A 115,343-nucleotide genomic window follows, 5' to 3' on the forward strand; every position below is an offset into this window, starting at 1 on the left:
GCACATCGATCTTCCCGGCATTATGCCGACGGTCGTTATTACGTTTATTCTCGCCGTAGGGCAGGTCATGAATCTCGGGTTCTTCGACAAGATCTTCCTGATGCAAAATCCGCTTAATCTTGATCGTTCGGAAGTGATTTCCACCTACGTGTACAAAACGGGGCTCGCCTCGTCGCTGCCCAACTATTCCTACGCGGCCGCGGTCGGATTGTTCAACACGATGATCAACCTTGTCCTGCTACTTCTGGCCAACCGTATTTCCCGTAAAGTCAATCAAACCAGCCTATGGTAAAGGAGGATGTCACCGATGGACAAATTATTCGCGGCTCGCGGCGACCGTCTGTTTACGGCCGTGGTCAATCTGCTGCTGCTGGCTGCACTCGTCGTCACGCTTTATCCGCTCATTTACATTGCAAGCTCGTCGTTTAGCGCGCCGTCGGCCGTCACTTCCGGCAAAGTCTGGCTGTGGCCTGTCGATCCGAGCATTGACGGGTACCGCGCCGTCTTCCGGTATGCCGGAATTTGGCAAGGCTTCGCCAATACGCTGTTCTACACAGTAATCGGAACGCTGATCAGTCTTGCGCTGACCGTACTGGCCGCTTATCCGTTGTCGAGGCCGGATTTTCGCGCGGGAACGCCGCTGATGCTCGTGTTTACGTTTACGATGTTTTTCAGCGGCGGACTCATCCCGACTTATTTGCTGGTGAACCAGCTCGGGCTGTACGACAGCCGGATGGCCGTCATCCTGCCTTCGGCGCTTGCCGTCTACAACCTGATCATTACGCGCACTTTTTTCCAGACGGGCATCCCTAAGGAACTGCTGGAAGCGGCCAAGCTGGACGGATGCAGCGATTTCAGCTTCGTGCGCCGAATCGTGCTGCCGTTGTCGGGCGCGATCCTCGCGGTTAACGCGCTGTTCTACGCCATCGGCTACTGGAACAACATCCAGAGCGCGCTTATCTTTCTAAAATCGAACGACAAGATGCCGCTGCAGATGATTCTCAGAGCCATTCTGATTCAAAATCAGATCGACCCCAGCCTTACCGCTTCCATCGATACGAAAGCGATGGCGGAACGCGCCAATTTGCGCGAGCAGCTGAAATACGCGCTCATCGTTGTCTCCAGCCTCCCGGTCATTCTGCTGTACCCGTTTGTGCAGCGTTATTTTGTCCGAGGGATCATGATCGGTTCTATCAAGGGCTGAACAACAATGCTCGTTTGGAAAGGAGGCGATGCGGAGCGCCGGCGACTTCTGCCAGGGGCGGACCATACGGTACAATCGGAGTTACGGTAGGCCGACCGAGCGGGCTGAATGACGATGCGCAGAATGAAATAGACGCAAACCGCAGTGCATCTATCACAATGACAATCCGGAGGGGTAACTGAATGCACAAAACGACAAAAATGGCTTTGACCTTGCTGCTTGGCGTATCGCTTATGCTGGCGGCTTGCAGCAATAACGGCGGAAACTCGAAAGAGGCGGCGCCATCCGGCAGCGCAAGCGGGTCGGCGGAGACGAAGACGGAGGCGTCCAATTTGACGCCGCCCGGCACGTTCCCGATCGCGAAGGAGACGGAAACGCTCAAAGTGTGGGCAAGCCCGCCAAGCTGGATCGGCAATCTGGAGGACAATTGGTTTACGAAATATTTTGAAGAGAAGACGAACATCAAGATTGAATGGGTGCGGGCCAACATGGAGGATTATCGCGACAAACTGAATTTGATGCTCGCCAGCCAAACCGACATTCCCGATGTCATCATGTCCTGGGGTATCGGCAACGCCCAGCAGATTGCTTACGGCTCGCAAGGTCTGTTCCTGCCTCTAAACGATCTGATCGAAAAGTACGGCGTCGCGACGAAGCAGGTATTCGACTACAATCCGATTATTGAAAGCGCGATCACGGCGCCGGACGGCAATATTTACGGTTTGCCTTCCATTAACGAATGCTATCACTGTACGTACAGTCACAAATTGTGGATTAACCAACAATGGCTCGATAAGCTGAAGCTCGACGTGCCGACGACGACGGAGGAATTTTATCAGGTCTTGAAAGCCTTCAAGGAGAAGGATCCGAACGGCAACGGCAAAGCGGACGAAATACCGCTTACCCGAGGCTCCTGGCAAGGCGGCATCGACTTTTTCCTAATGAATTCGTTCATCTACAACGAGGCCGGGAATCGCCTGATGCTGCAAGACGATAAGGTCGTGCAGGCGCCGGTTCAGCCGGAATGGCAGGAAGGGCTGCGCTACTTAAACAAACTGTATGCAGAAGGGCTGATCGATCCCGAGTTTCTGCTGCAGGACGACAACAAGGTGAAAATCCTGACCGGCATGTCGGAAGCCGACAATCGGGTCGGCGCGGTAGCCTCCGGCGCGATGGGCTTCGTCGATTGGAGCGAAGGGAACCCCGTCAAGGAGCATTTCGTAGCGCTGCCGCCTCTCACGGGACCGAACGGAGTCTCGTTCGCCAAGCAGTACGCCTTCGGGATGGGAACGGGCAACTTCGTTATTACGAAAGAAGCAAAAAACCCGGATTTGGCGATGCGTTTCGCGGATGCGATTTACCAGATGTACCTGGAGGGCGATTACAACCTTTACGGCGAGGAAGGCGACGTCTGGGTGAAGGCCAAAGACGGAGAAGTCGGATTGGACGGCAGGCCCGCCAAGTACAACGTGCTCAAGAGTGGGGAACAGCCGAACAATTTCACGTGGAGCAACGGCCTGAACACGTTTATGACCGCCGAGTGGCGCAATGCGCAAGTGGTGACGCCAGGCGTGTGGAACCACGAAAAAATCTTGTACGATGAAACGCAAAACAAGTATGAAGGCAAGGGGCCGAAGCAGCAAATGCCGGGCAGCTTCATGATGCCGGAGGACGAGGCCACGGAGTGGGAGGAACTGAACAACGCCGTCATCAAGTATTTGGACGAAAGCGTAGCGAAGTTTGTGACCGGAAACCTGGACATTGACAAGGATTGGAACACGTATTTGAACAACCTCGAGAAAATCGGCTATAACCGGCTGACCGAACTGACCCAGACGGCATACGACCGACAGTATAAAGGCAAATAGAAGCGACCGCGGATCGGCGGGGCTTACCTTGTCGCAGGAGACGAAGCCCAAGCCCCGCCATTTCGGGGTCGCTTACGGGAGACATGATAAATGGCAGACTATGCATCCAAATGGCAATCGATCGACGACAGAGCCATTCCGGCTTGGTTTGACGAAGCGAAATTCGGCATTTTCATTCACTGGGGCATCTATTCCGTTCCTTCTTGGGGGCCGAAACGGGACAGCGTAAATACCTCGGGGGAGGCTTACGCGGAATGGTACGGCAGCGCGGTGCGCCATGCCGGCGGGCAATACGAGGCCTTTCATAAGCGCGTGTATGGCGAGAAAAAGCGGTACGAGGACTTTGTCTCCGATTTCAAGGCGGAGCTGTTCGAGCCGCAGCGTTGGGCTTCGCTGTTCAAGCGGGCGGGGGCCAAATACGTCGTGTTGACCGCCAAGCACCACGATGCCTTCTGTTTATGGCCGAGCGCGTACCGCTGGAATTGGAACAGCAAGGATATCGGGCCGGGCAGGGATCTATTCGGCGAACTGGCGACGGCGGTGCGCGGTCAGGGGTTGCGGATGGGCGCTTATTACTCGCTGCTGGAATGGTTCAACCCGCTGTATTCGATATCGCCGGAGCGGTATGCCCGCGCGGAGATGATTCCGCAAATGAAGGAGCTTATCCAGGCATATTCGCCTTCAGTGCTGTTCACGGACGGGGAATGGGAGCATGACAGCGAGGTATGGGGCAGTCGCGATTTTCTGGAATGGCTGTTTACGGAATCTCCCGTTGCCCAAGAGGTTGTCGTAAACGACCGTTGGGGCAAAGAAACTCGCGGCAATCACGGAGGTTATTTTACGACGGAATACGGCGAAGTCGGCTTCGGGCCGGACGGTCAAGAGTTGAAAATGAGCAGACCTCGCAAGTGGGAGGAGAACAGAGGCATCGGCGCCTCCTTCGGCTACAACCGCAATGAGACGCTGGACGATTATATGACGGAACGCCAACTGATTCATCTGCTCGTCGACACGGTCAGCAAAGGCGGCAATCTGATGCTGAACGTCGGTCCGACCGCGGACGGCCGTATTCCGGTCATTATGGAAGAGCGGCTTGTGCAGGTCGGCGATTGGCTTGCCGTTAACGGAGAAGCGATCTATGGGACGTCGGCGTGGCGAACGAGTCAACAAGGCGAGCACGTGCGTTTTACGGCCAAAGGGGACACCGTCTACGCCATTTGCTTGAAATGGCCGGGGCGCGAGCTGGTGCTGGAAACGGCGGGACTGTTCGAGGCGGGGGAATCGACGAGCGAATTCGAGGCGACGGAGGCGAGGTTGCTCGGTCATGAAGGGCCTCCCTTGCGGACGGCTGTCAAGGACGGCAGGTTGATCGTCAAGCTGCCCGAGCTTGAGGGCTCCGGCGACGATTTGCCTTGCAGGCATGCGTATACGATTGCCATTCGACGCGCTGGCAAGTGAAAGCCAGCGAGCGGGATTCATGGACGCTGGTTAAGAGTTGAAACGCGACAAGGAGGAAGCGATCATGCGGTTGTCAGTTGTAAGGATGGGTTTTCGTAAATGGGGACTTGCACTGCTCCTTGGCTTTACCGGTTGGCTGCTGCTCGCGGAAGCTCCGGAGGCGGGCGCCGCCGTTTTCCCGCGGGCAAGCCAGGAGCCTGCTTCGACGATTCAATATATCGATATGGAAAGCAGCGCCTACGATTTGACCGACCTGTTCATGGTAAAGTCGCTTCAAGGGCTGGTCAACCGAGAGGAGCCGCGCATCTGGGTGCTGAAAAATCCGCTGCATATTTACGACACTGGCCCCGGGCACAGCGCCAACTCGGTTATGGTAAACCGAACGTTTTGGTTCAACCGTCTCAGCGGCTATACGAAGGTGCAGCAGACAGATCCGTACGAGCTTGTTGATCTGTTCGCCAGTGAGTTGGACGGGGCAATCTTGTATGACGAGGATATTTTGAACCCGTCCGGTACGGGCAACAGCGGAAGCTTCTATTACTATACGGGAGATCACTCTTCCTACGCAGAGCCGAACAAAAGTTTCGTGCCGTCGGAGACGCGAGTCGCCAACCTGAACGTCACGGCGATGCTCAGTGCCAAGTACAATGCGATCGCCCTGACGGCAGAGCAGCTTGAGACGCTGGAAGACGAATACGATGTTAAGCTGACTGTGCTGGCGGACGTTCGGGCGCTCGGACTGGACTCGTGGAAAGAGGCTTACGAATACGCGCTTGAAGAGCTTGCGCCGGAGATGCGAACCGACATTCTGGCGAACAATCCCAATTACAGTCTGGCTATGTTCGATTACCTGATCGCAAACCGGATTTTCACCTTTAATATGAAAGGTGATCCGGCAGCCGGAACGGGACTGAGCGCAAGCGAAAAAGCACTGACCGACGATATGGTCGCGCTTGCGGACGGCGTAGCGCCCGTCATCGGCGTATGGGGAGGAACGACGGACGAAGACGCGTTCGGGCGTTATCTGAACGACAAGGGGAAGTTCGCGATGGTAGCGAGCGAGAGTTTTAATCTGAGCTGGATCAGCGGACTTCCGATGGTGCGGCCTTCTGCATCGGAAAATCCGCGAACTCTCGTATTCGATCCAACCAAGGTGTATATCAGCTTTACGGAAACCGACGGTGATACGCTGCTGTTTCCGCAGCTCAAGTTTCCGACCTGGTTTGGGCTTGCGGATCGCGAGGACTATCCGATCGCCTGGGAGCTGACGCCGACGCTGCAGGAGCTCGACCCGCTTGCCGGCGCTTTCTATTCCGCAGAGCGTGGTCTGAATAGCTATGTGACGTCGGTGACGGGACTCGGCTACATCAAGTATCCGATGCCGGCGCCATACCGCGACGATTATTTTGCCTTAACGGACGATTACATGATCTACAATCGTTACCGCACGCTCAGGACGATGAACTACGATCGCTTCGACGCCAAGGCCTATACGGCGATTCCAAGCGTCGAGGGCGTATTCGCAGGCTACGGCGGCCTCGATGCCGGCAGGCCGGACGTAGCGAGCAACAAGGAAACGCATTTCATGTATAGGGGCAAGCCGATCTTCATCACTTATTCGTATTTCGACGGGGCGGACATTGCGGCCTACGATGGGGACGGACCGGCCTTTTTCAACGTCGGAGCCCAATACATCAACACCGAACTGTTGACGGACTATATCGACAATCTGCCGGGCAATTTCGTAGTCGTCACGCCGGGGGAGATGATCGACCTGTATGTGCAATATGCCGAGGCTAAATTTGCCGACATTACGGAGGCCGGGTTTCTGGCCAGCTTCACCCATGACGAGAGCGGCTTTATCGACGAGGACAACGGCAGCTATATCGCGAGCGGCGACCGCCGGGTCGCGGACGGCGGCCAAAGCTGGGGGTATAAGTTCGATCTTGACGATGCCGCGACGGAGTTGGAAGTGCAGCTCGATATCGCCAACAACTACGTCGTCGAAGCGTCGGTCGACAAAAGCGTCTGGACGCTCGAAGCCCAGGCTGCGTCCGATGTTCACGATGCCAGCAACCGGCAGACGATCGCGCTGGATTTGAGCGCTTACCTGACCGCCAATCCGTCCAAAACCGTCTATCTTCGGTTCCGCGACGGATCCCCAACCGACGGCTGGGGGCCGAGTCTGTTCAGCGTCAGCGTAAACGGCGGAGAAATCGAAGGATTGCCGCCCCGCGATCATTTGAGGGAAGGCCGCATGCTGTCCGACGGCGAGTTCCTGGTATCTCCATCGGGCGCGTATTGTCTGACCGTGCAGAGCGACGGCAATTTCGTCCTGTACAGCGGACCGAATCCCGCCGCCAATACCGGCGTTGTCTGGCAGTCGGGCGTTACGGGAACGGTTGGAGACTATTTCGGCATCATGCAGACCGACGGCAACTTCGTGGTGTACAAAGGGACGGGGCCTTCCGACAATCAGGGCTATATATGGTCTACCGGCACGAACGGAAACTTCCCGGCATTTTTGACCGTGAAGAATGACGGAAAGGTCTATATCTACGAAGGAACGGGTCCGGAAAATACGGGAAGCGTGCTCTGGTCGGAGCCGTAAGCAGGGGAGAGCGACAACGTGTTCGATCGTAAAAATGCATTTTTTGGCCTTCATTTCGATTTGCATCCGGAGAAGGAGGATCACGCGCTCGGCGCCGACGTCACCTCCGAAGCTGTCGCAGGTTTGCTGCGGCGCATTCGCCCGGATTTCGTCCATTACGACTGCAAGGGCCATCCCGGCTACGCCGGGTACGACACATCGGTCGGTACGCCGTCGCCCGGCATCGTCAAAGATTCGCTCGCCGTTTGGCGCGAGGAGACCCGTAAGCTGGGCATCGGTCTCGGCGTCCATTATTCCGGCGTCGTTGATCATTTGGCGGTAAGGTCGCGTCCCGATTGGGCCGCAGTCGACCGGTTCGGGCAGCCGGATGCCGAAGCGACAAGCTTGTTTGGCGCTTATGCCGACGAGCTGCTCATTCCGCAGCTGGTCGAAATTGCGGATCGTTACGACGTGGACAGCGTCTGGCTGGACGGCGAATGCTGGGGCGCGAAGCTGGACTACAGTTCTGCGGCGCTGGCTGCCTGGAAAGCCGAGACGGGGTGGGAGGACGCGCCGACGGATCGCGAAGACGACAGATGGCTGCGATGGAAAAATTTTCACCGGGCGCGCTTCGAAGCGTATCTGCGTCGCTGGACGGGCGCCTTGCATGCCATAAGGCCACGGGTTCAGACCGCAAGCAATTGGGCTTTCACGACCATGTGCCCGGTGCCGGTATCCGCCGATATCGATTACCTTTCCGGCGATTTTGATCCGATGCTGTCCGCCGATCGGGCCCGGACGGAAGCGAGATTTTTAACGAACGTCGGCAAGCCGTGGGAGCTGCAATCATGGGGATTCGACAACGCCGACGGACAAGAGGAGCTGCTTAAGACACCTTCGCAGCTCAAGCAGGAAGCCGGAGTCGTGTTGATGCACGGCGGCGGCTACATGCTGTATTACTTGCCGACGCGCTCCGGCTATATCGGCGCCGAGATTGCGGACGTCGCGGCCGAGGTCGCCGCGTTTTGCCGGGAACGGCAGTCGCTATGCCATCGCAGCGTCTCCGTGCCGGAGGTGGCGCTTCTGCATTCCGCAGCCAGCCAATTCGACGTGTCGGATCGGGTCTATACCTGGTGGGATACCCCGCTGATCGAGCTGGAGGGCACGCTGCACGCTTTGCTGGAATCCCATTACTCCGTCGATGTGCTGACGGAATACATGTTGATGGAGCGGATGGAGCAGTTTCCGCTGCTCGTAATCCCCGATTCGCCCGTGCTGGAGGATGCTTTCCGCGAGCGAGTGCTGCAATATGTAGCCGGAGGCGGCAATCTGCTGCTCCTCGGAGAACGCTGCGCCAGGCTGTTCGAAGGCGAGCTCGGGGTAAAGCTGGCCGGAACGCCGAGGCAGTTGCGAGCCCAGCTCGTATCCGCCGACGGTAAAATCGGCTGCCCCGGCAACTGGCAGCCGGTGGAACCGGTCGACGCGGAAGTGTTGGCGATGCGCTATGACGGCGAAGGCGTTCAGGCTCGCAGCGCTTACTTGGACGTTCGGTCGGAAGGGGTATCCGAACGGCATCTGAAGCTGCGCCGCGAAGGCGTTGCCGCCACGCTGAACCGTTACGGTGCCGGGCAAATCGCCGCAGTATACGGCCCGATCGCCAGCCGTTATTTTCACAGCCATCATCCGTTTATGCGCCGTTTTATCGCCGATCTCGCGCATCGGCTGTTTCCTAAGCCCGCGGTTACGACGAATGCGCCTTCCTGCGTCGACCTCGCGCTGCGCAAAGCGGCGGACGGCGCCCTGTGCGTCCATTTGCTCAATCTGGCCAACATGCCGGTAACGAATCGTCGCGCATTTCCCGACATCGTGCCTTCCGTAGGTCCGATCCGGCTGTCGGTGGCGCTGGACCTCCCTCCGAAGTCCGTCGTCTGGGAGCCTGAAGGATCCTGTCCGTCCCATGCCTGGAACGACGGGGAGCTTCAGGTCACGTTGCCTTCGTTGGATATTCACGGAGTACTTGTCATACGTTGATCCTCGCCGGCTGCGGGCCGTGATTCGTCCGCGGCAACGCTCGATCTTCATGACAGAGAACAAAAACAAGCCCGAGGATTAGTCCTCGGGCAGACTGTCGAGAAAGTCTCGGCAGTCTTTATTTTTATCTGGTAATCAGGGCAACCGCCTATACCCAATCGAATAGGGCTATTATTTTTCGAGCGTTCCTTACTCGTGTTTCATGTATAATAATGGGAGAATGTCTCGAACGAATGAAACAAAATCGTTAGGAGAGATGAATGCAAAATGAGTATTTTTCGCGAGAAGGTTTGTTTGGTTACAGGCGGCGGATCTGGGCTTGGCCGGGAAGTATGCAGCCAATTGGCGGATCGTGGAGCTTGCGTGATCGTTGCCGACCTGAATGAAGAAGCCGCACGCGATATCGCACAGAAGATTTCGATTCATGGCGGTACGGCAATCGCTTCCTATGTGGATGTGACAGACCCCAAATCGATAGAAGCACTTATTGATGCGTCATTGGCGCAATACGGAAGATTGGATTATATGTTCAACAATGCCGGCATAACGGTAGTTGGCGAGTTTCGGGACCTGCCGCTTGATGAATTGAAGAAGGTATTGGAAGTCAATTTGACCGGTATTCTTCACGGGTCCCACTATGCCTATCAAGTCATGGCAAAACAAGGATATGGGCATATTGTGAACACCGCTTCCGGCTTTGGCCTTGTGCCAGGTCCGACCAATCTGCCGTATACGATGGCGAAATTCGGTGTTGTCGGGTTGTCGGAGACGATGCGCTGCGAAGGCCTGGATTTGGGTATTAAAGTAAGCGTTATCTGCCCCGGCTACATTCGCACATCCATGATCGACAATATGCGCACTTTCAACGCCGACTCCGCGGATGTCATTTCGCAAATCCCTGCCAAAATGATTGACCCGCAGCAAGCAGCCCGTCTCGTACTTCGGGGAGTCGAGAAAAATCGCGCGATCATTACTTTCCCGTCGTATGTAGGTGTGTTGACCTTCTTGTACAGATGCTTTCCCCGGTTGTTCCTTCGTTACTCTCTCACCACGATCCGCAATTTCAGGAAAATTCGTAAAAAAGAGTGACCCCTGATATTCAGTCGATGGATACGATCAAGTCTTTTTTTATCGAGACAAGTAAGAGCTTCTATGCTGCATTTACTCGGAATATTGTCAAAATCGTGCAAATGAACAAGACAAATCGACGGCATGGTAAGCAAAAGAAGTGTCCGAAAAAGACGATTAAAGACAAAGACGTGCAAAGACGCCCATTCGTTTATGCAGTACGATACAACTAAGCAAAATTGTAAGCGTTTAAATTAAACGAGAACGGAGGTCATACGATGGGCGGTATTGGTGCATCCGGTATTATATTGCTCGTGTTGATCGCATTGCTGTTGTTCGGGCCGAACAAGCTTCCCGAACTTGGCAAAGCGTTCGGTCGCACGTTGCGCGAATTCAAGAAAGGCGCCAACGATTTGTTGGACGATACGAAGCCGGCAAGCCGTGTCGACGTTTCCCCGGAACAACCGGAGCTGCAGAAAGCGGAACGGCGATTGCCGGAATAAGCGAATCTGCTACGAACACATATCATGGGGCCGGCCTCTCGATGCGAAACAATTCTTCGCGCTAGGGGCGGCCCCATTGTCGCGAGGGGGCGAGAGATGAGATATGGCCGAAAACCAAAGCGCGCAGCGCAGTGACGAATGGATGCCACTCACAGAGCATCTCGGCGAGTTGCGCAAACGGATTATTTATTGTTTGATCGTATTCGCGATCGGCCTTGTCGGGGGCTTGTTTGGTTCCCAGCCTGTATTCGATTATTTGGTGGACGCGGCGCCTGAAAAAAACTTGGATCTGCACGCATTCTCGCCATGGGATGCCATCGGGCTTTATATGAAATTTGCTTTTCTGATCTCGTTTATCGTCGCGATTCCATTTGCGATGTTTCAGTTGTGGTTATTCGTGAAACCGGCGTTGGGGGAAAAAGAGCAGAGGGCGACGCTCGTATTCGTTCCTTGGGCGCTTGTTATGTGCCTCGTCGGCTTGGCTTTCTCTTATTTTATCGTCTTTCCGATGGCATTCCTGTTCACGGAGAAGGTCACGTTTAATTTGGGACTTGAGCAGACGTACGGCGTATCGCAATATTTTTCGTTCTTGTTCAACATACTGCTGCCGATCTCTCTTCTGTTCGAGCTTCCGCTCGTGATTTTGTTCCTGAGCCGCATCGGTATTTTGAGCCCGGCACTGCTTGTAAGAATGAGGAAAGTTGCCTGGTTTATTCTGATCGCCATCGGCGTGACGGTTACTCCGCCGGACGTAGTATCGGATTTACTTGTGGCCGTACCGCTCGTGCTATTATACGAAATCAGCGTATTGTTATCCAAGCTTGCCTTTGGAAGAAGACAACGTATGTTGGAGCGTGAAATGGCGGCGATGGATGAAGCGTAATCCGCTTAATATAGAAGACCGTCAGCGAGCGAACTTGTCTCTGACGGTCTTTTATGTTGGACAATTAGCCGTTCAGTCGAAGGTAGCCGAAGCGAAAGTCAGTTTTGTGCAAACGGCGTGTCGGAAACGCCGTCCGGATGCCCGAAGAAAGATCGCTCGATACGCGGCATAAACAATAAACTCTGCAAAGACGCCACCTTGTTTTCACAGTAGGATAAGACTAAACGCAAGGCCAACCTCAAGTGGATGCAAGGAGGAATAGCAACAATGAAAGCGCTACAAATTATCGGCGCCGGACAATTTCGCATCGTGGACGCCGATATGCCCGATCTTCAGGATCATCAGGTACTGGTGGAAATCCAGATGGTGTCGACTTGTCCGCGCTGGGATATCAACATGATGGCCGGCCGAGATATGTTCAATTATGCCAAAGCTCCGGAATATCCTCTGCCGATCGGCTTCCCGGGGCATGAGATGGCGGGCGTCGTCAAAGCAGTTGGGCCAGGCGTTTATCGCTTTGCCGTTGGAGATCGCGTCGCGGCCCTAGAGCATATCGTCCCCAAGGGGGCTTACGCGGAGTACGCCGCTTACCGGGAGGAGGAGCTGATTAAGCTTCCGGACAGCATTACGTTTAAGCAGGCGGTTTCGTTCGAGCTGTTGAAATGCGTGGCCATCGGGATCATGCAGCTCGGCGATCTCAAAGGAAAGTCCGTTCTGATATCGGGACTCGGACCTGCCGGTATCCTGGCCGTTCAGGTGGCCCGCTTGTGGGGGGCTTCTCATGTCGTCGGTATCGACGTCAGCGAGAGCAGGATTCAATACGTTCGGAATCTAGGCCTTGGTACGGTCATGCATGCGAACGAATTGCAGGATCTGCGATTCGAGCTTGGATACGACTGCGTGGGCGCGGCCTCTTCGGTTCAGAATGTACTTGCTCATGTGAACGAGCATGTCGTCATCTTCGGAGTGCTGCATGGAGACATTACCTATCCCGAAGCCTTGTGGGCTCGAGGGACGAAATTGGAATCGTACAAATACAGGCCCGTAGGTCCGCGGGATCATCAGCTGTTAATCGATCTTGTCGTGAACAAGGGACTAAACACCGAATGCCTCCAGACGCATCATGCGTCATTCGCGGATTATGGCCAAGCCATAGAGCTGTTGAACCGGCAGGAAGCGATTAAAGCGTTCTTCTTTCCGCAGGCCGACTTTCAATCGCTTGGCGATCATCTAGGACAATCCGCCGCGGAGTCGAACACATCCGAGTGAGAGGAGGTGGCGTAAGTTGACTAGAACGGCGAATCGTGAGCATTTTAGATCGGCAAGACCCATATGGCCGAAAGACCGAGAGAGGGACAAAAATATCACCGCCGGGTTCAGGGGTTTAGTAACAACGCACAGGGATGCGGGTTTAACGTTGCATATTGCCGCATCGACCCTCTATCGATGCTATATGAACGGCAAGTTCATCGGTCACGGACCTGCCCGCGGACCCCATGGGCATTATCGAGTCGATGTATGGGACCTTAGCGAATACGCGAACGAGGGCGATAACCTCGTAGCCATTGAGGTGGCGGGCTATAATATCAACAGCTATTACGTACTCGATCAGCCATCCTTCCTACAGGCGGAGGTCCGGGCGGGCGAGGAGACTCTTCTGGCGACGGGAGCCGAAGACGGATTCGAGGCGATTCTCTTGAAGGAGCGCGTACAGAAGGTGCAGCGATTCAGCTTCCAGAGAACGTTCGTCGAAGCGTATTCGCTTCAATCGGGCTATGACCGCTGGCGATTTGATGAAAGCGCTCCCTTTAACCGAATTGCTTGTGTGGATACGGCCGCGAAGACATTGATTCCAAGGGGCGTTCCCCTAGCTGAGTTTACCGAGCGTTATCCACTTGCGGTGTACGCGAGGGGAGAAGTGATTCGCCGAAAATCGCAAGGAGCTTATTGGCGCGATCGTTCCTTGACAGGCGTAGGCCCTCAATATGGAGGCTACGAAATGAACGATCTGGCCTTCATTTTGTCGGATGAATTGGCCGATCTGCAGATAAGGAGCCAACGTGTCGTTCAGCAACCGCATACGCAAGAAGATTCTTTGTTGCTCGCTACCCGCGAGTTCGAAATTCTGGACATGGGAATCAACCGGACCGGATTCATTGGCGGTACCGTTCGTTGCTCTTGCAAGACCCTGCTGTACGTGACGTTCGACGAGGTTCTACGGGAAGACGACGTGGATCATTTGCGGTTCGGTTGCGTCAATGCCCTGCGGTATGAGCTTGAACCCGGAACCTACAGGCTGGAATCGTTCGAGCCGTATACGCTGCGCTATATGAAGTGGATCGCAGCCGAAGGGGAATGCGATTTGTCGGGGATATACGTGAGGGAGTATGCGAACGCCGAAGCCGGCAAAGCGCGATTTCAATCCGGCGACGAACGGCTCAATGCGATTTTCGAAGCGGGAAGGGAAACTTTCCGACAGAACGCAGTCGATCTATTCATGGACTGTCCCTCAAGGGAACGCGCCGGGTGGCTTTGCGACAGCTTCTTCATGGGACGGGCGGCATTCAGCTTGACGGGGCAGACGAAGGTGGAGCAAGCCTTCTTCGAGAATTACCTCTTGCCCGATCATTTCCCGCATTTACCCGACGGCATGCTTCCGATGTGCTATCCGGCGGACCATAACGACGGCGTCTTTATTCCGAATTGGTCGCTCTGGTTCGTTATCGAACTGGAGGAGTATCTGGAACGGAGCGGAGACCGGCAATTGATCGAGGCGATGCAGCCGAGAATCATGGAATTGTTCGACTACTTCGAACGTTTCAAGAACGAAGACGGCCTGCTGGAGAGTCTTGAAAGCTGGGTATTCCTGGAGTGGTCCAAAGCGAACGAATTCGTGCAGGACGTCAACTATCCAAGCAATATGCTTTATGCAGCCGCGCTAGCCGCCGCGGGTCGATTATACCGGCTTCCCCGCCTGTTGCAAGAGGCCGAGACGGTGCATGAGACGATCCGGGGACAGTCTTACGATGGAAGCTTTTTTATAGACAATGCAGTGAGGCAGGACGATCAACTCGTCCTTACGAGGAACAGGAGCGAGATTTGTCAGTATTATGCCTTCTACTTCGGAACGGCCAATCCCGGCAGCCATCCCGAGCTGTGGAATACGCTGTTAACTCGGTTCGGGCCGTCCAGAAAACGAATAAATGATTATCCGGACGTTCATGAAGCGAATGCTTTCATCGGGAATTATTTGCGCCTCGAATTGCTGGCAAGGTACGGCTATGCACGGCAGGCGGTGGACGAGTCGGCGGATTACCTGCTGTACATGGCTGAACGAACCGGGACGCTCTGGGAGAACGACGGGGATTACGCCAGCTGCAATCACGGATTCGCTTCCCATGTCGTACACAGCTTGATTCGCGACGTGTTAGGCATCTACCAAATCGACCCGATCGCGCAAACTCTTACGCTGAGGTTCTGCGATCTGGAAATTTCCTTCTGCAAGGGGGTGCTGCCTCTAGGGGACGGTGCGGTTCGCTTAGAGTGGACCAAGGCGAACGGACGAGTGGAATACCGGTTCGACGCTCCTCCGGGCTACAAGGTGAAAGTCGAGAATTTAACCGGACTACCGCTTTACGGCAAGATGGATGAATCGGCGATATTTTATACTTCCGAGGAGGAATGAAGGAATGTCGAATCATGATGGGTTTTCCATCCCTGAAGGGAACAGCTCCTCTGAGCTGAGCAGTAAGTTGGACCAAGCGCTCGCAAAGCCGATTAGCCGAAGGAAGATGATGACGGCGCTAGGGCTGACCGGACTCTCGTTAATGGCAGGCGGCAAAATCTCCTACGCCCGATCCGCTACCCTGACCGAGAACATGAAGCTCAAATTAACGGATCCGCTAGACGCTGCCGACGTCAATGCCAACTTCGACCAGATCGATCAGGAGCTCGGCGGTCGCGCCGTTACGCCGGATTTCTACAAGGTCGGTACGGGCCCGGACGACACGGAGGCCGTTCAAGCGGCATTCGACTCAGGCCGCACGGTCGTCTTTACGCGAAACTATTATGTCAGATCGGTAGAGATGAAGGGCGACACGCAAACTATCAACTTCAACGGGTATTGGCTGATTGGAATTACGGGAAGCGGGGATTCCGTCTCCGATAAGGACGCGATACTCAAAATTACGGGCATCTACCTGGAGCTCTACGATATCAAAATCAACGGTCAATTCAACCTGAATTATCGCGCAGCGATTCATTGGTATTCGCGTCCGGGTTATCCCCAGGCCGGCTTTATTAACGTGTACGGCATGTATATCCGGGATATTCTCGTAGGCATTCAGTACGGCGCTTGGCTGGATGATCCGAGCCCCCACGACGCGCCTCAGAGCGAGAATTATTTGTACGGTTTTCGCTGCCGAAGCTTGCAGAATTGCATCGTCAGCAATCAGCCGAACGGCTTCCTCAAGATATCCGGAAGCACGATCGATTGCCATCAGAGGGAATGGGTTTTTCAAGCGGGCAACCCGTTCAGCATTCCGGCTTCGACCGTCATTACGTGCAAGATCGGCCAGATCTCGGTCGAAGACAGCGAGCTGTTGAAAGTGGAATATTTGGAGGGATGCGGACTTGAGGGCCGTAACCTCGTTGTTTCGAACTGCGTCATCGAAATGCCCTGTACATGGGTGAAGGCCGAGGGAGACGTGACGATTGACGTCGTTCACGGGGGATTTATGGGCGGAAATTCCGGATTGCCGATGTTCCAGATCGCTCCGGGCTCAACAGGCTCCCTAAGAATTCAGAATGTTCGGATGTCGCGAAGCGCGGGCGTAGGAGGCTACTTGGATAATTATATCGTAGCCGGGCTGGACAGCTCTCCAAACTACAACGTGAGCATAGCCCGATGCGATCTGGGAGAGTGGGCGCCTTACTACATTGCTTTGTCTAGGGAAAGAAGCCGCGTATTCGTTCAGGATACCCACTTTACCTATACGGCGGGAGGCGCCTCGCAGCGTCATACGATTCACGACAAGAAGGATTACGTCAATCTGATCGCTTCGGTCGACACGACCGGCGAGAATATGGCGACAACCGCGAATACGGCGGATAAGTCCGGCTGGGTATGGACCAATTTGTACGGTTCGGGAACCGTCTATTTCCGTAAAACGAGCACGGATATTCCAGCGGGCTACGCAAGCGCGATCGAGGTCGTCGCAACAGGCGAGTCGTTTATTACCTCACAGCCGTTCGCGGTAACCCCGAATGCGTTGGCGGTTTTCCGAATGAAGGCCAAAAGGATCGGCGGCGGAGGTCATGCCGGGACTAAGCTGCTCTGGTTTAAAGCCGACGGCACGGCGTCCGCAACGGCGGAAACCTACTTATTCGGTACTGTGGACATCGGCACCGGCTGGTCGGATTTAATGGTGACGGCCGCCATTCCAGGCGATGCCGCTTACGCCAGAATCAAGCTGACCGCGGAGGTGGGTTCTCTCTTCGCCACCGGCATGGAGTTCAGCACGGTTGTTGACGACAACTATCATAACTCCTTTATTAACGAGTTGAACCGATCGCTGGACGTGGCCGGCGAGGGCTTTATTCTGAAGGCGCCGAACGGTTCGCGCTATAAGATCACGGTGGATAATAGCGGGACGCTTACGGCAGCCCCTTATTAAAAATAAACTTAGAAACACGGGAGGGTCTAAACGATGTACAAAAGAATGACATGGAGTTCCCTGGCGCTCATCCTCTGCATAGCCCTGTTTGCTACCGGATGTTCGAAGGCCGCCGATACGAAGGAAACGCAGAGCCCCAGTAATGCAGCTTCCGGGACTACGGCACCCACGGCGAGCGAACAGTCGTCCGGGGAAGAGGCGAACTACGAGAACGGACTGCCTAAAAACGAAAAAGTGACGTTAAAGGTCGGGTTGCTTGAATCCGGCTATGGGAGAGAATGGTTCGATTATGCCGTCAAGCTCTTCACGGATAAATATCCGAACGTAAAATTCGATATTACGGCTTCTCCGAAGATCGGCGATCTCATCTCGACCAGGGCATCGGCCGGCAACGACGACGATATGTTCGATTTGTTCTACGGCGCTACCTGGACGGAATACGTAAATGCCAACAAGCTGGAGCCGGTAACCGATATTTTCGAGATGTCGCCGGACGACGCGCCGGGTCAGAAGCTGAACGATCTGATCGTTCCGGGCTTCAACGATCCCGAGAAATATTATAAAGAGAATGCCTGGGTGTTCCCGATCGCGAACTACGTCGGCGGCATGTTCTTCGATCAGAAGCTGTTCGACGAGAACGGCTGGAACAAAAACCCCAAAACTTACGACGAATTTATTCAACTTTGCGAAGCGATTATGAGCAAAGGCATTGACCCGATCGTGTATGCCGGCTTGTACAATTATGCGCAGTTCGCTTTCGATACGAAAATATTCGAAATAGCCGATGAGAACGGAAACAAGCAATTCCGCAACGATTTCGAGTATTTCAACGGTCCGCAAAATACGTCTCCGGAAAACATCGAGGTGTACAAACGACTGTACGACATGGGTAAGAAGGGGTATATCAGCAAGAAAAGCGTAGGCATGAATCATACGCAATCGCAAATGCTCGTCCTTCAGCATAAAGCGGCGATGGTGCCGTCGGGCGACTGGATCGAGAACGAGATGAAGGAATCCGCGCCGGACGACTTCCAATGGGGCTATATGGCGGTTCCGTTCACGAATAATCCGAACGGTCCGATCTATATGACCAACGGATTGAGCTATTCCTTCGAGATTTGGGCGGCCAAGCCGGAATTGAACAAGAAATGGGCGAAGCAGTTCCTCCTCTCGCTTATGTCGAACGAAGTCCAACAGGAGCTGGTCGAGAAGGGCGGAGCGCTTCCGCTCCGCAAGGATTACTTGGATGTTCCGACGCGGGCGGACAATATGAAGCCGCTGCAGAAATCGATCGCTACGTATCTGAAGGAGAATCAAGTCGTGCTGGAGCTGAAGAATCGCAAGCTCGAGCTCACGCATGCCGATTACGCGGCGTCGCTCAAGGTCATTGTAGACAACATGGCTCTCGTGCTGACGGGACAGGAAGAACCTGAGCCGATCCTGCAACAAGCGGAGAAGCTGCTGCAGAACGCCATTTCAAGCGACAAGAAAGCTCAAAACAAAGAGTAGACGGATTACGAAGCGGTCGAAAGGCAGTCATTCGGACTGCCTTTCGACCGTGATATACGGGGAGAGAAGACCACTATGTATCTCTTGAAAAGCGCACGGTTTCAAAAAGCGATATTTCTCTTCATTGTCGTGGCCCCGGCGTTTGCAGCCTATGTGTTATTCACGCTCTATCCGAATGCCCTCTCCATCTATTATTCCTTCTTGGATTGGGACGGGATAGGCGCCAAAACCTTCATTGGATGGGACAATTATATTCGGCTGTTCGAGGATCCGTTCATCTTGCGGGCTTTACAGCACAATCTGATATTGCTCGTTACGGTCATTCCCATTACGCTTACGATCTCGTTGGTACTGGCCGATCTTCTCGTCAACCGCGCATTTGCGGAAAATTCGTTCTATAAAGTCCTTTATTTTTTCCCGAACGTGCTGTCTCTCGTCGTCATTGCTCTAGTCTGGTCGTTTATCTACGACGGTACCTTCGGTTTGCTGAACGGCCTGCTCCGCTTGTTCGGCCTTGGAGGAGAGCATAACTGGCTGGGCAGTAAAAGCACGGCGCTGCTCTCCATGATTCCGTTATACGTGTGGTGTTACGTCGGGTTTTACGTCGTCATCTTCATGAATGCCATGCAAGGCATCCCTAAGTCTCTGTACGAATCCGCCATTTTGGACGGAATCACGCATATGCAACGGTTTACGAAGATTACGCTTCCTTTGCTGTCCGGCGTCATTCGCGTCGGGACGATCTTCCTGATGCTGTCCGTGATCAAAGGCTTCGAATATATGTTCATCATGACCAAGGGCGGTCCCGGCGGATCGACGGATGTTATCTCTCTCTATATGTTCAACCTGGCTTTCGGAGGTCTGAACCTCGGTCAGCATATTTACGGCTACGCCTCCACGATCGGCATGATGATCTTCGTCCTGCTCGTCGGTCTAAAGCTGGTCGTAGACAAATTCTTCGCCAAAGACAGCATCGAGTATTGAAAGGAGGGGCTCTATGAGAACCCGGGTCACTTCATGGCTATGGCGCATGGTGCTGTTCGTCTGGGCGCTTACCGTCCTGCTTCCGCTATTCTGGATTTTCTACCAATCTCTCAAAACGAATCAAGAGTTTTTCGCCGATATATGGGCCTTCCCCGAGCACCTGAAATGGAGCAATTACGAGAAGGCTTGGACGCGGCTCGGCATCGGCCAATCGGTGGTCAATACTCTTTATTATGTAGGGCTGAGTTTGCTTATTAGTCTGTTCGTCTCCACGGTGAACGCCTACGCCTTTACGCGAATCCAATGGAAGCTGAGGTCCTTGCTGTGGAGCATCATTATGATTTCCTTGTTCCTGCCGGGCATCAACATTCTCGTATCCCAGTATACGTTGATGCGGGCCTTGAATCTGACCGACAGCCTGAATGGACTGGTGCTGCTGGCCGGTCTGCCTGTCGGGGCTTTCGAGCTGCTCCTGCTCGGGAGCTTCATGCGCTCCTTGCCGAAGGAGCTGGACGAAAGCGCGTTTATCGACGGGGCTACGTTATTTCAGGTTTTCCGCAAAATCATCCTGCCTCTGTCGATGCCGGGCATTGTCACGATCGGTATCTTCAAGTTCGTGGGCTTATACAACGATTTCCTGGGTCCCTTTATTCTCATCAGTGATCCAGACAAGTATCCGATTAGCGTGAACATGTATAATGCCAACGCCATGATGGAATTCAAGGCGGATTGGGTGACTCTGCTCGCGGGTCTTGTCATCACGATCATACCTACCGTTATCGTTTACGTGTTGTTTCAGAGAAGAATCATAGAAGGCGCCACAATGGGCGGAGTCAAAGGCTAAATGGGATCGGGAGTGAAACGCATGAGTAGAGTAGGGGTAATCGGGTACGGTCATCAAGTCAAAAGGCTTCTGGAGATGATGCAGGAGATGGATAGCGGTTGCCGAATTTCGGCGATAGCCGACGTCCGCCATCAGGAAATCCGCGAGCGAATGAAAGCGGACGGGGTCGACCCGTCGGGGATTTCATTTTACGAGAACGCGGACGATATGCTGAACGGGGGGGATCTCGACGGCGTATTCGTCGGAACGCGCTGCTCTCTTCATACCCCCATGGCCTTAAAAGTGTTGCCCAGGCGAATTCCGCTTTACCTGGAGAAACCGGTCGCCACAACGATGGAGGACCTGGTGAAGCTAAGGGAGGCGGACGCTTTATACGGCGGCAAGACGGTCGTATCGTTCCCGCTGCGGGTTACGCATCATGTGCAGCTTGTAAAGGAAATCATCGATTCCGGAAAAATCGGGACGGTGGAGCATGTACAGGCCGTAAATAACGTGAACTACGGCAGTATTTATTATCATGGGTGGTTCCGCGACGAGGCGGAGACGCAAGGCTTGTTCGTACAGAAAGCGACGCATGATTTCGATTATATCAATCATATCCTGGGGCTGAAGCCCGTGACCGTATGCGCGATGACGTCGAAGCAAATTTTCAAGGGGAACAAGCGAGCCGGGCTGCAATGCAAGGATTGCGACGAGACGAGCACATGTTCGGAAAGTCCGGACAATCTTCGGAAGCATGCTTTCGAGGAACCGCTGGGCCCTTACTGCTGCTTCGCGGAGGATACCGGCAACGAGGATTCGGGCAGTGCATTAATCGCCTATGAATCGGGCATGCACGTATCCTATTCGCAAAATTTTTTCGTCAGAAAAAAAGCGGCCGCAAGAGGAGCGCGGTTTCTCGGTTACAAAGGGACAGTCGAATTCGATTGGGCCACGAACCGAATACACGTCTATATGCATCATACGCCTAGAGTCGAATCGTACGAGATCGATAACGAGGCCACGGCAGTCGGCCATGCAGGGGGCGACTCTACGCTGCTGGAGAATTTCATCTCGCTCATGCAGGGAAAGAAGCAAACGTCCGTGTCCACGCTGGAGGATGGCTTGAACAGCACGTTATTGTGCCTGAAGGCCAAGGAATCCGCGGAAACCGGTACCTTCCGCGAAGTCAGGTGGCCGGACTGAAGTTCGGCTGGTCGGGGAAGACCTTAGTCCGAGTCCGAAGTCGTCTTCTTATGCTCGCTCCGCCAATGGGCGGGGCTTTTGCCGTATTTCTGCTTGAACAAGCGGCTGAAATAATGAATGGTCTGGAAACCCGTGGCGTGCGCAATATCCTGAACGCTCATATTGCTTTCCAGCAAGTACTTCTCGGCAGCGCTCATTCGAAGATTATTGAGAAATTGCAAAGGGGAAACCCCTTTATAGGCTTTGAACGTGCGGATCAAGTAGGAGGAATTCAAATGGGCATACTCGCACAGCTTCTGCAGAGTGAAGTTCTCCCAGTAGCTGGATTCCATCCAACGGACGAGAATCTCGACCGTTTCCACCGTCGAAGCGATTCGATTGACGGGCGGGTGGCTTGTCTTACCGTATAGCTTCGCATCCGGCTTGGCTACGTGACGGATGAGCGCAAGGATGGCTTGGATGTCGGAATAGCTGATTTGCCGGGTCAGCTCAGGCTGCTTGCGCATCCAGTCGGCCATCAGGATCTGGTGAAGTGCGTGAATACGCTCATAGACCGCTCGAACGGCAGGCAAGCTTCCATCCGAATCCGCCTGAAGACGGTTCCAGGTCTCGCAGTCCGACGGGATAGGGAAGGTTTCGCTTGCGTCATCCTGCAGCTCCCAGTAGGTATAACGGTAAATCCGGGATAGGAATTGCAAATGGTGGGAGGTATTTAAAGGGATAAGCAGAACGGCGGGACCCGTCATCCGGTAGGTGATGTTGTTGATCGTAATTCTCAGAGTTCCTTCGATAATATAGAGCAATTCGTGATGTTGAGGGTGAAGACCGCCGATTCTCGATTCCAAGGGAAAGAGAGAAAGGTTATCCTGTACAGACTGAGCCGCATCAAGAGAATTATCGTAGCCGAATGCGCGAATCTGCATGTTATCCTCTCCCGTACATCAAGATGTTTGGCCGATCCGACAGGCTCATTTTAGCATGAGAGAGTCGGGATCGTCGATATCGAAATTCAACCATAAATATCGAAAAAACCAATAATTTTCGGAATAGATTGTGGATCGGCACTCTCTTAATATAATAAGAAAACAGTGATCAGAGTGTGAGACGCGCGCGATTTTCCGAGTGGGACGAATTGATCCACTGGCAGAAGGAGAAGATTTGCAGACATGAGGACATTACCGGTCTATCAATATCGACGCAGCCTGGATCAAACCTGGAAAGCGCTTGAAAACGGCAAATTGACCGTCGGATTCATCGGAGGGTCGATAACGGACGGGAGGTCGCGCAACAATTGGCCGGAGCCGGTTGTCGCCTGGTTCGCCGAGACGTTCCCGCATGCGAGAATTCATGTGGAAAATGCCGCAATTGGCGCGACGGGAAGCGAGTTGGCCGTCTTTCGCGCAGAGCGGGATTTGATCGAGCGCGGCTGCGACCTCGTGTTCGTCGATTACGCCGTGAACGATTTATACGCGACCCCGGAGCGGAGAATGAACACGCGAGAAGGGTTGCTTCGCAAACTGCTGGCAGACGCGAGGAGGGATGTCGTATTCGTGTACACGTTCCATATTGACATGTACGAGAAGATGGAGCACGGCGGCATACCGGACTCGATTGCCGAATTCGAGCAATTGGCGGCGCATTATGAAGCCAGCTCGGTGTGGATGGGATTGCATGCTGTGAAGGAAATCGCGGCAGGCCGCATGCGTTGGGAGGAATGGCTGCCTGACGGTCTGCATCCCGGGGGCCGCGGCAGCTTGAGCTATGCCCAGAGCGTGATCGCGTATTTAGAGACGGACAGCAAACACTCGGCAAGCGCCGGGCGGCAAGCGGAACGGACGATGCCTGAACCTCTCTCGGCCCGCCATTGGGGCGCGACTACGTTCGTGCCGTTCGAGAACGTACGCACCGAAGGCCCGTGGGTCGTTCGTAGATGGCTCGATTACGAATGGATCGACCGGGTGCTGGAGACAGCCGCGGTCGGCGCCAAGCTGGCATTCGATTTTGAGGGACGCGGCGTAGCTTTGGGCTTCGATTTCGGTCAGAGCTCCGCGGAGTTCCGCTACCGACTCGACGGTGGAGAATGGGTCGCTTCAAACCGGAAGCGGGAGACCTGGCTCCCAATGGACGGCCTGTTCTCCAACTACTTAATCAGCGACGAACTCGAGAACGGCAAACATACGCTGGAGCTTGAGGTCGTGCACGGCCAAACGCCCGATTGCAAAGGCACCAACTGCCGTATCGGGTATATCGGGATTCTCCGGTCTTAACGTGAAATGAGTAGACGATCGCCGTCCGCGCCTAGTCGAACCTTGTTAGCTGACCGGACGACAGAAAAGCTCCCCTTATAGTAGACAGGTTAAATCATTCAAACCTGCTGCAATAAGGGGAGCTTTTTCATTCCCTAAATACACTATTTTCCTTTAATTGAGCGTCCTGTGCTCCAGCCGAAACTTGGTCGGATAGACGCCTTTCGTTTTTTTGAACAAATAGCTGAAATAGCTTTGGTTCACGTACCCTGTCGCCTCGGCGATCGCGCTCAAATCCCACTCTGTTGTCGTGAGAAGCTCTGCCGCCCGCTTGATCCGCGCGGCGTTCAAATAGTTGGAGAACGTGTCCCCCTTCTCCTTAATGAACAGCTGGCCCAAATAGGCCGGATTGACGTTGAACGAGACTGCGATCGTCTTGAGAGAGATGTTGTTTGCATAATGCTCGTCGATATAATCGGTCACCCGCTTAATGAGCGGACTTTCCCGGCTCTCCTGCGCTTCGATGCAGTCGATCGTCTTCACGGCCAACATCTGCAGCCATCCCGACAATTCATCCACGCTTTTTCTTCGAATCAGCTGTACGGCCAAGTGATCCTGACTGTCGAACAAGGACGCGGATTCCAGCTTGAGGCGGCTCATGACCGTCAGCATATGGTACAACAGCTCGATGGCGATATTCTGCACTTGCAGCGGAGAGACCGTCATAGTCCGGCAGATCGTTTCGAACGTGTCGGCGATGAACGCCGTCGCTTGTTCTTTTTCGCGATCGATGATGAGTTGCGCCAGACGGTTGTAAGGGATGCTCCTTCCCATGTCGGAGTCAGTCCGTTCCTCCCTGTCGCGGATATCGACGATCGTGGCTGGCGGCATGATGAGCCGGTACTCCATCAGCTGCTGCGCTTGCGCGTAGCTTTCCGACACCCGACCGCAATCGGCGATCCGAGAGCCGACCGTGACGAAGACGTCGCTCTTCAGGTATTGCCTGATGCTATCGACGCACTGCTGCAAGTAAGGATGAATAACGTCGGGTTCGAGGGCTGCGAGATCGTCTTGCACGATGACTGCGATCTGGTCCATAGAATCGCAGACGACAATCGCCCGGCAGCAGACGGCCAATAGTTCGGTGCACAGATTTTCCGCTGCATACAGCAGCAGGTTACGGTTTGAAGGCGATTCCGCTTCGGCGAACAGCGGATGGATGAGACACACGACATATGCCTTTTCATCGATGGCGAGCTGCAGCAGCTCGGCGCGCTGCCTGAAGTCGGCTTCGCCGATTTGGCCGGTTAGCCAGCGGTTCAGAATGTTGTTTCGCAAAATGACCGAGTCGCCCCGCAGTTGAATTTGCCGGTGAACTTCCTGATCGATCTTGGCCGTCATTTCCAGCAGGGTGTGCGACAATTCGTCCGGCTCCACCGGCTTGAGTAAATAATTTTCGATTCCGATCCGCGCGGCTTCCTTGACGAGGGCGAAGTCGTCGAAGCCGCTCAGGATGACGCATTTCAAGAAGGCGAATCGGCTTTTCGCTTCGCGAATGAGGGCGAGACCGTCCATTTCCGGCATTTTGATATCCGTAATCAGGATTTGCGCTTTTGTTTGCTCAAGCAGATCCAACGCCACCCGTCCGTTAGCGGCCTGCCCGGCGATTTCGATGCCGAAATTTTCCCAGGGGATCAATTCGAGCAGTCCTTGCAAAATCCGCGGTTCGTCATCAACCAGCAAAGCTTTGTACAAGCTCCATCATCTCCTTTCTCGTTATTGCGGGAAAACGGATCCGAACCTTGGTCCCGGTGTTGCGTTCGCTGTCGATCTCGACGCCGTACAGGTCGCCAAACAGCAGCCGTATCCGTTGATGCACGTTCGCGATGCCGATGCTGTCGCCGGATGGGAGCCGCGTCCGATTGAGCTTGCTGCGGATTTCGAATAGCTTGTCCGTATCGATCCCGCATCCGTTGTCGTCGATTTCGATCACGACCGCTTCTTCCGATTTGTAGCCGCTCACCGTCACCAGATTGTCGGGTTTGCTGTAATCGACCCCGTGCCGGAGCGTATTCTCCATGATGGGTTGAAGCAGATGGCGGGGCATGCTGTACGCCAAAATGTTCGGATCGATCTGGAAATCGATCGTAAGCGCGCCCGCGTAGCGTATGGAGTAAAGCTCCAAGTAATTTTCACAAAACGCCAGCTCCTCTTGAACCGAAACGACCATGCCGCCTTTGATGCTGCTTCGGAACAGCCTCGCCAGCGTTCCGATCATATAGCCGACATGATCGCTTCCGGAAGCCGACGCTTCCAAACGGATGACTTCAAGCGTGTTGTACAGGAAATGCGGGTCCATTTGCAACTGCAGCGCATGCAGCTCGGCATCTTTGAGCTTGAGCTCGGACAAGTACACCCGATCGATGTAGTCCGTCAGCCGGGCGGACATTTCATTCAAATTAGCCGCGATCATGCTGATCTCGTCGTTCGTTCCGGCAGTGCGGATGCGATAGGTCAGATCGCCATTTTGGATTTTGGAAATGGCGTGGTTGATGATGCGGATGCGGCGGGAGAACAACCGGATGCTAATGAAACCGAGCAATAGCGCGGCCAGAGCGCAGGCGGACGCGACGAACAGCACCGTATTGTGCTGGCGCTCAAAGCTGCCGGCTACCTGCGACAAGGGAAGCGAACCGACCACATAATAGCCGAGGTAGTCGTCGACTACGGCCGCGACGATACGGGAACGATCAGAGGCGCCGACTTGCGATTGCGCGATTTGCTCGAAGCCGGGAAACTTATGGCCGTAAGAAGCGCCGGTCGAATCGATGATCACGTAGCCGTCTTTCGTCAACACGGAGATTTCGGCATTGTGGTATTGGACAAGCCAGCTTTGGAGCCGGTTAGCGATCCGGTCGGCGTTGAAGTTGAGGGCAAACACGGCCACGCTTTTTTTGAAGCGGTCCGATTTGACGTCTCCGCGGATATTCGACACGATCGAGAAGATGTTCCTTTTGGTGCTGAAATGGTAGGTTTGGCTATAAGCGGGGGTGATGCTCAGTCCGTAAAACGCGTCGTCCAATGAGCGGAACATCGCATCGTTGTGGACGTTGTAGTCGTCAAGGTTCAAGGTCAAATCTTTGGAGCGTAGGAAAAGCTGCCCCGTCGCTTTCTTATAGAGCAGCGCATCGAAGATATCGTCATCCGTCGCGGCAGAGGCGTCCAGAAAATAATTGACCAGCATCGCTTTAGACAGTTTTTCGTCTTCCAGCTTCGGCGACGGATCGGCCAGCAGCTCCATCATGTCCTCGTTTTGCTTGGGGTTGATGTACAAGTTCTGGATCTGCAGCTTGACGGTGTTCACCTTCTGCGCGAATTCGCCATGAACGCTTTGCACCGCCTGCTTGACGCTGTTCGCGGCGTCTTGTTCCGCGGAGCGCCGCAAATTTTGCAGGATGGTCGAGCTGATGATAAATATCGTCGCCAAAATGATCAGCGTGTAGGTTAACAGAAGGCGGTTAAAAAACTTCCGTCTCAGCAACCGGCCATATATGTTCTGCATCGTCGGGTCCCCCGGTTTTGTCGGTCTGGTCTGGCCTGTCGCAAGCAAACCATAATTATCGAATATACCTATAATTTTAAGAATGGTTGCGCATACAGAGTCGAAGTTACAATAAGATCAGGACTTGACGGGGATGTCAAGTTCAGAATAGAGGAGGGAGGACGACATGTCAAACATCTTGATGAACGCGGCCGAGCCGGCGGTCGTCCGGGAACGGAGGACCCGACGTTCGCTCAGCGGGCGCGGGACGCTGCTGCTGATGGCCGTACCTTGCATCGCAGCGCTAGCGTTGTTTTCGTATTTGCCTTTGGTCGGGTGGGCGATCGCCTTTTTTGATTACAAACCCGGTCTCAGACTGCTCGATACCGAGTTTGTCGGCTTCAAATATTTCAAGATGGCGCTCGACAATCCGGAAATGCTGGCCGTGCTTCGTAATACGCTGGCCATGAGCTTTCTTGGGTTGTTAGCGTCGCCGCTCGGCGTGCTGTTCGCGATTTTCTTGGCGGAAATGAGAAGCCGCAAGCTGCAGCGCTTCATTCAAACGACGACAACGCTGCCGAACTTCGTAAGCTGGGTGCTCGTATACGCCGTTTGCTACGTGATGCTGTCTGCGAATGATGGCATCGTCAACAAAGTGCTGCTCCAACTGCACCTCATTGACCAGCCTCTGAATCCGCTCGCGAATCCGGACATCGTCTGGCTGTTCCAGACCGCGATCGGCATCTGGAAAGGGCTTGGCTTCGGAGCGATTGTGTATATCGCGGCCATTGTCGGCATCGATCAGGAGCAATACGATGCGGCAGCCGTGGACGGGGCGGGACGTTTCCGTAAAATATGGCACGTTACCATTCCCGGCCTCATGCCGACCTTCATTACGCTGTTGCTGCTAAGCATCGGCGGCGTGCTGAACAACGGCTTCGAGCAGTATTATTTGTTCCAGAACGGGCTTGTGCAGGAGAAAATCCAGGTGCTCGATTTGTACGTGTACCGGGTCGGCATCTACATGAATAATTATCCACTGTCGACGGCAATCGGCATGACGAAAACCATCGTAAGCGTTGCGCTTCTCATGTCGGTCAATGTATTGTCCCGCAAGCTGCGCGACCATTCGATTTTCTAAGGAACTGCGGGGTGACGGCCACATGGCGGGCAAGAAGGATTTCTGGTTTCAAGCGGCGAATGCGCTTATGTTTCTGTTGTTCGCGTTCGTATGCCTTTATCCGTTCTATTACATTTTTCTCGTGTCGGTCAGCGACGCCGATGCGGTATCGCGAGGGAGCGTGCTGTTGTACCCGATCGGCTTCACCTTGGACAATTTCGTTCATGTGATCCGGCTCGATGGAATTTTATCGGCCTTCCTGATCTCCGTTGCGAGATTGTTGGCCGGGACGCTGCTCACACTATTCTTTTCCTCAATGCTGGCTTATATCGTCACCAAAAAAGAGCTTCCCGGACGCAAATGGATTTACCGGGCCACGGTATATACGATGTTTGTGCAGGCGGGCTTGATTCCATGGTTCATTACGATGAAGACGCTGGGGTTGCAGAACAGCTTTCTGCTTTACATCTTGCCGGGGATCATCTCTCCGTTCGCGGTCATTCTGATCAAAACCTACATGGAATCGGCGATTTCGCCGGCCCTGGAGGAGTCGGCGATTATTGACGGGGCCGGGTATTTCCGGGTGTTCGCGAGCATCATGGTGCCGGTATCGATGCCTGTCATCGCGGCTGTGGCTGTGTTCTCCGCCGTTGGGCAATGGAACTCCTGGCAAGATAACTTCTATTTGGTGAGCGATTCCCGCTTGCAAACGCTGCAATACTTGCTGCTGAATTTCCTGCAGCAGGCGGAAATGCTGGCCAAGGCGGTTCAACTCGGAGACGGGAACGCCTTGGAGATGGCGCGACGCCGGCCGCTCGATCCGTTTGCGGTCAAAACGACGATCACAATGGTGACGGTCATTCCGATTATGCTCGTGTATCCGTTTCTGCAAAAATATTTTGTCAAAGGCATCATGATGGGTGCCGTCAAAGGCTGACGCAGACGCATCGATAAAGAGAATCAAACAACTTCAGGGGGTTAAAGAGATGAGAAAAACAGTAAAAATGACGACACTCGTTCTGCTTGCCGCTTTGTTGCTCACGGCTTGCAGCAAGGGCAACAACGGGGGCGCTGGAAATTCCGCATCCGGTTCCGCCCAAGGCTCGGAATCGACGGCATCCGCGGCCGGCCCGGACAACGAACCGGTGACGCTTACATTCTGGAGCGCTCAAATGGCGAGCAACGCGCCGAGCGGGATCCAGGAGGACCCCGTGTCCAAGCAGATCGAGAAGGAACTGAACATCAAGATTGATATGGAAACTCATCCGGCGGACGACAAGCTGGCTGCACTGCTGGCGACGGCCGATCTGAAGGATATTATGGTCGTCAATCAGAAATATGCGGAACAGATGAAAGATCTGGTCATCGATATGGAACCGCTGCTGGAAAAGTACGGTCCCGACATTGCGAAGAACGTTCCCCCTGAGACGATCGCTTATAACAAAGACAAGCTCGGCGGCGGCGCTTTGAAATTTTTGAGCCTCAATATCAATCAGAAGCCGGCTCGGCCCGACCCGGTCTGGGGCGGCGTGCATATCAGATGGGATTACTACGCGGAGCTGGGCTACCCGGAAATCAAGTCGGCCGACGATTACTTGAACGTCGTGGAGCAGATGATGAAGAAGCATCCGGCGAACGAGGACGGCAAAAAGTACTATGGCTTCTCGCCTTGGTTCGACTGGGGACCGTATGTGCAGACGAACACGATGGCGTTTCGTATGGAAGGCTATGAGCCGGTGGGCGGCACAATCCAGACGATGGCCATCGACCGCAATACGTTCGAGATGCGCAACAGCTATACGGACGAGACCTCGCCTTTCTGGACAGGCGTCGATTTCTGGTACAAAGCCAATCAGAAAGGGCTGCTTGATCCGGACAGCTTCACGCAAAAGTACGATCAGGCCGTACAGAAGTATAACAGCGGTCAGGTGCAGGCCAGCGTAATCAACTGGATGATTGGCGGCAGCAATGCGTATTTGATCAGCAAAGGCATTAAGGACAAAGGCTGGTTCGGTCCGGTTCCGATGTCAGGAAGCAAAGACTACCATTACAGCACTTACAAATACGGCTTGTCCGGGAACGTGCTGGCAATCAGCAAGTCGAGCAAACATCCCGAGCGCGCAATGCAGCTCATCAATTGGCTGTATTCGGCTCATGGTGCGATGACGGCCATCAACGGCATCGAAGGCGTCGATTGGGTGAACGAGAACGGCAAGTACAAATACACCGAGACCTATACGAAAAATGCACTCGATCCGGAAGTCGTCAACAAATTCGGGTACCGGAAATTCGCCAATAACCTGGGCCTTGATTATTCCGGCACGATTCCCGGCACGGACACCCCGCTGGACATCGCCCTCAGCCGGGATATCCAGATCGCCGAGTTGGAAAAGCCGGAGAACGCGATTGCCAAGCAAGCGGCCGCTCATTACGGGGTCGAACTGCCGGTCGATATCGTGCCCCCGGGCATCGCGTACGAGCAGAATAAGCTGACGGAGCTGTCCGGATTTTTGCCGGCGGCGCAGCCTGACGACATCAAACAAGTGGATCTCCAGATCGACAACTATTTACGGCAGGCAATTCCTAAAATCATTTTGGCCAAAAACGACAGCGATTTCGCGGACCAGAAGGCCAAATTGATCGAGCAAGTGAAGAAGCTCGGCGTCGACAAGGTGTATGGCTTCTGGGCAGACGCCTATACGAAGGCGATTGCAGATTCCGAGATGAAGTAGAGGGTAAGAGGTAACGGATGAAAAGCCGGCTTGGTGAAAAGCCGGCTGGTTTTTCATAACGGACGACACGAGGCTTTCATTTGACCCCTTGAAGGAGCGCGATTCATGATGAGGCAAATGATTAATAGGGCTAAAAGCAAAAATGCAAAGTTATTTATAGTAGGTTTAATTATGGCAATCGTGCTATCGATCAGTTCAATTTCTGGGATTGTTCCGATTAGAGAGGCGAGAGCAAGTTCAAACCTTGCACTCAACCAGCCTGCTGATTCACAAACACAGAGCAGCTCGTCCAATTCGGCTGCGCAAGCAGTGGATGGAAGTACGGCGACCAGTTGGATTGCAGCAAGCAATGCCTATCCGCAATGGCTAAATGTAAGACTTAATGAACTGAGTACGCTGTCGTCGATTGACATCACTTTTGGCAGCAATACGACCTGGTACTACCGACTGGAAGGTTCGAATGATAATGCCCACGATCACTATACGTTGTTGGTTGATAGATCTGTGAGCGGGGTTTCCGGACAGCACATAACGGAAACCTTAAACTCGAAATTCAGGTATGTAAGATTGGTTATTACCGGCGCGCTCAGCGGCGCTACTGCAAGCGTTCAGGAACTTCAAGTGAATGGGGAGGTTTATTCACAGCCTACCGGAATCGTTCCCCCACCCGTTCCCGTTAGTGTAGGAGACAATCTGGTCGTTGCGCAAGCTTGTCCCTTATGGTCTAATATCGATCTTTGGAATTCGGTTGCCGGATATCCGGAGCGAAAGCCGTTGATGGGGTATTACGATGAAGCTTACGATGTATCCACCGATTGGCAAATTAAGATGGCTGTCGAACATGGGATCACCACCTTTATGCCTTGCTGGTTTAGACAGAACGACAATGACGGAAAATCGCCTGTTATGCCGGCTTATGATCAGTTTGTTAACTCGCTTGCCAACACTGCGCAGTATAAAGACGATATGACTTGGTTTATCCAATGGATAGAACAACCCGGCATGGGCTACGCGAATAGCTTAAGCGATTTTAGCAACAATCTTGTGCCTTATTGGATAAACAGTTATTTTGAAAAATCGAATTATTTGAAAATTGACAATAAACCGGTATTTGCGATCTTTGATTTAACCCAGTTTGTCACCGATGTAGGCGGCCAAACGAATGCAACTACAGCCATTGCGAATTTCCGCTCGGCGGCAGTTGCTGCCGGATTCAGCGGATTGATTATTTTGTCAAATAACCATCAGAATACGTTGGCTACGGAAAGCGTTGCTCAAGCTGTAGGCGTCGATTTCATTTATTCGTATCATATCCCTTCCTTTATGAATACGAGACCAGCTTTATTTCCAAGCAATTCGCAGATCCTTGCTGCGCATACAACCACATGGAACGACTTTGCGGCGAACAGTGCCGTGCCCTACATGACTACGGCTTCTGTGGGATGGGAAGCATCGCCGTGGGGTAATTCCGACTTTGGATGGACATTGTCGCCTGCAAATTACGGCACGCTGATTGCAAATGCCAAAGCGAGAATGGACACGTTTGCAGGGGGATCCGTTCAGCGCAATATGATCTTGCTGGATAACTGGAATGAATACGCCGAGGGACATTACATCATACCTACGGCGCTAGCAGGTTACGAATATCTGGATGCCATCCGAAATGTTTTTGCGCCAGGCTCGTCGGATAATCATCCCACGCCTGATTTATCGCAAATTCCGCAATTGCTAAATACCCCAACGCCCTCTTCCCTGGTAAACGGGCATTCTTCGGGGACGTTACGCAACGATGCGACGATCGAAGCGGGGATGAAATACACGACAGGCAGCAGCTCAATTACCGTGAGTCAGTTGGGTAGAGAGTTTGTCGCGGGGAACTCGTTGACCCATCAGTTAAAGATATATCGAGATAGCGATAAATCATTGCTTGGGTCTTGCTCGGTCTCGATGTCAAGCGGAACAGCGGATGGGCTAGGTTATAAATATTGCAATCTGAATTCGAGTGTCGTTCTGTCCCCAAATACCGCCTATCTTGTCGTATCGACTGAAACACACGGCGGGGACCAATTCTATGATTCAGATAGAGCTGTTACTGTAAACACGGGCAGTGCGGCCGGCGGAGTCTACAATAGCGGCGGTACTTGGTATGGACCTTACGGCAGCGGTTCGTCTTATGGTTCGGTAAACCTTCGATATTCTTTGAATGCGGATAGCTTTGTAGCAGCGAACTCCGGGGGAACGCTTCGCAACGATGTAGACACAGAGGCGGGGATGCAGTTCACCACAGGCAACTCTACATTAATCGTGAGTGAACTCGGGCGTGAATTTATCAACGGTAACACGCAAACCCATACGATGAAGCTATATCGCGATAGCGATAAATCATTGGTCGGTGCGTGTAAAGTGGCGATGTCAACCGGTCAACCGGACGAATTAGGCTATAAGTATTGTTCGTTGACCAGCAAGATTAGTCTGCTCCCGAATACTACGTATAATCTGTTATCTACGGAATATAACGGTGGCGACCAATTTTACGATGCCGATCGATCTGTTACTGCAACCGTAGGCCAAGTGGTAGGCGGAAGATACTATAGCAACGGCACTTGGGGCGCATATGGCACAGAGGTATCCTACGGTTCTGTAAACTTTCTGTATACTTCGAGTTTTATCGCGTCAAAGTCCGGAGGAACTTTACGCAACGATTCAAATTCGGAGGCTGGAATGCAATTTACCACTGGCGCTACTGAAATAAATGTAAGGGCGCTGGGACGAGAATATATCAGCGGGAACAAACAGGCTCATACCTTGAAGCTATACCGTGACAGCGATAAATCACTGGTGGCTTCCTGCACGATCAATATGTCGGACGGAACGGCGGATGGGTTGGGTTACAAATATTGTGCCTTGTCGAGCAAAGTAGCGCTTTCGGCAAACACCGCTTATAATCTGCTATCTACTGAAACTAACGGAGGCGACTCATTCTACGATGCGAACAGGTCGGTTACCGTAAGCACAGGCAGCGGGATCGGCGGAAGATATAATAATGGCGGTACTTGGGGCTCTTATGGCACAGACGTATCCTACGGTTCGGTGAATTTTCTGTATTAAATAGGGGATAGGTTGAGGAGAGAAGAACATGACGATTAAATTTAAGGATAAATTAGTACGCCCGGAGATGGGGAAGGTGATCTTAGAGGGCTACCTTGGAAAAAGAATCGAGTCTTGTATAAGGAATGGAGTCATGGCAGCGCAGCATTCGCTCTACGCGATTCCGTTCCGAGAAAAGACGGATGACGATGGCAGCTGGGGAGGGGAGTTCTGGGGAAAGTGGTTTACGTCGGCAAGTCTTGCCTATCGTTATCAGCCAACGGAAGCTCATCGGAAAATTCTGAACAATGCCGTTGAAGAGCTTTTAGCCACGCAAGAATCTAACGGGCGAATTAGTAGCTGCAAGGAAGATTTCGGCGTATGGGATGTTTGGGGAAGGAAATATGCTCTGCTCGGATTGATCGCCTATTACGAGGAAACAGGGGAACGGAAAGCTTTGGATGCCGCAGTCCATGCGTTGGACGATTTGATAGAAGTGGCCGGTCCAGGTAAAAGGAAGCTGACCGAAACCGGGCTTTCTCTTTTGGAGGCATTGTCGTCGTGTTCCATTTTGGAGCCGATCGCACTGTTATATCAGCACACCGGAATCGCGAGGTTTCTAGAGTTTGCCGAGTATCTAGTTTCCCTGTGGAGCGAGCCCAATCGTTATACGCCTAAGGGCATGCGTTTAGTGGAGGATGCCTTGGAGGGGCTCGAGCCTGTTAGGATCTCATCGCCAAAAGGGTACGAGATGATGTCCTGCTTTGAAGGATTATGCGAATTATACCGGGTAACCGGCAATCAGACCTATTTGGATGCAGCAGTGAAATTCGCAAATAGAGTTCGCAAGAAAGAAATCATGATCGTCGGTTCGGGCTCCAGCGGCGAATTATGGTGCGATGGTGCAAGCCGTCAAACGGAGCTAATCGAACAGCCAATGGAAACTTGCGTTACAGCCACCTGGGTCAAGCTGTGCTATCAACTGCTTCGTCTCACCCAAGATTCCGTGTGGGCAGATGAAATGGAAATATCGGTCTATAATTCCTTGCTTAGCGCGATGGTTCCTGACGGAAGCTGGTGGGCCTATTTTTCGGCATTAATCGGTGAAAGGGTTCCAAGCCATATGCAAAATGAGATTGTTCAGTGCAGCTGTTGTTCGGCTAACGGACCGCGGGGATTGCTTACGGTTCCCGGATGGGCGGTCATGATGGGAACGGCGGGGCCGGTGGTCAACTTATATGTAAAGGGCAGTTGGAAATTGAAGCTCGCCGGCGGTCAGGAAGTGGAATTGCTGCAAGAAACCGACTACCCGGAGCAGAATCGAATTTCGATTAAGGTGCGGCAGCAAGTAACGGCTAACTATGCAATCAGTTTCCGAATTCCATCGTGGAGCAAACAAACCGAGCTTTTCGTTAATGGGGAGAAATATGTTTGCGAGCCGGGAAAATATGTTGAAATTACTCGTGAATGGACAGATGGGGATGAGGTTGAACTCGTTCTGGATCTTCGCGGTCGCGTGATGACAGCCCCGGGGAACGTCAATCAGAAAGCAATTATGCGGGGGCCCGTGGTTTTGGCTTTGGATAGCCGGATGGTGAAGGAAGAGAATGTAACGCTTTGGCTTCGTCCCGATTCTATGAAGTGGAAAAGAAACGAAGATTGGAACATGGATTACGTCTTGTTGGAAAACGTAACCGCAGATGAAGAATACATTGAGCTCACTCCTATAGCCGATAAGCCGGAGGGGGTTTGGATGGCATTTGAGGTGCCGTTCCTATATCGTCCCTCCCACTTTGTGAAGCATGAAAAGCGAACACTGTTCATGTGCGACTATACGAGCGCTGGAAATGAATTTTGTGAACAAAATCGGTTTCGCGTATGGCTGCCTCAGCCGCTCTATATGGGAAGTGCTTTTCCAACCGGAACGTGGCGAATTCTCGTTCATACCGAAGATCGGCCGAAGATCCCGGACCGCGCTATACAGATCCCTCAATCTGGAGCATTAAGTTTGGGGAGAAATTAGGATGAATAAAAGGCAAATGGATAACTTCTTAACCCAAAGACTTGTCGGCATCGAAGAGGAAATAGAGCAACCCGGAAGCTACGAGAAAATGTCGGTATCCGGAACCATAAATCATTTAAGCGTGAATGCCGGGTATGAATTTGTCCTGCATGAGGACATCCTCATTAAGGCACTGGGGAGAATTGTTCCTGTCGGACGTCAGATGCGCGAGGTTCATGACCTTACTTTATGGGAGGTGAAGGATGGAGCCGTACTTGCGCAAGTTTCCGTGAGAACGGGCTCGAATACGGATGCCCTAGGCTGCAAATATGAAAATTTGGATAGTCCGGTGAAGCTTTATAAAGGAGAAACATACAGACTAACTTCTTCGGAATCGAAGGGGGGAGATCGTTGGCTGGATTTGCTGACGATCGAACAGCATAGAGAAATAGCTACGGTCACTTGCGGTGTAATAGGGGAACCGGGTACATTCCCTTTGACTCGAACGGGCAACTTGAGCGAAGGGTTTGGGAATGTGACCTTCTATATGGACACAGATCGGGATATTCTTGAGCAGCCTCCAAATTTAACCCGGTTATTGCCTCCATCCCAAGCCGTATATACGTCTAGTTCGCTTCAAGGATACAGTATGCTGGGGGCAGCTTGGCATTCCAAGCTCGGTTTTCCCTGGAATCGGGTGTACCTTGTGGACGGATATACGCAATCCGATCGCCATACTTTAGGTTGGAGCAGCGACCATCTTGTAGATCGCGATCATCCGGAATGGGTCAAAATCGATATGGGAGCCATTCAAACGATTACTGCAGTGGATTTGTACCCGCGTAATGATCACGGCTATGAAGGTGAGCATTATCCGGTTAATTTCTCAATTGAAGTCTCAAGCGACGATAGTTCGTGGAAAGTAGTAGCGAATGTTGAGAATGCAGAAAAGCCGAGCGGTGAGCGGCAGAGGTTTGAATTTAAAGCTGTAGAAGCCAGATATGTTAGAGTGTTCTGCACGAAGTTAAGACCGCATCAAGGGGAATATAGAGTACAACTGCGGCAAATAGAAATTTACAATTTGCAATTGCCTAATGCCGCTCCAGTGGTGATTGAGACCCCAATCGCCCGGACAGTAACGATTGGGGCTCTTGTGGATGAACAGTTCGGGGGGACGACGCTGAGGAGCGGCTGGGATAGAGATCTCGTTGGGGCAGACGTGAACACGGTATACCCCGGGAATTATGCGGAAATGACCCGGCACCCGAAAGCGCGCGCATTCACGGCTTTCAGGAGGTTTCCAATTCAGAGGTCGGGAAATCTGACAGTGGAATACAGATTTAAGTTATCTGACCTAGCAGATGGAATCAAGATTCAACTTCGTAACGAAATCGTGCCGGCAATCGGATTTGTAATAGAATCGGGAAATCTATGCTATCAGGAAGCAGGCGGAAATCTCAAGATCGTCCAAGCCTGCCAGCCAGAAATCGACTATGGAATGAAAATCGTTGCGGATATCGTCCGTGCGACAATCAATGTATTTATCAACGGGAGACATTCTCTTTTCAACGCATCCTTCTTGAACGAAACCAATCAAATCGATAATTTCTATATTGAGATCGGTGGAGATTCGCCAGTTACCGTATCGCTCTCACCGATTCGAATCTATACAGGCTATTTGGTATTCGAACAATTCCTGACAGCCCTATCCGGCCATTTGCCTGACGATTGGACATCTCGTTCGTTGGGAGGAGAAGTTGGCGTGTATAGCTTGGACAGTTATCAAGGGCCGGACACGTATAGTCTAAAGCTGAAGGATACGAGTACAAATGAAAAAGTAACCGTACAGAAAAGCTTTACGGCATCATCCGGCCATGCGGAAACCGGCGCCTCGGTTTGGGAGTATAAATTTCTTCTGCCCGTGAAAATGGATGGTATAGAATCTGCCTTGTTGGCGGATTCCAAGTCCGCAATAGCTATCGTAACTTATCAAGGAGCCATCGCTTATCTAAATTCGTTAGGGCAGCCTGTCCCGCTTTACCGCTATCGGCATAATGTTTGGTACCATATGAAAGTAGTAGTTCGCTTCGAAGCGGCAACAGCAGATATCTATATTAACGGAAAGATGAGAGGATGCGGAGTAGAGTTAGCTGCCCGCGACATATCCTATGTCAATCAAGTCCGATTTTCCACCTCTATAGCAGCAGAAGGCGATCTATTCTTGGACGATATCCTAATCTATGAGCAGCTGCCCGAACCAGACGATTATGTGCCTGAACCCGAAGCGGCCAGCCATGAACCTTACCTTCTCGGAATGCAGCAATGCTCGCTTTGGCGGGAAGGGACTTGTTCGGGTTATGATCCGGTTCGCAATAATCTGGATAGAAAGCCGGTTCTGGGCTGGTATAATGAAGGCGATTTGGAGGCCGTGGACTGGGAAATTAAATACTTGGTCGAGCATGGCATCGATTTCCTTCAATACTGCTGGTTTGGACCGACACTTTCTTGGAGATCGGCCATTCAACCGATTAAAGATACAGCCATGACGAAGCATGCGCTTCATGACGGGTTCTTTTATGCTAAATACAGCAAGCGTCTCAAGTTTTCAATCCTGTGGGAAAATAGCGATCGCGGTATCGACTGGATGACTGCGGATAAAAAAGAAGAGTATTTCAAGGAAAATGTTTTCCCTTACTGGATGGAATATTATTTCAAGGACGAGCGTTATTTGAAGGTTGGCAACAAACCGGTTTTATCCATCTACAGAGTGGAGAACTTGATTGAAGATTTTGGCGACAGTTCTTATGTTAAGCAAAATATTATCCAATGGATGCGGGAGCAATTTATCCAGGAAGGTTTTGCAGGTGTCATTCTGCTCTGTAACGATGTCGAATTCGAATTTAGCCACTATGAGCGGATCAAGGAATGCGGGTTTGACTATGTGTTTAGTTATGGACAGAATACGCAGGAATTGCAATCGAATCAGAAAGCAAAGGCTGAAAGCGTTGACCTGCAAATGATCGGGGTCGCCAGCACCAACTGGTCTATTGAAGCTTGGGACGAGCCGGGCTCTTATGAAGGATATCAGCGCGATCCGGAATTATTTGAACAGGATTTGAAATGGATGCGAAACCATCTAATGCCCTCGTTTACCGACAATTCCCTGGGGCGCTCCATGCTTTTCTTCGACAACTGGAATGAATACGGGGAGGGGCATATCATAATGCCGACTGAAGGCATGAGATTCGCCTATTTGGATGCAATACGCCGTGTGTTTGCCAATGCCGGCCCTCATAAGGATATTGTACCAACGGCGCTACAAAAATCACGATTCGATACCTTATACCCGCATGGAGACTGGTGACCTCTGAGCAACTCATTGACAAAACACGTGCCACGCTCTAATATCATATTGAGAAGTGTAACATGTTACAGGTGAAAATGAGGATTGAGTCGATGACCAAGTTCAACCAGATTGAAAATCTGCTTACGACGGATCGCGTATACAAAGAGTTGAAGAATGCGATTTTTAAGCGTAAGCTGGCTCCGGGCGAAAAGTTGGACATTTTCGAACTGGCCGAACAATTTAATGTTAGCAGAACACCGGTCAAGGAAGCGTTCAACCGTCTTCAAATGGAAGGTTTACTCGTGATTAGGCCGCGCAAAGGAACGTATGTGGCGGAAATCGATATGAACCGGATTATGGAAGTATTCGATGCCAGGCTTCTTATCGAGACATGGGCAGCCAGAATCGGGGTGGAGAAAGGGACGCAGGAAGATTTTCAAACTTTGCGCAATCTCTGCTTGGAAATGGATAAAGATTATAAAGCAAAGCCGTTCGATTCGCTCAACTATAACGAATTGGACATCCAGTTCCATATTCAGCTTGTGAAGATGGGACAGAACCAAGTTATTTTGGATTTGTACAAAGGTCTTAACGCTCATCGGGTGACAGAACGAGCTTTCTTCGACAGAGCTTTCGAGAAGGCGGATTCGAGTCATCATCACCATCTTGAAATCGTCGAGGCTTTCGAGAAGCGAGAGGAAGCCCTTGTTTTGGCGCTGGTTGCCAATCATATTGTGAAAGGAAAAGAGGCATTGCTTCAATCTCAGAAGTAATGCGCTTTTTATTGATGAACTAACATGTTACATGTTAGTTTGGCTACCTCAATCATAGAAGGAGGGGCAATTCCTTATGAAAATAAATGAAAAGATATTCGCGGCCAAAACGATGCTTTCCGACACGACTCCGCTTCACACTTTTCTCGTCAAAGGCAGAGACTTCTCCGTATTGATCGATTCGGGCGTAGCATCCATGTTCGGCGATATTGTCGGAGTTGTGGATGAGTCCGAATCGTCCGATATACGCTTTCTATTTAACACTCATCCCCATGCAGATCATATTGGAAGCAACAAGCAACTGAAAGAAAAGTACGGTCTCCTTGTCGCGGCACCGGTCGGTTCCGAACGCTGGATAGAAGATATGGCGTATCACTATGAACAGTTCTGCCTGCCTTTTCCGAACATTTTGCCTCATTCCGAAGAAACGAAGCAAGACATTCTTGGACTGATGGATGGCGGCTCGAAAGTGGATCTGACAATCATGGAAGGTATAACGATCCAACTGGACGATGAAACACGTCTTATCACGCTTGAATTGTCCGGGCACATGATGTATGAGATTGGATTTATCGAGCAAAGCACGAATACGCTCATCCTGGGGGATGCCATTACCCTTTATGAAGGCGATTTGTTTCCGGGCCACTTCAGCCCAAGGCAATATCGCGCGTCGGTGAAGAAGCTGGCCGAACTGAATCGCCAGCATCAATTCAAGCAAGTGATTACGGCACATTTCGATCCGACGGATTCGGCGGGACTGAACAAACACCTGTTAGGCGTTCACCGTATGATCGATCAGGTCGATTGGACGATTCATGAGATTTTGATGGAAGCTGCCGAACCGCTGTCTCTGGAACCGATCTGGAGAGCGGTGTGTGTGCGGATGGGACGTATTTACGAATTCCGGGGACTAGCCATGGTGTACGGGCATTTGACCGAGGCCGTTCAGGACGGAAAAGTGCTGCAGCTTGGCGACCTATATACGGTTCGCTGATTGTACTTAGGAGGGATAGGAGATGGATTTTCAAGGAAAAGTGGTTATCGTTACGGGCGGCGCCAAAGGGATTGGTCTCGGGGCCGCGCGCAAATTCGCGCAAGGAGGCGCTTCGGTCGCTATCGTATCGAGGAGCGGTACGGCGGACGCGGCGGAGCTTCTTCGGGACGAAACGGGAAACAAAAATGTGATTGGAATAGCGGCTGATGTATCGAAAGGCGATCAAGCGCGGGAAATGGTAAGACAAACGGCCGAAGTATTCGGTTCAGTCGATATACTGGTCAACAGCGCGGGTGTCCAACGTTACGGCACCGTCGTCGACACGGAAGAAGACGTGTGGGACGAAGTGATGGACACCAACGTCAAAGGCATGTACCTGACCTCAAAATATGTCATACCGGAAATGCGCAAGCGCGGAGGCGGCGCTATCGTGAACGTCTCCTCCGTGCAAGCTTATGTTGCTTTGGCGGGCTCGGCCGCTTACGTCACTTCGAAAGGAGCGATCAATTCGCTTACTAGGGCGATGGCGCTCGATCACGCATCCGAAGGCATTCGAGTCAACTGTGTCTGTCCGGGATCGATCGACACTCCGATGCTGCGCTGGGCGGCCGAGTTGTTCAAGGGCGATCAAACGCAGGAAGACGTGATCGATTCTTCCTGGGGACGGATGCATCCGATCGGACGGGTAGGCACGATGGAGGAGTGCGGTGAACTGATCGCCTTCCTGTGCTCGGACAAAGCGGGATTCATCACAGGCGGAGATTATAAAATCGATGGCGGGCTACTGACATCTGCTGCTGTCGTGCTGCCGAAATAGAGGGGGAAACTACGAAATGAAAATCGTGGATATTAGAGCGACGACCGTTACGGTGCCTCTGGAGGCGACTTTGCGTCATGCGGTCGGCGCACATTGGGGACGTTTTGTACGGACGATCATCGAGATCGAGACGGACGAAGGCATTATCGGATTCGGGGAAATGGGCGGAGGAGGAGAGAGCGCGGAGCTTGCCTTTACCGGGCTTAAACGCTATTTGATTGGGCATGATCCGTTTAATCTGGAAGAGCTGAGATTCAAAATCTGCAATCCGACAGCGAGCTTGTATAACAATCGGACGCAACTGCATGCGGCGATCGAGTTTGCTTGTCTGGACATAATCGGGCAGAAGCTAGGCGAGCCAGTGTACAACCTGCTTGGCGGCAAGCTGCGCGACGAGGTTCCGTTCGCCAGCTATTTGTTTTTCCGCTCGCCGAATAAGCCAGGCGGGTCGGGCGAAATCCGGACGCCCGAGCAGCTTGTCCAGCATTGCGCACAATTGAAGCGGGAGCATGGGTTTACAGTGCACAAGCTGAAAGGCGGCTTGTACCATCCGGATTACGAATTGGAATGTTATCAAGCGCTGGCTGCGGCATTTCCAAACGATAAGCTGCGATACGATCCGAATGCGGCACTGAACGTCGAGGAAGCGATCCGTTTCGGCCAAGCGATCGAGCATCTGAACAACGATTATTTCGAAGATCCGACGTGGGGGCTGAACGGCATGCGGCGGGTACGATCTATGGTTCGCATTCCAACGGCGACGAATATGGTCGTTGTGAACTTCGAGCAGCTTGCCGCCAACATCCTGGATTTGGCTGTGGACGTCATATTGTTGGACACGACTTTCTGGGGCGGCATTCGGCCTTGCATTAAGGCGGCGGGGGTATGTGAGACGTTCCAGCTCGGCATTGCCGTTCACTCTTCCGGCGAGTTGGGCATTCAACTGGCGACGATGCTCCATATGGGGGCGGTCGTACCGAATTTGTCTCACGCGGCGGACGCGCATTACCATCAGCTTACCGACGATATTCTGGTCGGCGGAAAAATGAAGTACGTTAACGGCGCGATCAAGGTGCCGGAAGGTCCGGGACTCGGCATCAAAGTCGATCGAGATAAAATTCGCCAGTATGCGGAACTGTACCAGGAGCTTGGCGGGTATATGTATGACAAAGACCCGCTGCGGCCTGAATGGGTTCCGATCATGCCGAATGATCGTTGGGCGGACCCGACGCAGAGCTGATTTTCGGCGAGGATCCATTTGGAAGGGGGAAAGACATTGTCTCGATATCGACCCCAACGGAATTACGGCTGCAGGATTCACGACCAGGTTAGCTATAAGGGCTTAAAGACGGTTGTACTGGAAAATGATTTGGTGCGCGTATCTGTATTAGTGGATAAAGGCACTGAGATTTTCGAGTACCTGTACAAACCGAAGGACCTTGACTTCATGTGGTTGACCGACAACGGCGTTCAGAATCCGAACGAATATTTGCCGACGTCTCCCGATCCCGTCGCCACGTTCGTCGATTACTATTCCGGCGGCTGGCAGGAAGTGTTTCCGAACGGAGGACCGACGAGCGCATATCTTGGCGCACAGTTCGGACAGCACGGCGAGGTTGCCCACATGCCCTGGGATTACGAGATCGTTCAGGACACGGAGCAGCTCGTTTCCGTACAATTCAGCGTCAGGACGAAAAAGCTGCCTTTCCGGCTGATCAAAAAGCTGACATTGGAACTAGGCTCTTCCTCGCTCCTGATTGAAGTGCAGTTGGACAACCTGAGCGATATTCCGCTGCGATACATGTGGGGGCAGCATTTGGCGTTCGGCAAACCGTTTCTGGAGCCGGGATGCCGAATCATCGTGCCGAATCATGTAAAAATGATAACGGAATCGGTCGAGTCCCCCGTTTCTCTTCCAGGGAGAGTACGGCGCGGGGTCACTTACGATTGGCCGTTTGGCATAGCGGAAACGGGCGATCAGGTCGACCTCTCCGTGCTCCCGGAGCGGGGAACGTTATCGGACATGATGTACTTAACGGGATTCGAAGCGCAGGCGTGGTATAAAGTCGAAAACAGCGCTCGCGGTATGGGCATGCAAGTAGAGTGGGACGCAGCGGAGATGCCCTGCTTGTGGTACTGGCAGGAATTTGGAGCAACTAAAGGTTATCCTTGGTATGGCCGTCATTACAATATCGGGCTGGAACCGTTCGCGGGCTATCCTACGCTTGGGCTGGAAGAGGCGATTCGCAACGACAGCGCGGGAGCGATAGGGGCCAGGGAGCGCAAAACCTTTCGATTGAAAACATCTCCCTACGAGTTGGACAGGTGAAATAGGGGAACCAGGATTGAAACTCCCGAGAATCGATCGTTGATTCTCGGGAGTTTCGTTGCGGTTACAGGATCGGTCCGCATGCGATCCGATTTCCGGAGTTGCCGGACGGATCGGTGACGTAATCGTCCTCTTTTTCGTGGATCATCAGAGAGGTGCCCCCGTCGCGCAGCAAGGAGTTCGGCTCGCCTTTCTTTAGCGTGACCGTTTTGCTGATCAGATCGGTTTCGACTTTCCCGTCCGGACCGACTTCGATATTGAGCAGATCTCCGGCATGGAAGCCCTGCGGATTGTTGAAGCCATGCTGCTTCTGATAAGGATTCAAGTGGGCGCCCGCAGATTCGAATTTGGGGGGCTCGCATTTCCCGACTTCGTGGAAATGGATGCCGTGAATGCCGGGAGGGAGCTTTTTCGCTTTGAGATGGATGCGAACCGCCCCGACCTCTTCCGTAAGAACCGCGGTTCCGATTTTGTGCCCCTTGTCGTTAATAATCTTGACTTTCACCTTATCCGGGACGGCGGACGTCTCTTCGGCCGCGAGGGCGGATCCGGCGCTCCCCGAGACAAGCGCGATGCCGAGCAATCCGGCGATCAACTGGGTTCGAATGTTTTTCCACATGCGGATTCAACCTCCGTAATCTGTTGTTGTAAATCGTCAACTATCTTAGCTTCACCATCTTCGGCAAAAAGAAACATCTCCCTCGAATTCCTCTTTTTTATCCCCCCCACTAAATGATCTGATTCCTCATCAATCGACATGCAGCTGACACATTACGATGTTAAATTCAATCTGGTATTCGCTTGCTGAGAATCTGACCGAGTACATAATCATTTACATGATGTCTAAATAGAGCGAAAGCGGGGGCGTGACATGAAGAGAAAAAATGTGTTTTGGCTCGCAGTTGGCGTCTTGTTATTGTTCGGAAGCTTTCCGATGGCGAGCGCGAAGAATAATCTCAAAACCGTAAGCGCTACCGTAGCCTCTAATCTATCGATGTTATTGAATGGCGAAGTCTGGCAGCCCAAAGATCAGAAGGGGGAACGAGTGTATCCGGTTATTATCAACGGTTCGTCTTATTTGCCTGTCCGCGTTCTGGCGGAAGCTTTGGATGTCGATATTCAATGGGACAGCGCTGCGCAAACGATCAAAATTGGCGAGGGAACTTCAAGCGTCCAGGGGACTTCAAGTATCGATTTGACCCAACTGCCGCTCGGCGATGGCAAGTATACGCTCATGGGTCCTCAGAAGGGATACATTTATCTTGCCAGTCCGCCTCGCGGGGGAGACGGCGCCTATAAACAGGGAGAATGGATCAATACGAGTGAAGGCACATTTGATATGACTCAAAAGGCAGTGGTAGATGGCGCGGTTAAGTGGGAATCCGAGCTAACTATAGAGTTGAAGGGGAAGGATCGAATTCTGACAGGCAATCGTCTGCCGGACCATGCGACAGGGAGATTTCCCATTGATCCATCCGATGATGCTTATCGATACGATAGAAACCCCAATTCCATTAAAGAGAAGTTATTTCAAGTTGTACTGCCTGCAAAGCCTCTTGAAGCCAGCAAGGCGTCGCCTGTTACACCGGGGGCAATCGGAGTGATGTTGACAGGGAGCCTGATTTTTAACGGGCTTGATGCAGCGGGAAGGGATGCTGTAGCACACGAGACGCAGGATGGCTGTTATGGACACCCGGAGAAGGACGGCAGCTACCATTATCATAATTTGTCGGCTTGCGTGGACGATCCGCTCACGGGGAAACATTCAAAGCTTGTGGGGTACGCGCTGGATGGCTTCGGGATATACGGGAAATACGGTGAAAACGGGAAGCTTGTGACGAACGAAGATCTGGATGCGTTTCATGGCCATTCCCATCTGATTGAGTGGGATGGCGAGAGGGTGGAAATGTATCATTACCATACGACCGTCGAATTTCCCTATACGATCGGCGCATTCAAAGGAACGCCGGTGAGACAAGGGTTGACCTACTTCTAAGGACGGCGCCGGACCTATCCATGCTCCTAACAACTTAAATGAGGGGTCTATCGAGACAATGAAGCTGAGAATAGCGATTGCAAGTTTATTGGTGATATTGCTCGCGACAGGGTGCTCGAGACCCGATAATCCGAGCGGACAGCGGGAGAAGATGCTGAGCAAACGTCCGGAAGATATCGTGATTGGGGTGGCTTGGCCGTTCGAGACTAGGAACGACGGGTTTAAGGAAGGGCTCGAATTAGCTTACGAAGAGGTGAATCGAAGCGGGATTATGGGGCATAAGATCCGCTTGGTGCAGGAGGATGATCAATCCTCGGTTACTGCGGGTTTGGCGATTGCCCAAGCCTTTGCCAATAATCCCAATATGGCGGCTGTCATTGGCCATCGCAGCTCCGCTGTTACAGTTCCCGCATCCAAAGTCTACGAGAATGCCGGACTGCTGCTGCTTGCGCCCTCCTCCACTTCGCCCGGCTTGACGGAAGGGGGAGTTAAGCATGTGTTTCGTCTGATTCCGAATGATATTCAGCTTGGCGCAGAAATGGCCGATTACGCCAAAGCCGAGGGGTATCGCAATATTGCAATTTACTACGCCAACGACGAATACGGAAGGGGGCTGGCCAATTCCTTCGAAGACAGCGCCAAATCCAATGGTCTGCAAATCATAGATCGCATTTCCGACTATAAGGACAGCGCAGATTTGAAACGTCTTGTCGACAAATGGAAGCTGCTCGATTGCCAGGCCGTCTTTATTGCCCAGACGATGCCGGATGGGGCCGAATTTATCGTCCAGCTCCGTAAGGCGGGGTTGGACGTTCCTTTGATGGGAGGCGATGGGATGGATTCGCAGGACTTGTTGAAGATTGCCGGACAAGACGCGGAGAATGCCGTCGTCGCTTCTATTTTCAATCCGCAGACCTCCAACGAATTCGCTGAATCCTTTATACGGAAATATACAGAGAAATATGGCGAGGCTCCGCGCAAATACGCGGCCCAAGCTTACGATTCTTTGCATCTGTTGGCTGAGGCGGTACGACAAGCGAATTCATGGAAAGCCGCGGATATCGCTGAAGTTCTGAGAAAGCAACCGGCGTGGCAAGGCGTATCCGGCACAAGGACGTTTGACGCCAATGGCGAGGTGCAGAATATGCCAAGCGTGTTGAAACGGGTAGTCGATGGAAAGTTCGAGTATATGAATTAAGGGAGCGGCACGGGATGAACAATCAAGTTTTCCGTAAAGCGTCTATTGAGCGCTTATCTTCGCCCGAACAGTTGGACACGTTGATGAAAGTGACCTCCCCCAAAGGTTGGCTCGCTTTGATTGCGTTAGGTTTGCTGATCGCTGCCGCGATCGTGTGGGGCTTTCTAGGAACGATAAGTACGCAAATTACAACGGAAGGCGTGCTCATCCGACCAGGAGGCTTGCAGACTCTCTACGCTTCGTCAAGCGGACAGATTACCGATATTCGCGTAGTGGAGAATGATAATGTGAAGAAAGGCAATGTCATTGCGCGAATCGAACAACCGCAAATGCTGAAGCAGCTTGAACGGCTGACGGTTGAACTCAAGACCGCAGAGGCGGCTTATGCAAATGAGCCGCTGGAGGAGCTCGGCGAGCAGATCGCAAACCGCAAACAAGCGATTGCCGATCTGCAAGCGGACTATATGAATCAATCGAGCATTGTCAGCGCGTATACGGGCAGAGTTCTGGAAGTGAACGTCAAGAGGGGGTCTTCGGTTGACGCGGGTACGCCGGTGATTTTGGTGGAATCGGGAGAGGCGCGAGCGAAGGATCTGAAGACGGTGATCTACGTTCCTGTACAGAGCGGAAAGAAAATACTTCCTGGTATGACGGTTGATGTTTCCCCTAGCTCCGTCAATAGAGAGGAGTACGGATTTATGCTCGGTCGCGTCACCTCTGTGTCAGAATTCCCGTTAACGGCGCAATCGATGTTCCTCACGCTTGGGAACGAGGCGCTGGTTAGTGAACTTGCCAGCGGGGGCACGGCCATGCTTGAGGTGAAGGCAGATCTTATTCCGGAGACTTCTACCTTTAGCGGCTACAGATGGTCTACGTCCGATGGGCCTCCGCAGCGGATGGATAGCGGAACATTGGTAACTGCGTCCATTACGGTAAAAGAGCAAAAACCGATTTCGTTAATCATTCCACAGTTGAAGTGACAAAGGAGGGCGATTCGGTCATGAAGCCTCCGAAACGAGTGAGGACGCCAACCATTTTGCAGATGGAGGCTGTGGAATGCGGAGCTGCGTCATTAGCGATTGTGCTCGGTTATTACAACAGCTTTATTCCTCTGGAGGAGCTCCGTATCGAATGCGGGGTGTCCAGGGATGGCAGCAAGGCCAACAATATACTCAAGGCAGCTAGGAAATTCGGTCTAATCGCCAAAGGCTACAAGAAAGAGCCCGAAGCTTTGCGAGAGATGCAAGGGCCGGTCATTATTCACTGGAACTTTAACCATTTCGTCGTTCTGGAAGGATTCAAGAACAATAAAGTCTATTTGAACGATCCGGGGATGGGACCGCGTACGGTAACCTTCGAGGAATTCGATCAGTCCTTTACAGGTGTCGCGTTGACATTCGAGCCTTCGGAGGAGTACAGGGAGCAAGGGGGAAATCCCGGCATAGCGGGTTCGTTGAAGAAACGGTTAAAAGGCTCGGAGAGGGCTTTACTATATGTGATTCTGGCCGGGCTGTTCCTGGTCATTCCGGGACTTGCCATTCCCGCTTTCACGCAGGTGTTCATCGATCAAATTTTGCTGGGACAGAACGGGGAGTGGCTACTTCCCGTTCTGCTCGGCATGCTGATGACCGCCTTTCTACGCGCGGCATTAACCTGGCTGCAGCGATATTATCTGCTGCGGCTGGAAACCAAGCTGTCGCTCAGCATGTCCAGCCGTTTTCTCTGGCACGTATTGCGCCTCCCGATTCAATTTTTTTCCCAGCGATTCAGCGGAGAGATTGGCAGCAGGGTTATGATCAACGATACGGTGGCGCAATTGCTATCGGGCGAGCTGGCGGTTTCGATTTTGAGCTCGGTCATGATCGTATTTTATTTATTTCTGATGTTTCAATATAGCGTCCTGCTTACCTTCATCGCGATCGCTGCCGCGCTGCTCAACCTGGTTTTCCTGCGGCTGATTTCAAGGAAGCGGGTAGATCAAGGAATGCGTCTGCTTCAGGATGAGGGCAAGATGGACGGAATCGCGATGAATGGATTGCAAGTGATCGAAACGCTTAAATCCAGCGGTTCCGAATCCGATTTCTTTGCCAAGTGGGCCGGTTATCAGAGTAAACTGATGAACTCCGAGCAGCAGATCGGCGTTTCCTCAAGCGTATTGGGGGCTGTCCCTTCCTTGCTTGCGGGAGCGAGTACGGTGGCTATTTTGGCAGTGGGCGGCTTCCAGGTGATGGAGGGGATGATGACGATCGGTATGCTCGTGGCCTTTCAAAGTCTGACGGCCAGCTTCATCGGTCCGGTCAACCAGATGGTTGAGCTGGGAGGGTCGCTGCAGGAAGCGAGCAGCGGCTTGAAGAGATTGGACGATGTGTTGAATCATGAGCTCGACAGTCCGATCTCCCAATTGTCCGAGACGGGTTTGGCTGACGGCGGCGAAGCGCGTCCTGTCGAGGGTAAGCTGACGGGGGTCGTTGAATTAAGAAATGTCACATTCGGTTACAACAAATTGGAGGGCCCGTTGATCGAGAACCTCAATCTCAGCCTGAAGCCCGGGTCGCGCGTGGCGCTTGTAGGCGGTTCCGGCAGCGGAAAATCGACCGTTGCCAAATTGATTGCCGGCATCTACCAGCCATGGTCCGGCGAAATTCTCTTCGACGGAGTGAATCGCCAATCCTTATCGCGCAGTCTGGTCGGGAACTCGCTAGCGGTAGTCGATCAGGATATTCATATGTTCGAAGGCACGATCAAAGATAATTTGACGCTCTGGGATGCGACAATACCGGAGACGGATATGGTACGCGCTGCGAAGGATGCCTGCATTGACGATATGATCAGCTCCAGAAACGGCGGTTACGGGCATGTTCTTACGGAAGGCGGCGGCAATTTCAGCGGAGGACAACGCCAGCGCTTGGAGATTGCCCGCGCATTGGCAGGCAATCCTTCGATTCTTGTGCTTGACGAAGCGACAAGCGCATTAGACCCGAAGACGGAACAGTTGGTGGACGCCAGCTTCCGCAGACGGGGATGTACCTGCGTGATTGTCGCGCATCGCTTGAGCACGATTCGCGATGCCGATGAAATCATCCTGTTGCAGCGCGGTACAGTGGCTGAGCGGGGGACGCACGAGCAGCTCATGAAAATAAATGGCGCCTATGCCAAATTGATCGAAGAACATTAAGGGGAGGGGGATTCCGGGATGAGTCGAGCCGATCGTACTTTATTGGAGCGATTTTTCGCCAAACATGGCGAGAGGGTTCGCATCGAAGGAAATCATCCGCTGATTGTTACGGATGAATCCTCTGTCTGGTATATTCAAGAGGGTCATATCGATCTGTTTGCCGTTACACTCCGGGACGACGAAATCGTTAGCCGGCGGGAATTCCTGTTCAGTCTTGATCCGGGGCGCCTTATCTTCGGGTATTATCGCGACGGGACTGCAGGCAGCGATGCCGCGGGGCATCTAAGCGCCGGTGTGACGGGAACCGTACTGCTGCGGGCGGATAGCTCTCTACTGTATCAAGAGTTTACAGACAGCGCGATGCAAGCGGCATTAAAGCTTCAAGTCCAAGCATGGGTGCAGAGCTGGTCGAAGGTGTTGAAGCTAACGGAAGCGATAAGACCCTTCGATCGATTGGACGAGCAATTGTCCGACTTCCATAAAACCGTTCATTATCGGTATCTGCAGAGGCGTGTGACGACATGGCAGGCCGAACAGCAAAGCCTCGAACGTAAGCGGAGCAATGATCAAGCGGTGATGGAGCAAGCGCTTAAACAACTGGCTGCTGTAACGGGCAGCAGTCATCGGCAAGCCGGGGCTGATATCGCAAGCAACGACATGCTTTACACAGCGTGCAAGCTGGTTGGCGAATCGATCGGGATGAAGGTCAAGCCGACGAATGCTCGTCAGTTAAGCAAGATCCGCGACCCTGTGGCGTTTATAGCTAGAAATTCGGGGTTTCGTTCCCGTCAAGTTGTTCTGAAGGACCGATGGTGGCTTGAAGATAACGGGTCTTTGCTTGGTTATATCGATAATCAGAATATTCCGGTTGCGTTAATTCAGAAAACCCCTAAAGCCTATGCTATGATCGATCCTGAAACGGGGGACGAGCGGACGGTGACGGAACAAATCGCCAAAACCCTCGCTACGATGGCGCATATGTTCTACCGTCCGTTGCCGGCAACGCCGCTAAAGGTGGCGGATATTCTTAAATTCGGTCTGCATACATCGATAAGGCGAGATATCGGAATGATGCTGCTCATGGGCGTCGCTGTCGGGATCTTGGGGACGTTCGTTCCCATTGCCAACGGCATCCTGTTCGATACGATCATTCCTGCGTCAGACAGAGGAATGCTCCTGCAGATGGGGTTCATTTTGGCGTCCGTAACCCTCTCGCTGTTTCTGCTCGAATTAACGCAGTCAATGGCGATCCTGCGACTGGAAGGGAAAATGGACAGTTCCATTCAAGCGGCGGTATGGGATCGATTGCTCAGCTTGCCGGTTTCCTTCTTCCGCGGCTATTCCGCCGGGGATCTCTCGATGCGGGCCAACAGTATTAATGCGATACGTCAATCGCTTTCCGGGATTGCGATGACAGCGATCTTCGGGGGGATTTTCTCCTCTTTTAACTTCTTCCTGTTATTTTACTATGACGTGAAGATGGCGCTTGCCGCCGCAGCGATGGTCTTCGTGGCCTTCGCCGTAACGATCGGCGTCGGGATCTTGCAAGTGAGACGGCAGCGCGTATTGCTGCGAATAGAGGGGAAGCTTACAGGAACGTTATTTCAGATCATTAACGGTATTGCCAAGTTTCGCATGGCCGCTGCGGAGAAACGGGCTTTCTTCATCTGGGCGAAGCTGTTCGGCGAGATGAAGGAAACGGACTTTCGAGCGAGGACGTTAACCAATCTCCATGCCGTCTTTCATATTTTCTTTCCCTCTGTGACAGCAATCGTTCTGTTCTACATGTTTGCTTCAGGCTCAAGTGCATTAAGTCCCGGCAAATTCATCGCCTTCTTCGCGGCGTTCTCGGCTTTTCTCGGAGCGATGCTCTCGATGTCGTCGGCAGTCGTATCGAGCCTGAACATCGTGCCGTTATACGAAAGGGCTAAGCCGATCCTTCAGACGATTCCCGAGGTGCTGGAGTCCCGGGACGATCCGGGCGAACTCACAGGGGAAATAGAGGCCAAGCATATTCATTTTCGCTACCAAGCAGACCAGCCGTTCATCCTTAACGATCTGTCCCTGCATATCCATCCGGGCGAATTTGTCGCCTTGGTCGGCGCTTCGGGATGCGGCAAGTCAACTCTATTCCGGTTGCTGCTTGGATTCGAGAATCCGGAATCCGGATCGATCTTCTTGAATGGACAAGATTTAACCACGCTGGATATTCGCGCCGTGCGCAGCCAGCTTGGCGTCGTTTTGCAGAACGGGAAGGTCATGTCCGGCGATCTGTTCACCAACATCGTGGGGTCGTCTAACTTGACGATTGAAGACGCTTGGGAAGCTGCGACGATGGCTGGATTAGATGAAGATATCCGGCAGATGCCGATGGGCATGCATACGATGGTTTCCGAAGGAGGCAGCACGCTCTCCGGCGGACAGCGACAGCGCATGATGATTGCAAGGGCCATTGCCGGCAAGCCTAAGATCCTTCTGTTCGACGAGGCGACTAGCGCTCTGGACAACCGCACGCAGACGATCGTCAGCCAAAGCCTGGAAGCCTTGAAGGTAACGCGTATCGTGATCGCTCATCGGCTCAGCACGATCAGAAATGCCGACCGCATCCTCGTCATCGATAAGGGAAATGTTGTACAGGCAGGCACTTATGAGGAATTGATGCGGCAGGAGGGACTCTTTGGCGAGTTGGCTAAGAGACAATTGGCGTAAGAGGGTTCTCGCGAAATCATAAATTCGTTTTCTCTAACGAGGCACAGCAAACGTCCGGGATTATTTGCGGACAGGAGCTGTGTCTTTTTTTGTGTATGTATTTATTCTACAAGTTTTCTTGAATATCTCAATTATCGACATTTTACTGACATCTTCGACTCGTACACTCAGGACATAGAAGAAAGGACAACAATTCGTGCAAGGAGGAGACGGCAAATGAGTTGGACTCAGCAATCGTTCGCGGCGGCGGTTCGGCAAGTGGTACATAAAGCGACCAGCGATACGGCATTCAGGGAACAAGTGTTGAAAGACATACATACCGCAGTGAAGGAAGTATCCGGCCGGGAGGTTCCGCAGGATTTCAAAATCAATGTCGTAGACGGCACGGGGTATCACTTGACCGTTGTTCTGCCCGCGTTCAACCCATCGGGGGAGCTATCCGATCAGGAACTGGAAGAAGTTGCGGGAGGCGTTGTCATCGGCGGAGTAGATTACGGCAAAGGCTCGGCAACCAGTCCCAAATTCGATTGGCCGCGTACGCCGGAAAATGAAAGTATGCTAAATGGCCAACAGAGCGGCGGTACGATCAGGCCCAAGCCCACGATATGAAGGGAGGTGATATTCATGAACCATTCGCACAAGCCGGGCGAAGAAGCAAGCGAACCAGCGGTTAGGCAAGAATCCAATGAAGAAATATCCGAGCATGAGCTGGAGTCTGTAGCCGGTGGCGTCATGTTTGACGGCGATGGCAATAAGAAAGGCAAGCGCGATCCTGGCAAGTTCTATCCTGCAAGCGTTCCGTCATTGTCAAGCGACAATACCTGACGATCATCCTCCCGGTTGCGACAACGGGGTTTGATAAATAAACCAAAAATTTTAGGAGGAATCTTCAATGAGCGAACAAGAAAAAGGTCAATTGTCTGAATCGGAACTGGAAAGCGTAGCCGGCGGCGGTCTGATCAAGGGGATTACCAAGGGAATTAAAAAAGGCGCAAACGATTTGGTCGATAAAGGCAAAAAAGGCGCAAACAATGCAATCGATAAAGGAACCGGCGCCGCTAACGATGCCATTGACACTGTTTATTAAGTTTTAGGTGAAAGACCGGGGCTGTCCCATAAGCGCTTCAAGTAACTTTGAAAGATAATCGATGAACAAGGTGCAAGGGGTATATACCTCCTTCCGCTGCTATGCGCTCCTGAAATTTTTGAATAGGTAAACTCGTGAAAAGGTAATTTCAGTAGCGTATGAGGCAGTTTCCAGGAGATATATACCCCTTCTTTGTCTATCAATCCTCTCAAGCAAATCTGCTAACGGGACAGCACGGCAAACACAATTGTGCACACCAATTCAGAATGTAGGTGTACCGCTTCATGAAATGGTTGAAATCTATATGGACTATACTGGGGAGCATTGTCGCAGGCGTGCTGCTTGGGCTCTATCGACCCGAGCTGGCTTTGAAGCTTGTTCCGTATGGCGAATTGTATCTATCGTTCTTGAAGATGTGTGTGATTCCGATCATGGTTACAGCAATCGTCTCGAGCGTCGGACGGTTGTTTATGTCTTCGGGTCCAAATAATATATTAATTCGAATGATCCTGATTTCAACTGCCAGTATGTTAATCGTCAGCGCTTTAGGACTCATTACGGGCCTATTGGCAAATCCGGGAACGGATATCCCTCCAAGCAGCAAGGCGGTATTGGGAACGGTACTGCTGGATACAGAGTCTGCTTCAGCGACTGCCCCTGAATCCGTCAACACGGGTAGCAGCTTGATGGAATTCGTCTTTAAGCTGATACCTGAAAATATATTTATTGCCTTGGGTCAAGGCAATAATCTGCAAATTTTGTTTTTCTCCGTTGTGACGGGAATCGCGCTTGGAACGATCTCCGCCCGTGGCGGCGATCAGTTTCTATCGATGACCGATCTCTTGTTTAAAGTCTTTCAGAGAGTGATCTCCTGGTCCATGTACCTACTGCCATTCGGGCTCTTATGCATCATGGCAGGACAAGTTGCCAGCACGGGTATGGGGTTAATGCTCGCGATGTTCAAATTTATTGGGCTCATTCATGCGATGTCGGTCATTCTGATGATCGTGAGCGGTTGCGTTATCGCCTTCAAGCTGAAAATATCGTTTATTCAATCCCTGTCCGGATTGAAGGATTCTCTGATCATTGCTTTCGGAACGCAATACAGCATCGCTACGATGCCCTCGGTTCTTGATGCCTTGCGCGAGCGCTTCAAACTGGATGCCGACTCCGTAAATCTGGTCGTCCCGCTCAGCGTTGTGGTATGCCGTTATAGTATGGTGATGATTTACTCGCTAGGTCTGGTCTTTATCGCACAATTGTATGGGGTTCAACTGGGCTGGCAGGATCTTCTCGTTATTTTAATTGGAGCGGTTCTGGCTTCTGTTGCCGGAGCGGGCGTTCCGGGAATCGTATCGATATCCATGATCGGGATGATTGCGACCCCTTTGCATCTTCCTCACAGTGCCGGCGTTATTCTGCTGATGGCGATCATTCCGGTGATCAATCCCATCATTACAACGGCTAATATTCATTTGAACAGTGCGGCGGCTGTGCTCATAATCGACAAAAGCCGAGAAGAAGACAAATCTGTTGAACAGCGCAGAATTGGAGAGAGGTCAGAAGGCGGAATCGCGTTTGGCAGCAGTTCGGCTACTGGGTGAGCCAAAGCAAGAACATGGATGTTCGCTGTAAAATTAGGGGGTTATCGTGTGATCGTCGGAATAGGTATGGATCTTGTCGATACTTCGCAGATTGAGCAAATGCTTCACAAGGAAAGCCGGCTGTTTATACAAAGCCTGCTGACAAGCAGGGAGATGGATATTGTCGAAAAGGTCGGGGATGAGCGGCGTCGCGCGGAATGGATTGCCGGGAGGTATGCTGCGAAAGAGGCGTTATTGAAGGCGCTTGGATCGCAAAGGGGGGAGGGGATCGGAATGCAGGATATCGAGGTGCTACCGGAATCGTCGGGTCGCCCGCACTGTCATTTATCCGCCCATGTGATCCAACGTATCGGGTTTCCTGTCGTCTGCAACCTTACGATCACCCACACGGCATCTACCGCAGGAGCGATGGTTGTGGTAGAACGGGTGGCGTCGGCGATGCTAGTGTAAATCCGCTTGCGTAGCCGGCCATGATGCGCCAATCAGTAGTAATATTGCGGAAGAAAGGCGATGTGAATGCATATTCGGCCAATGAAAGTGATAGGGAGGTTTACCGCGATACTGATGCTTATCCCTCTCTGGCTATTGACAGCCTGCGGGGAGGAAAGTCCGGTTTCCGGACCCGATGCGGCAATGGCAAACGTTGCTGCGGTTCCTACCGATCCGCCGCATAAAATAAAGGTGTCGGAAGAGGAGCTAGCCCGCTATTCCCCTGAGATGAAGCAAATTTATGATCGTGGGGTATTGCGCGTGGCGATCTATTCCCAGGATCGCATACCGTTCTTCTATGTGGATGATGGCGGCGGGCTTACAGGCAGCGATGTGGAGTTGGCTACGGACATGGCAGCGCAATTCGGTGTTGGGGTGGAATTTATACGAACTGCGCAATCCTTCGATCAAGTGGTCGATCAAGTCGCCTCAGGGCAAGCGGACATCGCCGTCTCCAAGCTCAGTGCAACGTTATCGCGCGCGAAGAAAACGCTATTCTCTCAACCGTATCTCACACTTCGTCAGGGATTGCTTGTTAACCGGTTACAGATCGCGCGATTGGGCCAATCGGACGCCCCCTTGCTGGAAACGATCAAGAACGCGCCCATTCAGATCGGAGTCGTTGCAGGCACCTCCTATGTTCGGTTCGCCAGCGAGTTGTTTCCGGCTGCCGAGCTGAAATCGTTTCAAAACACGCAGACTATGTTGGATGCGGTTTTAAGCGGCGACATTACCGCGATATTTTATGATGAATTGCAGCTGAAGGACATGGTCGAAAGCCAGCCGACGCATTCCATTGAACTGCAACTAATGATCCTGAACGATCAGATCGATCCGATTTCCGTCGCTGTGCCTCCGAATCATGTGCAGATGCTGAATTGGATTAATCTCTATTTGGAAACCAATCCTGCGAAAATAGCCAAGCTTCTGATTAAATACGATATTACGGGGGATTAAACTCTCTCTTAGAGCGCCATCGGATAGGAGGAAAGAATCACCGTAAACGTGGTCTTCCCAGGAGTTCCGTCCGTCAAAACCAAATCTCCGCCGAGAGATCGTGCGATTAATCTGCTGAATGGCAATCCGATGCCCAGTCCATGTGCGTGCGGTTTGTTATCGCGTCCGCGATAAAAAGGCTCGAATACATCCACATACTCCTCTTGGGATATTCCACGGCCTGTGTCCCGCACATGAATGCGAATCTCGTTGGATTCATGCTGAAGCAGCACGCTGATCGTTCCTTCAGTGATTACGGCATCCTTCGCGTTATTGAATAGGTTGACCAGGATCTGCTCAATCCGCATAGGGTCCGTCCAGGTTTTCCAGTCTTTCCTGTCGTTTGCCGTATGTTGGACAACCTTCAGCTTATCATCATGCTGGTTGGTGCTCCATCTGTCGATAATATCTGCTACCAGCGTATCCAAATCGCAATTCTCTCGTGCGATAGAGACCTCGCTCGTGATGTAACGGTTAAATTCAAGCAAATGTTCAACCATACTCTGCAATCGACGGCTTTCTTCAAGAGATGCTTCCAGGTACTCGTATTTCTCTTCAGAGCTGACCTCGCGGTTTTTCACTGCTTGAATCTTACGATGGATAGAGACGACAGGTGACTTCAGCTCCTTCGTGATCCCCGTCAACAGCTGCGATCGCAATGCGTCCAGATGGGACAATCGATTGGCCATTTCGTTAAACGAATGCGTTAATTCATAGATTTCCTCCTCTTTGTATGCCTTGTTGAGGTGGATATCATAGCTTCCCGCCACCACTTGTTTGGCCGCTTCGGCCACCTCGCGGATCGGTGAGATTAATCTCCGGGTCATGGTATACACGGTTCCCCAGCCTATCAGAAAAAAGACGCTTAGTAAAATAAACCTCGGGGAATTCACAAACAGCTCTTTGAGCTTAGTTTGTTTCTTCTCGAAGTACAATAAATAACCGGTGACAGTGGACTTCTGAAGTATCGGGTGTACAGCTATCATGTAAGGCACATCGTTATCAGCAGGTTTAAATTTAAGAACATGCGCAGAGCCCGTCATGATCTGAGGCAGCACTGCATCGAATTGCGTCGTTCCTTCAGGCGGATTCGAAGGTTCCTGTTGCTTGATGCGGCCATTGTTGTCCAAGATAAACAGGATGGGCCTGCCACTCAGACCATGCCGTTTCACCAGAGTCTCCAAGGTATTATGCAGCGTTGGGCTCTTATGCAGGATTCCACCGTTATCCGCTGCCATAGATGCAACATCGCGCGCCATAGCTTCCAGTCCGCGAGTTTGTTTCTGATTCGCGGTTGTCCGCATGATGTAAAGCGAGGTTATCATCATCACGGCGAGGCATAAGGAAATGATCAGGAAATAGCGGATGGACCAGTATTTCACCATATTCGGATGACGAACTTTATTGGACACAGCGACAATACCCCAATCTCCTTGTTGTAATGAAATCTAGCAACGGCAATTGCTTCACTACTATTCGACATAACGATGTCGTAATCCTATTCAGGAAAATGGCAGCATGAACGTAAAAGTGGTGCTCCCGGGGATACTTCCGGACAAGATCAGATCTCCTCCGAGCGAATGCGCGATCATCCTGCTGAATGTCAATCCAATACCTAACCCCCTAACGCGCATTTTTTTGCCGTCTCCACGGTAGAAGGGCTCGAATATCTCGGTGTGCTCTTTTACAGGGATTCCGCTGCCGGTATCGTGCACTTGAATATAAGATGCCCCAAGCGCTGGAACTAGACGGACGGATACCTTTCCTTTGGAAGCCATCGCATCCCTGGCGTTGTTCAATAAATTAATCATAATTTGTTCGACCCGATTAGGATCCGTTTGCATTCTCCAGCCATCCGCGCGATCGGGAGTCTCCACGACAATCTCGATTTCGGACGAACCTTGGCCGAGACGCCATCTCTCCACGATATCCGCAATCAGCTTGTCCAAATCGCACCATTCCTTGGCAATCGTCACGGTGCTGTCTACGAAACTGTTGAAATCCAGCAGATCCTCAATCATTTTCTGCAGGCGGGAGCTTTCTTTGAGACAAATCTCGAGGAATGCATCGGCTTCCTCCCCGGTTACGACTCGCCCTTTCACCGCTTGGATCAGGCCGCTTATAGAAGTGATCGGCGTCTTCAGTTCATGCGTGACGCCAGCTAATAACTGCGAGCGGAGTTCTTCCAACCGGTTCAGTTGATCCGCCATTTCCTTGAACGACTTCATAAGCTCCCGAATTTCTTCTTCCTTATAGTCCTGGCTGAACTGAACGTTATAATATCCCGCGACTATCTGGTCTGCAGCATCCGCAGCTTGTCGAATCGGTTTAACCAAGCGCCGCGTCATCAAATAAATGACTCCCCAACCAAGTAAAATAAATAAAAAAATAAGGGCGATAAGAGCTTTGAATTCCAGCAGCCCCTTCAGTACATCCGCTTTCTGCGTTAAGCACAGGGCATAGCCCGTCGTCAGGGACGGATCGAGCATAGGAAACACAGCAGCCTGATACACGGTATCGTCTTGACTCGAATGTGCCGTGAACAGGTGGGGTTTGTCTCTCATAACATCCTGCAACATAGATGGAGCCGGAGGGGTTTCCGGTGGCAGGACAGGGGGGAATTGGGAGATGATTCGGCCCTGTAGATCAAAAATGATTACGATCGTTCTATTGTCCAATCCATATTGATCCACTCGCTCATCCAGCCAGCGATTTGTCGATGGATTGTTCGGAATGTTGCCTCCGTTGGCGGCCGCTGCCGTAGCGATGTCCCGCACTAGGCTGCTCATCCGCTGCTTCTGGCTGGATAAGGCATTGGCTTGAATAAAACAAAGGACAGAGACCGCTACGACTAAGAAAACGGTGACCAGGAGCAGGAAATATCGAATCGACCAGTAATAGAGAAGACTTCTTCGGCGAATCCTATCGGGCACAGTACGGATACCTCCATTGTTAGCGGACGTGGAATTTTGATGGAGTTTTCACGCGGAACTGATACCCGATCCGCCTGAAAGTGACAATCTCTCCTTCATCCTCCGTGCACCCGATCAGTGATTGGCGAATACGTTTGATAGCCAGATCGACAGCGCGGTCGCTGCCTTCGTAATCGACGCCCCATACGCATTGAATAAGGTGTTCCCGTTCAAAGGTCTGATTCGGATGGCTTGTCAGAAACAACAGCAAATCCAGATCCCGAGGGGTTAAATGCACGCGATTTCCTTGAAACCATACCTCGCGCGAAGTATAGTCGATTTTCATTCGCCCGATGATCACCGCGTTCTCCGTCACGACTTGAGGGAGACGTCTTAATACGGCTTGAATACGGGCGACGACTTCATCTCCGACAAAGGGTTTGCTGATATAATCGTCTGCGCCTCCGTGGAGACCTTCCAATCGGCTCTTGATGTCGCCAAGCGCAGTCAGCATGATTACCGGGCACGCGCTTTGTTTGCGAATGCGTTGCAGAATCGACCAGCCGTCCATATCAGGAAGCATGACATCCAGCAATACAAGCGACGGTTCCCACTGTTCGAACAAGGCGATCGCACGCTCGCCTTCGAAGGCTTGTTCCGCCTCGAAACCCGCATTGATCAGAAATGCCTTTAGCACCATGGAGATCGCGGGATCGTCTTCGACAATCAATATCTTTTTCACATTCGTACGCCCTCTTTCTGACCTATTAAAGATTCAGTCCTGACGGGGGAGCATGAACGTGAATGACGTTCCATTCTCCGCGCTGCTCTCGACATGCACTTTACCGTTCAAGCTTTCCAAGGCTGATACAACGGCAAATAATCCAATCCCTCGACCAGACAACTCGTTGACGGCTTTCCCGGTAGTGAAACCTTCTCGAAAAATCATCATGAGTTGTGTGGCGGGCGGCCAGGCATCGAACTCTTCTTGTGTACAGAAACCTCTAGTCACAGCTTGCGTCCCGATCTGCGGCAGGTTCATCTCTTTGCCATCATTCGACAAACGGATTCGGATTTCCTGTTCGTCATTGGACAATTCGCAGAGAAGGGTTCCCGAACGATCTTTCCCAATGCCTGTCCGATATTCGGGCGTTTCGATGCCATGGTCAATCATGTTGCGAAACACATGAATCAACGTACGCGTGAAATCGATGTATCGCTCCGGATCGACCAGCAACTCGCCTCCACGGATCTCAATGGGATGGATTTCCTTTCCTGTACGATGCGCTAGCTTCATCGAATAATCGGGATACATACTGAGCAGCTCCTTGAAGGGACGATACTGCAGCTTCTTTAATTCCGAGACGATCCTTTGCGCTGACGAGCCTGGCAGAAGCGTGTAGACCTGTTGTTCAAGATGACGCAGTCTGGAAATCTCGATCGTTACGGTTTCTTGTCCGGCATCGAACCCGTCGCCTAGAATGCCTCTTAAAATGCGCAAATCCTCCTCCAGCCACTCTAGCAGATCGAAGCCATCCAGCCATTCCGCTAGCGATGTCGAGGAGAAAGCATGCGGTGTACGAAGGGCAGCCTGCGTCTTCCACTCGACAAGCTCCGTTTCAAGCTCGTGCAGACGCTCCATCGTGTGCGTAAAATCGATCTGCGCGAAGTTCCCTTTGAAGGTATGAACGATTCGCGATAGCTCCGCCCATTTTTCTTCTGAGGACGTGGGCAGACTCATCAGCTCGTATCTTCCTCTTCGAGCGAATGCGCGGTACTCCTCAACCATTTCCTTAAAGTCGCGATAGTGCTTCACCACCCAAACGACTCGATTCAATACATGTCGTTCTTTAGCCATCTGGCTCTCCAGCCGCCGCCGTTCGGTGATATCCGTTAGAATAACCATAACTTTCCCGAAGGTCGAATCCTCAGGGGGTATCCATTTATACTGCAATGAAACTCGTCTGCCGAACACTTCCGCTTCCCCTGGAAGAAGCGATAAACAGACTTCGCGCTGCAGCTCGTCGACTCCATGAAATACGGAGTCGAGTAACTCTTCATGGAGATCCCGTTCAGTTTCATCTACAGGATACAGCAGTTCAGTATAGCGGGAATCGGCGATCTCCTTGCCGAACAAGCGACGACATTCGATGCTATACTCCTCCTGTACAATCAACCGCTTGTCGAAGGTAAGAAAGCCTTGTCCCGCATAATCAAGCAAATTCTGTATCGACCGGGTTCGTTCCTTCACTTCCGCTTCCAACGACTGATTCCAATTCGTCAGCTTGAGATTGTTGCTCTGCGTCGTGCGATAAACCGCGGCATAACCCTTGAATAAGATGACAGCGAAGAAGATCGTGCTAAACAATAAGGTGTAGTCCAGACAAAGCCGCATGAATTGAATAAATTCCAAAGGCGTATACCCGAAGAGTTCGGTATTGGGATCATTCTCCATATATACGCGGAGCGGGTAACCAATCATATTGATCAATAGGAACAAAGAGAAGCCGGAGATGAACCATACGGCCTCGCTGTTGATCCTGCTTCTAAGCGACATCGCGATCACGAATAAGCAGAAGGCGCACAGCAGTGAAAACCCTAGTTCCTTCACGATCAGAATTTCATGGCTGTACATTCCTATGAACCCGGGAACCGTCAACTTGGCTGCGGACATAAGCAGCCCTGCAACCGGCATAACGATTCCTATTGTTCGAACAGCTCTTGCGAAGACAGGTTGTAGGATGCTATTAAAATAAAGCGCGAACAAGTACAGCATGCAGCCGCGTAAAGGATCTTGCAAATAGATTTCGATTGGGGAGAAATCGGTAAAGATCATAAGAGAATGAGAGGACAGCAAGATATTGAAGCTGACCATGAGCGAAAACAGCGCAAAATAAAGCAGGGGCGGATGGTCGCGATGGATAAAATACATCAACAGCGCCGCAAAGCCTATCATAAAGAATACGATTGCGCCAAACCCGTTTAAAGCGTCGCTCTTGATCAGCGCAAGCTTCAAGTCCGCTTGTACCCCGTATTTTACCGGCCCTATTTTCCCATGTATGTAATTGTCCCGATTGGAATGAACGCGCAGCAGCAGCGGGAGGTCCGGCGAAGCCTCTGCGAGAGAAACGAAAACGGGCTTGTTCGCCCGCAGCGGATTTGTTCCTTCTTGCATACCGCCTTGCCTGTAAAGCAGCTTGGTACCCGAGTAAACTTCGAATTCGTAGCTGGCATTCATAAACAGAATGTAGGGGTCGCGCACCATCTGGCGATCGGCTCCGGTTGGAATCCTTCCCGTGAACCAGGCGAATTCCGTGCGAACCGCGAGATCCTCCTTGCTGATCGGCATATGGGACCAGGTCTTCGACACTCCCGGCTTGGTCCATTCGAGTGTACCGTTAGCTCCCACAGGGGAGTCTCCCATGCGGTAAGTCCCCCATTGGATGGCAGAACCTTGTTTAACAGGAGGCGGCATTCGATTCGGATGATCGGAAGCCGGGGCCGGGGCTGCTTGGGCAGAAGCCGTTAACCCGGCCGCACTGCAAACAAGCAGTAAGAGGACGGGCCATATCGTCATTAATCGCAGCTTCATACTACCACTCAATCTCCGCATAAGTGCGATATATTCCGTTCTGCAGCTGCGCTTTTAATTGAGCAAAGTAACCGATATCGCTTGTCACAATGGCCGCCGTTCCGTTGCGTTGACGCACGGCTGAGACAAAATCGATCAGCAAAAGCTGCCCTTCCTCGTGACGAATAGGCTCCCATACCTCGATTACATATTTCATTTTGCGAAAATAAAGCAATCCCTGCAGGCATGAACAGAGCAAGCGAACGTTCGAATCGACGATATGTCGCTGGAGGGTGAGTACAGAGCGTCCGTCCTTGCGTACAAGCTCGAAGGGAATATTCGGCATGTGTGGAATCTCTAGTCTCAGCGGCTCTTTTTTCTTCGGAAATCTCTCTAAAGGTTCTTCTTTCCAAGCTGGCGCGAGTTGAACGGGGGTTTGGCTCGAAGCGATAGGAAGGCTGCTTCCGTTCCGCGGATTGCTGAGCACCGCATTCACGACCTCGCACACCTTCTCATCCGTAAAGGGCTTGATGATATAGTGCTTGGCCCCCAGTTTAATCGCGTCATATACTCTGCTGCGCTGTTCAACCGAGCTGATCATGACGATCGTCGCCTCCGAATTCAGCGCGCGAATATGCCGAACCGCTTCAATACCGTCGATTCCGGGAAGCTGAATATCCATCGTGACCAGATCGATATTGTCCGTATACGTCCTGACGGCTTCGCGACCGTCTTCCGCTTCTTTCACGATCCGATGTCCCATCGACTCCAAGATTTCCCGCAGACTGCGTCGAAAAATCGGCGAATCGTCAACTATCATGATATTTGCCATGAGCATCCTCCCTGTGAACTCTCGCAACCCCACAGCGGGCAACCGATGTTCTCGTCGCCTGCAGTATACAAGTCGAATATGTCAAGAAAGTGTCGGAGTTTGGAAAGTGTGCGCGATCATTGCGGCAAATTTGACAAGTCGAGTCTTTTTCAACCATAATAAGGGAAAGTGATGGGGAAGCACCCCGCAAAGAGAAACACGATATTCGTGTTGCTTTGCGGGGTGTTTTCGTATAAAGCAGCCCGAGCAATACATAAATCTCGAAGGAGAGGGATTAGTATGAGCGAGGAACGTTTAGAGAGCAGTTTCGAGAAACTGCTCGCTCAAGCGGAGGGAATTCCAGAAGTCAAAGAGTATCTTGCAAGCATATCGGTTTTTATCGGTGACATTGTATTGGCGCGACGCCTGCAACTGAAATTGACACAAGAGGAACTTGCCAAACTGGCGGGGACGACACAACGTCAAATCTCATTGATCGAAACAGCGAAGGGCAATGTTGGACAAGTGATTATCGACAACGTATTCAAGGCGTTGAACGTAAAGGATGTTTCGATTTCCTTCCACGATGAAGAAGCAGTCGCGGCCGTAGCGTTATAGATGAACGAATTGACAAGCCGCCTCTTTTTCGTCCATAATAAGGGAAAACAACGGGGAAGCACCCCGCAAAGAGAGACACGATATTCGTGTTGCTTTGCGGGGTGTTTTCGTATACGGAGGCATGGGGATGGGCGATGACAAGAAAGAAAAAACGGCTAAAGTGAAGGAGACGCACGGCACTTATTTTATCGATGAGAGGTACGAGATTATCGGAGGGGTGAGGTACGATTTTCTTACCTCGCCCAAGTTTTCGCATCAGGATGCGCTTGGACGTCTGCATTTGGCGTTTCATTCCGCCTGTTCGGAGGATGGCATCATTTTGCTTGCTCCAATGGACGTTCATTTTGACGAGGAGAACATTTTGCAGCCGGACATCCTATACATTCGTAGCGAAAATAAGGGAATTATCCGGGACGGCTACGTCTACGGGGCTCCCGATCTCGTTGTGGAGATTTTGTCGGGCAGTACGGCGCGGAGAGATAAAACGATCAAGAAATCGACCTATGAGCGCTTCGGAGTGGGGGAATATTGGTTGGTCGATCCGGTCTACCGGCTGGTGGAACAGTTCGCGATTGTCGAAGGCGAGTATCGCCTGCTTGCGACCTTGTCGGAGGAGGACGAGCTTGTGTCCGCTACCGTGCCCTGTCTGACGGTTGATTTGTCGGCTGTTTTTGTGGAAGAGGAAGAGGCAGGAAAGTGAATTTGAGAAAATAAGCATGTGAGCGTATTTATACGATTGATCGTACAAATACTCCGACTTTGTTGGGCGATGCGCCATTTGTGTACGATTAATCGACCAAATGGCCCGCATTAAAGGAAAAGGGATGAGTTTTATACGAAATTCCATCTAAAGTTGGCGTGTGACGACGAACGACCCATACCGGCCCCGGCTTGGACGACGAACGGCCCATAGCCGGCTCCGGCTTGGACTAAGAACAGGGGCTATCAGACCGCTATCGAACACGATCCACCTGTCCGGGAGATACTGAAAAAACAAAAGTGGGAATTTCATCTAACAAAAAGACACCTTGAGCTGCAAAAGTTCGCAATCTATAACATTAAAGCGAACCGGCGAGAACAACCGTCGGTTCTTTCGTATGGCTCCGTCCGTTACAATGAAAGCGCATACCTAATTGTGAAGGAGCCAGTGCCATGAACTTCGATCTGAATATCGTGCCTTTCAGCAGACGGGAATCTTTTCTGGCGATTTCCCTGCTTCCTAAGGCCGACAATAGAGGGCAAGGTTTGTATTTGCGGACGGTGCGCGGAGGAGACGACAAGTTTGATGAGGCGTTTCGTATCGAGTTGATCGACGCTGACGGGGCGGCGATCGCGTTCACAGCCGAAGCGTCGCCGGAGCGGATTCGGCTATATGCTGAAGGCGGCTCGGCACAAGGACTTGCTGCTGCCGAATCTGCACAAGGACAAGCGGCTGCAGAAATTTGCCTTCCCGACGGCCGCACCGCCAGATTCCGCGCTGAAGGCTGCGGCATCCGGCTGACGTTCCGGACGTCGGCGTACGATTATGCTTACGAGGCGGCCGACGGCTGCTGGGAGGTCAACAGCTTTACGCACGAATGCCGGTTTATGCTGTCGTCGCTTGCCGGCGCCATGAGAACGGAAGTACCGTGGGACAAAATCAAAAGCTCGCGCATCGTCGCCGAGTTCGTGCCGGATCAGCAGACGGGCGTCGCGGAGTTCGCCATCGAGGAGTTCCGCACGGTGTGGGAGCCGGGTCGGGTATGGGAACCGTTCGCAGCTGCGGTGAAACGGGTGCGCGAGGAGTTCGCGGGTTGGCTGGAAAACAGCCTCCCCGGTCCGGAACGGCTGCAAGCCGGCCGCGAGCTGGCCGCCTATATTACGTGGAGCTGTCTCGTGCCTGCGGAGGGCTGTCTGACCCGCCCGGCCATGTACATGTCTAAAAACTGGATGACGAACATTTGGAGCTGGGACCACTGCTTTAACGCCATGGCGCTGGTTCGAAGCAATCCTAAGCTTGCTTGGGATCAGTTTATGATTTTCTTCGATCGGCAGGACGAGAGCGGTCTTATTCCCGATTTTATCAACGATAAGTTCGAGCTGTGGAACTGCAACAAGCCGCCGATTCACGGCTGGACATTGGCATGGATGATGCAAAGGACCGATTTCATCAAGGAAGCGCAGCTTCGCGAGGTATACGGCCCGCTGGCCAAATGGACGAAGTGGTGGTTTCGTTACCGCGACGGGGACGGAGACGGCATTCCGCAGTATAATCACGGCAACGACTCCGGGTGGGACAACAGCACGGCGTTTAACAATGGCATTCCGGTCGAGAGCCCGGATCTGGCCGCATTCCTGATTTTGCAAACCGAGCTGTTGGCCGAGATTGCCGGATTGCTCGGACTCGCCGAGGAATCGACCGAATGGCGGCGGCTGGCCGAGGAAACACTGGATAAAATGCTGGCGCATTTCTGGAAGGGCGACCGCTTTATCGCTTGCCGCTCCGGTACGCATGAGCCTTCGGAAGGCGATACCTTACTGCTGTTCGTGCCGATCCTGCTCGGTCGCCGTCTGCCCGATCCTGTTCGCGAAGCGCTGCTCGCCGGGCTTCGCGACGAGAATCGTTTCCTGACGGCGAACGGCTGGGCGACCGAGAGCGTGAACAGCCCCTTCTATTCGCCGGACGGCTACTGGCGCGGACCGATCTGGGCTCCGTCGACGATGCTGCTGGTCGAAGGCGCAGCCGCGGCAGGGGATCGGGAGCTGGCGCGCGAAGTCGCCCGTCGTTTCTGCGACATGCTGAACCGAAGCGGCATGGCGGAAAACTTCGATGCGATCACCGGCGAAGGCTTGCGCGACAGGGCGTTCACCTGGACGTCCAGCGTTTTCCTGATTTTGGCCAACGAATACTTGAACTAGGGCGTGTATGCAAACCCGCTCAGGGGCATCTTTCACCCCCTGCTGCGTCACTTTTGCTTGACGTACCCCCGGTACGCCTGCACAAAAGCTCCTTGCATGGAACGAAAGTTCGGAAATATCTGCTATCCTCGGAGTATGCATACACACCCTAGCTTCGCGAACCGCACTTCTTGCCGTCCGGCCGATTAAGGTCGGGGGAGAAGTGCTTTCGACGTTTTTGTCGGAGGGCGCATTGTATGGCTGTTTTCGTTCGTGCTACACTTCAGATACGAAATTGAACTTGCTTTAGCCAAGCGGACGAAGGGGGCCGGAATCGATGCTCAAATCACTGTTCAAGCCGTTTTCCTCCCGTCTTTCCTACCATAGTATTCGCACGAAGCTGCTCGTCTGCTTCCTGATCGTCACGATTATTCCATTGCTGTCGGTCGGGGCGTTATCCTACTACCAATCGGCGAAGACGATCGACTCCCAGTTCGGCAAATACGGGGAAAATGCCGTCGCCCAGCTGCAGCAGCAGATGAACGCTTATCTGACTAGGATGAGCCAGACGGCGGCCACGATTTATTCGTATTTGCTGGACCCGGCAAGGAGCGGGCTGGGCGATAGCGTTCCGTCTACGTATCGCGACATTCTCGACAAAAACAATTTCGAGTACTTTTTGAAAGCGCTTAGAACGGAAAAGAATGCGGGAATTTATATTATAGGCAGGTCGGGATATTACTATGGAGAGAACAATTTGGACGTGACCAAGCTGGAACGCATTCCGGCCTGGCGGGCGATACCGGACAATCCGGCGGGCGACTACTGGCTCGGCTTCTATCCTCAGAATCACGGGCTCAAGGATCCGGAGGAAGATGAGGAGACTCTAACCGTACTCGGCTTGGCGGAAGCGATCACCAGCCCTTACGGTGCGCTGCGCGGGAGCATGATTCTGATTGAAGAGAACGCGGAAGATTTGCTGCGCATGTTCGAGCTGTTCGAGAACGATACGCAGGCGCATCTGACGATTGCCGATTCGCAAGGACGGATTGTCTACGAAACGGCGGTGGAGTACGAGGCTCGGGATAGCGACATCGTCTGGCACAAGGATATCGAGGCCAACGACTGGACGATCGAAGCGAGGCTCCCGGCCAAGCTTTTCTACCGCTCCTCCGGACTGATCCGCTCGAATACGGTAATTGCGGCCGTCGCGTCGACGCTGCTTGCTTTTGCGCTGGCGTACTTGTTTTCCTCCCGTTTCACCGCGCGCATCAGGCGGCTCAAGGATTCGATGCAGAAGGTCAGCTTCGGCATGCTGCACACGAGAACGAAGGTTGAAGCGAAGGACGAACTGGGCAGTCTGGACGTCAGCTTTAACAACATGGTCGGCGGTATCGAGTCGCTGATCCGCGAAGTCGAGACGAACGAGCGTCAGAAGAAGGAAGCGGAGCTAAGGGCTTTTCATTATCAGATCAATCCGCATTTGCTGTTCAATACGTTGAATTCGATTCAATGGAAGGCGCGGCTGCAAGGAGCGGAGGACATCCGCCAGATGCTGTACCATTTGACGATGGTGCTGGAGGGCAATCTGAACATCTCGCAGGAACTGGTTCCGCTGGGACGGGAGCTGCGGATTATCGAGCATTTTCTGAAAATCCAGGAGGTCCGCTACGGCTCTGTATTTCGATACGAGCAGGAATGCGACGAGGCGCTGAAAAAGTATCTGATTCCCCGAATGACGCTGCAGCCGTTGTTCGAAAATATTTTTTTCCACGGCTTCGAGGATGGCAAGGGAACGATCCGCTTGTCGGTAGAGGACGAAGGAACCTTGCTCAAGCTTGAGCTGGCGGATAACGGGGCTGGCATTTCCCCCGACAAGCTGCAGGAGCTGCTGCTGCCCGGCCAGCGGCGCAAGGGAAGAGGAGGGCTCGGCGTGCGAAACGCCGACCAGAAAATCAAGCTGCATTTTGGGGTGCAGTACGGCTTGACGGTCAAATCCAGTTCGGGCGAAGGAACGACGATTGTGATCAAGTGGCCTAAAAAGGAGGAGAACGCGGATGGACACGGCGACGGGAACGATTAAAGTTATGATTGCGGATGACGAGAGCATTGTGCGCAAAGGGCTGCAAGCCACTGTACCTTGGGAAAAATACGGCATGGAGGTTGTCGCGGACGCCGCGAACGGACGCAAGGCGTGGGAGGCGTTCCAGCTTCATCGGCCGCAAATCGTGATCACCGATATCGTCATGCCCGAGATGGACGGCATCGAGCTGTCGCGTAGAGTGAAGCAGGCTGCGCCGGATACGAGAATTGTTCTGCTCAGCTGCCATCGAGATTTCGAATATGCCAAAGAAGGGCTGAAGCTTGGCGTCTCCGGCTACTTGCTCAAGACGGCGTTCGAGGATGAAGAGCTCGAGGGCATGCTGGAGCAATTTCGCAAGGAATTGTGTGCTTCCAGAACGGACGCCGGGGGCGACTCCGACGAAGGCGTCGCCGAGGAAAGATTGGGCACGCAATTGTATGCCTGGCTTAGCGGTCATAGCGACAAGTTTGCCCGCGAGCTGGAGAAGCTGGCCGAGGCGCGTTCGTGGCGGGAACGGGCGCTTTATGTCTATGTGATCAAATCCGGCTTAAACTGGCGGGACGCTGCGGACATACTAAGTCGGGATGACACATTAAAGAACGAGGGAGCCTTAATCCCATTCAGCGAGGAGCGTTGGTACTGGATGCTCCCGGCCGCGCTTGCGGAAGCCGCAAGCGGCTGGCTTGTAGAGCGCAAGAGCGAGCATGCGGAACTGTTATGGTCGCGTTCCGGCCCTGTAGAAGGCCCGCAGCAATGGCTGCGAGCGATTTCCGAGCTGCACAAGGAAGCGGAAATGGAAAAAGCATACGGCGTGTCGTCCGGAGAGTGGCCGGAACCGATCTGGAAGGCGCTCCGACTGATGCACGACAATCCGTCCGCGGATTGGTCGGTCAGCGACGTAGCCGGACAGGTCGGTCTTAGCCGCAGTCATTTCTCGATTTTGTTCAAGAAATCGGTCGGCCTCAGCTTCGTCGCTTATCAATATAAGCGCAAGCTGAAAATCGCCCGCGAATTACTCAAGGACACTTCCCTGACGATGCAAGACATTGCCGAGCGAACCGGCCTTGGCGACAGCAAATATTTTAGCAAATGGTTTAAACGCTGCACCGGGCAGACGCCAAGCCATTACCGGACGCAACAAAAAGACGGCGCGTCCCGAACAGAATGACACCCGGCCTCCAACATCGAACAAAAGCGCACGAAGGTCCGAATAGATGTCCGTTTTGAACCGCTTTCATGTCCTCTATGATAGGGATGTAAGCGGTTCACTTATTTTGAGCACATTCCACGGGGAGGCAGCACAAATGAAAAAGAAAAGCTCTGCTCTGCTATTGGCCACAATGATGGGCGTCTCGTTGTTAAGCGCTTGCGGCGGAGGCGGCGACAAAGCCGGCAATGGCACGCCGTCCGCATCGCCATCCGCATCGCCGTCCGCCGGCTCCAGCTCCGAAAACACCGGCGGCTCCGAAAATGCCGGATTGACGGGAACGATCCGCTTCGCTTCCTGGGATACCGGCGATGCTTTGAAAATTCAGCAGGACATCGCCAAAAAATTCGAGCAAAGCCATCCCGGCACGAAGGTCCAAGTGGAAGCGTACGCCGACGGCTTCGATCAGAAGCTGGCCGCCGGCTTCGGAGCGGCGAACCCGCCCGACGTTATGTACATGTGGGATTTTCCGACGTATCATCAATCGCTTGAGCCTTTGGACGATTTCGCTTCCAAGGACGCCAGTCTGAATATTGAAGATTTCTATTCCGGTCTTTTCAACTACGGCAAGATCGACGGCAAGCTGTACGGCATTCCGGTCGGTTTTACGACCCGAGTCGTGTATTACAACAAGAAGCTGTTCGATGAGGCGCAGGTGCCTTATCCGCAGGACGGTTGGACTTGGAGCGATTTCCAGGACATCGCCGCCAAGCTGACGGATAAGAGCAAGAAGCAGTACGGCTTCGGAGTTCGCGCTTCGAACGATACGTACGATCTGCAAGGCTTCGTATGGAGCAACGGCAGCTCGTTTATCTCCGACGACGGTAAGACGATCGAGGGCTATATGAATAGTCCGGAAACGGCGGAAGCGATTCAAATCTTCGGCGATCTGGTGAAGAACGGCTCGGGTGTGCTCGTCGGGGGCAAAGGCCAGCAGAGCGGCGAGGATATTTTCAAAGCCGGCAAGCTGGCGATGTGGGAGAGCGGAATTTGGCCGCTTGGAGGCTTCAAGGAAGCAGGCATCGATATCGGCACGGTGGAAATGCCGGCATTCCCGGGCAAGCCGGTCAAAGGCATCATCGCCGAATCCGCGCTGTCCATCGCCAAAGATTCGAAGCAGAAAGAGCTGGCCTGGGAGTTCGTGAAGTTCTATGTCTCCGCCGAAGCGATCAAGATGCGCACAGCCGACTTGCCTGTTCGCGTCAGCGTCGTTAACGAGCTGAAAGTAGATCAAGACCCGCTGTACAAACCGTTCTACACGATGCTGGAGCGCTCCGACAATACGCCGGCCTTCCTACTCAACTCCAAATGGAACGAAGTCAATCGCCATCTGGAAGCAGCGGTCGAAGCAGTCGTTCACGGCGCCTCCGCTCAAGAGGCCCTAAATTCGGCGGTTAAGGACGGTACTCGTTACTTGAAATAAGTCGGTTAGACTTTTTGAACTACCCCTTAAAGAAGGAAGGTTAAGAGATGGCTAAAATCGCCCCCCAAGCGGCAACATACGCAGCCACCCTCAAGCCTGCAAGGAAACGCGGATGGGGTAGGGTCTCGCCCTACCTCTTCGTTTTTCCCTGGCTGTTCGGATTTCTCGCGTTTACGTTAGGTCCGCTGATTTTTTCGCTCGTCATCTCGTTCTTCGACTGGCCGATCGTCGGTCAAGTGAAATTTGTCGGCTTCGGCAATTACGTCGAGATGTTTACGCAGGATTCGCTGTTCTGGAAGTCGTTCGGCGTAACCGTCAAGTTCGCCGCGCTGTTCGTGCCGCTGAACATTGTCGTTGCGCTCGGCCTCGCTATGCTGCTCAATCAGAACGTGCGCGGCAGCGCCTTTTTCCGCACCGCCTTCTACTTGCCCTCCGTCATTTCCGGCGTTGCGCTGGCGATGATCTGGGCGTGGGTATACAGCGGCGAATACGGCATTTTGAACTTTTTCCTCTCGCTTGTCGGCATTGACGGTCCGGATTGGCTGAACGATACGAAATGGTCGCTCGTCGCTATGGTCATCGCCAGTCTGTGGGGACAGGGCTCAATGATGCTCATTTTCCTGGCGGGCCTGAAAGGCATTCCGAAGGATTTGTACGAATCCGCGTCGATCGACGGCGCCGGCAGATTCAGACAGTTCCGCAGCATTACGATCCCGATGCTTAGCCCTACCGTGCTGTTTAACCTGATCACATCGATTATCGCGGCGTTCCAGCAGTTGACCTTGGCCCTCGTATTGACTGGGGGAGGTCCGCTCAAATCGACTTATTTTTACGCGATGTACATGTACGAGAACGCCTTCAAATATTTCAAAATGGGCTATTCCGCGGCGAACGCCTGGTTCATGTTCATCATCGTGCTCGGGCTGTCGTTCCTCGTCTTTAAGTCGTCCGCGGCTTGGGTCTATTATGAGGGAGAAATCAAGAGCGGTTCGAAGACGAAGTCCGGTGCCAGGAGGCGGTCCGCATGAGCATTAGCAATAGCATGAGAAAAACGTTCATATACGCGATGCTGGCGTTCTGCTCGCTGCTGTTCATCGCTCCGCTGTTCTGGGCGCTGACGACAGCGCTGAAGGACCCGACCGAGCTATATCAATTCCCGCCGAAATGGCTGCCTTCCGTATGGAAGTTCGGCAACTTCGCGGAGGCTTGGACGGTGCAGCCGTTTAACGTGTTTCTGAAAAATACAGTGGTCGTAACCGTGATGGCGACGCTAGGGCAGCTTATCTCATGCGCGGTAGTGGCCTACGGTTTTGCCCGTTTCGAGTTCAAGGGACGCAACTTCCTGTTCCTCGTCGTGCTGTCGACGATGATGATTCCATGGGAAGTGACCATGATTCCGCAGTATATGGAGTTTAACTATCTCGGCTGGATCAATACGCTGAAGCCGCTGATCGTACCCGCCTGGTTCGGCTCGGCTTATTTCATCTTCCTGCTGCGGCAGTTTATTTTGACCATTCCTCGCGAATTGGACGAGGCGGCGACGATCGACGGGGCGAGCAAGCTGGGCATTTTCCTCCGGATTATTGTACCGCTTATGGGACCTGCGCTGATTCTGGTCGGCGTCTTTCAAATGATGAGCTGCTGGAACGATTACCTCGGCCCGCTCATTTTCCTGAACGATCAGTCGAAGTATACGCTGACGCTTGGCTTGGCGCAGTTCAAAGGGATGTTCGGCGTCGATATGCAGTCGATTATGGCGATTACGTCGCTGATCTCGATTGTGCCGCTGGCGGTATTCTTCTTCGCGCAGAGGTACATTGTCGGAGGCATTGCGGGTACGGGCATTAAAGGATAGAGAGAGAACTGGGAGGAGAAAAGACACCATGCAGAACATCAATGCGGCAAAGGACTGGGAGAATCTTCAGGTGCTGGAGCGGGGAAGAACGGCAAGCAGAGCTTACTTCGTACCGTTCCCGGAGGCCGGGGCAGCGCTGGGCTATGATCGGGGAAGCTCTCCCTGGTTCAAATCGCTGAACGGCGTCTGGAAGTTCAAATATGCGGTAGGGCCGGAGCTGGCTCCGGAAAAATTTTACGAGGAAGGCTATGCGATCGGCGCATGGGACGACATTCGGGTGCCGGGACTTTGGCAGCTGCAAGGCTACGGCAGCCCGCATTATACGGATTTGGACTATCCGATCCCCGTCGATCCGCCGCATGTGCCAAACGATAATCCAACGGGCTGCTATGTTCGAGAGTTCGAGCTGCCGGAGTCCTGGGACGGGAGGCAGATTGCGCTTAAATTCGACGGTGTGGACAGTGCGTTCCATGTGTGGGTTAACGGCCAGTTTGTCGGGTATAGCCAAGGGAGCCGTCTGACCTCGGAGTTTGACGTGTCGCCGTTTGCTGTGGCGGGAGTTAACCGATTGGCGGTGCGCGTCTATCAATGGTCCGACGGCAGCTATTTGGAAGATCAGGATATGTGGTGGCTGAGCGGGATTTTCCGCGACGTGTACTTGGTGGCCGAGCCTGCGACTGTTCGTATCTTTGACTATCGGGTTGTAACCGAACTGGTAAACAGCTATCGGGACGCGGTGTTGAATGTAAGTGTGAGTTTGGCCGGATCTGCCGTTGCGGGGCGGGTGGCTTTGCGGCTGCTGGATGTGGACGGTTCGGAGGTTGCGGTAGCGGAGAGCGCGGTGGACGGCGGTAACATGGACTTCGCCGTACCGGTTAGAAGTCCGGAGCTATGGAGCGCGGAAAACCCGGCTCTCTATCATCTGACATTGGAGCTGTTCGACGGCGAAGAACGTTTGGTCGAGGCTGTGGCCCAGCGCGTCGGTTTTCGCCAAATCGAAGTCCAAGACGGCGTGTTTCTTGTGAATGGCAAAGCGATTTTGCTAAAAGGCGTAAACCGGCACGACCATCACCCGGATACGGGACGCACCGTGTCGCTTGCGACGATGCGTCAGGACGTGCTGATGATGAAACAGCACAACATTAATGCGGTGCGGACGGCGCATTACCCGAACGACCCGCGTTTCTACGACCTGTGCGACGAATACGGCCTATATGTGATGGAAGAAACCGATCTGGAGACGCATGGCTTCGAGCCGCTTGGCAACATCTCTCGTCTCAGCGACGATCCGCAGTGGAAAGACGCTTACGTCGATCGGATGCGCCGTATGGTGGAGCGGGACAAAAACCATCCGTCCGTGCTGTTCTGGTCGCTCGGCAACGAATCGGGCTTCGGCTGTAATTTCCGCGCGATGTCGGATTGGTGCAAGCAGGCCGATCCGACTCGCCTCATCCATTACGAGGAGGATCGGGAAGCGGAAGTGTGCGATGTCGTCAGCACGATGTATTCCTCGGTTGAGAAAATGGCAGGCTTCGGCAAGCTGGAGGATCATCCGAAGCCGCATGTGCTGTGCGAGTTCGCTCATGCGATGGGCAACGGTCCGGGCGGGTTGAAGGAATATTTCGAGACGTTCGACGCGTACCGCAGATTGCAGGGCGGCTTTGTCTGGGAATGGATCGACCACGGCCTGACCTTCCGCAAGCGCAACGGCTGCATCGACTACGCTTACGGCGGAGACTACGGCGACGAGCCGAACAACGGCAACTTTGTCATCGACGGACTTGTTCGTCCCGATCGTACGCCGTCTCCGGGTCTGATCGAATACAAAAAAATCATCGAGCCGGTTCGCGTGCATCATCTGGGCGACAACCGGGTGCGCATCGAGAATCGTTACGATTTTCTGACGCTGGATCATCTCAGCGCTTCCTGGTCTCTTGCGGTTGGCGGACGGCCGGTCAAGAGCGGCTTGCTGGTTTTGCCGCGCATCGCTCCGGGGGAAAGCGCCGAGCTGGAGGTGCCGTGCGGCGAGTTAGGTTCAGGCAGCGGGGAAGAAAAGTGGCTGAACGTAAGCTTTGCGTTGAAGGCGGACCAGCCGTGGGCGCAAGCCGGGCATGAAGTCGCTTGGGCGCAATTCCTGCTTCGCGAGGCGAACTTGCAGGAGGCATTAGTTGGCAGCGAGGCGAAATTGCAGGCTGTGGAGGGCAACGGTGCAGTGGAGAGCTTGTCGTGCTCCGAGGAAGGCCGCCGAATTATAGTCGGCAACGCCGAGTTCCGAGCGGCGCTGGAGGCTTCGCGGCCGGGATTGGGCTGTTGGACGGCGAACGGAAAGACGCTGACGCTGGGCGGACCTCGCCTCAACTTCTGGCGCGCGCCGATCGACAACGATATGTATGTTGTAGCGGACTGGCGCAAAGCGCATCTCGACAAGCTGACCGAGCGGGTCGACGGCTTCCGCTGGGAGCGTCTCGGCGAGAGCGCGATTCGCGCAAGCTGGACTTCGCGGATTGCGCCGCCGGAGCACGACTGGGGCTTCCGCTGCGAGACGTCGTATACGTTAACGGGCTCGGGGCTGATCGTCATCGATGTGCACGGCGTTCCGATAGGCAAGCCGCCGGCGATGCTGCCGAAGATCGGACTGCAGCTGGAGCTGCCCGGAGATGCGGAACATGTGGAATGGTACGGCAGAGGGCCGTGGGAGAATTACTCGGATAGCAAGCAAGCGGGCAAGTTCGGCGTATACGCCAAAACCGTAGACGAGCTGTTTACGCGTTATGTATATCCGCAAGAGAACGGCAATCGCACCGATGTTCGCTGGATGTCGGTGACGGACGGAGCGGGCATCGGCCTGTTGGCGGCCGGGGCGCCGACGCTGGAATTCAGCGCGCGGCGGTATACGGATCGCGACTTGGAGAAGGCAAAACATGAGAGCGATCTTGAGCCGCGGGAATTTATCACATTGAATTTGGATTATCGTCAGAACGGACTGGGCAGCAATAGCTGCGGTCCGGCGCAGCTGCCGCCTTACGCGGTCGGTTCGGAGGAGTTCCGGTTCCGTATTTTGTTGGCGCCTTATTTGGCGGGGAATCATGCACCGAACAGGTTGAGTCTGCGAATGGCTGCGGAAGCGGCGCAATGGACGAAAGGGGAATAAACGATGCTGAACACAGCCGACGTATTGAATTTGACGGGCAAAGTGGCGGTTGTCACAGGAGGAGCTTCCGGCATCGGCTTGGCGACGGCGGAGCTGCTGGCGAGCTTCGGAGCGCATGCGGTGCTGCTCGACATTAACGATGAGCTGGGAGAGCGGGCGGTCGCGGGCATTCGCGGCCAGGGAGGAACGGCCAGCTACTATCGCTGTGACGTTTCCTCTTCCGAGGACTGCAAGCGGGTAGCCGCGGAGATGGATTCCGCCTGCGGCCGGATCGATATTTTGTTCAACAACGCCGGCATCATTCGTCGACGGACCGTCGTCGAGCTGGAGGAGCGCGACTGGGATCTTGTGCTGGACGTGTCGCTCAAGGGCGTTTATCTGCTGTCCAAGTACGTTATTCCGATTATGGAGCGCGGGGGCGGCGGCAGCATTATTAACTCCGGTTCCGGCTGGGGATTGAAGGGCGGCGATCGCGCTGCCGCTTATTGTGCCGCCAAGGCGGGGGTCGTGAATCTGACCAAAGCGATGGCGATCGATCACGGCGTGCAGAACATTCGCGTCAACTGCGTTTCTCCGGGCGACACGGACACGCCGCTGCTGCGCGACGAAGCGAAGCAATTGCAGCGGGACGAGGCGGCGTTCCTCGTCGACTCCGCCAAAGGCCGGCCGCTGGAGCGGCTCGGCACGCCGCGCGACATCGCCAATGCGGTGCTGTTCCTCGCAAGCGACTTGTCGTCGTGGGTGACCGGCAGCGTGCTTGTCGTCGACGGCGGCGGTATTGCGTGAGTTAGATCAGCTTAGGTTGAAGTGCAACCCTATAGAAACGGAGGCGTTCCCTTTGTCCGAAAATAGAGCTTTTGCTCATCCCTATATTCCGAATACGGTGCCCGAGGTCCAGGAAGCGATGCTGAAGGAGATCGGCCTGACGTCGATCGAGCAGCTGCACGAGGCCATTCCGGACAGCTTAAAGCTGGACGGATTGATGGACCTGCCTCCGGCGATGAACGAGTACGAGCTGCGCCGACATGTGGAAGGTTTGCTGGCGAAGAACAAGCACGCCGGAGCGGGCGGCTATTTGAACTTCCTTGGTGCAGGCTGCTGGCAGCATTTTGTTCCGGCGATTTGCGACGAGATTAACCAGCGCTCCGAGTTCGTCACGGCGTACGCCGGTGAACCGTATGAGGATCATGGCCGCTTCCAGTCGCTGTTCGAATATCAGAGCCTCGTCGCCGAACTGGTCGACATGGACGTCGTTAACGTGCCGACGTTCGACTGGGCGCAAGCTGCGTCCACAGCGATTCGCATGGCGGGTCGAATGACCGCCCGCCCAGTCGCGTTGTTGCCAAAGTCGGTCGATCCCGACAAAGCCAAAATCATCCGCAACTACTGCACGCCGGTCATGGAGCTGCGCGAGCTGGAGATCGACCCCGTTACGGGCAAGCTCGACATGGAAGACCTTCGCCGCAAGCTGACGGAAGAGGTTGCTGCCGTTTATTTCGAAAATCCGGGTTATCTGGGCATCATTGAGGATCGCGGCGCGGAGATTGCGGCGTTGGCCCATGCGGCTGGAGCGATTTCGATCGTCGGCGTAGACCCGATTTCGCTTGGCCTGCTGGAGCCGCCGAGCCGTTACGGCGCCGATATTGTTTGCGGCGACCTGCAACCGCTTGGCATGCATATGAATTACGGCGGCGGCCAGTCCGGTTTTATCGCTACTCATGACGAGGAGAAGTTTGTCATGGAGTATCCTTCCCGCCTGTTCGGTATCGTGCCGACGGAGGTGGAGGGAGAGTACGGCTTCGGAGATGTCGCCTACGAGCGGACGTCGTTCGCTCTGCGCGAGAAAGGCAAGGAGTCGGTCGGCACGCAAACCGCGCTATGGGGTATTACGGCCGGCGTTTACTTGTCCTTGCTCGGGCCTCACGGCATGAGCGAGCTGGGCGAGACGATCGTGCAGAAGGCGCGTTACGCCGCTCGCAAGCTGGCGGATATCCCCGGCGTAACGCTGCGGTTTGCCGCGACGGATTTCTTCAAGGAATTCGTCGTCGACTTCGGCGGTACGGGCTTGACGGTGGCCGAGATCAATCGGCGGCTGCTGGCCGAAGGCATTTTCGGAGGTAAAGACTTATCCGCAAGTTATCCCGAATGGGGACAGTGCGCACTCTACTGCGTAACCGAAATTCATGCCCAGGCCGATCTGGATCGGCTCGCGGACGCGATCAGAAAGGTTGTGAGCCCTCAATGAGCCACGCACCGACGAACAAATCATCCGGCCCTATGCAGCGGATTCGCCGGGATCATAAAGCCCGCAACTTCCACCAAGCCAAATGGGATGAGCCGGTCGTATTCGAGCTTCACCGTCCGGGCGAACGGGGCGTGATTCCGCCGGGAACGGAGGCAGGCATTGCGTCCGAGGTCGGAGGAGCGGCCTCGCTCATCCCGGCCGCGATGCGCCGCACCGAAGCGCCCAAGCTGCCGGAGATCGGTCAAGCCAAGGTGCTGCGCCACTATCTGAGGTTGTCTCAGGAGACGCTGGGCTCCGATCTGAACGTCGAGATCGGGCAAGGCACTTGCACGATGAAATATATTCCGCGCATTAACGAAATGCTGATCCGCACGCCTAGCATGATGGAGCTGCACCCGCTGCAGGACCCGTACTCGGCTCAGGGGATATTGGAGGTTTATCACCGGCTAGATTTGGCGGTGCGCGAAATTTCCGGTATGGACGCGTTCTCGTTCCAGCCGAGCAGCGGCACGCAGGCATTGCTGGCGATGGCTTCCATCGTTCGCGCCTATCATGATTCTCGCGGCGAAGGGGAACAGCGCGACGAGATCATTACGACGATTTTCTCCCACCCGTCCCAGGCGGCGACCGCAGCGGTCAAAGGCTACAAAATCATCACTTTGCATCCCGACGAGGACGGCTTTCCCGATCTGGAGAAGCTGAAGGACGCCGTCTCTGAACGTACGGCAGGATTCGTCGTCGCCAATCCGGAGGATACCGGCATCTACAATCACCGGATTCGCGAGTTTACCGACGTCGTACATGCGGCGGGCGGCGTCTGCTTCTACGATCAGGCGAATGCCAACGGGCTGCTCGGCATTACGCGGGCGAAGGAAGCGGGCTTCGACATGTGCTTCTTCAATCTGCACAAGACGTTCGCCGCTCCGCATATGTGCGGAGGCCCGGCAACGGGGGCGCTCGGTGTGGCGGAGCCTTTTGTGCAATTCCTGCCGGGACCGCTCGTTGTGCACGAAGACGGCAAATATGCGCTGAAGGATCAGCCGGACGCGAGCATCGGCAAGGTGCGCAGCTTCCATGGCGTCGCCCAGACGGTTCTGCGCGCTTACGCTTGGATTATGGCTCTCGGTGCGGAAGGGCTGCGCGATGTCGCTCGCATTGCCGTGCTGAACAACAACTACCTGTATCATAAAATTTTGCAAATTCGCGGTGCTAGCGCTCCATATATTAAAGGCCGTCGACTGGAGCAGGTGCGTTACAGTTGGAAGCAATTGACGGACGAGACGGGCGTGACGACGGAGGACATCACGCGGCGGATGTGCGACTTCGGACTCCATTACTGGACATCCCACCATCCGTATATCGTGCCGCAGCCGTTCACCTTGGAGCCGACCGAGTCCTATTCCAAAGAGGATTTGGATGAGTACATTCAGGCTTTGGCGCACATTTCCGAGGAAGCTTACACGAACCCGGACATCGTGAAAACCGCTCCGCACAGCAGCACCGTACACCGCAACGACGAATCGTCTCTCGACGATCCGGCCCAATGGTGCATCACTTGGCGGGCGTACTTGAAGAAGACACAATCGAAGTAACGTGAGATGAGGGAGGACCCCGGTTAAGGGGTCTTTCTATTTCTCGCATCACTCGCTGCGGACGAGGCAAATAAGTCCGCCTGAGGGACTTATCCCACGCGGCATCCCGCGGAAGAGGCGTATAAGTCCGTCTGAGGGACTTATCCCACGCGGCATCCCGCGGGAGAGGCGTATAAGTCCGCCTGAGGGACTTATCCCACGCGGCATCCCGCGGGAGAGGCGTATAAGTCCGTCTGAGGGACTTATCCCACGCGGCATCCCGCGGAAGAGGCGTATAAGTCCGTCTGAGGGACTTATCCCACGCGGCATCCCGCGGGAGAGGCGTATAAGTCCGCCTGAGGGACTTATCCCACGCGGCATCCCGCGGGAGAGGCGTATAAGTCCGCCTGAGGGACTTATCCCACGCGGCATCCCGCGGAAGAGGCGTATAAGTCCGCCTGAGGGACTTATCCCAAGCGGCATCCCGCGGGAGAGGCATATAAGTCCGCCTGAGGGACTTATCCCACGCGGCGCCCCGCAGGAGAGGCAAGGGACCAGACGGTCAGGCAGCAAGGAAAGGAGCGACAAATGGCTTATTTGCGGGATTTGTGGAGACTTCCCGTCGGAGTGAGGCGTTTTTTGGCTACGGAAGCGCTGTATGGCATCGGCATTGGCATGTATTCGCTTGTGCTGAATTTGCACTTGCTGTCTAGAGGCTTAAAGGCCGAGCAAGTAGGGGCACTCGCGTCCCTCGGAATTCTGATTATGGGCGCCGCCGCGATTCCCGTCTCGATGCTGGCAAGCCGGCTGGGACGCAAGCGGCTGCTCTCGATCGGAGCTGGGTTCGTGGCGGCGGGCAGCTTGGCGTATTCGGCCGACGGGAGCTTTGGATATTACATTGCGGCGCAGGCGCTCGTCTCCATCGGGCTGACGCTTATCGAGACGACGGAGACGCCGCTGCTGTTCCGTTATTGCGCCACGCGCCAAGACGAGACGAGGGCGTATTCGCTGATGTTCGCGGTGTTTACCGCGTTTACGGGAGCGGGGACGCTGGCGGCGGGGTACTTGTCGGGAGGGAGCGCGGATTACCGGCCACCGCTGCTGCTTGCCGCAGCGATTCTCTTGACGCTCTCCATCACGCGGGCGCTGTGGCTGCCGCCCGAGAAACGAGCCGTCGTAGAGGACAAGCATACTAGCGAACAGAACGGAACGGCGCTAGAGGCGGGAAAAGCGGATCGAGCTGCGGATAAGGCCCCACCCCAATCGAACAAGCTTCGTCCGAGGCGCAAGCTGTGGCTGTTCGCTCTCTTCCTCGCTGTAATTAGCGGAGCATTGGCGCTCACCGGTTCCTTCCTCAACGTCATCGTCAAATTTCGGCTCGACTGGGCGGACGAACGGGTGTCGCAGCTGCTGGCGGCGAACGGAATCATTCTATTTATTTGCTCGCTGCTGACCCCCTATGTCATCGAGCGGTTTGGGAGAAATACAGCCATAATCGCCGTATTTTCAAGCAACCTGCTCCTGTTCGCGCTGCTGTACGCGCAGCTGCCCGAGCTGCTGTTCATGCCCTTGTTTCTGCTTCGCGGCGGGGGAACGACGATGCTGTCCAATCTGCTCGACAGCCAGCTGATGTCGGCGTTCGCGGATCGCGAGCGCAATTTGTTCGCCGGGATGAGATCGGTATTTCGCAGCGCCGGCTCCTCGGGAGCGACCTATGCCGCAGGCTGGATTCTCGCCGGGGAAGACTACCGTCTGCCGTTTCTGCTGACGTCCGTCGCGCTGGCGCTTGCTCTCGCTTTTTACATCAAATGGATTCGCCCGGTCCTGTGACCGGGCTTTTTTTTCTCCCGCGGATTGTATTAGAATAGATTTCATGCTTAAAAACCACAATCCGGAGGCCGCCGGCGGCGCGCGTCCGGCAGGAGATGAACGGATGTGTTTCCCGATTCCTTGATCAAGAGGTTCCATCGAACCTCGTTCCGCAACAAGCTTGTGCTGACCTACGTTCTGCTGATCGTAATCCCCGTATTCTCCGCATTGTTCATCTACGGCACTCAGCTGTACCGTCAGACGACGACCTATTACGAGGACATACTTGAGCAATTAAACCAGCGGACCAACGTGACTATCGACGACTTCTTTACGAACCTGGCTCGCAATTCTTTTTTCTATCTGACCGATACGAAGCTTCACAATATTATGGACAAGGCGCTGCCGTCCTCGGACAAGCAGTACCTTAGCGACTCCAATTACATGCAGAACGCGATGGAGCAATTCGTGCTGATCAACGGCAACATCTCGATGATCTACGTTCAGGCGCCGAACGGCAGTCTTTACGGGAGCAAATCGGATAAAGCCAATCAGTTGCTCGATACGCTTAAGGAGATCGGCAGGGAGAAGCTGCGGGAGAGCAAGATGTACATCCACGTCCCCAAGGCGTTCGATATGAATCGCAATAGCGGCAACCAGTCGATCTCGATCGTCCGCTACTTGTCGGACCTGAATCTCAATAACGGACGGGAAGCCTATGCCCAGATCGATATTTACTACAAGTCGATCGAAAATATGCTCGGCGGTATCTCGGTAGGCGATCAGAAGCTGAGGACAATCGTGCTGGCGGGCGATCGGGTCATCTACAATTCGGACGGGCGCTCCCGGATTCAATCCGCGTCGGACAACGAAGAGCTGATAGCCGGTCTGGCGAAAATGAAGCTGACGCAGGAGGGCAGCATCGTCTCCAATCTCAGATGGAACGGCGAGCATTATATGGTCAGCGGCAGCCTCAACCGAGTTACCGGCTGGACCGTGCTGCAGTTTATTCCCTCCGATCGGATCACCAATACGTTTATCGGCAATACGGTCAGCTACGCTCTGTTCGGCATTTTGGCGTTGATCGCGGCGTTGGCGCTGGCCTTTTTCTTCCATCGCTATTTTGCCAACCCGATCCTGAAGCTGAGCGGGGCGATGAAAATGGTCGACACCGGCAATCTTCACAACGTGACGGTTAAAACGGACCGGGAGGACGAGATCGGCCGCCTGATTATGAGCTACAATGCGATGATCGAGCGTCTGAAGAGCAGTCGGGCGTCCGAGATCGCGGCGGGACAGCAGCAGAAGAAGGCCGAGCTGAAAATGCTGCAGGCGCAGATCAATCCGCATTTTCTATACAACACGCTGAACGCCATTCACTCGATTTCGGAGCTTCACCGCATCGATACGATTTCGACGATGACGAAAAGCCTGTCCAGCCTTTACCGCTACAACATCAAGTACGGGGACGAGGTAACAGTCGCCAAGGAGCTGGAGCAGATCGACAATTACGTGAAAATCCAGCAGATCCGCTTCCTGAACCGGTTCCAGGTGGAGTATCGCGTCGATCCCGAGGTGCTGTCCTATAAAATCCTGAAATTTCTCATGCAGCCGATTATCGAGAACAGCTTCTACCACGGCCTGGAGCCGAAGGGCGGACAGGGGCTGCTGACGCTGACGATCAAGCGTCAAGGTCAGTTCCTTCACATTGAGGTGAAGGACAACGGGGCGGGCATAGCGCCCGAGAAGTTGGCGGAGCTGACGGCGATACTGGAGGAAGACGGAGCCGCAACGGGAGAAGATGCGGATTCGGGACGTCATTTCGGCCTGCGCAACGTGCATACGCGGATTAAGCATTTTTACGGCGACGGCTATTGGATGAGGGTGCACAGTCGGGAGGAAGAGGGAACGACGATCGAGATGAACATTCCCTTAAGCAAGGAGGACGAGAGACCATGAGAATCATTGTGGCGGACGACGAATATTTCGCGAGGAAAGCGATCGTGCAGATGATCGCGGATTGGGACCCCGACATCGAAATTATCGAGGCGGAGGACGGCGCGGCTGCGTTAGAGGCGGTTGAGACGCTGAGCCCCGAGCTGCTGCTGACGGACATTCGCATGCCGGGCATGGACGGAATTCGACTGGCTGCGCTCATACAGGAGCGCGGTCTGCGAACGCCGGTGGCGATCATTAGCGGCTTTGACGATTTCTCCTATGCGCAGCAGGCAATCAAGTACAAGGTTGAAAATTATTTGCTCAAGCCGATCGACCGGCAGGAGCTGTACCCGCTGCTGGACCGCTGGAAGTATTTGCAGGCCCGTTCGCGGGAAGCTGCAAGGGAATCCGTGTTGGCGGACGCCGTATACGGGGAGGCCGAATTAGTCTGCGAGCCGGGGCTGTACGCTCAGACGGCGGCGATTCGCTCTTCCTCCGGACGGCTTGCGGCGTTGACGAAGAGCGCCAAGGAATGGATCGCCAAGCGGTGCGTCGACGGTCTGGCCGTTCCGGACAAGCACGAAGCGGGGCTGCTCGTCGTCTGGGCCTGCTATCGAAGCGAGTCGATGGACGAGACCGGCGGCTTGAAATTCATGTGCGACACGTACGTTCGCCAGGCGGCCGAGGAAGCGGACGAGACGGTGGCCGCGGCCGGAGTGAGCGGCCTGTTCGCGGAGCCACGTCGGCTTGAAGAGGCGTACAGGCAGGCGAAGACGGCCGCACTGCAAAGCGCGCTGACGGAAGGCGGGCAGACCGTTCCGGGCGCGGAACTGGCTGCGCGATATTCTTACGATGCTTTGGCGCTGCGCGAGTGGACGGATGCGTTCCGCCGCAAGACCGACAAGCTTCAGGAGCAGGAAGCGATCGGGATGATCCGCCAATGGCTGGACGAGGCAGCCGCCCGTTCGTATTCCGCCTATATGCTTCAGGATTGGTTCGCGACGATCGTCAATCTGCTGAACGGGCTTGCCGGACGCTTGCCGGGGGAAGCAGGAACGGGCTTTATCGCCTGGCGAGGCCTGTTCGAGTACGCGTCGCTCAAGGCGCTTGGGGACGATCTGGCCGCGAGGCTGCAAGAGATTGTCGCGCGCGTGAAGGAAAATGAATCGAAAGCCGACATCGTGGAACATCTTAAACAATATGTGGACGAAAACTATAAGAATCGAATCGTGCTTGAGGAGCTGGCGGCGAGCACGTATTTCGTCGATCCCAGCTATTTAAGCCGCCTATTCAAGCGCAAAAGCGGCATGGGCTTCGCCCAGTACGTGCTGACGGTGCGCATGGAGAAGGCAAAGCGGATGCTGGAGAGCGATCCCTCCCTAAGTGTGGCGGACGTCGCGACCGAGGTCGGTTTTAACGATTACTCCTACTTCATCCAGATGTACAAGAAGGTGTACGGAGAGACGCCGGGCAAGTTCAGAAGCGGTCACTCTCCGGGCGGACAGCTTTAACCGGATAGACATTTTTGTCCTATGACGCAGGTCAGTTTTCTCCTATAAATCGCCTCCGGGCCGTTGCTACAATGAGAACCGTACACCGCGTACGACTTCAACAGAGGGGCTGAGAAACATGAGAAAGAGTATGGTCAAAGGCGGGATCGCCGCGCTGACGGGGCTGTCGCTGGTCGTGGCCGCCGGCTGCTCGAGCGGCAAATCTGAAAGCGCCAACACGGGAAGCGCAAGCCCGGAGGCAAGTCAGGTAAAGATCGAGTACTTCCAGATGAAGCCAGAGGGCGTCGATGTCGTCAACGAGCTGATTCAGAAGTTTCAGGAGAGCAATCCGAACATCCTCGTTGAGCAGAACAACGTCCCGAACCCGGAGAACGTATGGACGATGCGCGTCTCCACAGACGACGCTCCTGCCGTGTTCACGCATTATCCGCATAACTCCGTATTCCAGAAGATGGCCAAGGAAGGCCAGGTTGTCGACTTGACGAACGATCCGCTGATGGCGAACGTCCAGCCGGCCATTGCCGAGCTGAGCAAGATCGACGGCAAAAATTATCTCGTTCCGGTAGGTTTGGCGACGCTGGGCGTCTACTACAACAAGGACCTGTTCGAGAGCAACAATATCGCGCTGCCGACGACGACGGCCGAGCTGTACGCGGCGGCGGAGAAGCTGCAAGCCGCGGGAATCACGCCCTTCTACTTCCATGACAAAGAATATAACGGCATCCGCCAAGAAGTCGTCTTCAAGATGGGACAGACGCTTCCGGATATCGAGCAATTTCTGGACGACGTTATGAACGGCAAGGCGCATATTACGGATAACGCGGCGTTTAAGCCTTTCGCCCAGTCGCTGCTGGACATTCGCCAATACGGCCAGAAGGACATGATGGGAACGAGCTACGACGACGCGCTGCGCGATTTCGCAACCGGCAAGACGGCGATGTGGTTCACCGGTATCTGGGCGATTCAGGAAATCGCCAAATCGAATCCGGATCTGAACTTCGCGATGTTCCCGTTCCCGACCGAGAACGCGGCCGATCTGAAGACGCAGGTTTCCGTCGACACCGCCATCGGCATTCCGACCCGCGGCAAAAACCAGGCCGAAGCCAAGAAGTTCATCGAATTCATGACGACCAAGGAGTCGGTCGAGAAGTATCTCGCTACCGCCGGCTATCCGTCGGGCATCAAAGACGTACAGAGCGGCAGGGAAGAGATCACCTCGCTGACGCAGCTCATCAACGACGGCAAAATCTATCCGACGATCGAGCGCCTGTGGCCGCCGGGACTTAACGCGGAAGTGGGCAAAGCGACGCAAGAAATGTTCATTACCAAAGATATCGGAAAATATCTGGATGCTCTGGACACCATCTTCTATAACGTGCTTAATCAGTAATCGGATTTCTAGGCAAGCGACAGAGGCGGGAACCCTTGGCCGGCATACGCGGAGACAAGGCTTCCCGCCTTTTCAATCGGAGGGATTACGATGAAAACTCGAGGATTCGGGCCGGGCGCGGCGTTCGCCCTGCTTACCGTTCCTGCGGTCGTGCTGTATGCGGCATTCTTTCTCGTGCCGGTGTTCATCGGCTTCTACTACAGCCTGACCGACTGGGACGGATTCTCCTTATCTTATAAAATGGTCGGCCTTAAAAACTACATTAATATCTTGCAGGACAAACGCTTTCTGAACGCGATGTCGTTCACCCTGCTGTATACCGCAATCATCGTCGTGTTTAAACTCGGCATCGCCCTGATTTTGGCGATGCTGCTGAGCCAGTCCTTGAAGCTGCGGGGACTGTTCCGCTCGATCTACTTCTTCCCGGCGGTTCTGAGCATGATTACGGTCGGGATGGTGTTCAACCAGTTTTTCTACTCGCTGTTCCCGCCGATCGGAGAGGCGCTCGGCATCGAATGGCTGTCGCGCAACCTGCTGGGCAATCCCGATACGGCAATCTACGGTGTTGCTCTGACGAACATCTGGCAGGGCTTCGCGACGCCGATGGTCATCTTCATCGCCGGTCTGGCCAGCGTGCCCAAGGATTTGACCGAAGCGGCCCTGATCGACGGGGCGACGCCGGTGCAGCGCTTCTTCTCGGTTACGCTGCCGTTCCTCATTCCGATGCTGACCGTGAACGTCGTGCTCGCCATCAAGGGCGGCCTGACCGTGTTCGACTACATCGTAGCGATGACGGGCGGAGGACCGTCCAAGTCGACGGAGTCGCTCGGCTTCCTGATCTACCAGCACGGGATGAACGAAATGAAATTCGGCTATGGAACCGCAGAGGCGATCTACGTCTTCCTGCTGATCGGCCTCGTATCCTTCGTTCAGATTAAGCTGTTGTCGCGGAAGGAGGCGGGACAGCAATGAGAAGCAGACGCCTTGCGTTTAACACCTTTTCCTACGCCTTCCTGTCGGTCGGCACGCTGTTCATTTTAATTCCCGTCTACTTGACGCTGGCCGTTGCGATGAAGACGAGGGAGGAGACGACGAAGAGCTTTTTCTCCCTCCCGAACAGCCTGTATTTGGACAATTTCGCCAGCGTCATCAACAAAGCGCACTTTTGGAGCATTTTTCAGAACTCGGTGCTTATTACGGTCGTTTCGCTGCTCATTATGCTGCTCGTTATTCCGATGGTCTCCTACGCCATCTCGCGCAATATGGACCGTCTCTATTACAAGTTTGTCTATCTGCTTATTCTGTCCGGTATTTTCGTGCCGTTCCAGGCGGTTATGCTGCCGATCTTCCGGCATATGAGCAGCCTCGACCTGCTTAACCAGGGCGGGCTAATTATTATGTACGTGACGTTGTCGTTCGCCCAAGGGCTGTTTCTTAGCGTCGGCTTTCTCAAGAACATTCCGCTCGAGCTCGATCAGGCGGCCAAAATCGACGGCTGCGGCGTCTGGCTGACGTTCACGCGCATCATCTATCCGCTTATGATGCCGATCGTCGCTACCATTCTGATTCTGAACAGTCTGTGGATCTGGAACGATTTTCAGCTTCCGCTCATTATGCTGAACCGCAGCCCAGGCATGTGGACGCTGCCGCTGTTCATCTACAATTTCAAATCGGAGACGAGCTTCGATTACAGCTTGGCGTTTGCCGCATTCGCGCTGTCGATGGCGCCGATCACGATTCTGTACGCGTTCACGCAGAAGTTCATTATCGGCGGCTTGACGGAGGGCTCGATCAAATCTTGACGGCCGGGGTGAACGAGCCTGCCCGAAGGTGTACAATGGTTGAAATGTAACGATCAGGGAGGGACCATCATGCTGGCGAAAATCATGACTTTTAATTTGCGGTTAAACGTGGAAATCGACGGGGAAAACGCTTGGCCTCACCGGGTGAAGGCGGCGGCTGAGGCGATCAAACGCCACGATGCGGACATTGTCGGCATTCAAGAGGGACTGCTTGCCATGATCTGGGATTTGGAGCCGCTGCTGCCGGAATACGCCTGGGTCGGCGAAGGCCGGGAAGGCGGGGAGGAGGGCGAATACAGCGCAATCCTGTACAAGAAGAGCAAGTGGAGTGCAGGAGAGGTCGGTCATTTCAGCCTGTCGGAGACGCCGGAGAAGCTTGGGGCGATGAGTTGGGATACGGCTTGTACGCGCATGTGTACATGGGCAAGGTTCAAGTCGGCCGACGGCGCGGAATTCGTCGCGTTTAACACGCATCTGGACCATATCAGCGACGAAGCCCAGACGAAAGGCATGGAGCTGATCCGGGAGCGGATCGAACGCTTTCGCCAGCAGACTGGCCTTTCCGTCGTGCTAACGGGAGATTTCAACGTCTACCCGGAGCACGCCGTCGTCTCCGGCTTGGAGCGGGCGGGCTATCGCAACGCCTATTCCGTCCTGGAGGAAGGCAGCCGCGGCGTCGGACGGACGTTCCACGAGTTTCTGGGCGGTGAGCCGGGAGAGCCGATCGATTACGTATTCGCGTCGCCTGACCTTGAGATCGTCAGTGTCGAGGTCGATCGCGGGCAGTACGACGGTCGTTACCCTTCGGATCATTATCCGGTGACGGCCGTGGTGTCGAAGGGGTGATGAAGAACGGGGTAGATTCGCGATGTCTCGTAAAGAGGCTATCACATAAAGTGGGCAAACCCCCGAAGTAGAAAACGTCGGAACCCATATGAATATAAAAAACCGTTCCTTGTGCAAATGGCGGATCGCACCTCCATTTACCAAAGAACGGTTTTTTTTCTACGCCGGGCCTATTCTCCCCCATTCGCAACCATGAGCGCACAACCTGTCGAGCGAATTCGAGTTGGCGATTGAGTGTAACGGTCCGGGAGACCGTTACACGAGGGAATCTGAGCGGATGACAGCCTCTAACGGTCTCGCAGACCGTTACACGAGGGAAACCGAGCAGATGCTAGCTTCTAACGGTCTCGCAGACCCTTACACGAGCGAAACCGAGCAGATGATAGCCTCTAACGGTCTCGCAGACCGTTACACGAGGGAATCTGAGCGGATGACAGCCTCTAACGGTCTCGCAGGCCGTTACACGAGCGAAACCGAGCAGATGATAGCCTCTAACGGTCTCGCAGACCGTTACACGAGGGAATCTGAGCGGATGACAGCCTCTAACGGTCTCGCAGGCCGTTACACGAGGGAAACCGAGCAGATGCTAGCTTCTAACGGTCTCGCAGACCCTTACACGAGGGAATCCGAGCAGATGATAGCCTCTAACGGTCTCGCAGACTGTTACACGAGCTAATCCGAGCGGATGAGTGCCTCTAAGCGGTCAATAGGGAACCTTTTTCTCCGACTTCAGACCACCGGCGGGCTCCACAGCAGAGTCACGATCTCGCGCGGTTTGATCGGCAAGCGGACAACGCCGTCCGAATCGGCTTCAAGCTCATGCAGCGGCTGCTCCAGAATGTTGCTGAAGCGCCAGCCGGTAGGCGATTTACCGTTGTCTCCGAGCAGCGGCCGTCCGCTGTCGGGACGCAGAACCAGCTCCGTCGCCGAGCCGGACAGGTTATACCAGCGGACGACATATTGGCCGGGGAACTCGCCGCCTTTGACGGCTGACAGCGCAAGCTGCTCGCCGCTCCAATCCAGCCAGCCGTGGACCGGAGGCAGGTCGCCGGCATGAACCTCCGTCTGTTCGGCGGTCCATGGCGTCTGGAAGGCGTACGCTTCTGCGGCCGCTTCGCAACGATCATTACGTCCGCCATACGGAATAATGGCGAACTCGACGCTTTGCGAGCCCTGACATTGCGCTTCCGGAGTAGGGAAGACGCCCCAATCTCCCAGCTCGCCTACGGCGCGCAGGAGAGTGACCGCGATCGTGCGGCGATCGTCGCCGAGTACCTCATATTCGTTCAGTCCGATATTGGCGACGGCCAACCCGCGTGCTTCGTCGTCGAGCGCGACGAAAGCCTGCTGGTGCTGGGCGTTGCTCGGATTGATCCACTCTGCGGCCGGTTCGTTGGGCCGCTCGGCGATCTCGAATACCGAATCGACGTAATGGATGTCGGAGGAGATGCCGCTAGGGAATAGCGCCCGCAGCCGATGATCCTTAGCCTGATTGTCGAAAGAAGCAGTAATTTTCAGCGCCCGTGAGCCCTGCTCGATCGTCACTCGGGTGGAGATGACCAGCGGTACGGTCCGCTCCGAGCGTCCTGCGACGCGCCGGCTGACCGGCACGATCTTGGCTCTTTCCGACTGCAGCGAGGCATCGGCTTCCGCGGGAATTTCCCAGCGATGTACGATCTCGACGACCGTGGCTACAGCGGTTGCGGACACGATTCGCGTCTCGGCCGTCAGATCCCGAGTTGTCAGAATCCGATTGTCCCCGTCTTGCTTAAACACGTATTCGTTGCCGATATCGCCTACGTTTTCATAGACGCACAGATTTTCGTAGACCGCTCCCGTTTCCTTGTCCGTCAGCGTCAGGCTCCCATTCGATTGGACGACAATCGAGAAATACTCGTTGCCGAGCTCATCCGCGGGCGGAATCGCAGCGGGGAGGCGCATGCCTTCGGATGCGGGCAGCCAAGCGTACGCCCGGTGTCCCATTCCCGGCACTTGCTCCGCCTTAAGCGTAACCTTGATGCGCCGGGCCATATACGGCTGCCGGAAGCGGTCGTCCGGAAGCGCGTAGCCGAACTTCACGCTCAGGTCCTCGATGTCGGCCGCGACCGGCTGCAACCTCTCGTCGACAATCACTCCGCCCGCAATGTCCAGCCGCTCCAGCTCCTCGTAGATTTCCGCCGAACGATCGTAGCCCAGCAACACTTTCGCGATTTCCAGCTCCACGACTGCCGCTCCCGAACGCGCCCCACCCGCGTAATTCATGACGACAAACGGAACGGCGGACCGCCCGGCGAAAGCGGAGGTGTCCGTCCGACCGGCAAGGAAACGTCCGCTTTCCTGCACTAGAGCTTCCGCGACGTGGCGGCTTTTCGCAAAGCGGGTCATCATCTCGGCGTGAACCTCGTCGACGCTGCAGCCGCAGATGCTGTCGTGCGGATGGTTTTGCATCAACGTTTTCCAAGCGTAATCGAGCAGCGGCCGCGGGTACTCCCGTCCAAGCAGCGCGGAGAATGCGGCGGAGGGCTCGGCGATTTTTTCCAGCAGCGCCTGACCTTTAACATTCGCCTGCTTCACATACACGCGCGCGGAGGCGGTGTTGACGAGCGTGCCCCACCCGTCGGTCCGCTGGCTGCGCAATTCCCCTTCGACTACGGTAAGCGGCTTGTCAATCGATTGTTCTACCGCCGCGACGTATTCTGAGAAAGTACTGATCCGAAACTCGTAATCGGGATAGAGCCGACGCGCCGTATCCAGCGCCGCGGTCAAATCGGTCTGCACCGGCTGATGATCGCAGCCGTTCATGAACAGCAGCTGCGGCGTCGACGCGAAGCGCTCGACGTTGGCGAAGCGCTCCGGCCAGTAGGCGCGGGCCTCTTCGTCTCCGACGGGAATTTCCATCCCGTTGTGGTACCAGTTGGCGAACAGGATGCCGAGCACCTCGGAGCCGTCCGGAGCGCGCCAGACCATTTCCGAGAACGGGGATTCATAGGCGGCGGAATCCGCGACCGAATTGTTGAAGCCCGTCGGCTTTACGCCTCTGCCGAACACGGCGTTGCCGATGCCGGCTTGCTTAAGCAGTTGGGGCGCCTGACCCATGTTGCCGAAAGAGTCGGGGAAATACCCGATTTTGGCGACGGGGCCGTAGACTTGCGCGTCCTTGTGTCCGATGAGCAGGTTGCGGACGTTCGCTTCGCTGCTGGTCAGAAATTCGTCCTGCAGAACGTACCAAGGTCCAATCGCGATTTTTCCCTGACGGATCAGCTCGGTCAGCCGCTCGCGGTTTTCCGGGCGCACCTGCAAATAATCCTCCAAGATGATCGTTTGTCCGTCCAGATGGAAGCTGCGAAATTGATCGTCCCGTTCAAGCGTATCCAAAAGCGTATCCATCAGGGCAATCAAACGCGCATGATGCTTTTCGTAAGGCATATACCATTCTCTGTCCCAATGGGTATGGGGAATGACGTGGGCCACTTTTTTGCTCATTCGAACAACCTCCATATAACGAATATACAAGTTTGGTATAACGTGTTATAGTGAATAGTAATAGAAATTATACGTGGAGTAAACAATCGAAGTCGGATTTTTGAAGATAAAGTTGTATATTTGTATTGTCTTGTGGAATGGAGCGAGCAGAAAATGAGCGGAACGAAACGAACGCCCTTATCCGAGCAGGTGCGAGCCTATGTACTGGACCAAATCCGGGCGGGCAAATGGCGGGAAGGAAGCCGACTGCCGTCGGAAAATCAATTGTGCAAGCAGTTTGACGTCAGCCGGATCACGATCCGGGGAGCGATGGACAAGCTGGTCGAGGAGGGAATCGTTTATCGGATTCAGGGAAGAGGCTCATTCGTTTCCCGCGCCGAGGAGGGTGGGGAGCCGATCCGTTATGCCGGACGGCCTGCTGAGCACCGGGGGCCCCAGCTTGTCGCCGTACTTATTCCAAGGCTGCGGGGATTGCTGATGACGCGGCTGGTCGAAGGCATCGAGAAGGCGCTTGAAGGCTCGCCTTGCCGGATAATGCTGATGACAACGGGAGATTCGCAGAAGCGGGAGGAAGAGAAGCTCAAGGAAGCGCTCGCCGCGGGAGCGAAGGGAATCATCGTCTATCCGTCGGACGGGCAGACCTATAACGAGGCGATGCTGAGGCTGTCGCTGGACCGTTATCCGATCGTCGTGATCGATCGCTATTTGCGCGGGGTGGAGACGAACTGCGTCTGCTCCGATCATTATGCCGGCGCTTATGAAGCGACGGAGCATTTGCTGCGGCTCGGACATCGCCGGATCGCTTTCGTGACGTCGCCGTACAGCGGAACGACCAGTCTGGAGGAGCGGCTGGAGGGTTATAGGCAAGCGCTGAACGATTACGGCGTCATGTTCGATCGGGGACGGGTGATCGAAAGCGCGGAGCCCGAGCGGCTTGGCGCGTTTCTGAACGATCAGCCCGACCTGACCGCGCTGTTTGCCGCCAACGAGGAGATCGGCCTTATCGCGATGCGGATGGCCGAAGCTTGCGGAAAATCGGTTCCGCAGCATTTGTCCGTCATTTTCTTCGACGATTACGATCATTCCCAGTATGCTCGCATTCCGCCCACCTGCGTCGCGCAGCAAGGCGAGGAGATCGGCGTGCAGGCGGGGCGAAGATTGCTTTCCTTGATCGGCGATCCGCTCCAGGATCGAGCGATGCTTCGCGTGCCGACGAAGCTCATCGTCCGTGCCTCCTCTGCGGAGCCGCCGGACGGGATCACTCCGGCGGCGATTAAGTAGTATTAGTCGTGTACGGTTTGCGACGGCTCGCGCATACTCGTGCCGGGCAGTGAAAGACAGGCGTTAACTTGAAAGGACGAAGTGTCTTGGAACCTGAAAAGATGATTAGCTCCACCTCGAAGTGGGTATCCCGACTTCTCGCGGTGTGCGGTTTCGGTTTGTTCGCCTGGATGCTGTGGTATTCTTCTGCCAATGCGAGCTCTTATTTCGAATCGGGAAGGACCGCCGCGGTGCTCCTGACGGGAGGGGCGGCCGTAGTCCTGCTGCTGCTTCTCTTCGCCGCTACGCGGTATTTGGGGAGGGGAGTCTTTCTAGCTGCGGTGCTCTCCATTGCAATCGGCGCAAGGCTGATATGGATTTTTACCGTCGATACACAGCCCGTATCGGATTTTCTCGATATGCATTCGGGGGCATTAAGCGCCGCTTCCGGAGATTTTTCGTTCGGAACGAACGATTACTTTACCCGGTGGGGATACCAGATCGGTTTTGCGCTCTACGAGGCGTTCATCATTACGCTGTTCGGTACGGATCCGATCGTGTTGAAGGTGTTTAACGTGTTGTTTCAGGCCGGTACGGCAATCCTCGTCTATTTGTCGACGGCCCGCGCGTTCAGCGAAACGGGCGGAAGGGCGGCGGCGTTGCTGTATGCCGTATACGTACCGAACATAATGATGTGCTCGGTGCTGACCAACCAGCATATCTCCGTTTTTTTCTTTTTTCTTGGCGTCTATATGATCATTCACCGGGGCTTGGCCGGTAAGTGGGATTGGCTCGCAGTCGGGCTTTGTTTCGGATTCGCTCATTTGATGAGGCCGTTGGGCGGTTTTTTCCTAGTCGGCCTAGTCGCTTACATCGTGTTGTTTAAGCTGCTGCCGAGTATCAGGGAGAGGAAGTGGGGCGCGCTGGCTGCCAGAACGGCCGGGGCGATCGCCGTCTATCTCCTCGTCCAGCAGCTCGCCAGCTTCGCCCTTGTGCAAACGGGGGTTACAGCTTCCCCGTTGTCGAACCAGGAGCCGTACTGGAAGTTCATGATCGGCCTTAACCCGGATACGAACGGAGGCTGGTCGTATGACGATACGGTGTATGTGCTGCAATTTCCGCAAGGAGAGGAAAGGAATGGAGCGGAGCTGGAGCTGCTTAAGCAGCGTCTGACCGATAAGCGGCAGGTCGGGGAGCTGTTTCTCAGCAAAGCGAGGTCGATGTGGGGGGCGGAAGATTCGGCTGCAATGTGGAGTATCCAGGATCAGGTTCGGCCGGAGCTGCAGAAAAGATTGATTCAGATAGAACGGATTCAATACGTGCTGCTGGCGCAATTCGCCTTAATCGCCGCGGGAGTGATGGCCTACCGGGGGGCAAGTGCGGAAGCATCGATGTTTATGCTGCTGCTGCTCGGCTATGCGGCGCTTCATATTGTCATCGAAATGCAGACCCGGTACCGGATCGATATTTTTCCATGCGTGTTCATTCTGCAAAGCTTCGGGGCGACTGTGCTGCTGAATTCGTTCAAGCGATGGCGGAAGACGCAAGTCAAGTTCCGTCCGTCCGGTCTTGAGCGAGGCTTGTAGAAGAGGCGGGGAACAATCCTTCACGTCTGATGCCGGACCTGTCACAAGAATGTAAGAAGCGATAGGTATAATACAGACTAATAAACCTCTTAATAAGTCTGGAGTGTACCGGAATGATCTTGCTGCAAACGAAGGAGTTAACGAAAATATACGGACGGGAGCCGAATCTCGTTAAAGCGCTGGACGGCGTGTCGATGGAAGTGCGGGAAGGCGAGTTCGTCGCGATCGTCGGCAGCTCGGGAAGCGGGAAGTCGACGCTTCTTCACATGCTCGGCGGGCTGGACCGTCCCACGAGCGGCGAGGTGCATATCGGAGGAAAATCGCTGTTCGAGATGAACGACGACGAGCTTACCGTATTCCGCAGGCGCAAAATCGGCTTCGTGTTCCAGCAGTACAACCTGGTGCCGATTCTGAACGTCTACGAGAATATCGTGCTGCCGATCGAGCTGGACGGCAACGCCGTCGATAAGACGTACTTGGAGCATATCGTCAAGACGTTGGGCCTTGCGCAGAAGCTGGACAGCTTGCCCGGAGAGCTGTCGGGAGGACAGCAGCAGCGGGTCGCCATCGCCCGCGCGTTGGCGACGAAGCCGTCGATCGTGTTGGCGGACGAGCCGACGGGGAATCTGGACAGCCGCACGAGCCAGGAAGTGATCGGGCTGCTGAAGGTGACGAGCAAGCAGTTTAACCAGACGATCGTCATGATTACCCACAGCGAGGAGATTGCGCAGTTGGCCGACACCGTTGTCCGGATTGGAGACGGCCTCATCGTCGGGGGGATGCGGACATGATGTTCCCGAACGGCAACAAGGCTGCGATAGACAAGCTGATTAAGCGGAGCTTAAGGGCGAATCGTTCAAGAAACCGTTACATCGTGCTGGCGATCGTCCTGACCACTTGGCTCATTGCGTCCGTGTTCAGCATCGGGATGAGCTACGTGCAATCCTTCGAGGCGCAAGCGCAAAAAATGCTGGGAACGAAAGCGGACGCGATACTGGCAAGCCCGACGAACGAGCAGTTGGAGCGGCTTAAAGGTTTGGCTGACGTGGGCGAGATCGGGGTGGAGATCGTCGTTGCGCGTTGGGTTCCGGAGGAAGCGGACGATGCTCTCGCGGCGTCCTTCAGTTGGTTGGACGATGCGGAATGGAGCCGGATGAAGTCGCCGCTCTGGGGCCCGAGCGCGAACGGATACCCGGACGAGCGGAACGAGGCGATCGTTCCGACCTGGATTTTGGATGAGCTGGGCCTTGAAGAGCCTCAGAAGGGGATGACCGTACCTCTGACCTACTCCGTCCGTCCCCCGGATGGTGGCGAGCCGATCGAGCGTACGGAGCCGTTTACCCTGAGCGGTTGGTATATCGATTACCCGCATTTGCTGGGGCGTTCGGGAACGATTGTCGTTTCCAAGGCTTTCGCGGACGAGATTCGGGGAGGAACCGGGCTCGGTCCGGATGCGGCCGCATCCGTCTCGTTCAAGAACGGGAAAACGGTCGAAGCTGCGATCCAGCGAACAGAGGAAGCGTTGGCGCTGGACGAGAAGCAGCCGCTTGAACCGGTGCGCGGAGCGGCGAGCGATCCCGGGGACAGAGGATGGACATACGCGGGAATGGCGGGGATGAGCGCCTTCGTTATGTTCAGCGGCTATTTGCTGATCTTTAATGTGTTTTACGTTTCCGTCTCCACGGATACGAAGCAGTACGGCTTGCTGAAAACGATCGGCGCCACGCAGAGGCAAATCAGGAGGCTTGTCCGGGGACAGGCCAATTGGCTGGCGCTGATCGGAATTCCGCTTGGACTTGCCGCCGGAGCGATCACGTCGCTCGTCGCGGTGCCGATGGCGCTCGCGACGTTCACGCTTGAAACCGGAGTCGAAATTTCGTTTCATCCGGCCATCTTCGTCGGTGCGGCACTCTTCGCTTGGCTGACGACGATGGCCGGGAGCCGGAAGCCGGCCCGGATCGCCGGACGGATTTCTCCGATCGAAGCCTCGAAATATGTACGGGCTTCCAGGAAGCGGGGCCGGGGCGGAGCCAAGCTGTATCGCATGGCGCTGCGCAACCTGTTCCGCGACAAGAAGAGGGCGGCGACGGTGTTCCTGTCGCTGTTCCTGGGCATGACGACGTTCCTGACGGTCAATACGCTTGTGCTCAGCATGGACACCGACAACTTCGTCGACACTTACGTCGGCAACGACTTCGAGATCGAGAACGAAACGTTCAGTTTTCGCTATGAAGGCGAAGCGAGGCCCATTCTGACAGAGTCGCTCATCCGCCGAATCGCCGAGCTGGACGGAGTGACGGATGTCCGGGCGACTTACGTGCAGAGAGCTTACATGCCGTATTCAGCCGACGTGTTCGGCAAATATATGGATGAGATGGCCGCGCAGAGAGGCTTTATGAGGCCTTCCGATGAGGAGCTGTCTTCGAACCGGGAAGGTTTTGCCGGCTTTGCGGTCGGTCTGGACACCCGTGACGTGCAGGAGCTGAACAAGGAGCTGGGGACGCCGATCGACCTCAAGCGGTTCGAGAAAGGCGAGATCGCCTTGTTGAACACGCCGGACGTAGAGCAAGGAGCTCGCGTTACGCTTGGTGTGCCGGGCGGCTCCGCCGAACGGGAGTTCGAGATCGGGGGGAGCGTCCCCGACCGATATGGAATTCCTTTCGGCGGTTTTGCTCCGAATGTATACGTGAGCAAGCAAGCGATGCTTAAGTGGCTTGGCGAAGAGCCTACGGCGTATCGGCTGGCCATACAGGCCGATGAGAAGCGACATTCGCTCATTCAGGAGCAGCTCGAACGGCTGATCGCGGACGAACGCGAGCTGAAGCTGTCTTCCAAGCTGGATTGGGCGGAGCAGCTCGAATCCGCCAAAATCGTTTTCTACATTTTGGGCGGAGCCGTAACGTTAATATTGGCCTTCATCGGCATCTTGAACTTCATTAGCACGATGCTGACGAGCGTCATCGTTCGCCGGCAGGAATTCGCGGTTATGGAAAGCGTCGGCATGACGAGCAAGCAGCTACGCAAACTGCTATTATGGGAAGGAACGGGCTATGCGGCTATTTCGCTCCTGCTCGTCTCGACGCTTGGTACGACGATCAGCTACGGCGCGTTCGTCCTGTTCAGTCAAGAAGCGGATTACGCGATCTATACGTTCCCGGTCGTGCCCTTATTGATCGCGTTTGCGCTTATTCTTGCAGCTTGCTGGAGCGTGCCTTTGATCGCTTACGGCAGATTCCGGACAACGAGCATCGTAGAACGATTGCGGGAAACAGGCTGAGTCGGCGGGATAAGCGAACTTGGGACGAAATGAGGGAGGAGGCGAACCCGTGGCAACGATTATGATTGTGGAAGACGATCGACTGCTTAACGAGGGGTTGGCCTATTCGCTTGGTGAAGACGGCTACGAGATTATGGCCGCTTACTCGTACGAGGAAGGCTTGAGCGTCTTTCGCAGCCAAGAGGTTCATCTGGTTTTGCTGGACGTGAACCTCCCTGACCGCCCGGGAACGGAGCTGTGCGAGAAGATCCGCTCCGCCTCGGACGTTCCGATTATTTTTCTGACGGCTAACGATACGGAGAAGGATATGGTGCTCGGCTTTAAGCTTGGAGCGGACGACTACATGGCCAAGCCGTTCAGCATGGCCGTGCTCCGAGAGCGGGTGAGGGCCGTGCTCCGAAGAGGCGGGGGCGGCGAGAGCGGATCGTTGTTCGCCTATCAAGATTTGACGATTCATTACGATAAAATGAAAGTGTTCAAAGGCGGCCAAGAGCTCAAGCTGACGACGAACGAATTCAAGCTGCTCGCGGCGCTGACCCAGAATCGCAGTCAGGTGCTGACGCGGGAGTTGCTTCTGGAGAAGCTCTGGGATTCGGAGGGCAGCTTCGTGGACGAGAATACGCTCAGCGTCACCATCAAGCGACTCCGAAGCAAAATTGAGAACGATCCGAAGCGTCCCGCCTTCGTCAAAACTGTATTCGGCATCGGATACACCTGGGGAGAGTAGAAGATGAAAGACTCCTTTACCCGCATTATAACGATATACTCGGCGATTTACGCGCTCGCTTGCGGCGCGTTTTTTGCCGTTCTCATCCGCTCCGGCGCGAGCAAGGAAATGGTGTGGGCGGCGGCCGCGTTCGTTCTGACGACGGCGATTATTTTCGCGGGTTATCTGCTGTCTCTGCGTTCCGGGATGATCGCGATACTGGACAAGCTGTCTCTGACCGTACAATCGCTGATCGACGGGCAGGACAGGGAATACTTTCCGGTGTTCGAGGATAGCCTGCTCTCCAAGCTTCAGGGTCAGGTGCTGAAGCTATCGGGCATTTTGAGGACGCAGAAGCTTCGGTACAAGGAAGAGGGCGAGGAGATGAAGTCGCTCATTACGGACATCACTCACCAGCTTCGGACCCCGCTCGCCAATCTGAATATGTATAACGGTATGCTTGCGAACGAGGGGCTGCCGCCAGACAAGCGGACGGAATTCGCCCGGATCGCGTGCGATCAGACGGAAAAGCTGACTTGGCTCATGGATAGCCTGGTGAAGCTGTCCCGGCTGGAGAGCGGAATGATCGAAGTTCGCGCGGAACGACGGAGTCTCATGGATACGGTTTTGGCTGCGATTAAGACCTTTTATCCCGCCGCTGAGGAGAAGGGGCTGGAGATTTCGTTCGAGGGGGGCGTGCCCGTCCCGCTGCTGCACGATGCGAAGTGGACCGGCGAGGCGATCGGCAACGTGCTGGACAACGCGATCAAATACACGCCCGCAGGCGGCAAAATCAAGGTGACAATCGAACGGTACGAAATGTTTGCGAGGATCGATATTGCCGACAACGGCCTCGGCATTCCCGAAGCCGAGCTCGCCAAGGTGTTCCAGCGCTTCTTCCGGGGAGCCTCCTCTTCGGATACGCAGGGCGTAGGCGTTGGACTGTACTTGGCACGCAAAATCGTGACGGAGCAAGGCGGCTATATGAAAGTATCTTCGGAACCTGGAGGAGGAAGCGTGTTCTCGTTGTTTCTGCCGGTCGACACCGCGACGAATGAAAAATCGGTAGAATGATTAGTTCAATTACGCAAATAGGACTGCCTTTGATATAATTAAGATAACGATTTTCATTGAACGGAGGGATCGCTCCTATGCAATGGTCAGAGGTTCGCAAACATTATCCGTCTCAATGGGTGCTGGTCGAAGCAATCGTGGCTGCTACTCAAGGGAATAAGCGTGTCGTCGATGAATTGTCCGTGGTTGGTTCTTTCAACGAAAACAGCAAGGAAGCGCTTCGAACCTATCTGAAGTTGCACCGGGAGAACAAGCAGCGGGAACTGTATGTCATTCATACGTCCCGTGATCTACTGGATATTGAAGTGACGGCCTGGACGGGGTGCGGGCACTTCAATGAGAATGGAGCTGGAGTGCGGTTTGCCGTTTGTTGAGATGGTATTTGCTCATCGAGGGATCGAGCGCACGATTTCAAATGTCTTGATTGATACGGGATCGGCCGCTACACTTTTATCTGCTGATACCGCCTTGGAATTAGGGCTGGAACCGGAGTTAACGGACGTCATTAGAACTATGCGTGGAATCGGCGGCGAAGAATTTGTCTATGAGAAGCGGATCGAACGTTTAAAGCTGGGTGATGCTTCGGTGCCGCTGTTTACAATTCAGATCGGCGCGATGGACTATGGAATGGAGATTAACGGAATTATCGGGACAGATTTCTTGACTGCCATTGGTGCGGTTATTGATATGAAGAAACGAGAAGTTTACGTTAGCGCTTAGGCTGCTTGTAAAAAAGGAGCTGAATCCTGCCGGTCGACACCGCGACGAAACTATGATATGGTGTAGGAAACCCATAGGCATTCCACTCCTTCCAGAGTGGGGTGCCTTCGTCTATATTTGTGGTTTTTTACATTTAATGTATTACTATTATTCCGAAAGGACATGGAGGTCGTGATGCTATGTTTCTCTATTTGTCCCCGCTCTGGGGAGATCCGTCGGCTGCCGTTAAAGCGCTAAGATCACTCATGTAAAGGAGAGGTAGAGCATGGCTGCATGCATTCATGCGGAAAAACGTCCGCTATTGAATTCTTCCGGACTGCGGAATTTACGTCGGGAGGGGCGTCTGCCGGGTGTCGTATTCGGCAAAAAAGCGGACAACGAAAATATTCATATTTCCACCAGTCAGTTCGAGAAATGGCTGAAACAAGGGGCTTCCGGTTTTATCGAGCTGCAGATGGAGGGCGAGAATTCGGTGACGGTGCTGTTGGAGGACCTTCAGCGCGATCCGGTAACCCGCTCGCTGATTCACGTCGACTTCCAGCTCGTTCAGTCGAACGAGATCGTTCGCACGAAGCTCCCGGTGAAGCTCAAGGGCACTCCGATCGGAACGAAGTCGGGCGGCATCGTGCAGGTTCAGGACCCGTACGTGGAAGTGGAAGCACTGCCGAAAAATCTGCCGTCCTCGGTCGAGCTGGACATTAGCGAGATGGAGATCGGCGATACGCGGTTCGTAAGAGATTTGGAGCTGTCTTCCGAGGTAACTGTTGTTTCCGGGCCAAACGAGCTTCTCGTGTCGGTGTCCAAGCCATAATGTAAGGCCGGCGAATGAACGGGCGATCGTTAATCGAATGCGGTGTTAAAGCCGCTATCGATTTGCGATCGCCTGGCCGGTAATTTCTCTCGAACGTTCAACTCCTCTTGGAGCCCCCGTGGTATGTACGATTTAATAGTTGGCCGACAAATCCTTCTCCGAAGAGTATCTTTCCAGGGAGCCGCGGCTCCATCCTCCTCTAGTCTCGCAATCCGCTTCAGCTTCACAGCCATGACTCGTAGGAAGCCATCGATCCTAAAAGTGCCCACCCGCACGTATGAGCTTATGAACAATTCTAGATCATACTCTACCCGTTTTACAATTTGTCACCCTATTGTTTATTGAGGGGGTGAGTATAATAAGAACTGGGATGAAAGCGATTACAGTATAGGTTCGTAGATTCTACTGAGAAAGGGGGGATAATGTTGTCAGATTAAGCGGACTATGCAGGGACCCGGCCGGGCCAGGGCACTTTTTTGGCCTCCGAGCCGCGATCCTAGCCGAGCCAGGGCACTTTTTTGGCCTCCGCACGGTGACCCCGGCGTCGCCAAGGCGCCTTTTTGGCCTTCGCGTCGCGCCCCTAGCCGGGCCAGGGCACTTTCTTGGCCTCCGAGCCGCGATCCCGGCCGAGGCAAGGCACTTTCTTGGCCTCCGAGCCGCGATCCCGGCGTCGCCAAGGCACTTTCTTGGCCTCCGAGCCGCGATCCCGGCCGGGCCAGGGCACTTTCTTGGCCTCCGCGTCGCGCCCCCGGCCGAGGCAAGGCACTTTCTTGGCCTCCGAGCCGCGATCCTGGCTTGGCCAAGTTAACCTGCCAATGCTGGGGGAGACGAGGTCGCTCAGATTTGCGGAGCTGTAACGGTTTTATTGTTTTCTCATTCTTGCAAACGAGGTGAAAGCAGGATGAAAGACACTCATTGGATCAGCAAGTTCACGATTGCGGTTCTCATTGTCGGATTTGTCGGAGGTTGGTTAGGGAGTCCGGGCGCCTACGCGGAGCATGGTAAACCGACGGCGCAGAAAGTCGCGGACAGGGATTTTCCGTCTATCTTTCAAGCGTGGAACAAAGCGGAAGCCGGGCCGGGCGTGACGGGGAACGAGGTCCACGACACGGCGATGCATGACTTGTACTTCACGTCCACCCAGGGTCTCGGATTGCAGTGGAACGACGCTTCGCCGACGAATTCGGATGGAGACGGGCTGGGAACCGGGTTTACGTCAACGAGCATTGCGGCAGCGACAGCCAAGGTTCAGGCGCTGCATGCCGAAAACCCGAATCTGGTCATTTTGACTGAAATCCGATATTGGGCCGCATGGGAGACTTATTTACCCGCCGACCATGCCTGGTGGAAAAGAAAATCCGACGGCTCGAAAATCCCGGCATGGCAAGGAGAAGGAATGACGATTTACTATATGGACTGGGACAACGCGGCGTTCCGGGAGCATGTAGCGAATCAGGCGAAAGCCGCAGTGGACACCGGACTCGTGGACGGCATCATGATCGACTGCATGGCGATAGACGAATTCGGCGATGCCGATGCGGATCCCAACCGCGTGGATCTGATCGCGCGAATTCGCAGTAAGATCGGGGATAAGCTTCTGCTGATCAATTCCAACCAGTTGAAGAGACCCAACATGGCGCCCTACATTAACGGTTTGTATATGGAGGTCTGGCAGAGCAGTACGCCGGAACACATGCAACTGGTCTCGGATACGTTGAAATGGGCGGAAGAGAAGACGAGATCTCCCAAAATCAACGCCCTTGAGCTTTGGTATGACAGCAACCGCAACGATCTATACAAAATGCGTGCCGTCACAACGTTGAGCCTGACCCATGGCAACGGCTACGCGTTGTTTGCGGACCACAATGAAAACCCGAATCCCGACCATCTGCACAATTGGTACGATTTCTGGAATGCGGATCTCGGAAAACCCGTAGCCGCAGGCTATCAGAGGGCGGACAATGAATTGTTCCAACGGGAATTCGATAAGGGGACCGTCATCTACAATCAGAAGGGCAACGGAACCCAGACGATTACTTTCGGTCAGCAGCGAACCCGCGTATCGACTGGAACGACCGGGACTACATTTCAGGTGAACGATAACGACGGGGATATTTTCCTGTATGTCGGAGCTCCGCCGAATCCGCTTCCGGGACCGGCTGCGGCCATGCAGACCGATTATTATGCGGCAAGCGCAAGCTCGACGCAAGGGAATCATAACTGGTATACGCAATATACGGACGGAAGCGCCTATACGAACATGAGCTGGGACAATGCCAACAACAACCTGTTCCGGTTTTCGGGTCAAGGGATTTCCGTATTTGGCGAATTCGGCAACAACGGCGGGCGAATCGATCTGGGAGGCTCTTACGACGCCGTATTGAAATGGGTCGCGCCGGCGGCCGGGGACATCAAGATCGGCGCATCGATGCGCAAGGAATTCGGAACGGACGGAGATGGCGTTATCGTTACCGTGAAGAAGAACAATACCGTCCTATGGGGACCAACGCTCATCAACGGGATGACGCCGACGCAACTGAATCTGAATCAAACCGTCGTAGCCGGGGACAGCATCCTCTTCATCGCGAACAAAAATAACAATTTAACGGGAGATCAGCTGCGTCTGAGGCCGTTCGTCAAGCTATATACAGGTACGACGACTCCGCCTCCGGTGACGGGCAACGTCGCTCTCGCATCCAAAGGGGCCACAGTGACGGCTTCGACGGACAACGGCGTTAACTTTGCCGCAAGCGGCGCCATCAACGGAGATCGAAAAGGGGTTAACTGGGGCAATGGCGGAGGATGGAGCGACGGCACGTCCGGGGCGTATCCCGACTGGCTGCAAGTTAACTTCGGCGGGAACCGCACGATCGAGGAGATCGACGTATTTACGGTGCAAGACAATTATGCCGCCCCATTCGAGCTTACGCCTACCATGACCTTCTCCCAGTATGGAATAACAGCCTTCGACGTTCAGTATTGGAACGGTTCTGCATGGGCGACGATTCCGGGAGGAAGCGTTACGGGTAATGATAAAGTATGGAGGAAATTCTCGTTCGCGCCCGTTACGACCGACAAAATCAGGGTTGTCGTCAACAATGCGCTGAACGGCTACAGCCGAATTACCGAGCTTGAAGCTTGGACCGAGCCGTCGCCGCCGCCGTCGTCGGGCTCGAGCGAATCGATGTTTGCCTCCGTGACCGGCCCGCAATCGCAGGGGGATTGGACGGATAAAGAATTGGGCATCGTCTTCAGTTCGTCCGTCGCCGGCAAAGTCACGGAGCTGAAAGCGTACGTCGCTTCCGCCGCCGAAGCCGGAGCCCATACCGCGAGAATCTGGAAAAACTCGGACGGATCGCTAGTCGGAGGGCCGTACACGTTGAATTTCAGCAGTACAATCGGATGGCAAACGTTCGACATACCGGATCTTAATCTCTTGGCTAATACGGCTTACACGTTGTCCATCTCGACAGGGAGCGACTCCGGTCGGTATTACGCCATGAAAACCAACTCGATGTCTTCCGCGGGGAATAACGGCAGCCATCTATCCTGGCAGGCCCATGCAGGCGTATACGGGACGACGCTGGGCAACCGTCCTACGACTCAGGCGCTCTACGACGCGAATTATATGAGGGACATCGTTTTCGTAGCGAATTGATAGAATATACAAACAAGCAGGGTACCCGCGTTATTGGGGTACCCTGCTTGCTTGTACGGCTTAGCGGCTTTACTTATCCTCAAAGCCCGAATCGCCGGGAAACCGAATTTCCACAATCGTCCCTCTGCCCGGCTCGCTCTTCAGGTTGAGTCCGAAGGCTTCTCCATAGGCGAGCCTTAACCGATCGTGGGTATTCTGGATGCCGATGCCGCTTTCGGCTTGTTGCAGGTCATGCGCGTTATGACTGAACAACGTGCCCAGCTTATTCGCGGGAATCCCGATCCCGTCGTCCTCTAGAAATAATCGGATCGCAGCATGATCTCTTCTGCCCGTTAGTCGAATCGTGCCGCGCTTATTTTCCTTTTCCAAAATTCCGTGCAGGATGGCGTTCTCGACTAACGGCTGCAGCGTGATTTTCGGAATACGGCAACACAGCAGGGAAGTATCGATATCGATGTTGAACTCGACGGCGTCGGCGTATCGCATATTCATGATCTGAACATACGCTTTGGCATGCTCCAGTTCGGATTCGAGGGAAACGATGTTCATTCCTTTGCTTAAGCCGATTTTGTAGTATTTGGTGAGAGCTCTAACCATCTTCGTAATGTCCGGAACCTGGTGCTCGATCGCCGTACAGTTGATTAAATCCAACGAATTGTATAGAAAATGAGGATTGATCTGCGATTGCAGCGTACGAAGATCGGCGCTTCGCAGCGCAATCCCGAGCTGTACGTGTTCGTTCATAAGTCCGGTCAGCTTAACGATCATATAGTTGAAGTTTTCGACCAATTCGCCGAGCTCGTCTTTTCCGTAACGGGAAATGATGACGTTCAAATCGCCGGATTGCACTTTTTTCATACGTTTGATCAAGTGTTTGATTTTTTTCGTGCCGGCTTTGGAAGCTAGATAAGCAAGGAAATAAGCAAACAGCACGATCGAAAGCAAGATCGCGATCAATTGATTGCGAAGGGCCGTAATTCCCGCGAGCACCTCTTTGACCGGAACGACGGTGACAAGACTCCAATCGCTGCCTTCTACCGCCCGATGCGAGAGCATGACCGACGTATTGCCGATGCGCCGGGTATTCCATTCATTCGCGGGCAAGCTCAGCCACTCCTTCGCAGCCGGCAGCCCTTCCGGTCCGAGTTCGGGATCCGAACGGGCGATAATTTGCCCTTGGACGTTTTGCAGGTAAACGAGAGCGCCGTCCGTTATTTTGGTGTCGGTCAGTTTATCGGTTAGCGTCGATTGCAGGATATCGATTCTTATGACCCCGTTCGTGCGGGTGAAGTTGTCCAAGTTCAGCATTTTGCGAGCTACGGAGACGAGAGGGGGCGTTCCGTCCGCGTTTTCGTCCTCCTGCGGAATAAACCAATGGGCATTTTGTCCGGAACGGGTTAAATCCTCGCCCCATTGCTCGCTCAAGGCCTGCGACAGACCGAACAAATTGACATGGTCGTTGGCGTACACGAAATCGTCGCGCACGTAGAGTCTGACCCGGTAGAAGTCTTTGTTTCGCTCGAGAGTATTGGCGAAGTTCACGATGTTGGCGTAATCGCGCAGCTGAAGCGGGATGGGATGCTCGTCCGGATTCTGAGACAGCATCTCGTTCATGTTGCGGTCCAAGCTGAGGATGTCCAGCGCATTGATTGAGCTTGCGGTCAGGAATCCGAGCTCCGAAGCCGTTCTTCCCGTCGTTTTCTCCGCCAACTGAATCGTTTGTTTCTTGGCCATATCCGCCATTTTGGCATAGGAGAGGTAGGTATAGACGACCAAGGGGACGACGATGAGACTGAAAATGGCCAGCAGCCACTTCTGATGAAGCTTAAGAAAGTCGAATAGACGCATCATGGGCGTAGGCGCTCCCTGTATTCCGAAGGTGTCCAACCGACCTCTTTCTTGAATAATCTCGTGAAATATTTCGTGTCCGTATACCCTACCCGTTTGGCCACCTCATGGATTTTGTGTCGTGCGATAAGCTGCTTGGCCATCTCCATTCGAACGGACGTCAAATATTGATTCACGGTCAAACCCGTCTCGTTCTTGAACAACAGGCAAACGTAAGAGGAAGTAAGGAACAACTGAGAAGCGATGGAATTGATCGTCAGGTTCTGGTTGCCCGCTTGCTCGCGAATAATATGGGCGATCCGGGATACGACGCCTCCGGTTTTACCGCTGTTCTCGTTAGCCACGGATTCGGTTTCCCGCAACAGAAATTCCTCGTATTGCTCCAGAGTGGACAACGACGCCAACGCGTCGGCTTCCGGCAGGCGATTTCCGTTCTCGTGAACGGATAGACCTGCGAGTTTCCGCGGTCCTTGATAGAGCTGAATCCATAGGGAATAGAAAAGGTTTTTGACCTGCTCGACGGGCGTATCCGGATGTTGTCGCAGCTCCGATACAAGTTGTCGGATCAGTCTGATCGCTTCGTCTAGTTGATTGTTACGAAGATGGCGAAGCCATTGTTCCTGAAGATGAGGGTCAAATGAATACACGCGCGACGGCTCATTATCGAAAGTCAGTACATGAGCATAACCGAAATAAAACGAACGTTTGGATAACGACGAAGCCTGCTTATAGGAGTCGGGCAAAGAGAAAAGGTCGCCCACCGGCCCGCCGATGGCTATACATACGTTAGCCCCGTTGTTCCCGCACTCCCGTGCATAGTCTTCGACGGTTTGGCGAAGCTCGGGCATAGAGGAAGAGGAAGGCATGGCGGCTAGCATGACCCAGCTCTCCTGCTTAATTGCGCCCATGAGGCAACCGAATCCTAAATCGGATAAGCGCCGGTCCAATTGCCTCAATTCCGGGATCGATGGGACGGAAAGCTCTTCGATGCCGTCTTCGGCGGCTTCGAACCGAATGGAGAGGCACACGAACGTCCCCGTCGTTGGAAAACGAATATCCGGATGGAGCAGTTCATCAACCATTCGTTCTGGTTCCGGCTTCTCGCCGATTCCGCATAAGGAAACGACCAACTGCCGCGCTCTAAGCATCCGTTCGTGTTCCCGCAGCTTTCTCTCTACATTCCATTGCTGCAAGTCTTTCCGGTACTCCGCAACGACGGATTTTATGACGCGCCCGATCTCTTCCAGATCCACCGGTTTTTCGATATAGTCGAAGGCTTGCAATTTAATCGCGGTTTTCAAATACTCAAGATCCGAATAGGCGCTCAAGAAAATAATTTTGCAGCGGGGGAGAACGGCGCGAAGCTCCTTGGCGAGCTCGATGCCGTTCATGCGGGGCATGCGAACGTCCGTCAACACGATGTCGGGTACGAAAGCAACCGACTTCTGCAAAGCCTGCAGGCCGTCTTCGGCTTGTTCCACGTCAACGATTCCCAAATCGAACCACGGCACATACCGGTACAACGTTTGGCGCGTTTTAACTTCATCGTCTACGATTAAAAGCTTAACCATCTTATTCCCCCTCTCGTCGTCATCTTATCTTACAATTCCGCCCATTTGCAATCGCTTTCTTGACGCATCCGGAAGTCTATACGATTGACCGCCCTTTTAATAATTCGTCACCCTTTGCGCGTTCTGTAAGCGCTCTATAATAAAGTGTAGACCCGACGGACACTAAGGGGAAGCGTCATCGAGGAGGGAGGTGTAACATGCGCGGCAGCCCGTTGATGAAAGAGTGGACGAAAAATAAAGTGCTTTTTTTAATGGTACTTCCGGCTATCGTCTATTATTTTTTATTTTCCTATTTGCCGCTGGCCGGAATGGTGCTCGCTTTCAAAAACTATCGTTTCGATTCGGGCATTTTCGGCAGTCCGTGGGCGGGCTTCAACAATTTCGAGTTTTTCTTCAAATCCGGGAAAGCGTGGCTGGTCACTTCCAACACGGTGCTGTACAACGCGGCGTTTATTGTGAGCGGCTTGATTTTGCAAATTCTTGTGGCGATCGTCGTGGCTGAGATCGCAGGACGGTACGTCAAAAAACTGATGCAGACGACGCTGCTGTTTCCCTTTTTTCTGTCGTGGGTGGTCGTCGGCTCGTTCGTCTACAACTTGTTCAATTACGATGTCGGCTCCATTAACGGCATTCTGAGGGCGTTAGGGATCGAACCGGTGGACTTCTACGGCAATCCGAATTATTGGTCGTATATTCTGCTGTTCTTCAACAACTGGAAATATATCGGCTATAACTCCTTAATCTATCTTGCGGTCATCGTCGGCATTGACAAAAGCCTGTTCGAGGCTGCGGAAATAGACGGGGCAAGCATTTTCCAGCGCATAAGAGCGATCACGCTTCCGCTCATGATTCCCACCGTGATGATCTTGCTTCTTCTCTCGATCGGCAACATTTTCCGCGGGAACTTTGACCTGTTCTATCAGATCGTCGGCAACAACGGCTTGCTCTTCGACGCGACGGACGTCATCGATACATATGTATTCAGGTCGTTAATCCATTCGCAGGACATCGGCATGTCCGCCGCCGCCGGGCTTTACCAATCCGTTCTGTGCTTTGCGATCATCATGACGAGCAATTTCATTGTCAAAAGAATTCAACCGGATTACTCGTTGTTTTAGAAGGAGGGACGATATGCGGCGCCGATCCAAAGACAGGGCCCTCTTCCAAGCTCTCGGTTATCTGTATCTTGGCTGCCTTTCTCTATTGTGCTTGCTTCCGATATGGCTCATTTTCTCCGGTTCGTTGTCCAGCGAGGATGACGTCATTCGGCACGGCTACGAAATGATTCCAAGAAACGTGTCCTTCGCGGGATATCGAATGATGTTCGAGGCGCCCGAAGCTATCCTTAGATCGCTGGCCGTATCGGTTGCCTTAACGGTCGTCGGCGTCGCATGCGGGGCGTTTCTGACCGCAATGACCGCTTATGTAATTCAGCGACCAGACTTCAAGTACCGCAACGTCATTTCGTTTTACATTTATTTGACGTCCGTATTCACGGGCGGTCTTGTTCCCTGGTACATCATGATGGTCAATTATTTTCATATGAGAAACAACTTTATGGCTTTAATCGTTCCATTGCTCTTTAACGTGTTTTATATTTTGATCATGAAAAGCTTCTTCCGTGCGATACCGGATGCGATCGTGGAATCGGGCAAGATCGACGGAGCGGGCGAATTCACGATTTTTTTGAAGCTCGTGCTGCCGATTGCCAAGCCGGGACTCGCAACGATATCGTTATTTATCGCACTGGCGTATTGGAACGACTGGTTCAGCGCTATGCTGTTCATCAACAAAGATAGCTTGATTCCGCTGCAGCTCTTCCTCTATAACCTGGTCAACAAAGCGGAAGCGCTTAACAATCTGGCAGGGCAGACCGGCATCCCGATGACCGAATTGCCTAAGGAAACGGTGAAGCTGTCCATGACCGTGCTGGTGATTACTCCGATTATGTTCATTTATCCGTTCGTGCAACGTTACGTCGTAAGCGGGGTTACGCTAGGAGCGGTAAAAGGATAAGTCGAAGGAATGAAGGTTACTTAAATACGAACCGGGGAGGCATTACCGATATGCAAAAGTATGGGAGGAAGTTCCCGCATATCCTGGCATTTTCTTTATTTGTCGCGCTCCTCAGCGCGTGCAGTGGAAACAACGGCAACGGTTCCGAATCGCAGCCGGCAACGCTGCAGTCTTTTCCGTCCGCTACCTCGAAATCCGAAGAAACTGCGAGTCCGGCGGGACCCGATACTTCCGCAGAGGTCAAGCTGAAAATGGTATTGATCGGCGACGGCGCCCCTGACGTGAAGGAAGTGTACGGCGAGCTAAACAAGAAGCTGAAGCAAGACATTAATGCGACCGTGGACGTCCAGTTTCTGTCCTGGGCCGATTGGTTTCAGAAATATCAGTTGCTCTTCTCGACGGGCGACGATTTCGATCTGATCATTACTGCGACCTGGGCGCAGTTTGCGGACAATGCGCGCAAAGGCGCATTCTACGAGATGACCCCGGAAGCGTTGCAGAAGTTCGCGCCCAGATCGCTGGCGGAAAATCCGCCCGAGGTGCTGGAAGCCGGCAAGGTGGAGGGCAAGCAGTACGCGCTGCCGATGAACTATCATGAAATCACGATCAACGGTTACGTCGTCCGCGGTGATTTGATGGACAAATACGGGATCGCTTCCATCGATTCGATCGACGATTTCGAGAAGTATTTGGACGCCGTCGTTAAGAATGAGAAGGGCCTGGTTCCTTGGGAAGGGACGAATTACGACAACTGGATCATCGCCAAAACGCAGCTGGAGGAGCAACGGGAGCAGTATCAGCCCGGCAATCTCGGATTGCGGGTGAACTTGAACGACCCCGCGGCGAAGCTTATCGACGATATCGCGAACCCGGACCAAGACGCCATCGACTTATATCGGAAAATGGCCGAGTGGAACAAGAAAGGGTACATTTCCAAAAACGCGCTCGTTAATAAAGTGACCTCCAAAGATTCGTTCCTAAGCGGCAAAAGCGCGGCGTTCCTGACGAACCTGCTGGAAGCCAACGCGACCTACCAAACGGTCAAGGCCAATCATCCGGAGTGGGACGTACGCTTCTATCCGGCGAATACGACGAAGAAAGTCGTGGCTAACTCCTTTATGGCGAATGCGATGGCGATCAACGCCAAGTCCAAAAATCCGGAGCGCGCGTTAATGCTTCTCGACCTGCTTCGCAACGACGAATGGTATAACCAGACGACCACGTTCGGAATCAAAGGGAAGCACTGGGACGCGAGCGCGGACGGGAAGTTGGTGCTATTGCCCGCCAGTCAGGGTTATCCGCCCGATGCCGCATGCCCGTGGGGATGGCGCAACACGAAGTTCTATCTGTCTCCGAGCGACGGCTTGAGCAACTACGACGAGGTACTGGCATCTTATCGCGAGCGCGTCGTTAACACGAAGCTTAACAATTTCGCTCCGAATTTGGAGACGACGAAGTCCCTGCAAGCAGCGCTTAAGGAAGTCGAAAACCAATACGAGCTTCCTCTGCGGTTAGGCTTTGTCAGAGGCGATGTGGAGAGCAGCTACCAGACGATGATCGACAAGAAGAAAGCGGCGGGACAAGAAACGCTGATCGAAGATATTCAACGGCAGCTGAATGCCTTCTTGGGGCAATAAATGAAAGGATGCGTAAGGCAAATGGACGTTAAG

The 115,343-nt window shown here is 53.9% G+C and carries 85 protein-coding genes (2 of these 85 running past the window's edge); 73 read left to right on the top strand and 12 right to left on the bottom strand.

All coding sequences use genetic code 11. The features are described 5' to 3' along the window. The 16 genes from DFP98_RS06790 to DFP98_RS06870 form a co-directional block, all read left to right on the top strand. On the top strand, positions 1–292 hold the final stretch of the coding sequence (locus DFP98_RS06790) for an ABC transporter permease (RefSeq protein WP_116059814.1). The gene continues 671 nt to the left of window position 1, outside the view; 292 of the gene's 963 nt are visible here — the last part of the coding sequence; its start codon lies beyond the left edge, outside the window; its stop codon occupies positions 290–292. A gap of 15 nt (positions 293–307) precedes the next feature. After that, entirely contained in the window at positions 308–1,204 is an 897-nt protein-coding gene (locus DFP98_RS06795; protein ID WP_116059815.1) for a carbohydrate ABC transporter permease, read from the top strand. A gap of 182 nt (positions 1,205–1,386) precedes the next feature. Continuing rightward, positions 1,387–3,072, top strand: a complete 1,686-nt coding sequence (locus tag DFP98_RS06800) for an extracellular solute-binding protein (RefSeq protein WP_116059816.1) — start codon at positions 1,387–1,389, stop codon at positions 3,070–3,072. A 90-nt stretch (positions 3,073–3,162) separates the two neighbouring features. Then, positions 3,163–4,530 carry an alpha-L-fucosidase gene (locus DFP98_RS06805; protein WP_116059817.1) on the top strand — a complete coding sequence of 456 codons (1,368 nt, stop codon included), beginning with the start codon at positions 3,163–3,165 and terminating at the stop codon, positions 4,528–4,530. Between the two features lie 64 nt (positions 4,531–4,594). Next, complete coding sequence (locus DFP98_RS06810) at positions 4,595–7,141, top strand: GxGYxYP domain-containing protein (protein WP_116059818.1); 2,547 nt, start codon at positions 4,595–4,597, stop codon at positions 7,139–7,141. An 18-nt stretch (positions 7,142–7,159) separates the two neighbouring features. Beyond that, complete coding sequence (locus tag DFP98_RS06815) at positions 7,160–9,151, top strand: alpha-L-fucosidase (RefSeq protein WP_116059819.1); 1,992 nt, start codon at positions 7,160–7,162, stop codon at positions 9,149–9,151. A gap of 267 nt (positions 9,152–9,418) precedes the next feature. After that, on the top strand, positions 9,419–10,240 hold the full coding sequence (locus DFP98_RS06820; RefSeq protein WP_116059820.1) for an SDR family NAD(P)-dependent oxidoreductase: 822 nt from the start codon (positions 9,419–9,421) through the stop codon (positions 10,238–10,240). Between the two features lie 257 nt (positions 10,241–10,497). After that, a complete protein-coding gene (gene tatA, locus DFP98_RS06830) occupies positions 10,498–10,722 on the top strand; it encodes a twin-arginine translocase TatA/TatE family subunit (RefSeq protein WP_116059822.1) in 225 nt (74 codons plus the stop codon). A gap of 103 nt (positions 10,723–10,825) precedes the next feature. Then, complete coding sequence (gene tatC, locus DFP98_RS06835) at positions 10,826–11,605, top strand: twin-arginine translocase subunit TatC (RefSeq protein ID WP_116059823.1); 780 nt, start codon at positions 10,826–10,828, stop codon at positions 11,603–11,605. Between the two features lie 267 nt (positions 11,606–11,872). After that, on the top strand, positions 11,873–12,874 hold the full coding sequence (locus DFP98_RS06840; protein ID WP_181917525.1) for a zinc-dependent alcohol dehydrogenase: 1,002 nt from the start codon (positions 11,873–11,875) through the stop codon (positions 12,872–12,874). 148 nt (positions 12,875–13,022) lie between these two features. After that, on the top strand, positions 13,023–15,290 hold the full coding sequence (locus DFP98_RS06845; protein WP_116059825.1) for an alpha-L-rhamnosidase-related protein: 2,268 nt from the start codon (positions 13,023–13,025) through the stop codon (positions 15,288–15,290). Positions 15,291–15,294: 4 nt separating this feature from the next. After that, a complete protein-coding gene (locus DFP98_RS06850) occupies positions 15,295–17,280 on the top strand; it encodes a hypothetical protein (protein WP_116059826.1) in 1,986 nt (661 codons plus the stop codon). Positions 17,281–17,313: 33 nt separating this feature from the next. Next, positions 17,314–18,789 carry an extracellular solute-binding protein gene (locus tag DFP98_RS06855; RefSeq protein ID WP_116059827.1) on the top strand — a complete coding sequence of 492 codons (1,476 nt, stop codon included), beginning with the start codon at positions 17,314–17,316 and terminating at the stop codon, positions 18,787–18,789. A 75-nt stretch (positions 18,790–18,864) separates the two neighbouring features. Then, positions 18,865–19,773 carry a carbohydrate ABC transporter permease gene (locus DFP98_RS06860; RefSeq protein WP_116059828.1) on the top strand — a complete coding sequence of 303 codons (909 nt, stop codon included), beginning with the start codon at positions 18,865–18,867 and terminating at the stop codon, positions 19,771–19,773. Between the two features lie 13 nt (positions 19,774–19,786). Continuing rightward, on the top strand, positions 19,787–20,617 hold the full coding sequence (locus tag DFP98_RS06865; RefSeq protein ID WP_116059829.1) for a carbohydrate ABC transporter permease: 831 nt from the start codon (positions 19,787–19,789) through the stop codon (positions 20,615–20,617). Between the two features lie 21 nt (positions 20,618–20,638). Beyond that, positions 20,639–21,802 carry a Gfo/Idh/MocA family protein gene (locus tag DFP98_RS06870; RefSeq protein ID WP_116060006.1) on the top strand — a complete coding sequence of 388 codons (1,164 nt, stop codon included), beginning with the start codon at positions 20,639–20,641 and terminating at the stop codon, positions 21,800–21,802. A gap of 23 nt (positions 21,803–21,825) precedes the next feature. Here the strand turns inward: DFP98_RS06870 and DFP98_RS06875 are convergent, their stop codons facing one another. Beyond that, positions 21,826–22,725: an AraC family transcriptional regulator gene (locus tag DFP98_RS06875; protein ID WP_116059830.1), complete on the bottom strand. Its 900-nt coding sequence runs from the start codon at positions 22,723–22,725 to the stop codon at positions 21,826–21,828. Positions 22,726–22,968: 243 nt separating this feature from the next. Here DFP98_RS06875 and DFP98_RS06880 point away from each other — a divergent pair, with 243 nt between their 5' ends. Beyond that, the gene (locus tag DFP98_RS06880) at positions 22,969–24,069 is read left to right on the top strand and encodes an SGNH/GDSL hydrolase family protein (protein WP_116059831.1); all 1,101 of its coding nucleotides are present in this window, start codon (positions 22,969–22,971) and stop codon (positions 24,067–24,069) included. A gap of 153 nt (positions 24,070–24,222) precedes the next feature. Here the strand turns inward: DFP98_RS06880 and DFP98_RS06885 are convergent, their stop codons facing one another. Together DFP98_RS06885 and DFP98_RS06890 are read right to left on the bottom strand one after the other, a co-directional pair. Further along, positions 24,223–25,803: a response regulator transcription factor gene (locus tag DFP98_RS06885; protein ID WP_116059832.1), complete on the bottom strand. Its 1,581-nt coding sequence runs from the start codon at positions 25,801–25,803 to the stop codon at positions 24,223–24,225. Further along, complete coding sequence (locus tag DFP98_RS06890; RefSeq protein ID WP_116059833.1) at positions 25,781–27,610, bottom strand: sensor histidine kinase; 1,830 nt, start codon at positions 27,608–27,610, stop codon at positions 25,781–25,783. The genes DFP98_RS06885 and DFP98_RS06890 overlap by 23 nt, the downstream gene beginning before the upstream one ends. Before the next feature lie 166 nt (positions 27,611–27,776). Here DFP98_RS06890 and DFP98_RS06895 point away from each other — a divergent pair, with 166 nt between their 5' ends. From DFP98_RS06895 to DFP98_RS06945, 11 genes are all read left to right on the top strand, one after another. After that, a complete protein-coding gene (locus DFP98_RS06895) occupies positions 27,777–28,730 on the top strand; it encodes an ABC transporter permease (RefSeq protein ID WP_116059834.1) in 954 nt (317 codons plus the stop codon). 22 nt (positions 28,731–28,752) lie between these two features. Next, positions 28,753–29,646, top strand: coding sequence for a carbohydrate ABC transporter permease (locus DFP98_RS06900; RefSeq protein ID WP_116059835.1), 894 nt, complete (start codon positions 28,753–28,755; stop codon positions 29,644–29,646). A 49-nt stretch (positions 29,647–29,695) separates the two neighbouring features. Further along, a complete protein-coding gene (locus tag DFP98_RS06905; protein ID WP_116059836.1) occupies positions 29,696–31,441 on the top strand; it encodes an extracellular solute-binding protein in 1,746 nt (581 codons plus the stop codon). A 105-nt stretch (positions 31,442–31,546) separates the two neighbouring features. Further along, on the top strand, positions 31,547–34,549 hold the full coding sequence (locus DFP98_RS06910) for a glycoside hydrolase family 99-like domain-containing protein (protein WP_116059837.1): 3,003 nt from the start codon (positions 31,547–31,549) through the stop codon (positions 34,547–34,549). Between the two features lie 28 nt (positions 34,550–34,577). After that, positions 34,578–36,551: a beta-L-arabinofuranosidase domain-containing protein gene (locus DFP98_RS06915; protein WP_116059838.1), complete on the top strand. Its 1,974-nt coding sequence runs from the start codon at positions 34,578–34,580 to the stop codon at positions 36,549–36,551. Between the two features lies 1 nt (position 36,552). Further along, positions 36,553–39,894 (top strand): discoidin domain-containing protein, encoded by a 3,342-nt coding sequence (locus DFP98_RS06920; protein WP_116059839.1) that lies wholly within the window; start codon positions 36,553–36,555, stop codon positions 39,892–39,894. 92 nt (positions 39,895–39,986) lie between these two features. Continuing rightward, entirely contained in the window at positions 39,987–40,649 is a 663-nt protein-coding gene (locus tag DFP98_RS06925; RefSeq protein WP_181917527.1) for a GntR family transcriptional regulator, read from the top strand. A gap of 76 nt (positions 40,650–40,725) precedes the next feature. Next, positions 40,726–41,643 carry an MBL fold metallo-hydrolase gene (locus DFP98_RS06930; RefSeq protein WP_116059841.1) on the top strand — a complete coding sequence of 306 codons (918 nt, stop codon included), beginning with the start codon at positions 40,726–40,728 and terminating at the stop codon, positions 41,641–41,643. A 22-nt stretch (positions 41,644–41,665) separates the two neighbouring features. Then, positions 41,666–42,460 carry an SDR family NAD(P)-dependent oxidoreductase gene (locus tag DFP98_RS06935; protein WP_116059842.1) on the top strand — a complete coding sequence of 265 codons (795 nt, stop codon included), beginning with the start codon at positions 41,666–41,668 and terminating at the stop codon, positions 42,458–42,460. A 16-nt stretch (positions 42,461–42,476) separates the two neighbouring features. Next, positions 42,477–43,700 carry an enolase C-terminal domain-like protein gene (locus DFP98_RS06940; RefSeq protein WP_116059843.1) on the top strand — a complete coding sequence of 408 codons (1,224 nt, stop codon included), beginning with the start codon at positions 42,477–42,479 and terminating at the stop codon, positions 43,698–43,700. 36 nt (positions 43,701–43,736) lie between these two features. Beyond that, a complete protein-coding gene (locus tag DFP98_RS06945) occupies positions 43,737–44,789 on the top strand; it encodes a DUF4432 family protein (protein ID WP_181917528.1) in 1,053 nt (350 codons plus the stop codon). A 64-nt stretch (positions 44,790–44,853) separates the two neighbouring features. Here DFP98_RS06945 and DFP98_RS06950 read toward each other — a convergent pair whose 3' ends face one another. After that, entirely contained in the window at positions 44,854–45,408 is a 555-nt protein-coding gene (locus DFP98_RS06950) for a superoxide dismutase family protein (RefSeq protein ID WP_116059845.1), read from the bottom strand. A gap of 252 nt (positions 45,409–45,660) precedes the next feature. Here DFP98_RS06950 and DFP98_RS06955 point away from each other — a divergent pair, with 252 nt between their 5' ends. The 11 genes from DFP98_RS06955 (at position 45,661) to DFP98_RS07005 (ending at position 58,004) form a co-directional block, all read left to right on the top strand. After that, positions 45,661–46,785, top strand: coding sequence for a YHYH protein (locus DFP98_RS06955; RefSeq protein ID WP_116059846.1), 1,125 nt, complete (start codon positions 45,661–45,663; stop codon positions 46,783–46,785). Positions 46,786–46,843: 58 nt separating this feature from the next. Continuing rightward, positions 46,844–47,983, top strand: a complete 1,140-nt coding sequence (locus tag DFP98_RS06960; protein ID WP_116059847.1) for an ABC transporter substrate-binding protein — start codon at positions 46,844–46,846, stop codon at positions 47,981–47,983. A gap of 14 nt (positions 47,984–47,997) precedes the next feature. After that, positions 47,998–48,963 (top strand): NHLP bacteriocin system secretion protein, encoded by a 966-nt coding sequence (locus DFP98_RS06965; protein WP_116059848.1) that lies wholly within the window; start codon positions 47,998–48,000, stop codon positions 48,961–48,963. Positions 48,964–48,983: 20 nt separating this feature from the next. After that, complete coding sequence (locus DFP98_RS06970; RefSeq protein ID WP_116059849.1) at positions 48,984–51,158, top strand: NHLP family bacteriocin export ABC transporter peptidase/permease/ATPase subunit; 2,175 nt, start codon at positions 48,984–48,986, stop codon at positions 51,156–51,158. 18 nt (positions 51,159–51,176) lie between these two features. Next, a complete protein-coding gene (locus tag DFP98_RS06975; RefSeq protein WP_116059850.1) occupies positions 51,177–53,867 on the top strand; it encodes an NHLP bacteriocin export ABC transporter permease/ATPase subunit in 2,691 nt (896 codons plus the stop codon). Positions 53,868–54,083: 216 nt separating this feature from the next. Then, positions 54,084–54,476: an NHLP leader peptide family RiPP precursor gene (locus DFP98_RS06980; RefSeq protein ID WP_116059851.1), complete on the top strand. Its 393-nt coding sequence runs from the start codon at positions 54,084–54,086 to the stop codon at positions 54,474–54,476. Between the two features lie 15 nt (positions 54,477–54,491). Further along, positions 54,492–54,692 carry a hypothetical protein gene (locus DFP98_RS06985; protein ID WP_116059852.1) on the top strand — a complete coding sequence of 67 codons (201 nt, stop codon included), beginning with the start codon at positions 54,492–54,494 and terminating at the stop codon, positions 54,690–54,692. Positions 54,693–54,759: 67 nt separating this feature from the next. Further along, a complete protein-coding gene (locus DFP98_RS06990) occupies positions 54,760–54,954 on the top strand; it encodes a hypothetical protein (protein WP_116059853.1) in 195 nt (64 codons plus the stop codon). Between the two features lie 284 nt (positions 54,955–55,238). Then, entirely contained in the window at positions 55,239–56,558 is a 1,320-nt protein-coding gene (locus tag DFP98_RS06995) for a dicarboxylate/amino acid:cation symporter (protein WP_116059854.1), read from the top strand. Between the two features lie 48 nt (positions 56,559–56,606). Beyond that, positions 56,607–57,008: a holo-ACP synthase gene (acpS, locus tag DFP98_RS07000; protein WP_181917529.1), complete on the top strand. Its 402-nt coding sequence runs from the start codon at positions 56,607–56,609 to the stop codon at positions 57,006–57,008. A gap of 183 nt (positions 57,009–57,191) precedes the next feature. Next, positions 57,192–58,004: an ABC transporter substrate-binding protein gene (locus DFP98_RS07005; protein ID WP_181917530.1), complete on the top strand. Its 813-nt coding sequence runs from the start codon at positions 57,192–57,194 to the stop codon at positions 58,002–58,004. 8 nt (positions 58,005–58,012) lie between these two features. On the opposite strand, the gene DFP98_RS07010 is transcribed toward DFP98_RS07005, so the two are convergent. From DFP98_RS07010 to DFP98_RS07030, 5 genes are all read right to left on the bottom strand, one after another. Further along, on the bottom strand, positions 58,013–59,455 hold the full coding sequence (locus DFP98_RS07010; protein ID WP_116059857.1) for a HAMP domain-containing sensor histidine kinase: 1,443 nt from the start codon (positions 59,453–59,455) through the stop codon (positions 58,013–58,015). A 90-nt stretch (positions 59,456–59,545) separates the two neighbouring features. Beyond that, positions 59,546–60,976: a HAMP domain-containing sensor histidine kinase gene (locus DFP98_RS07015; protein WP_116059858.1), complete on the bottom strand. Its 1,431-nt coding sequence runs from the start codon at positions 60,974–60,976 to the stop codon at positions 59,546–59,548. Positions 60,977–60,995: 19 nt separating this feature from the next. Further along, positions 60,996–61,697, bottom strand: coding sequence for a response regulator transcription factor (locus DFP98_RS07020; RefSeq protein WP_116059859.1), 702 nt, complete (start codon positions 61,695–61,697; stop codon positions 60,996–60,998). Between the two features lie 33 nt (positions 61,698–61,730). Then, positions 61,731–64,547 carry an ATP-binding protein gene (locus DFP98_RS07025; protein WP_181917532.1) on the bottom strand — a complete coding sequence of 939 codons (2,817 nt, stop codon included), beginning with the start codon at positions 64,545–64,547 and terminating at the stop codon, positions 61,731–61,733. A gap of 1 nt (position 64,548) precedes the next feature. Continuing rightward, positions 64,549–65,358 (bottom strand): response regulator, encoded by an 810-nt coding sequence (locus DFP98_RS07030; protein ID WP_181917533.1) that lies wholly within the window; start codon positions 65,356–65,358, stop codon positions 64,549–64,551. 279 nt (positions 65,359–65,637) lie between these two features. On the opposite strand from DFP98_RS07030, the gene DFP98_RS07035 reads away from it, so the two are divergent. The 20 genes from DFP98_RS07035 (at position 65,638) to DFP98_RS07130 (ending at position 92,339) form a co-directional block, all read left to right on the top strand. Continuing rightward, complete coding sequence (locus DFP98_RS07035) at positions 65,638–65,955, top strand: helix-turn-helix domain-containing protein (protein WP_181917534.1); 318 nt, start codon at positions 65,638–65,640, stop codon at positions 65,953–65,955. Between the two features lie 127 nt (positions 65,956–66,082). Continuing rightward, positions 66,083–66,655, top strand: coding sequence for a Uma2 family endonuclease (locus tag DFP98_RS07040; protein ID WP_181917535.1), 573 nt, complete (start codon positions 66,083–66,085; stop codon positions 66,653–66,655). 452 nt (positions 66,656–67,107) lie between these two features. Beyond that, a complete protein-coding gene (locus tag DFP98_RS07045; protein WP_116059864.1) occupies positions 67,108–68,853 on the top strand; it encodes an amylo-alpha-1,6-glucosidase in 1,746 nt (581 codons plus the stop codon). 316 nt (positions 68,854–69,169) lie between these two features. Beyond that, a complete protein-coding gene (locus DFP98_RS07050; protein WP_116059865.1) occupies positions 69,170–70,915 on the top strand; it encodes a cache domain-containing sensor histidine kinase in 1,746 nt (581 codons plus the stop codon). Continuing rightward, the gene (locus DFP98_RS07055) at positions 70,890–72,083 is read left to right on the top strand and encodes a response regulator transcription factor (RefSeq protein WP_116059866.1); all 1,194 of its coding nucleotides are present in this window, start codon (positions 70,890–70,892) and stop codon (positions 72,081–72,083) included. The genes DFP98_RS07050 and DFP98_RS07055 overlap by 26 nt, the downstream gene beginning before the upstream one ends. 136 nt (positions 72,084–72,219) lie before the next feature. Beyond that, entirely contained in the window at positions 72,220–73,545 is a 1,326-nt protein-coding gene (locus tag DFP98_RS07060; protein ID WP_116059867.1) for an ABC transporter substrate-binding protein, read from the top strand. A 47-nt stretch (positions 73,546–73,592) separates the two neighbouring features. Then, the gene (locus tag DFP98_RS07065; protein ID WP_116059868.1) at positions 73,593–74,573 is read left to right on the top strand and encodes a carbohydrate ABC transporter permease; all 981 of its coding nucleotides are present in this window, start codon (positions 73,593–73,595) and stop codon (positions 74,571–74,573) included. Positions 74,574–74,587: 14 nt separating this feature from the next. Next, on the top strand, positions 74,588–75,400 hold the full coding sequence (locus DFP98_RS07070) for a carbohydrate ABC transporter permease (RefSeq protein WP_116060007.1): 813 nt from the start codon (positions 74,588–74,590) through the stop codon (positions 75,398–75,400). A gap of 28 nt (positions 75,401–75,428) precedes the next feature. After that, positions 75,429–78,551, top strand: coding sequence for a glycoside hydrolase family 2 TIM barrel-domain containing protein (locus tag DFP98_RS07075; RefSeq protein ID WP_116059869.1), 3,123 nt, complete (start codon positions 75,429–75,431; stop codon positions 78,549–78,551). 3 nt (positions 78,552–78,554) lie between these two features. Continuing rightward, positions 78,555–79,337: an SDR family NAD(P)-dependent oxidoreductase gene (locus DFP98_RS07080; protein WP_116059870.1), complete on the top strand. Its 783-nt coding sequence runs from the start codon at positions 78,555–78,557 to the stop codon at positions 79,335–79,337. Between the two features lie 52 nt (positions 79,338–79,389). Beyond that, positions 79,390–80,796 carry an aminomethyl-transferring glycine dehydrogenase subunit GcvPA gene (gene gcvPA / locus DFP98_RS07085; protein WP_116059871.1) on the top strand — a complete coding sequence of 469 codons (1,407 nt, stop codon included), beginning with the start codon at positions 79,390–79,392 and terminating at the stop codon, positions 80,794–80,796. Positions 80,797–80,828: 32 nt separating this feature from the next. Beyond that, entirely contained in the window at positions 80,829–82,388 is a 1,560-nt protein-coding gene (gene gcvPB, locus DFP98_RS07090) for an aminomethyl-transferring glycine dehydrogenase subunit GcvPB (protein WP_116060008.1), read from the top strand. Positions 82,389–82,955: 567 nt separating this feature from the next. Beyond that, on the top strand, positions 82,956–84,197 hold the full coding sequence (locus DFP98_RS07095) for an MFS transporter (protein WP_116059872.1): 1,242 nt from the start codon (positions 82,956–82,958) through the stop codon (positions 84,195–84,197). Positions 84,198–84,302: 105 nt separating this feature from the next. Continuing rightward, the gene (locus tag DFP98_RS07100; protein ID WP_116059873.1) at positions 84,303–86,135 is read left to right on the top strand and encodes a sensor histidine kinase; all 1,833 of its coding nucleotides are present in this window, start codon (positions 84,303–84,305) and stop codon (positions 86,133–86,135) included. Continuing rightward, positions 86,132–87,625 (top strand): response regulator transcription factor, encoded by a 1,494-nt coding sequence (locus DFP98_RS07105; RefSeq protein ID WP_116059874.1) that lies wholly within the window; start codon positions 86,132–86,134, stop codon positions 87,623–87,625. Before DFP98_RS07100 ends, DFP98_RS07105 begins: the two co-directional genes overlap by 4 nt. A gap of 118 nt (positions 87,626–87,743) precedes the next feature. Beyond that, entirely contained in the window at positions 87,744–89,015 is a 1,272-nt protein-coding gene (locus DFP98_RS07110; protein WP_116059875.1) for an ABC transporter substrate-binding protein, read from the top strand. 90 nt (positions 89,016–89,105) lie between these two features. Beyond that, a complete protein-coding gene (locus tag DFP98_RS07115) occupies positions 89,106–89,987 on the top strand; it encodes a carbohydrate ABC transporter permease (RefSeq protein ID WP_116059876.1) in 882 nt (293 codons plus the stop codon). After that, positions 89,984–90,817: a carbohydrate ABC transporter permease gene (locus tag DFP98_RS07120; RefSeq protein ID WP_116059877.1), complete on the top strand. Its 834-nt coding sequence runs from the start codon at positions 89,984–89,986 to the stop codon at positions 90,815–90,817. Before DFP98_RS07115 ends, DFP98_RS07120 begins: the two co-directional genes overlap by 4 nt. A 69-nt stretch (positions 90,818–90,886) precedes the next feature. Further along, positions 90,887–91,663, top strand: coding sequence for an endonuclease/exonuclease/phosphatase family protein (locus DFP98_RS07125; RefSeq protein ID WP_116059878.1), 777 nt, complete (start codon positions 90,887–90,889; stop codon positions 91,661–91,663). A gap of 277 nt (positions 91,664–91,940) precedes the next feature. Next, on the top strand, positions 91,941–92,339 hold the full coding sequence (locus DFP98_RS07130; protein WP_116059879.1) for a hypothetical protein: 399 nt from the start codon (positions 91,941–91,943) through the stop codon (positions 92,337–92,339). Positions 92,340–92,392: 53 nt separating this feature from the next. On the opposite strand, the gene DFP98_RS07135 is transcribed toward DFP98_RS07130, so the two are convergent. Then, on the bottom strand, positions 92,393–95,146 hold the full coding sequence (locus DFP98_RS07135; RefSeq protein ID WP_116059880.1) for an alpha-mannosidase: 2,754 nt from the start codon (positions 95,144–95,146) through the stop codon (positions 92,393–92,395). Between the two features lie 153 nt (positions 95,147–95,299). Between DFP98_RS07135 and DFP98_RS07140 the strand changes: the two genes are divergently transcribed. The 10 genes from DFP98_RS07140 to DFP98_RS07190 all read left to right on the top strand — a co-directional run bounded on the left by DFP98_RS07140 (position 95,300) and on the right by DFP98_RS07190 (position 108,238). Further along, complete coding sequence (locus DFP98_RS07140) at positions 95,300–96,427, top strand: GntR family transcriptional regulator (RefSeq protein ID WP_116059881.1); 1,128 nt, start codon at positions 95,300–95,302, stop codon at positions 96,425–96,427. Between the two features lie 86 nt (positions 96,428–96,513). Beyond that, positions 96,514–97,992, top strand: coding sequence for an ArnT family glycosyltransferase (locus DFP98_RS07145; RefSeq protein WP_147310138.1), 1,479 nt, complete (start codon positions 96,514–96,516; stop codon positions 97,990–97,992). Positions 97,993–98,105: 113 nt separating this feature from the next. Next, entirely contained in the window at positions 98,106–98,783 is a 678-nt protein-coding gene (locus DFP98_RS07150) for an ABC transporter ATP-binding protein (protein WP_116059883.1), read from the top strand. Then, positions 98,780–101,269, top strand: a complete 2,490-nt coding sequence (locus tag DFP98_RS07155) for an ABC transporter permease (RefSeq protein ID WP_116059884.1) — start codon at positions 98,780–98,782, stop codon at positions 101,267–101,269. Before DFP98_RS07150 ends, DFP98_RS07155 begins: the two co-directional genes overlap by 4 nt. A 49-nt stretch (positions 101,270–101,318) precedes the next feature. Next, positions 101,319–101,996 carry a response regulator transcription factor gene (locus DFP98_RS07160; RefSeq protein WP_116059885.1) on the top strand — a complete coding sequence of 226 codons (678 nt, stop codon included), beginning with the start codon at positions 101,319–101,321 and terminating at the stop codon, positions 101,994–101,996. 3 nt (positions 101,997–101,999) lie between these two features. Next, positions 102,000–103,049, top strand: a complete 1,050-nt coding sequence (locus tag DFP98_RS07165) for a sensor histidine kinase (RefSeq protein WP_116059886.1) — start codon at positions 102,000–102,002, stop codon at positions 103,047–103,049. 77 nt (positions 103,050–103,126) lie between these two features. Beyond that, on the top strand, positions 103,127–103,423 hold the full coding sequence (locus tag DFP98_RS07170; RefSeq protein WP_116059887.1) for a hypothetical protein: 297 nt from the start codon (positions 103,127–103,129) through the stop codon (positions 103,421–103,423). Beyond that, entirely contained in the window at positions 103,386–103,769 is a 384-nt protein-coding gene (locus DFP98_RS07175) for a retropepsin-like aspartic protease (protein ID WP_116059888.1), read from the top strand. The genes DFP98_RS07170 and DFP98_RS07175 overlap by 38 nt, the downstream gene beginning before the upstream one ends. Positions 103,770–104,034: 265 nt before the next feature. Then, positions 104,035–104,580: a 50S ribosomal protein L25 gene (locus tag DFP98_RS07180; protein ID WP_116059889.1), complete on the top strand. Its 546-nt coding sequence runs from the start codon at positions 104,035–104,037 to the stop codon at positions 104,578–104,580. 901 nt (positions 104,581–105,481) lie between these two features. Continuing rightward, positions 105,482–108,238 carry a DUF4082 domain-containing protein gene (locus tag DFP98_RS07190; RefSeq protein WP_116059891.1) on the top strand — a complete coding sequence of 919 codons (2,757 nt, stop codon included), beginning with the start codon at positions 105,482–105,484 and terminating at the stop codon, positions 108,236–108,238. A 69-nt stretch (positions 108,239–108,307) separates the two neighbouring features. On the opposite strand, the gene DFP98_RS07195 is transcribed toward DFP98_RS07190, so the two are convergent. Beyond that, the gene (locus tag DFP98_RS07195; protein ID WP_116059892.1) at positions 108,308–110,089 is read right to left on the bottom strand and encodes a cache domain-containing sensor histidine kinase; all 1,782 of its coding nucleotides are present in this window, start codon (positions 110,087–110,089) and stop codon (positions 108,308–108,310) included. Continuing rightward, positions 110,086–111,657, bottom strand: coding sequence for a response regulator (locus tag DFP98_RS07200; RefSeq protein WP_116059893.1), 1,572 nt, complete (start codon positions 111,655–111,657; stop codon positions 110,086–110,088). The genes DFP98_RS07195 and DFP98_RS07200 overlap by 4 nt, the downstream gene beginning before the upstream one ends. Positions 111,658–111,854: 197 nt before the next feature. On the opposite strand from DFP98_RS07200, the gene DFP98_RS07205 reads away from it, so the two are divergent. The 4 genes in view from DFP98_RS07205 to DFP98_RS07220 are tightly spaced (at most 50 nt apart) and all read left to right on the top strand, a layout consistent with a single transcriptional unit that may run on beyond the window. Next, positions 111,855–112,775, top strand: a complete 921-nt coding sequence (locus DFP98_RS07205; protein WP_116059894.1) for an ABC transporter permease — start codon at positions 111,855–111,857, stop codon at positions 112,773–112,775. 13 nt (positions 112,776–112,788) lie between these two features. Then, positions 112,789–113,673, top strand: a complete 885-nt coding sequence (locus DFP98_RS07210) for a carbohydrate ABC transporter permease (protein ID WP_116059895.1) — start codon at positions 112,789–112,791, stop codon at positions 113,671–113,673. 50 nt (positions 113,674–113,723) lie between these two features. Further along, a complete protein-coding gene (locus DFP98_RS07215) occupies positions 113,724–115,310 on the top strand; it encodes an extracellular solute-binding protein (RefSeq protein WP_116059896.1) in 1,587 nt (528 codons plus the stop codon). Positions 115,311–115,331: 21 nt separating this feature from the next. Further along, positions 115,332–115,343, top strand: partial view of a glycoside hydrolase family 31 protein gene (locus DFP98_RS07220; RefSeq protein WP_116059897.1) — the beginning only. It continues 1,551 nt past the right edge of the window; the window shows 12 of its 1,563 coding nt (coding positions 1–12); the start codon lies at positions 115,332–115,334; its stop codon lies beyond the right edge, outside the window.

This window comes from Cohnella phaseoli (assembly GCF_003386235.1).
GTDB lineage: Bacteria > Bacillota > Bacilli > Paenibacillales > Paenibacillaceae > Cohnella > Cohnella phaseoli.

Coding starts and splice junctions, on each gene's coding strand:
- DFP98_RS06920 (WP_116059839.1), top strand. CDS start 36,553: ATGAATAAAAGGCAAATGGATAACTTCTTAACCCAAAGACTTGTCGGC.
- DFP98_RS06800 (WP_116059816.1), top strand. CDS start 1,387: ATGCACAAAACGACAAAAATGGCTTTGACCTTGCTGCTTGGCGTATCG.
- DFP98_RS07105 (WP_116059874.1), top strand. CDS start 86,132: ATGAGAATCATTGTGGCGGACGACGAATATTTCGCGAGGAAAGCGATC.
- DFP98_RS06890 (WP_116059833.1), bottom strand. CDS start 27,610: ATGCAGAACATATATGGCCGGTTGCTGAGACGGAAGTTTTTTAACCGC.
- DFP98_RS06895 (WP_116059834.1), top strand. CDS start 27,777: ATGTCAAACATCTTGATGAACGCGGCCGAGCCGGCGGTCGTCCGGGAA.
- DFP98_RS07030 (WP_181917533.1), bottom strand. CDS start 65,358: ATGGCAAATATCATGATAGTTGACGATTCGCCGATTTTTCGACGCAGT.
- DFP98_RS07025 (WP_181917532.1), bottom strand. CDS start 64,547: ATGAAGCTGCGATTAATGACGATATGGCCCGTCCTCTTACTGCTTGTT.
- DFP98_RS07035 (WP_181917534.1), top strand. CDS start 65,638: ATGAGCGAGGAACGTTTAGAGAGCAGTTTCGAGAAACTGCTCGCTCAA.
- DFP98_RS06855 (WP_116059827.1), top strand. CDS start 17,314: ATGTACAAAAGAATGACATGGAGTTCCCTGGCGCTCATCCTCTGCATA.
- DFP98_RS06935 (WP_116059842.1), top strand. CDS start 41,666: ATGGATTTTCAAGGAAAAGTGGTTATCGTTACGGGCGGCGCCAAAGGG.
- DFP98_RS07095 (WP_116059872.1), top strand. CDS start 82,956: ATGGCTTATTTGCGGGATTTGTGGAGACTTCCCGTCGGAGTGAGGCGT.
- DFP98_RS06990 (WP_116059853.1), top strand. CDS start 54,760: ATGAGCGAACAAGAAAAAGGTCAATTGTCTGAATCGGAACTGGAAAGC.
- DFP98_RS06880 (WP_116059831.1), top strand. CDS start 22,969: ATGAGGACATTACCGGTCTATCAATATCGACGCAGCCTGGATCAAACC.
- DFP98_RS06865 (WP_116059829.1), top strand. CDS start 19,787: ATGAGAACCCGGGTCACTTCATGGCTATGGCGCATGGTGCTGTTCGTC.
- DFP98_RS07080 (WP_116059870.1), top strand. CDS start 78,555: ATGCTGAACACAGCCGACGTATTGAATTTGACGGGCAAAGTGGCGGTT.
- DFP98_RS07175 (WP_116059888.1), top strand. CDS start 103,386: ATGAGAATGGAGCTGGAGTGCGGTTTGCCGTTTGTTGAGATGGTATTT.
- DFP98_RS07130 (WP_116059879.1), top strand. CDS start 91,941: ATGACAGCCTCTAACGGTCTCGCAGACCGTTACACGAGGGAAACCGAG.
- DFP98_RS06960 (WP_116059847.1), top strand. CDS start 46,844: ATGAAGCTGAGAATAGCGATTGCAAGTTTATTGGTGATATTGCTCGCG.
- DFP98_RS06905 (WP_116059836.1), top strand. CDS start 29,696: ATGAGAAAAACAGTAAAAATGACGACACTCGTTCTGCTTGCCGCTTTG.
- DFP98_RS07165 (WP_116059886.1), top strand. CDS start 102,000: ATGAAAGACTCCTTTACCCGCATTATAACGATATACTCGGCGATTTAC.
- DFP98_RS07200 (WP_116059893.1), bottom strand. CDS start 111,657: ATGGTTAAGCTTTTAATCGTAGACGATGAAGTTAAAACGCGCCAAACG.
- DFP98_RS07195 (WP_116059892.1), bottom strand. CDS start 110,089: ATGATGCGTCTATTCGACTTTCTTAAGCTTCATCAGAAGTGGCTGCTG.
- DFP98_RS06955 (WP_116059846.1), top strand. CDS start 45,661: ATGAAGAGAAAAAATGTGTTTTGGCTCGCAGTTGGCGTCTTGTTATTG.
- DFP98_RS07150 (WP_116059883.1), top strand. CDS start 98,106: ATGATCTTGCTGCAAACGAAGGAGTTAACGAAAATATACGGACGGGAG.
- DFP98_RS06910 (WP_116059837.1), top strand. CDS start 31,547: ATGATGAGGCAAATGATTAATAGGGCTAAAAGCAAAAATGCAAAGTTA.
- DFP98_RS06820 (WP_116059820.1), top strand. CDS start 9,419: ATGAGTATTTTTCGCGAGAAGGTTTGTTTGGTTACAGGCGGCGGATCT.
- DFP98_RS07040 (WP_181917535.1), top strand. CDS start 66,083: ATGGGCGATGACAAGAAAGAAAAAACGGCTAAAGTGAAGGAGACGCAC.
- tatA (WP_116059822.1), top strand. CDS start 10,498: ATGGGCGGTATTGGTGCATCCGGTATTATATTGCTCGTGTTGATCGCA.
- DFP98_RS06860 (WP_116059828.1), top strand. CDS start 18,865: ATGTATCTCTTGAAAAGCGCACGGTTTCAAAAAGCGATATTTCTCTTC.
- DFP98_RS06985 (WP_116059852.1), top strand. CDS start 54,492: ATGAACCATTCGCACAAGCCGGGCGAAGAAGCAAGCGAACCAGCGGTT.
- DFP98_RS07110 (WP_116059875.1), top strand. CDS start 87,744: ATGAGAAAGAGTATGGTCAAAGGCGGGATCGCCGCGCTGACGGGGCTG.
- DFP98_RS07140 (WP_116059881.1), top strand. CDS start 95,300: ATGAGCGGAACGAAACGAACGCCCTTATCCGAGCAGGTGCGAGCCTAT.
- DFP98_RS06870 (WP_116060006.1), top strand. CDS start 20,639: ATGAGTAGAGTAGGGGTAATCGGGTACGGTCATCAAGTCAAAAGGCTT.
- DFP98_RS07205 (WP_116059894.1), top strand. CDS start 111,855: ATGCGCGGCAGCCCGTTGATGAAAGAGTGGACGAAAAATAAAGTGCTT.
- DFP98_RS07005 (WP_181917530.1), top strand. CDS start 57,192: ATGGCAAACGTTGCTGCGGTTCCTACCGATCCGCCGCATAAAATAAAG.
- DFP98_RS07070 (WP_116060007.1), top strand. CDS start 74,588: ATGAGAAAAACGTTCATATACGCGATGCTGGCGTTCTGCTCGCTGCTG.
- DFP98_RS06900 (WP_116059835.1), top strand. CDS start 28,753: ATGGCGGGCAAGAAGGATTTCTGGTTTCAAGCGGCGAATGCGCTTATG.
- DFP98_RS07065 (WP_116059868.1), top strand. CDS start 73,593: ATGGCTAAAATCGCCCCCCAAGCGGCAACATACGCAGCCACCCTCAAG.
- DFP98_RS07210 (WP_116059895.1), top strand. CDS start 112,789: ATGCGGCGCCGATCCAAAGACAGGGCCCTCTTCCAAGCTCTCGGTTAT.
- DFP98_RS07190 (WP_116059891.1), top strand. CDS start 105,482: ATGAAAGACACTCATTGGATCAGCAAGTTCACGATTGCGGTTCTCATT.
- DFP98_RS07050 (WP_116059865.1), top strand. CDS start 69,170: ATGCTCAAATCACTGTTCAAGCCGTTTTCCTCCCGTCTTTCCTACCAT.
- DFP98_RS07075 (WP_116059869.1), top strand. CDS start 75,429: ATGCAGAACATCAATGCGGCAAAGGACTGGGAGAATCTTCAGGTGCTG.
- DFP98_RS06805 (WP_116059817.1), top strand. CDS start 3,163: ATGGCAGACTATGCATCCAAATGGCAATCGATCGACGACAGAGCCATT.
- DFP98_RS06925 (WP_181917527.1), top strand. CDS start 39,987: ATGACCAAGTTCAACCAGATTGAAAATCTGCTTACGACGGATCGCGTA.
- DFP98_RS07125 (WP_116059878.1), top strand. CDS start 90,887: ATGCTGGCGAAAATCATGACTTTTAATTTGCGGTTAAACGTGGAAATC.
- DFP98_RS07055 (WP_116059866.1), top strand. CDS start 70,890: ATGGACACGGCGACGGGAACGATTAAAGTTATGATTGCGGATGACGAG.
- DFP98_RS06995 (WP_116059854.1), top strand. CDS start 55,239: ATGAAATGGTTGAAATCTATATGGACTATACTGGGGAGCATTGTCGCA.
- DFP98_RS06965 (WP_116059848.1), top strand. CDS start 47,998: ATGAACAATCAAGTTTTCCGTAAAGCGTCTATTGAGCGCTTATCTTCG.
- DFP98_RS06915 (WP_116059838.1), top strand. CDS start 34,578: ATGACGATTAAATTTAAGGATAAATTAGTACGCCCGGAGATGGGGAAG.
- DFP98_RS06840 (WP_181917525.1), top strand. CDS start 11,873: ATGAAAGCGCTACAAATTATCGGCGCCGGACAATTTCGCATCGTGGAC.
- DFP98_RS07215 (WP_116059896.1), top strand. CDS start 113,724: ATGCAAAAGTATGGGAGGAAGTTCCCGCATATCCTGGCATTTTCTTTA.
- DFP98_RS06930 (WP_116059841.1), top strand. CDS start 40,726: ATGAAAATAAATGAAAAGATATTCGCGGCCAAAACGATGCTTTCCGAC.
- DFP98_RS06950 (WP_116059845.1), bottom strand. CDS start 45,408: ATGTGGAAAAACATTCGAACCCAGTTGATCGCCGGATTGCTCGGCATC.
- tatC (WP_116059823.1), top strand. CDS start 10,826: ATGGCCGAAAACCAAAGCGCGCAGCGCAGTGACGAATGGATGCCACTC.
- DFP98_RS06810 (WP_116059818.1), top strand. CDS start 4,595: ATGCGGTTGTCAGTTGTAAGGATGGGTTTTCGTAAATGGGGACTTGCA.
- DFP98_RS07115 (WP_116059876.1), top strand. CDS start 89,106: ATGAAAACTCGAGGATTCGGGCCGGGCGCGGCGTTCGCCCTGCTTACC.
- DFP98_RS07170 (WP_116059887.1), top strand. CDS start 103,127: ATGCAATGGTCAGAGGTTCGCAAACATTATCCGTCTCAATGGGTGCTG.
- DFP98_RS06795 (WP_116059815.1), top strand. CDS start 308: ATGGACAAATTATTCGCGGCTCGCGGCGACCGTCTGTTTACGGCCGTG.
- DFP98_RS07120 (WP_116059877.1), top strand. CDS start 89,984: ATGAGAAGCAGACGCCTTGCGTTTAACACCTTTTCCTACGCCTTCCTG.
- DFP98_RS07135 (WP_116059880.1), bottom strand. CDS start 95,146: ATGAGCAAAAAAGTGGCCCACGTCATTCCCCATACCCATTGGGACAGA.
- DFP98_RS07060 (WP_116059867.1), top strand. CDS start 72,220: ATGAAAAAGAAAAGCTCTGCTCTGCTATTGGCCACAATGATGGGCGTC.
- DFP98_RS06875 (WP_116059830.1), bottom strand. CDS start 22,725: ATGCAGATTCGCGCATTCGGCTACGATAATTCTCTTGATGCGGCTCAG.
- DFP98_RS07045 (WP_116059864.1), top strand. CDS start 67,108: ATGAACTTCGATCTGAATATCGTGCCTTTCAGCAGACGGGAATCTTTT.
- DFP98_RS06975 (WP_116059850.1), top strand. CDS start 51,177: ATGAGTCGAGCCGATCGTACTTTATTGGAGCGATTTTTCGCCAAACAT.
- DFP98_RS06850 (WP_116059826.1), top strand. CDS start 15,295: ATGTCGAATCATGATGGGTTTTCCATCCCTGAAGGGAACAGCTCCTCT.
- DFP98_RS06940 (WP_116059843.1), top strand. CDS start 42,477: ATGAAAATCGTGGATATTAGAGCGACGACCGTTACGGTGCCTCTGGAG.
- gcvPB (WP_116060008.1), top strand. CDS start 80,829: ATGCAGCGGATTCGCCGGGATCATAAAGCCCGCAACTTCCACCAAGCC.
- DFP98_RS06980 (WP_116059851.1), top strand. CDS start 54,084: ATGAGTTGGACTCAGCAATCGTTCGCGGCGGCGGTTCGGCAAGTGGTA.
- DFP98_RS07155 (WP_116059884.1), top strand. CDS start 98,780: ATGATGTTCCCGAACGGCAACAAGGCTGCGATAGACAAGCTGATTAAG.
- DFP98_RS07180 (WP_116059889.1), top strand. CDS start 104,035: ATGGCTGCATGCATTCATGCGGAAAAACGTCCGCTATTGAATTCTTCC.
- DFP98_RS06970 (WP_116059849.1), top strand. CDS start 48,984: ATGAAGCCTCCGAAACGAGTGAGGACGCCAACCATTTTGCAGATGGAG.